Origin of the sequence: Sphingobium sp. V4 (assembly GCF_029590555.1) — a bacterium.
Lineage (GTDB): Bacteria > Pseudomonadota > Alphaproteobacteria > Sphingomonadales > Sphingomonadaceae > Sphingobium.
The window spans coordinates 1,087,865-1,202,082 of record NZ_CP081002.1 but is presented as its reverse complement, the minus strand read 5'-3'; the positions used below and the strand labels follow the sequence as shown (position 1 = coordinate 1,202,082).

The 114,218-nt window shown below is 61.9% G+C and carries 108 protein-coding genes and 9 pseudogenes (2 of these 117 running past the window's edge); 38 read left to right on the top strand and 79 right to left on the bottom strand.

Annotated features, from left to right (window positions below; translation table 11 throughout):
• From K3M67_RS21270 to K3M67_RS21245, 6 genes are all read right to left on the bottom strand, one after another.
• Positions 1-41, bottom strand: the 5' end (the start) of a protein-coding gene (locus K3M67_RS21270; RefSeq protein ID WP_285833355.1) for a TonB-dependent receptor. 3,154 nt of this gene lie to the left of the window's left edge; only the first 41 of its 3,195 coding nucleotides appear in the window; it begins with the start codon at positions 39-41; its stop codon lies off the left edge, out of view.
• 119 nt (positions 42-160) lie between these two features.
• Positions 161-1,132 carry a FecR family protein gene (locus K3M67_RS21265; RefSeq protein WP_285833354.1) on the bottom strand — a complete coding sequence of 324 codons (972 nt, stop codon included), beginning with the start codon at positions 1,130-1,132 and terminating at the stop codon, positions 161-163.
• Positions 1,132-1,668: an RNA polymerase sigma factor gene (locus K3M67_RS21260; RefSeq protein ID WP_285833353.1), complete on the bottom strand. Its 537-nt coding sequence runs from the start codon at positions 1,666-1,668 to the stop codon at positions 1,132-1,134. The genes K3M67_RS21265 and K3M67_RS21260 overlap by 1 nt, the downstream gene beginning before the upstream one ends.
• 214 nt (positions 1,669-1,882) lie before the next feature.
• Positions 1,883-4,366, bottom strand: a complete 2,484-nt coding sequence (locus K3M67_RS21255) for a TonB-dependent receptor (RefSeq protein WP_285833352.1) — start codon at positions 4,364-4,366, stop codon at positions 1,883-1,885.
• An 85-nt stretch (positions 4,367-4,451) separates the two neighbouring features.
• Positions 4,452-5,354, bottom strand: a complete 903-nt coding sequence (locus K3M67_RS21250; RefSeq protein WP_285833351.1) for a FecR family protein — start codon at positions 5,352-5,354, stop codon at positions 4,452-4,454.
• On the bottom strand, positions 5,351-5,926 hold the full coding sequence (locus tag K3M67_RS21245; protein ID WP_285833350.1) for an RNA polymerase sigma factor: 576 nt from the start codon (positions 5,924-5,926) through the stop codon (positions 5,351-5,353). The genes K3M67_RS21250 and K3M67_RS21245 overlap by 4 nt, the downstream gene beginning before the upstream one ends.
• Positions 5,927-6,052: 126 nt before the next feature.
• On the opposite strand from K3M67_RS21245, the gene K3M67_RS21240 reads away from it, so the two are divergent.
• A complete protein-coding gene (locus K3M67_RS21240) occupies positions 6,053-7,549 on the top strand; it encodes an alkaline phosphatase D family protein (RefSeq protein WP_285833349.1) in 1,497 nt (498 codons plus the stop codon).
• A 152-nt stretch (positions 7,550-7,701) separates the two neighbouring features.
• Here K3M67_RS21240 and K3M67_RS21235 read toward each other — a convergent pair whose 3' ends face one another.
• The 13 genes and pseudogenes from K3M67_RS21235 to K3M67_RS21175 form a co-directional block, all read right to left on the bottom strand.
• Positions 7,702-8,259, bottom strand: coding sequence for a nuclear transport factor 2 family protein (locus K3M67_RS21235; RefSeq protein WP_285833348.1), 558 nt, complete (start codon positions 8,257-8,259; stop codon positions 7,702-7,704).
• Positions 8,260-8,287: 28 nt separating this feature from the next.
• Positions 8,288-9,148: an SDR family NAD(P)-dependent oxidoreductase gene (locus K3M67_RS21230; protein WP_285833347.1), complete on the bottom strand. Its 861-nt coding sequence runs from the start codon at positions 9,146-9,148 to the stop codon at positions 8,288-8,290.
• A gap of 21 nt (positions 9,149-9,169) precedes the next feature.
• Entirely contained in the window at positions 9,170-9,991 is an 822-nt protein-coding gene (locus K3M67_RS21225) for a TauD/TfdA dioxygenase family protein (RefSeq protein WP_285833346.1), read from the bottom strand.
• Between the two features lie 99 nt (positions 9,992-10,090).
• Complete coding sequence (locus tag K3M67_RS21220; protein ID WP_285833345.1) at positions 10,091-10,834, bottom strand: TetR/AcrR family transcriptional regulator; 744 nt, start codon at positions 10,832-10,834, stop codon at positions 10,091-10,093.
• A 568-nt stretch (positions 10,835-11,402) separates the two neighbouring features.
• Positions 11,403-11,617, bottom strand: a pseudogene (locus tag K3M67_RS21215) (transposase); the annotation flags it as partial.
• Between the two features lie 42 nt (positions 11,618-11,659).
• Positions 11,660-11,962 (bottom strand): annotated as a pseudogene (locus K3M67_RS21210) (integrase core domain-containing protein); the annotation flags it as partial.
• Positions 11,963-12,254: 292 nt separating this feature from the next.
• The gene (locus K3M67_RS21205) at positions 12,255-12,512 is read right to left on the bottom strand and encodes a hypothetical protein (RefSeq protein WP_502958914.1); all 258 of its coding nucleotides are present in this window, start codon (positions 12,510-12,512) and stop codon (positions 12,255-12,257) included.
• Positions 12,509-12,853, bottom strand: a complete 345-nt coding sequence (locus K3M67_RS21200; protein WP_285833344.1) for a site-specific integrase — start codon at positions 12,851-12,853, stop codon at positions 12,509-12,511. The genes K3M67_RS21205 and K3M67_RS21200 overlap by 4 nt, the downstream gene beginning before the upstream one ends.
• Positions 12,854-12,868: 15 nt before the next feature.
• The gene (locus K3M67_RS21195; protein ID WP_285833343.1) at positions 12,869-13,795 is read right to left on the bottom strand and encodes a site-specific integrase; all 927 of its coding nucleotides are present in this window, start codon (positions 13,793-13,795) and stop codon (positions 12,869-12,871) included.
• A gap of 133 nt (positions 13,796-13,928) precedes the next feature.
• Positions 13,929-14,477 carry a lytic transglycosylase domain-containing protein gene (locus tag K3M67_RS21190; protein ID WP_285833342.1) on the bottom strand — a complete coding sequence of 183 codons (549 nt, stop codon included), beginning with the start codon at positions 14,475-14,477 and terminating at the stop codon, positions 13,929-13,931.
• A complete protein-coding gene (gene mobF, locus K3M67_RS21185) occupies positions 14,461-17,406 on the bottom strand; it encodes a MobF family relaxase (RefSeq protein WP_285833341.1) in 2,946 nt (981 codons plus the stop codon). Before mobF ends, K3M67_RS21190 begins: the two co-directional genes overlap by 17 nt.
• Positions 17,403-19,409: a type IV secretion system DNA-binding domain-containing protein gene (locus K3M67_RS21180; RefSeq protein ID WP_285833340.1), complete on the bottom strand. Its 2,007-nt coding sequence runs from the start codon at positions 19,407-19,409 to the stop codon at positions 17,403-17,405. Before K3M67_RS21180 ends, mobF begins: the two co-directional genes overlap by 4 nt.
• Entirely contained in the window at positions 19,406-19,708 is a 303-nt protein-coding gene (locus tag K3M67_RS21175; RefSeq protein ID WP_285833339.1) for a hypothetical protein, read from the bottom strand. Before K3M67_RS21175 ends, K3M67_RS21180 begins: the two co-directional genes overlap by 4 nt.
• 535 nt (positions 19,709-20,243) lie before the next feature.
• On the opposite strand from K3M67_RS21175, the gene K3M67_RS21170 reads away from it, so the two are divergent.
• The gene (locus K3M67_RS21170) at positions 20,244-21,242 is read left to right on the top strand and encodes a tyrosine-type recombinase/integrase (protein ID WP_285833338.1); all 999 of its coding nucleotides are present in this window, start codon (positions 20,244-20,246) and stop codon (positions 21,240-21,242) included.
• Here K3M67_RS21170 and K3M67_RS21165 read toward each other — a convergent pair.
• From K3M67_RS21165 to K3M67_RS21150, 4 genes are all read right to left on the bottom strand, one after another.
• Positions 21,176-22,417 (bottom strand): site-specific integrase, encoded by a 1,242-nt coding sequence (locus K3M67_RS21165; RefSeq protein ID WP_285833337.1) that lies wholly within the window; start codon positions 22,415-22,417, stop codon positions 21,176-21,178. The two genes, K3M67_RS21170 and K3M67_RS21165, sit on opposite strands and share 67 nt — an antisense overlap.
• A gap of 41 nt (positions 22,418-22,458) precedes the next feature.
• Positions 22,459-23,226, bottom strand: a complete 768-nt coding sequence (locus K3M67_RS21160; protein WP_285833336.1) for a nucleotidyltransferase domain-containing protein — start codon at positions 23,224-23,226, stop codon at positions 22,459-22,461.
• 75 nt (positions 23,227-23,301) lie between these two features.
• A complete protein-coding gene (locus K3M67_RS21155; RefSeq protein ID WP_285833335.1) occupies positions 23,302-23,505 on the bottom strand; it encodes a sigma factor-like helix-turn-helix DNA-binding protein in 204 nt (67 codons plus the stop codon).
• The gene (locus tag K3M67_RS21150) at positions 23,492-24,394 is read right to left on the bottom strand and encodes an ArdC family protein (RefSeq protein WP_285833334.1); all 903 of its coding nucleotides are present in this window, start codon (positions 24,392-24,394) and stop codon (positions 23,492-23,494) included. Before K3M67_RS21150 ends, K3M67_RS21155 begins: the two co-directional genes overlap by 14 nt.
• A 482-nt stretch (positions 24,395-24,876) precedes the next feature.
• Between K3M67_RS21150 and K3M67_RS21145 the strand changes: the two genes are divergently transcribed.
• From K3M67_RS21145 to K3M67_RS21130, 5 genes and pseudogenes are all read left to right on the top strand, one after another.
• Positions 24,877-25,968: a Fic family protein gene (locus K3M67_RS21145; RefSeq protein ID WP_285833333.1), complete on the top strand. Its 1,092-nt coding sequence runs from the start codon at positions 24,877-24,879 to the stop codon at positions 25,966-25,968.
• A 91-nt stretch (positions 25,969-26,059) separates the two neighbouring features.
• A complete protein-coding gene (locus K3M67_RS21140; protein ID WP_285833332.1) occupies positions 26,060-26,821 on the top strand; it encodes a hypothetical protein in 762 nt (253 codons plus the stop codon).
• A gap of 84 nt (positions 26,822-26,905) precedes the next feature.
• A pseudogene (locus tag K3M67_RS22020) lies at positions 26,906-27,010 on the top strand (transposase); the annotation flags it as partial.
• 1 nt (position 27,011) lies between these two features.
• Positions 27,012-29,561, top strand: coding sequence for an ATP-binding protein (locus K3M67_RS21135; RefSeq protein WP_285833774.1), 2,550 nt, complete (start codon positions 27,012-27,014; stop codon positions 29,559-29,561).
• 205 nt (positions 29,562-29,766) lie between these two features.
• Entirely contained in the window at positions 29,767-30,450 is a 684-nt protein-coding gene (locus K3M67_RS21130; RefSeq protein ID WP_285833331.1) for a hypothetical protein, read from the top strand.
• 159 nt (positions 30,451-30,609) lie between these two features.
• On the opposite strand, the gene ltrA is transcribed toward K3M67_RS21130, so the two are convergent.
• The 14 genes from ltrA to K3M67_RS21060 all read right to left on the bottom strand — a co-directional run bounded on the left by ltrA (position 30,610) and on the right by K3M67_RS21060 (position 48,361).
• Positions 30,610-31,884 carry a group II intron reverse transcriptase/maturase gene (ltrA, locus tag K3M67_RS21125; protein ID WP_285833330.1) on the bottom strand — a complete coding sequence of 425 codons (1,275 nt, stop codon included), beginning with the start codon at positions 31,882-31,884 and terminating at the stop codon, positions 30,610-30,612.
• An 833-nt stretch (positions 31,885-32,717) separates the two neighbouring features.
• Positions 32,718-33,836, bottom strand: a complete 1,119-nt coding sequence (locus K3M67_RS21120) for an IS110 family RNA-guided transposase (RefSeq protein WP_285833245.1) — start codon at positions 33,834-33,836, stop codon at positions 32,718-32,720.
• Positions 33,837-34,137: 301 nt separating this feature from the next.
• The gene (locus K3M67_RS21115) at positions 34,138-35,133 is read right to left on the bottom strand and encodes a bile acid:sodium symporter family protein (RefSeq protein WP_353051196.1); all 996 of its coding nucleotides are present in this window, start codon (positions 35,131-35,133) and stop codon (positions 34,138-34,140) included.
• Between the two features lie 34 nt (positions 35,134-35,167).
• Positions 35,168-35,548 (bottom strand): oxalurate catabolism protein HpxZ, encoded by a 381-nt coding sequence (gene hpxZ, locus K3M67_RS21110; RefSeq protein ID WP_285833328.1) that lies wholly within the window; start codon positions 35,546-35,548, stop codon positions 35,168-35,170.
• A complete protein-coding gene (puuE, locus tag K3M67_RS21105; RefSeq protein WP_285833327.1) occupies positions 35,545-36,420 on the bottom strand; it encodes an allantoinase PuuE in 876 nt (291 codons plus the stop codon). The genes hpxZ and puuE overlap by 4 nt, the downstream gene beginning before the upstream one ends.
• On the bottom strand, positions 36,417-37,598 hold the full coding sequence (locus tag K3M67_RS21100; protein ID WP_285833761.1) for a pyridoxal-phosphate-dependent aminotransferase family protein: 1,182 nt from the start codon (positions 37,596-37,598) through the stop codon (positions 36,417-36,419). Before K3M67_RS21100 ends, puuE begins: the two co-directional genes overlap by 4 nt.
• A 55-nt stretch (positions 37,599-37,653) precedes the next feature.
• Complete coding sequence (locus K3M67_RS21095; protein ID WP_285833326.1) at positions 37,654-38,889, bottom strand: allantoate amidohydrolase; 1,236 nt, start codon at positions 38,887-38,889, stop codon at positions 37,654-37,656.
• The gene (locus K3M67_RS21090; protein WP_285833325.1) at positions 38,883-40,460 is read right to left on the bottom strand and encodes a gamma-glutamyltransferase family protein; all 1,578 of its coding nucleotides are present in this window, start codon (positions 40,458-40,460) and stop codon (positions 38,883-38,885) included. The genes K3M67_RS21095 and K3M67_RS21090 overlap by 7 nt, the downstream gene beginning before the upstream one ends.
• Positions 40,451-41,797: an AtzE family amidohydrolase gene (locus K3M67_RS21085; RefSeq protein ID WP_285833324.1), complete on the bottom strand. Its 1,347-nt coding sequence runs from the start codon at positions 41,795-41,797 to the stop codon at positions 40,451-40,453. The genes K3M67_RS21090 and K3M67_RS21085 overlap by 10 nt, the downstream gene beginning before the upstream one ends.
• A complete protein-coding gene (locus K3M67_RS21080; protein WP_285833323.1) occupies positions 41,794-41,955 on the bottom strand; it encodes a hypothetical protein in 162 nt (53 codons plus the stop codon). Before K3M67_RS21080 ends, K3M67_RS21085 begins: the two co-directional genes overlap by 4 nt.
• Positions 41,956-41,962: 7 nt before the next feature.
• Positions 41,963-43,354, bottom strand: a complete 1,392-nt coding sequence (locus K3M67_RS21075; RefSeq protein ID WP_285833322.1) for an amidohydrolase — start codon at positions 43,352-43,354, stop codon at positions 41,963-41,965.
• Positions 43,355-43,377: 23 nt separating this feature from the next.
• Entirely contained in the window at positions 43,378-46,659 is a 3,282-nt protein-coding gene (locus K3M67_RS21070; RefSeq protein ID WP_285833321.1) for a TonB-dependent receptor, read from the bottom strand.
• 275 nt (positions 46,660-46,934) lie between these two features.
• Positions 46,935-47,588: a flavin reductase family protein gene (locus tag K3M67_RS21065; protein WP_285833320.1), complete on the bottom strand. Its 654-nt coding sequence runs from the start codon at positions 47,586-47,588 to the stop codon at positions 46,935-46,937.
• Positions 47,585-48,361, bottom strand: a complete 777-nt coding sequence (locus K3M67_RS21060) for a GntR family transcriptional regulator (RefSeq protein ID WP_285833319.1) — start codon at positions 48,359-48,361, stop codon at positions 47,585-47,587. Before K3M67_RS21060 ends, K3M67_RS21065 begins: the two co-directional genes overlap by 4 nt.
• A 226-nt stretch (positions 48,362-48,587) precedes the next feature.
• On the opposite strand from K3M67_RS21060, the gene K3M67_RS21055 reads away from it, so the two are divergent.
• From K3M67_RS21055 to K3M67_RS21035, 5 genes are all read left to right on the top strand, one after another.
• Entirely contained in the window at positions 48,588-49,772 is a 1,185-nt protein-coding gene (locus tag K3M67_RS21055; protein ID WP_285833318.1) for an ABC transporter substrate-binding protein, read from the top strand.
• A 3-nt stretch (positions 49,773-49,775) separates the two neighbouring features.
• Positions 49,776-50,651 carry a branched-chain amino acid ABC transporter permease gene (locus tag K3M67_RS21050; protein WP_285833317.1) on the top strand — a complete coding sequence of 292 codons (876 nt, stop codon included), beginning with the start codon at positions 49,776-49,778 and terminating at the stop codon, positions 50,649-50,651.
• Positions 50,648-53,131 carry an ATP-binding cassette domain-containing protein gene (locus K3M67_RS21045; protein ID WP_285833316.1) on the top strand — a complete coding sequence of 828 codons (2,484 nt, stop codon included), beginning with the start codon at positions 50,648-50,650 and terminating at the stop codon, positions 53,129-53,131. The genes K3M67_RS21050 and K3M67_RS21045 overlap by 4 nt, the downstream gene beginning before the upstream one ends.
• Positions 53,132-53,624: 493 nt before the next feature.
• Complete coding sequence (locus tag K3M67_RS21040) at positions 53,625-54,728, top strand: Fic family protein (RefSeq protein ID WP_285833315.1); 1,104 nt, start codon at positions 53,625-53,627, stop codon at positions 54,726-54,728.
• A 447-nt stretch (positions 54,729-55,175) separates the two neighbouring features.
• Positions 55,176-55,505: a hypothetical protein gene (locus K3M67_RS21035; protein WP_285833314.1), complete on the top strand. Its 330-nt coding sequence runs from the start codon at positions 55,176-55,178 to the stop codon at positions 55,503-55,505.
• A gap of 148 nt (positions 55,506-55,653) precedes the next feature.
• Here the strand turns inward: K3M67_RS21035 and K3M67_RS21030 are convergent.
• Positions 55,654-55,860, bottom strand: a pseudogene (locus K3M67_RS21030) (DUF2493 domain-containing protein); the annotation flags it as partial.
• A gap of 66 nt (positions 55,861-55,926) precedes the next feature.
• On the opposite strand from K3M67_RS21030, the gene K3M67_RS21025 reads away from it, so the two are divergent.
• The 3 genes from K3M67_RS21025 to K3M67_RS21015 are packed head-to-tail and all read left to right on the top strand — an operon-like array spanning position 55,927 to position 59,456.
• The gene (locus K3M67_RS21025) at positions 55,927-57,207 is read left to right on the top strand and encodes a tyrosine-type recombinase/integrase (protein ID WP_285833313.1); all 1,281 of its coding nucleotides are present in this window, start codon (positions 55,927-55,929) and stop codon (positions 57,205-57,207) included.
• On the top strand, positions 57,204-58,400 hold the full coding sequence (locus K3M67_RS21020; protein WP_285833312.1) for a site-specific integrase: 1,197 nt from the start codon (positions 57,204-57,206) through the stop codon (positions 58,398-58,400). The genes K3M67_RS21025 and K3M67_RS21020 overlap by 4 nt, the downstream gene beginning before the upstream one ends.
• On the top strand, positions 58,401-59,456 hold the full coding sequence (locus K3M67_RS21015; protein ID WP_285833311.1) for a hypothetical protein: 1,056 nt from the start codon (positions 58,401-58,403) through the stop codon (positions 59,454-59,456). It begins immediately after the preceding gene.
• Between the two features lie 5 nt (positions 59,457-59,461).
• Here K3M67_RS21015 and K3M67_RS21010 read toward each other — a convergent pair whose 3' ends face one another.
• On the bottom strand, positions 59,462-60,145 hold the full coding sequence (locus tag K3M67_RS21010) for an acyl carrier protein (protein WP_285833310.1): 684 nt from the start codon (positions 60,143-60,145) through the stop codon (positions 59,462-59,464).
• Positions 60,146-60,292: 147 nt separating this feature from the next.
• Between K3M67_RS21010 and K3M67_RS21005 the strand changes: the two genes are divergently transcribed.
• Together K3M67_RS21005 and K3M67_RS21000 are read left to right on the top strand one after the other, a co-directional pair.
• Entirely contained in the window at positions 60,293-61,498 is a 1,206-nt protein-coding gene (locus K3M67_RS21005) for an ImmA/IrrE family metallo-endopeptidase (protein WP_285833309.1), read from the top strand.
• Positions 61,499-61,504: 6 nt separating this feature from the next.
• A complete protein-coding gene (locus tag K3M67_RS21000; protein ID WP_285833760.1) occupies positions 61,505-62,011 on the top strand; it encodes a DUF4411 family protein in 507 nt (168 codons plus the stop codon).
• Between the two features lie 22 nt (positions 62,012-62,033).
• Here the strand turns inward: K3M67_RS21000 and K3M67_RS20995 are convergent, their stop codons facing one another.
• The gene (locus K3M67_RS20995; protein WP_285833308.1) at positions 62,034-62,369 is read right to left on the bottom strand and encodes a metalloregulator ArsR/SmtB family transcription factor; all 336 of its coding nucleotides are present in this window, start codon (positions 62,367-62,369) and stop codon (positions 62,034-62,036) included.
• Positions 62,370-62,581: 212 nt separating this feature from the next.
• On the opposite strand from K3M67_RS20995, the gene K3M67_RS20990 reads away from it, so the two are divergent.
• Both K3M67_RS20990 and K3M67_RS20985 read left to right on the top strand, forming a co-directional pair.
• Positions 62,582-63,421 carry an acyl-CoA desaturase gene (locus tag K3M67_RS20990; RefSeq protein WP_285833307.1) on the top strand — a complete coding sequence of 280 codons (840 nt, stop codon included), beginning with the start codon at positions 62,582-62,584 and terminating at the stop codon, positions 63,419-63,421.
• Positions 63,418-64,770 carry an SRPBCC family protein gene (locus tag K3M67_RS20985; RefSeq protein WP_285833306.1) on the top strand — a complete coding sequence of 451 codons (1,353 nt, stop codon included), beginning with the start codon at positions 63,418-63,420 and terminating at the stop codon, positions 64,768-64,770. The genes K3M67_RS20990 and K3M67_RS20985 overlap by 4 nt, the downstream gene beginning before the upstream one ends.
• On the opposite strand, the gene K3M67_RS20980 is transcribed toward K3M67_RS20985, so the two are convergent.
• From K3M67_RS20980 to K3M67_RS20955, 6 genes and pseudogenes are all read right to left on the bottom strand, one after another.
• The gene (locus tag K3M67_RS20980) at positions 64,760-65,689 is read right to left on the bottom strand and encodes an SLOG family protein (protein WP_502958913.1); all 930 of its coding nucleotides are present in this window, start codon (positions 65,687-65,689) and stop codon (positions 64,760-64,762) included. The genes K3M67_RS20985 and K3M67_RS20980 overlap by 11 nt on opposite strands.
• A gap of 419 nt (positions 65,690-66,108) precedes the next feature.
• A pseudogene (locus K3M67_RS20975) lies at positions 66,109-66,264 on the bottom strand (DUF6117 family protein); the annotation flags it as partial.
• A 31-nt stretch (positions 66,265-66,295) separates the two neighbouring features.
• Positions 66,296-67,347, bottom strand: a pseudogene (locus tag K3M67_RS20970) (DUF2493 domain-containing protein).
• Positions 67,348-67,443: 96 nt separating this feature from the next.
• Positions 67,444-67,902, bottom strand: a complete 459-nt coding sequence (locus K3M67_RS20965) for a DUF736 domain-containing protein (protein WP_285833758.1) — start codon at positions 67,900-67,902, stop codon at positions 67,444-67,446.
• A gap of 320 nt (positions 67,903-68,222) precedes the next feature.
• A complete protein-coding gene (locus K3M67_RS20960) occupies positions 68,223-68,435 on the bottom strand; it encodes a hypothetical protein (protein WP_285833304.1) in 213 nt (70 codons plus the stop codon).
• Positions 68,436-68,556: 121 nt separating this feature from the next.
• Entirely contained in the window at positions 68,557-69,720 is a 1,164-nt protein-coding gene (locus tag K3M67_RS20955) for a winged helix-turn-helix domain-containing protein (RefSeq protein WP_285833303.1), read from the bottom strand.
• A gap of 101 nt (positions 69,721-69,821) precedes the next feature.
• Here K3M67_RS20955 and K3M67_RS20950 point away from each other — a divergent pair, with 101 nt between their 5' ends.
• Complete coding sequence (locus K3M67_RS20950) at positions 69,822-69,983, top strand: hypothetical protein (protein ID WP_285833302.1); 162 nt, start codon at positions 69,822-69,824, stop codon at positions 69,981-69,983.
• Between the two features lie 163 nt (positions 69,984-70,146).
• Here K3M67_RS20950 and K3M67_RS20945 read toward each other — a convergent pair whose 3' ends face one another.
• Positions 70,147-70,431 (bottom strand): hypothetical protein, encoded by a 285-nt coding sequence (locus K3M67_RS20945; RefSeq protein ID WP_285833301.1) that lies wholly within the window; start codon positions 70,429-70,431, stop codon positions 70,147-70,149.
• A 105-nt stretch (positions 70,432-70,536) separates the two neighbouring features.
• Here K3M67_RS20945 and K3M67_RS20940 point away from each other — a divergent pair, with 105 nt between their 5' ends.
• From K3M67_RS20940 to K3M67_RS20930, 3 genes are all read left to right on the top strand, one after another.
• The gene (locus K3M67_RS20940) at positions 70,537-71,913 is read left to right on the top strand and encodes an IS701 family transposase (protein WP_285833300.1); all 1,377 of its coding nucleotides are present in this window, start codon (positions 70,537-70,539) and stop codon (positions 71,911-71,913) included.
• A gap of 215 nt (positions 71,914-72,128) precedes the next feature.
• Entirely contained in the window at positions 72,129-72,404 is a 276-nt protein-coding gene (locus tag K3M67_RS20935) for an HU family DNA-binding protein (protein WP_095687240.1), read from the top strand.
• Between the two features lie 156 nt (positions 72,405-72,560).
• Positions 72,561-72,914, top strand: coding sequence for a DUF4186 domain-containing protein (locus K3M67_RS20930; RefSeq protein WP_285833299.1), 354 nt, complete (start codon positions 72,561-72,563; stop codon positions 72,912-72,914).
• A gap of 176 nt (positions 72,915-73,090) precedes the next feature.
• On the opposite strand, the gene K3M67_RS20925 is transcribed toward K3M67_RS20930, so the two are convergent.
• The 7 genes from K3M67_RS20925 to K3M67_RS20895 form a co-directional block, all read right to left on the bottom strand.
• Positions 73,091-73,402 (bottom strand): type II toxin-antitoxin system RelE/ParE family toxin, encoded by a 312-nt coding sequence (locus K3M67_RS20925; protein ID WP_285833298.1) that lies wholly within the window; start codon positions 73,400-73,402, stop codon positions 73,091-73,093.
• Entirely contained in the window at positions 73,399-73,653 is a 255-nt protein-coding gene (locus K3M67_RS20920) for a type II TA system antitoxin, ParD family (RefSeq protein ID WP_285833297.1), read from the bottom strand. Before K3M67_RS20920 ends, K3M67_RS20925 begins: the two co-directional genes overlap by 4 nt.
• Before the next feature lie 60 nt (positions 73,654-73,713).
• Positions 73,714-74,556 carry a hypothetical protein gene (locus K3M67_RS20915; protein WP_285833296.1) on the bottom strand — a complete coding sequence of 281 codons (843 nt, stop codon included), beginning with the start codon at positions 74,554-74,556 and terminating at the stop codon, positions 73,714-73,716.
• Between the two features lie 20 nt (positions 74,557-74,576).
• Positions 74,577-74,879, bottom strand: coding sequence for a hypothetical protein (locus K3M67_RS20910; protein WP_285833295.1), 303 nt, complete (start codon positions 74,877-74,879; stop codon positions 74,577-74,579).
• A gap of 62 nt (positions 74,880-74,941) precedes the next feature.
• Positions 74,942-75,526: a hypothetical protein gene (locus tag K3M67_RS20905; protein WP_285833294.1), complete on the bottom strand. Its 585-nt coding sequence runs from the start codon at positions 75,524-75,526 to the stop codon at positions 74,942-74,944.
• Positions 75,527-75,583: 57 nt separating this feature from the next.
• Entirely contained in the window at positions 75,584-76,756 is a 1,173-nt protein-coding gene (locus tag K3M67_RS20900; RefSeq protein WP_285833293.1) for a DUF932 domain-containing protein, read from the bottom strand.
• Entirely contained in the window at positions 76,746-77,126 is a 381-nt protein-coding gene (locus tag K3M67_RS20895; RefSeq protein WP_285833292.1) for a sigma factor-like helix-turn-helix DNA-binding protein, read from the bottom strand. Before K3M67_RS20895 ends, K3M67_RS20900 begins: the two co-directional genes overlap by 11 nt.
• Before the next feature lie 318 nt (positions 77,127-77,444).
• On the opposite strand from K3M67_RS20895, the gene K3M67_RS20890 reads away from it, so the two are divergent.
• The 4 genes from K3M67_RS20890 (at position 77,445) to K3M67_RS20875 (ending at position 79,741) form a co-directional block, all read left to right on the top strand.
• The gene (locus K3M67_RS20890) at positions 77,445-78,062 is read left to right on the top strand and encodes a LuxR C-terminal-related transcriptional regulator (protein WP_285833757.1); all 618 of its coding nucleotides are present in this window, start codon (positions 77,445-77,447) and stop codon (positions 78,060-78,062) included.
• A 64-nt stretch (positions 78,063-78,126) separates the two neighbouring features.
• The gene (locus tag K3M67_RS20885; protein ID WP_285833291.1) at positions 78,127-78,471 is read left to right on the top strand and encodes a hypothetical protein; all 345 of its coding nucleotides are present in this window, start codon (positions 78,127-78,129) and stop codon (positions 78,469-78,471) included.
• Between the two features lie 65 nt (positions 78,472-78,536).
• Positions 78,537-78,968: a hypothetical protein gene (locus tag K3M67_RS20880; RefSeq protein WP_285833290.1), complete on the top strand. Its 432-nt coding sequence runs from the start codon at positions 78,537-78,539 to the stop codon at positions 78,966-78,968.
• A gap of 350 nt (positions 78,969-79,318) precedes the next feature.
• The gene (locus K3M67_RS20875; protein ID WP_285833289.1) at positions 79,319-79,741 is read left to right on the top strand and encodes a helix-turn-helix domain-containing protein; all 423 of its coding nucleotides are present in this window, start codon (positions 79,319-79,321) and stop codon (positions 79,739-79,741) included.
• On the opposite strand, the gene K3M67_RS20870 is transcribed toward K3M67_RS20875, so the two are convergent.
• Positions 79,663-80,139: a hypothetical protein gene (locus K3M67_RS20870; RefSeq protein ID WP_285833288.1), complete on the bottom strand. Its 477-nt coding sequence runs from the start codon at positions 80,137-80,139 to the stop codon at positions 79,663-79,665. The two genes, K3M67_RS20875 and K3M67_RS20870, sit on opposite strands and share 79 nt — an antisense overlap.
• A gap of 226 nt (positions 80,140-80,365) precedes the next feature.
• Between K3M67_RS20870 and K3M67_RS20865 the strand changes: the two genes are divergently transcribed.
• Positions 80,366-81,187, top strand: a complete 822-nt coding sequence (locus K3M67_RS20865) for a Ros/MucR family transcriptional regulator (RefSeq protein ID WP_285833287.1) — start codon at positions 80,366-80,368, stop codon at positions 81,185-81,187.
• A 140-nt stretch (positions 81,188-81,327) separates the two neighbouring features.
• A complete protein-coding gene (locus K3M67_RS20860) occupies positions 81,328-82,017 on the top strand; it encodes an alpha/beta hydrolase family protein (RefSeq protein WP_285833286.1) in 690 nt (229 codons plus the stop codon).
• A 145-nt stretch (positions 82,018-82,162) separates the two neighbouring features.
• On the opposite strand, the gene K3M67_RS20855 is transcribed toward K3M67_RS20860, so the two are convergent.
• The 9 genes from K3M67_RS20855 to K3M67_RS20815 all read right to left on the bottom strand — a co-directional run bounded on the left by K3M67_RS20855 (position 82,163) and on the right by K3M67_RS20815 (position 86,539).
• Positions 82,163-82,363, bottom strand: coding sequence for a hypothetical protein (locus K3M67_RS20855; protein WP_285833756.1), 201 nt, complete (start codon positions 82,361-82,363; stop codon positions 82,163-82,165).
• Between the two features lie 158 nt (positions 82,364-82,521).
• Positions 82,522-83,067, bottom strand: a complete 546-nt coding sequence (locus tag K3M67_RS20850) for a helix-turn-helix domain-containing protein (protein WP_285833285.1) — start codon at positions 83,065-83,067, stop codon at positions 82,522-82,524.
• Positions 83,042-83,494, bottom strand: coding sequence for a hypothetical protein (locus K3M67_RS20845; RefSeq protein ID WP_285833284.1), 453 nt, complete (start codon positions 83,492-83,494; stop codon positions 83,042-83,044). The genes K3M67_RS20850 and K3M67_RS20845 overlap by 26 nt, the downstream gene beginning before the upstream one ends.
• Before the next feature lie 42 nt (positions 83,495-83,536).
• Complete coding sequence (locus K3M67_RS20840; RefSeq protein WP_285833283.1) at positions 83,537-83,902, bottom strand: hypothetical protein; 366 nt, start codon at positions 83,900-83,902, stop codon at positions 83,537-83,539.
• A 67-nt stretch (positions 83,903-83,969) separates the two neighbouring features.
• Positions 83,970-84,479, bottom strand: coding sequence for a helix-turn-helix domain-containing protein (locus K3M67_RS20835; RefSeq protein ID WP_285833282.1), 510 nt, complete (start codon positions 84,477-84,479; stop codon positions 83,970-83,972).
• A gap of 82 nt (positions 84,480-84,561) precedes the next feature.
• On the bottom strand, positions 84,562-85,221 hold the full coding sequence (locus K3M67_RS20830) for a S24 family peptidase (protein ID WP_285833281.1): 660 nt from the start codon (positions 85,219-85,221) through the stop codon (positions 84,562-84,564).
• Between the two features lie 133 nt (positions 85,222-85,354).
• A complete protein-coding gene (locus K3M67_RS20825) occupies positions 85,355-85,543 on the bottom strand; it encodes a DUF6961 family protein (protein ID WP_285833280.1) in 189 nt (62 codons plus the stop codon).
• 2 nt (positions 85,544-85,545) lie between these two features.
• Positions 85,546-85,704 (bottom strand): DUF5818 domain-containing protein, encoded by a 159-nt coding sequence (locus K3M67_RS20820; RefSeq protein WP_285833755.1) that lies wholly within the window; start codon positions 85,702-85,704, stop codon positions 85,546-85,548.
• Positions 85,705-85,747: 43 nt separating this feature from the next.
• The gene (locus K3M67_RS20815; protein ID WP_285833279.1) at positions 85,748-86,539 is read right to left on the bottom strand and encodes a S1/P1 nuclease; all 792 of its coding nucleotides are present in this window, start codon (positions 86,537-86,539) and stop codon (positions 85,748-85,750) included.
• A 207-nt stretch (positions 86,540-86,746) separates the two neighbouring features.
• On the opposite strand from K3M67_RS20815, the pseudogene K3M67_RS20810 reads away from it, so the two are divergent.
• The 3 genes and pseudogenes from K3M67_RS20810 to htpG form a co-directional block, all read left to right on the top strand.
• Positions 86,747-86,998 (top strand): annotated as a pseudogene (locus K3M67_RS20810) (D-amino-acid oxidase); the annotation flags it as partial.
• Positions 86,999-87,216: 218 nt separating this feature from the next.
• Positions 87,217-87,327 (top strand): hypothetical protein, encoded by a 111-nt coding sequence (locus K3M67_RS22015; protein WP_502958912.1) that lies wholly within the window; start codon positions 87,217-87,219, stop codon positions 87,325-87,327.
• A gap of 245 nt (positions 87,328-87,572) precedes the next feature.
• Entirely contained in the window at positions 87,573-89,459 is a 1,887-nt protein-coding gene (gene htpG, locus K3M67_RS20805; RefSeq protein WP_285833278.1) for a molecular chaperone HtpG, read from the top strand.
• Between the two features lie 150 nt (positions 89,460-89,609).
• Here the strand turns inward: htpG and K3M67_RS20800 are convergent, their stop codons facing one another.
• The 5 genes from K3M67_RS20800 to K3M67_RS20780 all read right to left on the bottom strand — a co-directional run bounded on the left by K3M67_RS20800 (position 89,610) and on the right by K3M67_RS20780 (position 92,839).
• Positions 89,610-90,374: an HvfC/BufC N-terminal domain-containing protein gene (locus tag K3M67_RS20800; protein ID WP_285833277.1), complete on the bottom strand. Its 765-nt coding sequence runs from the start codon at positions 90,372-90,374 to the stop codon at positions 89,610-89,612.
• Positions 90,371-91,201 (bottom strand): MNIO family bufferin maturase, encoded by an 831-nt coding sequence (gene bufB / locus K3M67_RS20795; protein WP_285833276.1) that lies wholly within the window; start codon positions 91,199-91,201, stop codon positions 90,371-90,373. Before bufB ends, K3M67_RS20800 begins: the two co-directional genes overlap by 4 nt.
• Positions 91,202-91,262: 61 nt before the next feature.
• The gene (bufA2, locus tag K3M67_RS20790; protein ID WP_285833275.1) at positions 91,263-91,532 is read right to left on the bottom strand and encodes a BufA2 family periplasmic bufferin-type metallophore; all 270 of its coding nucleotides are present in this window, start codon (positions 91,530-91,532) and stop codon (positions 91,263-91,265) included.
• 129 nt (positions 91,533-91,661) lie between these two features.
• Complete coding sequence (locus tag K3M67_RS20785) at positions 91,662-92,303, bottom strand: DUF1109 domain-containing protein (RefSeq protein ID WP_285833274.1); 642 nt, start codon at positions 92,301-92,303, stop codon at positions 91,662-91,664.
• Complete coding sequence (locus K3M67_RS20780; protein WP_285833273.1) at positions 92,300-92,839, bottom strand: sigma-70 family RNA polymerase sigma factor; 540 nt, start codon at positions 92,837-92,839, stop codon at positions 92,300-92,302. Before K3M67_RS20780 ends, K3M67_RS20785 begins: the two co-directional genes overlap by 4 nt.
• 208 nt (positions 92,840-93,047) lie before the next feature.
• Between K3M67_RS20780 and K3M67_RS20775 the strand changes: the two genes are divergently transcribed.
• Positions 93,048-93,323, top strand: a complete 276-nt coding sequence (locus tag K3M67_RS20775; protein WP_285833272.1) for a BufA1 family periplasmic bufferin-type metallophore — start codon at positions 93,048-93,050, stop codon at positions 93,321-93,323.
• A 53-nt stretch (positions 93,324-93,376) separates the two neighbouring features.
• A complete protein-coding gene (locus K3M67_RS20770) occupies positions 93,377-93,826 on the top strand; it encodes a DoxX family protein (RefSeq protein ID WP_285833271.1) in 450 nt (149 codons plus the stop codon).
• Positions 93,827-94,426: 600 nt separating this feature from the next.
• Here K3M67_RS20770 and K3M67_RS20765 read toward each other — a convergent pair.
• The 8 genes and pseudogenes from K3M67_RS20765 to K3M67_RS20730 all read right to left on the bottom strand — a co-directional run bounded on the left by K3M67_RS20765 (position 94,427) and on the right by K3M67_RS20730 (position 107,906).
• Positions 94,427-95,452, bottom strand: coding sequence for a family 8 glycosyl hydrolase (locus tag K3M67_RS20765; protein WP_285833270.1), 1,026 nt, complete (start codon positions 95,450-95,452; stop codon positions 94,427-94,429).
• Entirely contained in the window at positions 95,442-95,906 is a 465-nt protein-coding gene (gene bcsD / locus K3M67_RS20760; protein ID WP_285833269.1) for a cellulose biosynthesis protein BcsD, read from the bottom strand. The genes K3M67_RS20765 and bcsD overlap by 11 nt, the downstream gene beginning before the upstream one ends.
• On the bottom strand, positions 95,903-99,361 hold the full coding sequence (locus tag K3M67_RS20755; RefSeq protein WP_285833268.1) for a cellulose biosynthesis protein BcsC: 3,459 nt from the start codon (positions 99,359-99,361) through the stop codon (positions 95,903-95,905). Before K3M67_RS20755 ends, bcsD begins: the two co-directional genes overlap by 4 nt.
• Positions 99,358-103,725, bottom strand: a complete 4,368-nt coding sequence (gene bcsA / locus K3M67_RS20750; protein WP_285833267.1) for a UDP-forming cellulose synthase catalytic subunit — start codon at positions 103,723-103,725, stop codon at positions 99,358-99,360. Before bcsA ends, K3M67_RS20755 begins: the two co-directional genes overlap by 4 nt.
• Positions 103,722-104,435, bottom strand: a complete 714-nt coding sequence (locus K3M67_RS20745; RefSeq protein ID WP_285833266.1) for a ParA family protein — start codon at positions 104,433-104,435, stop codon at positions 103,722-103,724. The genes bcsA and K3M67_RS20745 overlap by 4 nt, the downstream gene beginning before the upstream one ends.
• Positions 104,435-104,803 (bottom strand): hypothetical protein, encoded by a 369-nt coding sequence (locus K3M67_RS20740; protein ID WP_502958911.1) that lies wholly within the window; start codon positions 104,801-104,803, stop codon positions 104,435-104,437. The genes K3M67_RS20745 and K3M67_RS20740 overlap by 1 nt, the downstream gene beginning before the upstream one ends.
• A 251-nt stretch (positions 104,804-105,054) precedes the next feature.
• Positions 105,055-106,493 (bottom strand): annotated as a pseudogene (locus K3M67_RS20735) (IS1182 family transposase).
• Between the two features lie 372 nt (positions 106,494-106,865).
• The gene (locus K3M67_RS20730; protein ID WP_285833265.1) at positions 106,866-107,906 is read right to left on the bottom strand and encodes an IS110 family RNA-guided transposase; all 1,041 of its coding nucleotides are present in this window, start codon (positions 107,904-107,906) and stop codon (positions 106,866-106,868) included.
• A gap of 288 nt (positions 107,907-108,194) precedes the next feature.
• On the opposite strand from K3M67_RS20730, the gene K3M67_RS20725 reads away from it, so the two are divergent.
• Positions 108,195-109,757, top strand: coding sequence for a Y4lR C-terminal helical domain-containing protein (locus K3M67_RS20725; RefSeq protein ID WP_285833264.1), 1,563 nt, complete (start codon positions 108,195-108,197; stop codon positions 109,755-109,757).
• Between the two features lie 164 nt (positions 109,758-109,921).
• Complete coding sequence (locus K3M67_RS20720; RefSeq protein WP_285833263.1) at positions 109,922-111,025, top strand: IS630 family transposase; 1,104 nt, start codon at positions 109,922-109,924, stop codon at positions 111,023-111,025.
• 296 nt (positions 111,026-111,321) lie between these two features.
• On the opposite strand, the gene K3M67_RS20715 is transcribed toward K3M67_RS20720, so the two are convergent.
• Positions 111,322-112,431, bottom strand: a complete 1,110-nt coding sequence (locus K3M67_RS20715; protein WP_285833262.1) for an IS110 family RNA-guided transposase — start codon at positions 112,429-112,431, stop codon at positions 111,322-111,324.
• Positions 112,432-112,530: 99 nt separating this feature from the next.
• Between K3M67_RS20715 and K3M67_RS20710 the strand changes: the two are divergent.
• Positions 112,531-113,352, top strand: a pseudogene (locus K3M67_RS20710) (transposase); the annotation flags it as partial.
• A 20-nt stretch (positions 113,353-113,372) separates the two neighbouring features.
• Here the strand turns inward: K3M67_RS20710 and K3M67_RS20705 are convergent.
• Entirely contained in the window at positions 113,373-113,504 is a 132-nt protein-coding gene (locus K3M67_RS20705; RefSeq protein ID WP_285833261.1) for a hypothetical protein, read from the bottom strand.
• A 233-nt stretch (positions 113,505-113,737) separates the two neighbouring features.
• On the opposite strand from K3M67_RS20705, the gene K3M67_RS20700 reads away from it, so the two are divergent.
• On the top strand, positions 113,738-114,218 hold the 5' portion of the coding sequence (locus K3M67_RS20700; protein ID WP_285833260.1) for an IS1182 family transposase. The gene runs 956 nt beyond the window's last position; 481 of the gene's 1,437 nt are visible here — the first part of the coding sequence; it begins with the start codon at positions 113,738-113,740; the stop codon falls past the right edge of the window.

Genomic DNA, 114,218 nt, shown 5'->3' with positions numbered 1-114,218 from the left:
ATGGCCAGCACCGATACGGCGGGCCGGTTTAAAATTGACATGGAATAATACCCCCATTTGAACAGACAGTTCAGGCGGCAGACGCGCCATGAGAGCAAAACCCGACAAATATTTATTCTTACATTTTCATGATCTTATCATGAAAATTACATGACCATCCCTAACGATCCAGAACGTAGCGATTGCCCGCACTGCGCCAGTTGAGGTCATGAATGGCGGCGATCGCGTCCAGAACGCCTTCGAGGTCATTGGTGGGGAAGCGTCCTGTGACCAGCAACTCACCCAAGGCTGGATCGGCCAGTTCGATCGAACGATGTGACACTCGGTTGAGCTTTTGCACCAGTTGCGACACCGGCATCTCGTTCGCCTCCAGCCAGCCGTCCATCCAGTCGGGATGCTTGCCGACACCTACCGTCAGGCTGCGGACCCTGCTTCCGGCCAGTTCCAAGCCGCTGCCGGCGGGCAGACGCCATTGGCGCCCGACACCGGCATCAATGCTGACCAGGCCGCGATAAACCTGAATGACGCGCGTGTCGTCGCCGATCCGGTCGATGTCGAAGGCCGTGCCAAGGACCGAGACCCGCGCCGCGCCAGTATCGACGGCAAAGGGACGCAGCCGCTCATGCACGACATCGAAAAATGCCTCGCCTTGCTCGAGCGTGATGTCGCGCGACCATGGCGTGATCCGCACCCTTATCCGCGTCTCCGCATCCATGCGAATAGTCGAACCATCCTGTAATGCCACCGTTCGGCTCTGCCCAAGACCGGTGGCATAGGTCGTTCTGTGAACCAGCAGGCGTGGGGCCGCGAGGCCGATCGACAGGACCGCACATAGCGCCGCCGCGAGCGGGACCGCGCGCCGCCATGACGGGCGCAGCTGGCGCAATTGTGGGGCCGGCTCGATGTCATCGTCATTGGATGGATGCAGCGATGTCGCCTTGTCGTCCAGTGCGGCTTCAAGTTCGCCTGACTGCCACAGGGTGGACATGCGCGCATAGCTTTCGACATGCCGTGGATCCTTGAGGATCCAGCGATCGAAATCGGCGGCCGCATCGCTGTCCAGCACGGGGCGGCTCATCCGCTCGACCCACTGTGCCGCTTGCAAATCGAGAGAGTGAAGTTCCTGGCCCATCAGTCCTGTCCCACCAGATCAATGCCCGCCTGATCCAGCGCGCGCCGCAGATCGACCATGCCGCGCGTGATATGCTTTTCGACCGCCTTGGTGCTGAGATCAAGGTCGGCGCCAATGGCGCGACAGCTTTCCTGATTGAGCCGCCGGCGGACCAGCACTTCGCGGCGCAAGGCAGGCATTCGGCGCAGGCAGCGTTCGAAAACCTCCATGGCGCGCCGGGAATCGAGCACACGATTGAGCGACGGTTCTTCGCTGCGCAGCTCTTCGTCCACGCCCGTCACCAGCCGGCTATCGCGTCGATAGATATCCACTCGCAGATTGTCCGCGATGCGAAAGCCAAGCGCCAGCATACTGCCGATCTGCTGGGTCCGTGCCAGTTCGACGAGACGTGCCAGCGTTTCCTGGGCCAGATCGTCGATCAGGTCCGGCGGCGTGCCGCGCGCGCGCAGATAACGTTGGAGAGCCGCCCGGATCGCGTCCCAATCCTGGCCTTGCGGCTCCTTGTCCGGAGGTCCGCTCTTGATCGAAGACAGCACGCGACACTCCCGGCTCGGGTGAGAGCGGTGCGACTAGACATTTTGGATGACAGTTCAAAGGCAGTCCAAATTCGAACCTCGCTGAACCCGCCTGGCCCGCGTCGGGGCTCGAAAGACAAGAGAAGGCGCCATCGGCCAGGGGGCTGGCTGATGGCGCCTCACCGGGCGACCCGAAGGCTTGCCCCTATGGAAGGGACGGGCGTTCGGCCAGTTTTCAGAAGGTCAGGCGAACGCCCACGGCATAGGTCGCCGGCGCACCAACCATGCGCGATGCGCCGTTCATTTCGGGATAATAGACTTCGTCGGTGATGTTGCGGCCCATCGCATAGACCGACCAGCCATACGGCGATTCCAGTTCGATCCGGGCGTTGAGCAGCGTGTAGGCCGGCGACGTGTTGCCGACGACCGCGTTCAGACGGTTCGATTCCTTGCCATGATGGAATATATTGGCGCGGCTCTTGAGAACCCAGCCATCGTCGAAGCTGTAGCTGTGGACGAGGCCGACCCGGCCGGTCCATTTGGGCGCACCGGGCAATGGATCGCCCACGGTCGCGGTCACATCGGCGATGCGGTTGGAATTGAACTCGGTTATCTTCGAATAGAGATAGGTGCCCGAAGCGTCGAAATCGAGCTTGTGGCCGCCGCTGTTCAGCAAGTTGAGGTCGAGTGCGCCTTCGAAGCCGCGGGTCTTGGCCTTGCCGACATTGGTGCGGCCATTGGTGTCATTGTCGAGCCGCGTCGTCGCCTGAAGATTGTCGAAATCATTGGCGAAGGCGTCGAGCGAGAGGCGGACCGGCCCCTTGTAATAGCGCACGCCAGCTTCATAGGCCCACACTGTTTCGGACTGGAACGGCTCGGTCTCGGCCAGCGTCATGATCGACGTGCCGTCGAAGCCGCCCGACCGATAGCCACGCGCGACCGAGGCGAAGACGTTCAGGTCATCGGTGATGAACCATTGCGCCGCCGCGCGACCGGACACGTCATCATCCTTGAACTGCTTATCCCATTGAAAATTGGGCGTCGTCGCGAAAAAGGTGGAGTAGTTTGAGATGCCCCAGGGATTGTCGTCGACATTGCGACCTTGCGAGTCCACATCATCCCTTGTGTAGCGCAGGCCCAACGTCACCTTGACCTTAGGCAGCAGTTCATAATCGGCCTGGCCGAAGATGGCGGCGCTGCGGCGGCGCTGATTGTGGATATTATGATAGATGGTGCGCGCAGCCCAGCTGGTCCACTGGCTCTGATAGTCGATCTTGTCGCTCATGTAGAAGCCGCCGACCAGCCAGTTGAAGCGACCCTGCTGCTCGTTGCGCAGACGCATTTCCAGCGAACCCTGGCTCAGATCCTCATCGAACAGATATTCATATTGGGGATAGGGCGTGCCGTCGCCATTGCCACCAATATTGCGCTGGCTGGACTGCCAGCCGGCCACCATGTCGAAGCGGGTGGCATCGTTCAGCAGGTGCGAGAATTGAACCGAGGCTCCCTTGATGTCGATCCTCTGCTGAAAATAGGCGCGCGAATAGAAGCTGTAGGGATCATCATCCTCGCCGGCGTTGAGAACGCTGCTGTCGTCCGCCGCGCTGATGCGGTCATATTGGCGCGCATCGCCCCTGTCGCGGCTGGCAAAGGCCTTCAGCGTCAGGCTGGTATCCGGGCCGAAATCGATATCGACCGTCCCGCGCCCCGCGAACAGATCCTTGTCGCCAAAACCCTTGCGCGCGCCCGGATCGTTGATCGCCGGTACCTGGGTCTGAACCACGCCGCCGACGCTGATCTGTGCGCCGGCCAGGTCGCCCGCGCCCTTGCCGTTCATGTAACCGCCGCCCTGGTCGGTCATCACCGCCAGCCGAATACGCAGATTGTCGCTGACCGGGCCGCCAATCGCGGCTTCAGCGCGCATGTTGTCGTAGCTGCCATATCGGATATCAGCATAGCCTTCGAACTTGTCGCTGCCGCCGCGGGTGATCGCGTTGACGACGCCCGCCGTGGTATTGCGGCCATACAGGGTTCCCTGCGGACCACGCAGAACCTCGATCCGCTCCAGATCGAACAGCGGCATACCCAGATAGGCGTTGGAACTTTGATAGACTCCGTCGACATGCAGCGCGACCGACGGGCTGCCATTGGGCTTATAGTCGTCCGCGCCGCCTATGCCGCGAATGGTGAGCAGGCCGTAGCTTTCGCCGCCGGTGCTGTAATTGATCGACAGGCCCGGCACTTCGTCAACCAGACTGGCGAAATCGGTGATCTTGCGTTTGGCTGCTTCTTCGCCCGAAACGACCGTGATGGCCTGCGGCACCTTCGACAGATCCTCGGCGCGCTTCTGCGCGGTGACGACGATGTCACCGCCGTCCGCGATGCGCGCGCCGGCCTCGGCAGTCGACCGAGCGGTCGGCGCCTTCGCGGCGGCGAGCGAGATCATCGTGGCGCCTTCATAGGAGATGTTCATGCCGCGCCCGGCGATCAGTCGACGCAGCGCTTTTGCGCGGGAAAAGCGGCCCTTGAGCGCTATCGAACGGCGACCGGCGATGGCGTCATAGGGGAAGACCATATGGACGCCGGCCTGACGACCGAATTCGTTCAGCGACGTGGCCATATTCTGCGCCGGGATGTCGAATGCGATAGCGCGATCGCTCGTCGCGCTGGCGGGTGCCGCGGCGAGGATCAGGGGTAGTGCGACCGAATGAAAACTCATGATTGCCCTCCGATGGAAGCGTCTCTCGGAGGGTGGGATGGGTGGGACGGGTGCGACCGCCATCGCACCTGCAAAAATAATTCTATCAGCCCGCCGTAAGGGTAATAGCGCCATTTGCGCTGCGCTGCGATCGGATGCCAAAGGACGCATGTAGTGCAGCCAGCAAATCATTGGGGTCGGTGGTTGTAAAACGCCCCCCTAGCCGGATGCGCGACAAGGCCGGATCGGCGATGACAATCCTGGGGTCGAGATAGCGGTTGAATTCAGCGACGACGAAGTCGAGGCTCTCACCCTCGAATACCAGTTGTCCGTCCTTCCAGCTGCGCGCCCGGTCGAGCGTCACCGTGTCGGCCGGACGGACGGCGACATCCTGGCCGATCACCCGTGCCATCGCCCCAGCGCCCAGCCGACCACCACGCACGCTCTCGGCCGCGCCGTCCAGCACGAGCAAGTCGAAGGATTCAGGCTGCTGCCGTGCATTGAAGCTGCCAAAGCCCAGTCGGAAGCGTGCGCCGCCGGCCTCCAGTTCCAACTTGCCACGCGGCGCGGCCGGCACCGTAAGGCCGATCTCGCCCCGCTCGAGCCAGATGCGGCTACGCTCCTTGTCGGTCCGCCAGCTGATCCGCGTGCCGGTGTTGAGTTCGATCCGGATGCCGTCATCCAGCACCAGCCCTCGCCGCTCACCCACCGTGGTTTCGGCATGTTCGCGCGCAGTAGCCCGCACAGCCAGCAGCGCGCCGGCAACCGATGCGCCACCGGCCAGTACGCCCGCTTGCAGCATCCGGCGGCGGTTGATCGCGGGGGCAGGCGCCAGATCGGCGTGACGATCCCCGAACGTGCGCAATCGCTCCACCTGCTCGAAGGCATGGGCCACCTGGGCGAAGGCCACGGCATGTCGGGGATCGGCCGCACGCCATTGCTCGAAGGCCTGCGGCGTGACCGAGCCTGCATCGAGCGCCGCCAGCCAACCGGCGGCTTCCTCCATCATTTTCTCTGGTGTCGGTGGCGTTGCCATAAGCGCGCGATCTGGGCTCCTTCTTCCTGCGGTGGCGCTTCCTGCATTGCATAGGCAAGAATGGCCAGCCCTTTGGCAAGATGCTTCTCTATGGTAGAGACCGACAAGCCCATCCGCACCGCTATCTCGCCAGGCAATAATCCTTCGATCCGCCGCATCTTTACCACCGCACGCTGCTGGGGCGACAATTTTTCCATCAGCGCAATCAACCGCGCCAGCTCCAGATTGCCCGACAGGATCGCGAACTGGTTAGGTGCACTGTCGGCAATTTCCATCGCTTCCATGTCGGCCAGATGCTCGAACCGAACGACCGTCGCGCGGCGATGGCGCTCATGCGCAAGATTGCGGATAATGGTGAGAACGAAACTGCGGGGATTTACGATCTCGCGATGGTGCGACGCATTGATCGTGCGGGCATAAGCCTCCTGCACCAGATCCTCCGCCTCCGTCGCCGGGACCAACCGCGCCGCCTGGCGTAGGAAGGCGGCACGGTGCGGCAAGATCTCGTCTATGAACCAGCGGTCTACATCCCTCAACCAGGTCATGGCGGCGCTCCCCCTTTGGCCGAGCGGGGCGGTTAGCCCTTGGACATGACAGAATCGGGACATCGGGGGCGGTTCATGCAAGGGTGCTGTCGCAATAGTGTCAAACGCCGCCGATAAGGGCGCGAGATGCAGCAATTCCTCTGGTATCGCCGCGCCGTGCTTGGCGCCATGGCCGCGCTTGGTGCCCGCCCGCTCACCGCGCTGGCCGAGCCCTTCACGGCGCAGGCCGATCCCTTTGCTCTGGGTGTCGCCAGCGGGGCCCCCTCCCGCGACGGCTTCGTACTATGGACCCGCCTGGTAGGCCGCGGTGCCCGGCCGCTCCTCGCCGGCGCCATCCCGGTGCGCTACGAAGTTGCCGAAGACGAAGGTTTCCATGACATCGTGCGCACCGGCGAGGTGCGCGCCGATCCGCAGGCCGCGCACAGCGTCCATCTCGAACTGGCGGGACTGAGGTCTGGGCGCCCTCATCATTATCGTTTTCATGCGCTGGGCGCGACCAGTCCGGTCGGACGCACCGCTACCGTGCCGGATCAGGCCGACCGGCTTAGGCTCGCGCTGACGTCCTGCCAGCATTGGGAGCTGGGATGGTTCGGCGCCTATCGCGACATGCTGGCGGGCGATCCCGACCTGATAGTGCAGGTCGGCGACTATATCTACGAAACATCCTATCCCGACCAGCCAAAGGTCCGCGACTTCGGCGCGCCCGAACCGCGCGACCTAGACGGATACCGAGCTCGTTACGCCCTGTATCGCACCGACCCGCACCTGCAGGAGGCGCACCGCCGCGTACCTTGGCTCGTCACATGGGACGATCATGAGGTCCTGAACGATTATGCCGCCCTCGCCAATCGCGAAGGACTGCCGCCCGATATGTTCGCAGCACGGCGCGCGGCCGCCTATCAGGCCTATTTCGAACATATGCCGATCCGCCCCAGCCTGTGGCGCGCCATGGCCAGTCCCCGCCTTTATCGCGGCGTCGACTGGGGCGAACTAGTGTCGCTCTCGATGCTCGACACTCGTCAGTTCCGCTCCAGTCCGCCCTGCGCCGCACCGACCGTGGCGCACAATGTCCGGCTCAACCATTGTACCGAACGCTCGCGCCCTGACCGGACGATGCTGGGACAGGCGCAGGAGGCGTGGCTGGCGCGACGCTTGGCCGCGGAACGGCGGCCGTGGACCCTGCTCGCGCAGGGCGTGTTCTTCGCACCGCTGGCGCTGGATGGCACCGGTGACACCGTCTATAGCGATCAGTGGGACGGTTATGCCGCCGCCCGCTCACGACTGCTGGATCAACTCGGCCGGCCCAATGTCCGCAACACCCTGGTGCTGAGCGGCGACGTCCACAGTTTCTGGCTGAACGAACTGCATCAGGCTGAGGACAAGCCGCCGGTGGCGACCGAGATCGTCACCTCCGCACTTGCAGCTCAATCACCCCCGCCCGGCCGCTTTGGCGATGTCCATGCCAATAATCCCCATATCCGCTTTAGCGACCTGAACCATAGCGGCTATGTCCGCATCGAGATCGAGCCGAAGCGGCTGGGCGCACAGTTTCGTGCGCTGGATCTGAAATCGGCGCAGGCAGCGCCGAGTATCCTGAAACAGGTCGAACACGGCGCAGTTTAGGCGCTGAAGGCATTCCCCGCCACTTATACGACGGTCAGCTGCCAATTCTCGCTTCCCAGCTGCGGAACGGCGGCTATCAGCCTAGGTGGGATCAATTCTGGCTGACGGCAGGCGCGAATGCATCGCGGCAATCGCAGTCTGAAAGGACGGCATCACCATGTGGTAACAGGCGTATCGAGCGATAACGGCCTTTGATAGGAGACGTCGCCTTTGTCGCGCATACCTTTGGTATAACCTTGCTCGACAAATCTGGGATGCTGGAGGATCGAAGCGTCTCCGGTGATCAACGTGTCCACAGTTGAGCGGCGCAACGCGATTTTCCATTCGCCATTACGGCGCTCGACCCGATCGACATAGCGTCCGTTGACGATCCGCGCCGTCTTTCCGCCGGGATCAAGCAGCGACACCATCACATAGCTTTCGCAGTGCGCGACATCGCCATCAATCTCGCAAAGATGGGTGGAGATGTTATGGAGATGCTGATCCGAACCGGCGGCATGGACTGCGTTGGACCACTGGGCATAGAGGGGACCGGGGTTGATGGCATGGCCATGTTCATCAACGCCATCCTCATGATAGGAGCTGGTCAGCAGATCGACATCATGCCGGTCATGGCCGCGCGCATGGCGTGCGATCAGATCCTGGATCGCCAGCCTGTCCTTGAGATAGGCGACGTCACGGCACAGTTGGGCCAATTGCATGTCGTCCATGGCGATCCTCCTTCAATGCTATTCTTCGCTACCGCAAGATGAGCGGATATTGCTGGCGTGGCGCAACCTGATGCGTGTCGCGGCAAGAGCGCGGCTGTCGACCACCCTGATCGGAAAAACCATATTTCACCGCCATCTCGGCCCCGATCACTGCCTGGCCGCTCATGTCCATCAGGGCAGGATCGGAATATAATGCCCAGATGACGTGCCCCGTGAATTCAGGCGTTTCGGTCGCCGCTTCCAGATCCCTATATTTGATCGGGTCGGAGGCGATGACCATGCGCAAACGATCCGTCAGCAGCGCACCCATCCATATCGAAAGGGCCGCGACGTGGAAGGGGCGCAGATCGACCGCCATGTCCGCTGCGAACTTGTCCAGTCCCGCCTTGTGTCCACCATAGGCAGGGCCAAAGGAATAATGGGCGGCGCCCGATGCGGACGTGAACATGATGAGGCCGTGCCGCTGCGCCACCATCAGGGGGGCGGCATGGAAGCTGGCGACATAAGCGCTCCGCAGGCCCACATCAAGCATCTCGACAATGGCGAGCGGCTTTTCCCAGAAATTGCCTGGGGCGGTCAGATCATCATGCAAGGCGCAGGCATTGTTGACGAGAATGTCGAGACGGCCTTCATCTTCTGAAACCCGCGCAAAGAGCGCTTCCACCTGAGAGTCATCGGCATGATCAACCCGGACGGCGATGCCCCTGCCCCCGGCTTGCGTAACAGCGTTCGCTGTTTCCCAGATCGTGCCGGGCAGCGGATGATCGCCTGCTTTTTCGGACCGGCCAGTGACATAGACCGTGCAGCCATGACTGCCCAGGGCAATGGCAATGCCGCGCCCTGCGCCGCGACTGGCACCGGTCACCACGGCTACGGGACGGGCTGTCATCAGATGTTCCCCGATATCATGTCAGGCGAAGGATTCTTCGCCAGCCAGTGTCGTGCGATGCATCATTCGCCCGCTGTCCATGGCGTAAGGCAGCGCGCGATGCATGGTCCCTGTATTGTCCCAGATGACAAGATCGCCGAGCGTCCATTCATGCCGATAGACGAACTGGGGCTGCGTCGCATAATCGCGTAGCCGGGTGAGCAACGCCCAACCTTCGCGAAGGTCCATCCCCTCGACATGCGATGCCGTGGAACCCAGCACCAGCGATTTACGACCTGAGCGATGGGTCCATATGAGCGGCAAGACATTGGGCTGGAATGTCTGCCAGCTTTTCAGCAGTTCATGACTTGGTTCAGGCTGCACATAGCGCTGTGCCACTTCGAACATATGGACGACCTTGAGCTTTTCCAGCGCCACTTTCTCCGCTTCGGGCAAATCGTCATAGGCGGCATAGGTGTTGGAAAACTCGGTCTGGCCGCCCGTGTCCGACAATTTGCGGCTGCTCATCAGCGATGCGAAGATCGGGACGTCGCCCATCGTCCCATCAATATGCCAGTAAAAGGCACCCTTGATATATTCGGCGACCGGATTTTCCTTAGGGTCCATCGTGATCTTGAAGGCCTTTTCCTCGACGATCGTGCCGATCGTTTTGGTGAAGGCGATTTGCTGGTCGTCCGTCAGGTTGAGGCCGCGGATGGCCACCACGCCCCGTTCCTCCAGCAATGCGCGGATTTGCGCGGAGCAAGCGCCGCTGAGCAGCGTCTCCACGTCCGTCACGATCCCACTGCCGATACGCGGTGCCAGATTTCTGACCTCAAAGCAGGGCTGCTCCGCAATCGGCATCTTCACTCTCCCGTTTAGGCAGCCGTAAAGCCGCCACACGCACGCTGCGCTAAGCACGTGCTTAGCTTTGCATGGTGGTATCGGTCAAGAAATCACCGCTTACTCCGCGTCGCCACGAGATTCATCGTCGGGGCGGTGGCTCAGTCTGGTGAGGAGCCAATCCATCAGTTGGCGTGCATCCTCATGTCCCGACAGGATGCCGACCCCTTCCTCCATCACCAGCAATCGCGCCATCGCAGCCAGCCAGACGGTGGCTGCAGCGGCCGTGCAGGGTCCAAGGTTGATGGGGCTGTTCGCCAGAGAGCGTTCAACCGCCGCAATCTGAACAGCGCGGATATGTTCGGCATAGCGCGCGATTTCTTCGCCTATGACCTTCCGGTGATTTGCCAGCGCCATAAACTCCATGGCGAGGGCGGTGCGGCTGGGGTCGATACTGAGCGTCCATAACGCACGCAGTGGGTCATCCGACTGTGCCGCCGCTCGATGGCGTTCGAGGCTCTGTTCGGCACCGCGCCTGTAGGCGGCCACTAGCAGATCATCGGACGTAGGGAAATAATAGTGGATGAGCGAGGCATTCAATCCCGCACGCGCGGCCACTTTTCGACCACTGACGGCGGCATATCCTTCCTCCACCATCAGCGCCAGCGCCGCGTCGAGCAACTGGGTGCGGGTCGCCGATTTATCCGTGCCGAAGCGTCGCTTTTGCAGCGTCACCTTTGCAGTGGCTTCTTCTGAAACGCGCTTGGCCAAATCAAAATAATCCGATCCCAGATTTAACATTGTGGCGAAGGCCGTATGCGACTTTGCAGGAATCGCAAATACGGCTTTTTCGGTATTCTGCACAAAGGCAGAGCGCAATTACGCGCAGAACTGCGCGGCAGAAACTGGATGTGGACGCAGCGATAATCAAGATGGCCCTTTCAAAAGGGTTGCTGACGGTCGTGACTGACCCGATATTCATGGGTATTTCCACGTCGAGAGAGGCGCCATGAGTGTCAGGTCGAGTTCTGCGAGATAAGCGTTGATGCCGGTGGCGCGCAGATAGGTGAAACCAGCCCATCATTTGGGCCGCAGGAAAAGCGAGCTTTGCCGCTCCAGGACCAATTTCGACAGCCGGCCCGTTTCGCGTGCGATACTGCGGACTAGCGCTAATTCGAACAGGGTTTGGCGCGAGAAGCCGACACCCGTTTCAAGCCTCGCGAGTACGCAGACGCCGGTGAGTGCGGGGTGCCGGTCCTTGGCGAGAGAACTGCGTTGAGCACAGGGCGAGGGAATGGAAGATTCGTCCCACTATGTAGGGTTTGGCGCCAAGAAAACGACCCAGGCCGTGTGAAAACGCTGGAGCGGTGGTTTTGAGAAGGGAGTTCATTTCACAAAACCGCATTGCCGCGAGTTGAGCGCAGCCTTTCCTTTAGGTCGCGATGGCTTTGAGGATTGCCTTACTCCCCATGATGTGAGCACCCTGGTCAAGTTGTAAGCGAGAACATGGAGCGCCATCTCGGTTGAGACGCGCGGTTTTGTCTTTGTGAGGAAGTGCGTGTAGCCCATTCGGGCCTTCAGGGTGGCAAAGGGATGTTCGACGGTCTGGCGTCGTATGCGCATAGTGTCAGGATTTGCATCCAGTCGGTGTGAACCGCCCCGGGTTTGCCGGAGGCTGTTTGGTTTAAGTTACGCAGCCATGGAGACGTCGTCCAGCATGGCATAATATTGTGCTTCGGCTTCAGCGGGCGGGATGTTGCCGATAGGTTCGAGCAGGCGGCGGTTGTTAAACCAGTCCACCCATTCCAAGGTGGCATATTCCACGGCTTCAAAGGAACGCCACGGTCCTCGCCGATGTATCACCTCGGCCTTGTAAAGGCCGTTGATCGTCTCAGCCAACGCGTTGTCATAGCTATCGCCGACGCTGCCGACAGACGGTTCGATACCTGCCTCAGCGAGGCGCTCCGAGTATCGGATGGAGACATATTGGGCGGACTCAACCGGTCGTCGCAACACCAAACAAATTGGAGGTTGCGATGGGGAAGCAAAGGCAAGGTGCAGATCGATGTGGGCGACCGCCGTTACGGTCCCCTGGCCGCCCTAGTGCTGCGGCGCGTGATGAGCGGCAGTCGTTCTGGTTTCATATCGCGAGAGGCCGATATGACATGACGCACGACTTGTTCCGCACGCTTGATGCTTCCGGCGGGAAACGGTCGGCGCGGGCAGTTTAATCCATGGCGCCTCTTCTAAAGATCGAAGATTTCCGTTCGAAGCGAACGAAAGCTCAGGCGAGGTGGCTCGCAACCCATTTCATCTTGAAGAGCAGATGTCCCACCGCGCCATTGTCGCCGGCCAGGTTGCGATTATAGCGAAGCGCCATTCTCGGTGGCTTCCAGTGCAGTGCATCCATGACGCCGGCGATGTCCTCGCCGGCCGCGAACAGGTCGTTGGAGATCCCAACCCGGTGAACGGACAAAGAGACCACGCCCGGTGCCCTGTAGCCATTTTGATTGACGGACTGACTTTGCTGCAACTGCATCATTTTCTGACGCCTTTCAGCATGCGGGCCGCGGCGTTGGCGGAGGGCGCAAGCTTGCGACCATAGCGGAGCGCGGTCGCAGTGGAGGTCCAGCGCAGCGCCTGCGCAATCGGTCCCGCATCCTCACCGCTGGCGAACAGGTCCTGGGTCAGGCCGACCCGCAGCGAATGGGTGCTGAGCGCGTCGATCGCCTCGGCCAGAGCAGTGCCCATGAGATCGACCAATCCCTGATCAGCCGCAGCCAGCGCGGTGCGCTTGATGATCAGCCGCACGGCGGCCGGTGTCAGCGCCTGCTCCCCGATCTTGTAGAGTGCGCTCGCCGATCGCGCCGGCTGCGCCGCCATGCGGTCGCGGTCGACCTAGGCATGATAGGCCAGATCGCTGATGGCCAGTGTCCGCCGCGCCGCGCGCGCGTTGGTGCGGACGACCGCAACGCGGCGGAACAATACGCCCTTGCGGATCGCGGCAGCCTCGACCCACAAGGCGACACGCCGCATGGTATCGGGCGACAGCCACACCCAGGCCCCCTGCCCTTCCTGGTCGGTTTTCGAGCGCGTCAGCTCAAGCAGGGCAGACCCGTCCTCCTGGGGCTCGATCCTGTCGAGTTCCACGGCCGCCAGCTCCGAGACGCGCAGACCCGCATCATAGCCCAGCGACAGCAGCGCCGCATCGCGCAGCCCCACGACATCACCGCCGCAGGCTTCGAGCAGGACCGACAGCGTGAATCCCTTGACCGCCTCGCGGCCGATGCCCTTGCCGAAGCGCAACGGGCCGGCCTGGCGCTGCCGCACCCCGACCCGCCGCCGATGCCCGCGCAGCGCGTCGCGCACCACCGCCCCGCCCACGGGGCTGGCAACCCCGAGCAGCTGGTGCACCACCGCCAGCGAGGACAGGCGCCGCGACACGGTCGCGGGTTTGAGCCGCCGCGCCTCGCAATAGTCGACATAGGCCACGAGCCGCGCTTCGCTGGCGGGTAGACCGATCCCGCCCTGTTTCGCCGAGAAGCGCGCATAGCAGTCACAATCAACCGCCAGCGCCTTGATGCTGGCGGCGGCCCGCGCCTCGAGGCTCTTGCGGAAGGCTAGCGCGTCGAGAGCGGCACCCTCCCCTGTCAATAACTGGAGCAAGGCAACGAGCTGGGCCTCGCGATCCTGCGCAGACCCGGAGCGTCGGCGAGGCAGCTTAGCCTCGCCTGGCGCGAGGACGGTCACGATCTCCCCGGAGACCGCAGCTTTTGGCGCAGGAAAGCGCTGTGCCTGCGCCGACGTTCGCACGGCTGATTTCATGCTCATAGCCAGGAATATAGCGGCCAAAACGCCTTTATCACTATCGATAAGACCCCATTATCGATAGTGAATTTCCGATCATGATCGTTGCCGCGAATGGCGAGTCAGCGTCGCAAAAGGGCGCGACATTTCCTTAAGACGCACTTCCAGAGCGGTACTCGCGCCGGGACGAACCGCCGTTATCGAACACATCGGCACCAAACCGCTTTCGCAGATGAACCGCGACCAGGGCCACATAGCGGCGTTGGCGTTTACCGTTCGGGCTATGGTAAATGCCCACCGCTTTCCAGTAGCTGCCGCTCGTCTTCAACGCCTCGAGAAAAATCCAGCGCGCCGCCTCGGCATTGAAGCAGGGATCAAATTGCAGCCAGCGACGAACCTCATTCTCGCGCCGCGACAGCAGCGCGGCGATCCTCGGCACCCACCAGCTGTTGATCTGCAGCGGTCCCAGGTCATGGCTTCCGTTTTTGTTGAGGATCTCTGCACCGATCCAGCCGGCTTCCTGATCACGCAAGCCCCAGAGCGTCTTTTCCAGCCAGGCCTGACCGCGTGCCGCCTGCCGGATGCATCGCTCCACTTCAGGCTCCGGCGGCCTCGCCGCTATTGCGTTTTCGACAGGTAGCGCCGCCGTCAGCGCCAGCGGGACAATACAGATCCAACGTCGATCAGTGATCCAGGCCACGGCCGCCCTCCCTTTCATTGCCGCGAGTCTGCTGCTCGCGCGCAGGAGCAGGCATGTCCCGATTTCTGTGACGGTCGCTCAGTAAAGAATGAAGATGGTGATCGAGCGCCTCGAAAACCTTTTGAGCCCGACCAGCGAGTTTGGCCGCAACGCCTTTGGGATTTGCATTGCGGGTCCAAAGCTCGCGCTCCAGTCGGCGATCGCCGCGGAAGAGTCGCTCCCTGTCCTGATCTTCCTTCAGTTGCCGGAGATGCGATCCTTGCCTGGTGGCCATTTGGTCCCGATGATCACGCTCCAGGCGCCCAAGGCCTTCAAGTCCTGACGTCTTCTCGCCCGATCGTTCTTCGAGCCTCTCGACCAGTTTTTTCGGATCCTGGGTCCAGAGCTTTACCCCATATCGGGCGCGGGTGATCGCGGTGTAGAAATTCTGCGCGTTCACCAGCGGCGACCCGACAGGCGCCAGGACATAGACCCTGTCATAGGTCTTGGACTGCGCCGAATAAACGGTTTCGCTATAGCCATGATCCCATGTCTTGTGCCGCGACAGATCGACCGTCTGCACCCGCTCGCCGCGATCCCAGCGAATCGTCGCCAGGCTGCCCTCGATCTTCTCAACCGTCCCCCGCTCCGCATTTTTGAGCTTGAGCTCTCTTGAGGCGAGGCGCCACTGGATGCGGTCGCGTTCGCTGAGGTCTCTCTTCTCGTCCATGAATACATTGACCTGCGAGGCTTTGGTCGAGCGTGGATCCCACAGATGAACGCGTCCCTGCTCATCCACCAACCGGACCAGTTGCCGACCTCGACCGTCCCGAACCACCCCTGCGACGCGATATTCACTATCCCGCCCCAGCCCCGCTCCTGTCTGATCGCGGCCGAAGGTCACCACCTGTCCGCCTGAATAAAAGCGCGCCATGCGCTTTTCCTGATCGCTCAGCCCGCCGGGTGTCAGCACCGAAAGCCGGGTCTCCTCGGTTGCGACGACGCCCTCGCGCTGCAGGACCTCCCTGATCTTGCTGTTCACGATCAGGCGCGACGCATTGTCGAGAACGAGAATGTTGGTCGCAGTGCGGCTCCTGGGGCTGAGGCGCGTCCATTCCGCGACCACATCTGCAGCGAGCGTAGCGGCATCCCCACCGCCCACCACCTTGTCGAGCCGACCAATTGAGGCTGCGTAATCCCCTGCCCGCGCATGCGCGACAGCCTGTCGCATCGCCTCGGTTTCCTGCCGGCGCGACTCGGTCAGTTCGGCCGTTTCCATGCCCAGTTTCTGCATGAGCCAGAAGGCTTTGCCCTGCTCGATGGCGCCCGTCTGCTTGTTGTCGCCAAGGAGAATGAGGCGAGCGCCAGTGGACCGGCTGATTTCCAGCACCCGCAAAGCCTGGCGGCTTCCCAACTGCCCCGCCTCGTCGAGAACCAGCACATGGTTGCCGCTGATCCCATAGCCACCGCCCGCAAGCAGGCTCGCGACCGTGCGCGACTCGATCTGCGCCTTCTCCCCCAGTTCGGCGGCGGCGGAAGATGTCGGCGCCAGGGCGATCAAGGTCTTACCCGGCAGCGCCGCATCTTTCAGCGAGCGGACGAGCGTCGACTTTCCTGCGCCCGCGACGCCGTGAAGGCCGGTAACCCGGTCATGCGAGGTCGCCATGTCCACCAGCGCCCGTTCCTGCGCCGGAGAAAGCCCCGCCTGCTCCAATATGGGAAGCAGGCGATCGGCGCTTGCCACGGGCCGACCGTCTCCGACGGCAAACGCCAAATGCATGGCGAGAGACTGCTCCAGCCGCACAGTCTGCCGGGTGGTCCGGCCCCGTGTCAGTATCTCATCCCCAGTCTGGCCACGGGTAGCGAGGAGCTTGCGCCGTTCTTCATGCGCATCGATCAGGGGCCGCAGATCCTGAAACCGGACCTCTCCGACATGGGAGGCTAGCCCCGTGGTATAGAGACGGCCAAGCGGGTTGACGGCCTCCTTCCCCTCCGATTGCCTTATCCCGAACAGAGCTGCTCGGGCGGCGTCGGCGCGGTTGACCGGGACGGAATGCTCGCCCGATCGGGCGGCGCCCTCTCTAACCGCTTCAAGCGGCTTTTCATATGGCACCAGCCGCCCGCGCCACTGGATGAGAAGCGTATCGATCCCGGTCTTCACCTTGGCGCCGCGGGTGGCATAAAAGGATTGTCGGCGCGACGCTTGACCGATCAGACCATGCTGCTGGGCATGTTCATTGATCTGCTCGGCCCGCTGCGACACCTCCTCGATGAGGGCCTTGGGAACGCCCCTGATTTCGAAAAGACCCCGGCGCGGATCGAAGTCGATCTCATAGCCAAGCTCGCGCAGGCCATGGGCAAGGTCATTGCGATAGATCTGTCCGCTGGTCATCTGCTCGGCATACATGGCGCGGGTTTCGAGACTCGCCATCGGATCGCCCGATTGCCCGTTGGTCATATTGAGGACGACGACATGGGTGTGGAGGTGAGGATCGAGTTCGCGGCTCGCATGTTCGGTGAACCGCGCCCACAGCAACCGGCCCGTCGTCTCGTGGACAATGTTGCCCTCCTCCCGTTTTCGCAGCTGGGCATGCTCTTCAAGATAGGCGAGCGTCACATCGACCGATCGCTCATGGAGCTGGACGATCCGCTCATCCCCCAAGGCGAGCGCCATCACTGACACGGATTTAGGCGCACTGATCGCAAAGTCCCAGCCGGGGTGATGCTGGAGGCCGTCGGCGCGATGACGGCCCAACTGTTGGCCTGCAACCTTGCCAGCCAGCAGGGACCGAAAGGTTTCAGGATCGACGTCGCCCGAAAGGTCGAGCTCGCTCGCCAGGGCACCGCCCCAGGACGATCGCTTCGCCTCCCCTTTCGTATAATAATCGCCGATCGCGTAGTAGCGGGCGATATTGCCGGGCGAACCCTTCAGCCGGCGCGGATGCATCATGCCGGCCTCGCATCATTACGGTCGCCCGATGCACGGCCATGTTGCCGGAGGCGAAAGCCGCTTGCACGCCCAAGGAGCTGGGGCAGGCTTCCGTCCGGGACTTCATTTTCCCCCTTCCCTGAATTGGACGAGGGGGCCGGCGCGCGGATCTCGTCATCCGCGGGCGCACTGCCCCCGTCCGCTTCGAGGTGGAGTTCGGATGCATGCGGCTTCCTCGGTCGCCGTCGCTTGGGTGGCGATCCTGAAGGTTTCGCGGGAGACTTGTCTTCCTCATCCGGGTCGAGACGAATGGGAGGCACTATACGCTCGACGAACGCGGCCGCCGGGCTCGGCAGAGCATTGTAGCTATCGGTAAAGCGGACGACGGGAAGGTTACGGCCGAACCGGAGGAAGCCGACGAGATTGGGAAGATTGGTGACCTCGGTATGCATCACCAGCGGTCGGGTCACCTGCATCCGCGAGAGGTTGACGCCATCCCGCATATCGTTGACGCCATAGGACATGCCCTCATTGGCTTCGACCTGCTCGACCTGCCCCAGATTTTCCGAAACATGCTTGGCGGTGGGCGTGTCGTTGGCGCGTAGCGCCACCCAGGTCGAGCAATAGCCGGTAATCGCCGCGGCATCCTGAATCCCATAGGTCGCTTCAAGCTGCGGGTAAGATTGGAACCCCAAAATACCGCAGCCGCCATATTTGCGCGCGCGGGCGAGAAAGTCGCTGAGCGATGGCAGTTTCTGCAGCGTCGGGAGTTCGTCGATGACGCAATAAAGGCGGCGCTTACGATCCGGCGGGAGGCTCATGATGGCGCTGATCGCGATGTCGAGCCAGACGGTCACTAGAGGCCGGAGGGAGGGAAGCTGGTCCGCCTTCACGGTGATGAAGAGCCAGCTGTCATCCTCCTCGTTCGCGACCCAGTCCCGGATCGAGAAGCCGTCGGCCGTGTCATCGAGATAGGAGAAGCTGCGCATCACCGAGGCCAGTTCAGCCCGGATACCGGCCGACGTACGGTCGCCTTCCATCGAGATGAAGGCTGCGGCATCGGTGCCTTCGGCAAAGCTTGCCAGCGTCTTCAGGGGGCTGCGCAGCACCGTTTCCAGGAGCCCGGAAACCAGCGTCCGCTCATGTCGGGCAAGCTTGCGCAGGACCGCCACCAGCGTGCCGCGGGCGGCCTTCGCCCAGAAGGGATCGCCACCTTTGTCTGGGATAGTCGACTCCGCGATCTGGTCATAATGATAGTCGCGCGGCACATCGACCCAGGGCGACCAGCAGTCGGCACGGTCGTCAAGTGGATTGAGCAGAATGTCGTGCCCCGGCCGATAGAATTTCTCGACGAAGGTGCCGGCGGTATCATAGACGATCGCCCGCTTGCCTTGCTTTCGCATGCCACCCAGCATCTGGACGATGATGTTGGTCTTGCCCGTGCCGGGTGCACCACAGATGAGGATATGCTCAGGCTCGAAGGCGTCGGGAACAGACACGCCGCCGATCGCAAAGCTGCCCTTCCGGCTGCGCCACAATTGCCGGCGCAGTTGCCGCGCGGTGCCAAAGCGCGCGCCGCGCAGGAACTGATTGGAACCAAGGCCCTTCCCCGTCCGGGTGAAATAGAACCAGGCCCAGGCCAGCATCAGGAGAGCAAAGGCGCCCGCAAGTGCCGCGCCGTACACCAGATGATGCTCCATCGCCTGCATGGTCTTCCTGGCGATGCTCGAGCCCAGTAAGGCATCGGACGTCGTCCAATATTGGCGACCCGACGGGGTCCGAAAGAGCAGCGGCGCGCCGCCAGGCACATCGCTTTTGAGCGTCGCCTCGGCGATCTTGACGGCGACGAAGCGCTGATAGTCGGTGGACTTCTCCAGCACATACCAGATGGTGCCGCCGACCCAGATGGCGATCCCCGCCAGCAGGGTCTGGAAGAAGACCTGCGTGGTCATGCGGACATTATGGACGATGGCCTGACCGCCCCTCGTCCAGGAACCCAGCGTGTCGTTCCTGAAGATGCTCACTGGAGTACCTCCTCGGGATCGAGAAGGCCCCGCTCCAGAAGCAGGGCGCGCGCATCGTCCATCCCCTTCTCGAGAATATCGGGCCGGCGCGCGCTAACTGATGCGGCAAGGATGGCGAAGACCTGGATGAGAATCGCCTGCACTTCGTCGAAGCGGCCATGATAGCCCGCCGCGTCCATGCCTTCATAGCGGTTGAGAATGTCCCGGACATAGTCGGGTATGGTCGTGCCAGCTGCCTGAGCGCCGACGACGAGACGCCCGAAGAGGGCGTCCTTGAACCTGATGGTAATTCTGGGCAAGCGCCGAACTCCTGTTCGTCGCCTGGCCAATCGTGATGAAGCGCGGACCTTATAACCGGATTTCAGCCTGATCTCAATTGATTACATGTATTCAGAGTGGCAGCCAAACGGTGTCAAGGCAGATCAAGGACTTAACTACTTGGCGGTTCGAAACGACAGCCAAAGCGTGCCGGGTGGCGTCAATCATTGCCATCAGCGTAAGACGTGTATTCGGCCGGAAACCCGCGCAAATGCTGGCGATTCGCGCCCGCAGCACCCGTGCGTACGGTGCATTACAAATTACGCCTTTCAGGCGTGCGTCTGAACATTCGCATGAGCTTGCGAATGCGCCAGATAAAAGTTCGATGCGGCGGGCAACTTGCTGATCCAGAACGGCAATTCAAAGCCGGGCGTAGATCGGGGACGGCCCTTCGCTGAGAGTGATGCCCCGCACGAATCGATGCCGCCGATAAGTTCCCCGCGTGTCTTGGGGAACATACCCCGGACGCGCTTCCACCGGCCTTCAAGGAACCGGGATTTGTGGAGCCACATTGTCATGCCCAGCGGCACGAAGATCGATTTTGATGCGATGGATATTCTCTCCATCCCCCTCCCCGCGCAGGGAGAAAAGTTACTCTACGACGCCAAGGCGAAGGGTCTCGTCCTGCGCCTCCGCGCTTCAGGTGCCCGCACCTGGATTGGCGTTGAACGGGTGGCGGCGCGATCCATCCGCACAACCCTTGGCGACGCACGACACCTACCTCTGGAAGCCGCACGCCGTCTTCTTGCCGCCGGGCCGCAGGACCGATCCACCCCCACGGACGATACCCTCTTTGGTCCTGATGCAACGATAGCGGAGGTGTTCCCCCGCTTCCTCGCTTCGGGTGAAACCGGACGCTGGAAGCCCGGCACAATCCGCAACATGAAGGCGGCTGCAACGACGCACATCCTTCCCCATTTGGGGGGGCGGAAGGTCCGCGCGCTGACCCCGGAAGAGGTGAACCGCTGGCATCTGGACATCACCGCGAAGAGCAGCGCCGTTCGCATGGCGCTGTCCACTCTTTCGGGGCTGATGCTCTACGCTGAGGACCATGGATTGCGCGAGCCGGGTTCAAACCCGTGCCGTGGCCTGCGCAAAAAACAGAAGAGCAAGCGCGGCAAAATGATGTCTCCCGATGCGGTTCGGAAGCTTTGGAGAGCGCTCGATGGATTGCAGGATCGGATGCCCGATGCCTGCGATGCGGTCCGCCTCCTGTTCCTGACCGGCGCACGGCGCAGTGAAATCCTCTCGCTCGAATGGGACCGGATAGTCGGTACCCGCGCCGTCTTGGAGGACTCTAAGACCGGCCCCCGAACGATCTGGCTGAACGCCCCTGCCCGCGACTTGCTCGCCACCCGCAAGGAAATGGCGAAGGGGCGGTTCGTGTTCCCGGCACCGAAGAGCAATGGGCCGATGAAGGTAGCGGGCCAGCGCCTGACGCAGCGCGCTCATTGTTCACCTCCCAGCCACGGCTGGCCGAGGGGCCGGAGGCTGTCGAGATCGACCTTGGCGTAGATCCGGGTCGTATCCTGCTGTTCATGGCGCAGAAGCTGGCCGATCTGGGTCAGGGTGGCACCCGATCGTAACAGGTCCGTCGCGAGGCTGTGTCGGAAGATGTGCGAACCACGTCGGCCAGGGCCGATGATGCCGGCACGCCTGATCGCCGAGCGTGCGACGGTCTGTATCCCGGGTGCCCCTTTGAACCCGGAATATGGCGCAACGGCGAGCAGGAACACCCGCCGGCTGTCAGAACGGGGACGACCATGCTGCAGATAGGCGGCAATCGCGGCGCCGACGTCATGCGGCAGCGGCATGGTGGCGATCTTCCGTCCCTTGCCCCGAACGGTGAACTGACCCGCGCGCCAATCGATATCATCAAGGCTGAGCCTCGCCACTTCGCACGCCCGCAATCCCAGCCGGGCGAGCAGCATCAGGATCGCATAATCTCTTCGACCGGCCGCAGTGCTCCGGTCGCAGCCGTCAAGGACGCGCTGAACGCCCTCGATCGGCATGAAACTCGGCAATCGCGCTTCGCCAGACCGCCGGATGGACGGGATCGCAGCCGTCAGATCGGTGGTGATGAAACCTTCGGCGTGCAGATACCGTAGGAACACCCGCAGGCGCGAGCACATGATCCTGGTGGTCGTCGATCCGCCATCCCCGGCATGCCGCTCGACATAGAGCGACACCTCGCGCCCGGACAGGCGACCAAGGTCGGCATTGGTGGTGATACCCAGTTCTTGCAGGAAGGGCCGAAGGAACCACAGGTGGCTCGCGATCGACGACGGCGCGAGGCCACGCTGGCGCGCCATGTAGCGGCTATAGGCGTCACAAAGATCTTCACGCGGATCACGCGGCGGCACCGGGCGATGCGCGATGACGTTCGCTTCGCGTAGGATGGAGAGCAACCGGACGAGTGCAAGGGCGTCCCCCCGGAATCGCGGGCGATGCCGCGCTCGCTCGGTGAGATACTGCTTGACGGTCGCTTCATGGATATCGCCGAGCCCCCGGCCGGTGGCGCCCAGCCAAAACCCGAAATCCCGAACGACGCTCAGCAGCCGATGACCTATCTCGAGACTATAGCCGCCTCGCTGAAGCCGCTCGACGTAGAGATGGGCGTGTTCTCCGAGCGGGCCTTCCATTAAGCCCCGCACCACCCGACTTCTGTTCAAATACTTGTCGGTGATCATCCTCGTTCCTCCGCGCACATGATGTGCGTGGAGACAGAAAACTATGCCGCGCGGAATCCGTCTAAACGCCTCACCGACGGGAGGAAATCTATCGCCGTCGGCATAGTTCGCAGCTCGGCATAATCTCCCTTATGCCGCGCGCGGCATAAGGGGGAGTAAAGGGTCCGGACCAGGAAAACACAGTGATACAAGCGTTCGGTGGCTTGGTGTAGAAGGAATGCGGCTTCCTTGCTCCACCCCCGTTCTACATTATCTTCCGCATTCTGACGGAAGCGATCGGCACTCTCGAACCATTCTTCGAAATAATCCCGTGTTTCCCGCAGCGCTTCGCCTGATGATAGCTGTTTCGGCTCCGCAAAAGGGTGGTTCGGCTCCTCATGCAGGACAATACCGTCCTTGAGGATGTCCATGAAGAAATAGCGACCGAGCCGGAGCTTCTCGTTTACGTCGTCCAGACTGTGATAGATCAGGCTGACCTGGGTGCGCAGCGCTCTCCCCTCGGCCAGTTCCTCTAGGAGCCGTTCTTCGGTTTTCGCCCAAAATCCTGGAATGTCGGTCAGGTCTTCATGGTCGACAACCACCAGCAGGTCATAATCCGAGAAATAGCGGCCTACAGGGTCTTCGACCCAATCGCCTCGCGCATAGCTGCCGAAGAGAATGATTTTGAGAATCTGGCCATTGCGGAAACGCGGCTGCGTCCGGTGGCGAATGGCGCGCGCGAAACCCTCGCGTATGATGTCAACAACATGGGCAAGCTCCCGACGCTTGGCCTCGGGCAGTTGCACATCGGGATCGTCGAGCCTTCTCATGATGCCGCGTAGAATCGCGACAAATCATCGCCTTGCCAAGCCCCTTCGGGCCGACAAGGCGAATGGGGCTAATTTTTAGCGCATTTCACGGGCGATAATGTGTATCGCGCGGAGCATGTGGCGCCGTACCTGCCAAAGAAACAGACCTTCTCGCCTGGCGATCTCGACATAGCTCAGACCCTCCACCTGATTTGCGATGAAGATGTCGAGCGTCCGCTTCGGCATGCGCGCGAGAGCGGCTTTCGCCTTCTCGGTTCTCTCGGGATCATACACCTTCATCGTCGCCTCCCTCTTGATCGGTGAATGCGAGGATGAAGTCGGCCGCCTTGCTTGCGAGGCTCGCGGCACGGAAGATCGCCTTGCTGTCCTCCCGCAAAACGGCCAGCCATGAACCGATATAGTCGGCGTGGCGGACGGTCGGCACTATTCCCAGCTCTGCGCAAAGGAAGGCGCTGGCCATCTCGGCGCAAAGCTCTTCCCTTGCGTAATCCGCACTGCCAAAATCCGCGCCGGTCAGCCTGTCCAATCGGCTCTGATGCCCTGTCCAGTGCCCCAGCTCATGGAAAACGGTCCGATACCAGTTTATACGATCGTGATAGGCGCTTTGGGGCGGCACGCGGACATAATCAGGACCGGGCGCGTAAAAGGCCCGTTCTCCCCCGATACGCACATCTGCGCCGCTCGCCTTGATGAGACGATGCGCCAGCGGCACAATTTCCTCGACGTCCAGCGCGACGGGTGCGGCAGTCAATTCTTCCGACAGTCCCTCGCACTGCTCGACATTGAAAACCGTGAAGCGTTTGAGAAACCCAATCTGCCGCGCCTCGCGCACCTCATCCCGCGCCCGCTCCTCCTCGCCCTTCGGCACGAACCGATCAGCATAGCAAATCGTCGCCCCCTCCTCGCCCCGCCGTACATGCCCACCCAGCGCCTGCGCCTGCCGGTAGGTCAGCCAGCGCTGCGCGCCATATCCCTTCTCAAAAAGACGCGACCACAGGATCAGCACATTTATGCCCGAATAGCAGCGCCCGGTCCCCGCATTGCGCGGCAGGCCGATAGCCGCCTTGCCGCTGTCCCACGGCTGCACCCAGGGCAAGCGCCCCTGTTCCAGTTCCGCGATGATACGATCCGTCACCTCTACGTAGAGCGACCCATGATCCTTACGCATATTCACTTCTCCCTGCCGTCACAGCACCGGCCGCCGGAAAGGCGGGGTGGGCGGCAGGAGGCGCACGGAGGGGACGGGCTATGAGCCGGGCCGCATCCGAAGGACCGGAACGCAGATGAGGAGCCGGAACGGCTTGCGGCCCGGCGGCACGGCCCCAGAGAAAGCCGACGCCCACCCCGCCATTTTGGTGGCCCCAACCAACCAAACTTCAACGCGCCCGAAGGCGCGATGGCTATCGGTGCTGCAAAACAGCACCCTGCGTCAGCGATCGTCGCCCGAAAGGGGCGAGACAGCCTCGCTGGCTCGATGCAGCGCAGCGGAACAGAGCGCGCTCCTCCGTCAGGAGGAGACGCCAAGCGTGACATCGCTCCAACGTCAAAACTTTACATGTCCAGAATGACGTAGAAAGAAAATCGAGAAATCTTTACACGTGAAACAGACGTGCTAAGGATCAGGCAGTTTCTTTACTCAAGGCGATCGACTTGCTCCGACCCAGCTACGACCTGCCCGATCTGCCGCCCCCGGAAGCGATCGAAACAGCTGCGGTTCTCAAGGCGCTGACCCGTGCCCATCGCTATCTTGCGGAACTGAAAGGACGGGCCGGGACAATCCCCAATCAAGGAATTTTAATCGACACACTCTCGCTTCAGGAAGCGAAGGCCAGCTCCGAAATCGAGAATATCGTAACCACCCAGGACGAGATATTCCAGATTAACGCCTTCCCTGAAAATCCGGGGCCACCTGCGGCAAAGGAAGTGGCTCGCTATCGCGATGCGCTCCACCATGGTTTCAATGAACAGCGCCGACTAGGCGGACTGCTGACCAACAACATGATCATCGCCATGTTTCGTATCCTCAAGGGGACTGACGGTGGTTTCCGCGAAACCCCCGGAACGGCACTTAAGAATGAGGGGACTGGCGCTGTGGTCTATGTCCCCCCACAGGATGCCAACGCGCTGCGTGATCTGATGAGCGCGCTGGAGCGCTTCATCCATGTCGAAGACTCGGAAAGTGATCTCGATCCGCTCACCCGCATGGCCATCATCCACCACCAGTTCGAAAGTATCCACCCGTTCCCCGATGGCAACGGACGGCTGGGCCGGATCATCAATGTGCTATTTCTGACCCGCTGTGGTCTGCTGGATATTCCAATCCTCTATCTCAGCCGATTCATCACGCGAAACAAGGCAGACTATTACAGGCTGTTGCAAGCTGTGCGCGACACAGGTGAATGGGAGCCTTGGTTGCTCTACATAATGCGCGGCGTCGAAGAAACCGCGATCGAAACTCTGCGTCTGGTCGAAGGCATCCGCACGCTCATGGCGGATACCAAGAAGCGGCTGCGGGAGGAACATCCGAAGCTATATTCGCAAGACCTTCTGAATAACCTTTTCCGACATCCATATACCCGAATCGAATTCGTCCAGCGGGAGCTGAACGTGTCGCGCCCCACTGCGACCAAGTATCTCGATGAGTTGGCGGAAAGTGGAATGCTCCACAAACATCGCGCTGGCAGAAATAACTACTACATTAACCAGCCGCTCATCGAACTTTTCGTGGAACGAGAAGTCTAAAATTTCAGTGAATGATTGAGATTGACATATCGGTAGGCCTACTTGATGCCTGCCATCTGTCAAATCCCTATTTTTGTTAGGTGGGGGACGTGTGCGAATCGCCTTAGTTGTAATAGCCATATACACACTTGTCTGGATATTTACAGAAGGTGGCGGCTATCTGCTGCTGCTCGCGATGCTATTTGTCGTAGCAATCTATGCTGCGGTCCCATGGGGGATTTCACGAAACCCCAAGTTGAAAATTCATCTCGATGAAGCCGAAGCGTCTTTGAAAAAAGTGAAGCCGCGTCGGACAATGCCCAACACACGCAAGGCAACAAAGGGGATCGTAAAGGCTCCTGCCAAAGGGCCGGTTGAAATGAGGGCTTCAAAATCTCCCGCTGACCACCCGATTGATGACCGGCAACAAACTATCATCGAAGCGCTGATGGCTCTGCCGGATCATATCAAGCGGCAGTCTGGGGCACTTTTCTACACTGGTGCAGACGCATTCTCTCAGCCGTCATCGATTTATGTGCTTGGGCTGAACCCTGGCGGTGATCCCGGCACGCAGGAAGCTAACACCGTCGCGAAAGCAATCACCGCATTCGAGAAGGCGCCCGGCCAATGGTCAGCCTATCAGGATGATAGCTGGGAGGGAGCAACGCCGGGGACATGGGGGATGCAGCCCCGCGTTCTGCACTTCTTCAAGATGTTGGGGTTGGATGCCCGTTCGGTCCCGGCAAGCAACGTCATTTTCGTACGCAGCACAACCGAAGGTACCCTGACCCTGGATAAAGACGAACTGATTTCCGCTTGTTGGCCCGTCCATCGGACAGTCATTCAGCGATTAGGTGTCACGACCATCATCTGAGAGGTGGCCTGGCAAAACTAAACATTGAGATAAGTGGATTTTCTGCCTGACGGTGGCCAGTATGGCTGCGAGACAGGAGCAGAGATGAGCAAGCGACCCCGCCGGAACCACAGTCCGGCATTCAAGGCGAAGGTGGCACTGGCTGCCGTGAAGGGCGAGAAGACGCTGGCCGAGTCGGCGCAGCAGTTTGGTGGTCGAGGATGGCAGCCTGCGCTTCCACATGGCGGGACTGCGCAAGCTGCTGGGCGAAGGCACCGATGGCGCGCGCTATATCGCGACACAGGTTGGGGTCGGCTATGCCTTCGTCGCCCCGGTCGCGGTGCAGGAACCGGCTGATATGGCACCGCGCGAGCAGGCCCCGGCGGCCGCTCCTGTCGCCGCCGTGCCCACACATAATATTCCGCCGCGCCTGCCGCACCTGATCGGCCGGACGGAAGATCTGGCGCTGTTGCAGGATCGGGTCGTCGACACGCCGCTTTTCACAATCGTCGGCGCCGGCGGCGTCGGCAAGACATCGCTGGCGATCGAGATCGGCCACGCCCTGGCCCCGCAGTTCGACAATCATGTCGCCTTCGTCGATTTCAGCATGCTGGAAAATCCCGGCCTGGTGCGGCCGATGATTGCCGGCGCCATGGGCCTGACCGTGCAGAGCGACGATCCGCTGGCGGTGATCCTGGGCCATGTGCGCGACCGACCCTTCCTTCTGCTGCTCGATAATTGCGAGCATCTGATCGCACCGACGGCCGAACTGGTCGAGCATATCATCGACGCCGCGCCACAGGTGCGCATCCTGGCTACCTCCCGCGAACCGCTGCGTGTGCGCGGCGAACATGTCCATCGCCTGGACGCGCTCGGCTATCCCGATGAAGGAGGCGCACTGACGCTGGCACAATTGCGCGCCTTTCCCGCGATCGAGCTGTTTCTGGAACGGGCGCGCGCGGCCGACAGCCAGTTTCGTGTCGATGAAGGCGATGCGCGCCTGATCGGGGATCTATGCGCGCGGCTGGGCGGCATGGCCCTGCCGATCGAACTGGCGGCCGTGCGCGCCGCAACCCATGGCCTGGAGGCGACGGCCCGGCAACTGGGCGAGCGGTTCAGCCTGATGTGGCCGGGGCGGCGCACCGCCCTGCCGCGTCAGCAGACATTGCAGGCGACGCTCGACTGGAGCCATGACCTCCTGTCCGATGTCGAGCGGATCGTGCTGGAGCGGCTGGCCATCTTCGTCGGCCCCTTCTCAATCGACGCCGCGCTGGCGGTGGTCGCCGATGCGCTGGTCGGCGCGGACGATATCGCGACTGCCGTCGATCAACTGGTTGCCAAGTCGCTGATCGTGCCCAATCGGATGCGAGGCGCGGGTACCTATAGCCTGCTGGAAATGACCCGTGCTCATGGGCGCCAACATCTGCTTACCCGTGGACAGGCCGAGGTTAATGCCAATGCCCAGCGCCATGCCGCCTATTATCTGGCGGAACTGGAAGCCCTGCTGGCACAGGAAGATGACGTCCTTCAGGATCAGCGCCCCTTGCGGCAGCAACTGGGCAATATCCGCAGCGCGCTCGACTGGGCCTTTGGCGAAGACGGGGATCTGCGCATCGCCGTGCGCCTTGCCGCTGCCAGTGCGCCGGTCTTCCTCAATCTCTCGCACCTGATCGAATGCCGCAACTGGTGCAGCCGGGCGCTGGCCGAAATGGTGGACAGCGAACGCGGCACCGCGATCGAGCTGGAACTGCAGGGCGCGCTCGCCATCGCGCTGATGTTCACCCGCGGCAATCGGCCGGAAGTCGGCAAGGCGCTCGATCGCGCGCTGGAAATCGCCCGGCTGCTGGAGGATCGCTGGAGCGAGCTGCGCATTCTCGGCCGACTGCACATTTTTCATGAGCGGATCGGCGAATATCAGGTCGCGATGGATCACGCCGCGCGGGCAATTCAGGTGGCCGAGGCGGTCGGCGAGGATGAAGCCATCGGCGTCGCCTATTCGCTGTCCGGCATCTCACACCATCTGGCCGGCAACCAGGTACAGGCGCGCGCCGATCTGGAAATGTCCCTGGCCCATGCTCCCCAATCGCTGCGCAGCCAGACGGTGCGCTATGGCTTCGACCATCGCAATCGCTCCATCATCGCACTGGCCCGCACGCTCTGGCTGACCGGTGATGAACAGCGGGCCAAGGCGCTGGCGCGCCAGGCCGTCGAGGAAGCCGCGACGCTCAATCATCCCGTAACGCTCTGCATCGCGCTGATCTGGTCGCTGTCGATCCATAGCTGGATGAGGGACTTTGCTGCCGCGGAAGCAACGCTCACCACCTTTGCCGACTGCGCCGAGGCCAATGCGCTCGGTCCCTATATCGCCGCCGCCAGCGGATTTGCCGGCGAGTTCGCGATCCTGCGCGGGGAAGCAGGCGGCAACGCACTAGGCGCCATCGAGCAATGCCTCGGCCGGCTGCGCACTGCCCGTTATGATCTGCTGACGACGCCTTTTTCCATCGCACTGGCCCAAGGCATGATGCTCGACACGCGTTTCACGGAGGCTGGCAATGTGATCGACGCCACCATCCGGCGATGCGAGGCAAATGGCGAACAATGCCTGATGCCCGAATTGTTGCGGATCAAGGCCAGGATCGCAATGTCGCTCCTCGACAGCACAACTGCGGCGTCCTTGCTGGATAGCGCCATCACACTCGCCCGTCGGCAAGGTGCTGCCGCATGGGAGTTGCGGACCGTCGGTGATCTGGCTTCTTCCTAACGGCTGTTGGCGGATAGGTTCGCTTGGGCGCAGGAGAGCCGGAAGCGACCTTACAAGACACTCAGCCGCCGACTTATCATCTCCAGCTACGGTCAGTCCGGTTTTCTGCGTCACCCTCCGAGACATGGCACAGTGCAGTCGCGCCACGGGAGTTAATTATACGGTTCTTGTCTCGAGGTCCCCGGCGCGGCAGAACCGTGTCACGATGATCGAGTTTCACGCCCCAACCGCTGACGCCCCGCAATTGGCGCTATCACCCCTCCATCGAGCGGCCCTGCTCACATTGCGTCATCTCGCCGAAATCGGTCCGATCGGCCTCACGCCCAACAGGGCGATAAAGCGCTACTTCGTCACCTGGGCCGCCGCAGCCTTCAATTGGCCGGGCTACACCGCCGAAGAACTTTATGCGATCAATACGGTCCTAAACGAACATGACTTCCCGCCACTAGCCATTCTGCATGATTTGCTGCTGGCCGCCAAGCTCGCCCGCCACCGAAAAGGCTTCGTACACATAACCAAGATAGGCAAGGATCTATTGGAGCATCCGGGGAGCCTATGGATTACGCTGGCCCAGCATCTGCTCCTTTCCATCGGTCACGATGACATGCTGGAAATCGAATGGGTTTCGGTCCTCAACGCCGTGAACGTGGAAGCCCATTCAGGTGTGACTGACAAGCAATTCTGCGCCAGGCTGACGGGCAGCGATGATAAGGACTATCATATAAAATCACTTGTCTATGCGCATGTCCTTCGGCCCCTTAGCTGGCTCGGCCTATTGCATGAGACCCGGCCAAGCCGGACTGAGCGTTTTTTCACGAAGACAGCACTCTGGCCCCTAACGTTGACGTTCGATGACGGCTCGCAGTTGTCGTCAGTCACGAAACATTAATTGGGTGAACTGCGGCGCCGGGAGCGGTAGAGTCAGGAAGTGGCGCGGTGTCGTGCGGCGCGCCTGTGGGGCTTGCCAGACGGTCCGTTTCCACTCCCTGCTCATCGAACCGGACGTGCAGATCTCCCGCATCCGGCTCTCGGACAAGACATCACGCCTTCACCCACGACGGGCCGCAGCCACGTTAGCCAGACGCACGAGGCCGAAGCGCTCGTATAGCTCAGGGTCGTGATAGGCTCCCTCTCGCCGTCGTCTGGTCTTGTATTTGGCGCGCAGCCACCGACGCAACCGCACCACTGCGTAGCTGTCGACAGCCCGATATGCTCTGCTCGTAGTGCCAACCGAGAAGTAGTTGGCCCATCCGCGCAGCACCCGGTTCATCTTGGCCACCAGATATGTGGTATCCTGCCATGTACGCGCTCGGTCCGTAAGCTCGTGGATCGTTGCGACCACGCGCTGTATGCTTTTCTTTGATGGCCGGTAGCCCATGTAGGCTTTGCCGGTTTTCGCGGAGTACATCCGACCGAACGTGTATCCCAGAAAGTCGAACGTCTCTTCCGGCACCTTGCAAATGCGCGTCTTGTCCTCATTCACCGTCAGCTTCAGCTTCTCCATGAGTTGCCGCATATGATCGAGCGCGGCTTCCGCCTTGCCCTTCTCACACAGGATCACGAGGTCGTCAGCATAGGTGATGAGCCGCGAGCCGAGGCGTTTCCCAAGGCCAAGCTTCCGCCATCCCAGCACGAACCGGCGCATGTAGATATTCGCCAGCAGCGGTGAGATGGGTGAACCTTGCGGAATGCTGCGCCGCCGGTCCCGCGCCTGCGTCGTTCGCTTCTTCCGGCCCTTGTCGTCCGTTTCCTCGACAGCGCATTCCAGCCAGGACTTGATTAGATGCAGCACACGCGGATCGACGATCCGACGCGACACTGATTTCATCAGTTCAAGGTGGGGGATGCTGCCGAAATAGTCGGCAAGGTCGGCGTCCACGACATCCGGTCGGCCACGGAACAGCTGCTCTTCCACCTCAACCACGGCCTGCTGGGCGTTGCGCCCAGCACGATAGGCATAGATCTCCGGTGGAAGGTCGGCTTCAAAGATCGGCTCAAGCACCAGCATCGCTGCTGTCATGCAGACCCGGTCCCGCACGGTGGAAATGCCCAGCGGCCTGAGTTTGCCGTTGGCTTTTGGTATGTAGACACGTCTGATCGGTTCCGGCCGGTACGTCTCCTCCCTGAGCGCAAGCGCCAGTTCCGCCAGCCACCGCTCGGCGCCATATTCCTCGATGTCCGCAAAATCCTGTCCATCCACGCCCGGCGCGCCCTTGTTGGAGCGACACTGGGCATAGGCATGGGCCAGAATGTCATCGCGGCTGATCTTGTCGTACAGCGCGTAGAAACGATAGCCAGCTTCTGCCTTCGCTTTCGCGTGCAACGCCTTCTGCAGTTTCTGGACGCTTTTGCCGAGTTGATAGGTTTCCCAATCTCCTGCCCCTCACCACTTGTTGCGTTCATCTTGAACTGAGGCTCCTTCCCTCCACCGGCATTACCCGACTTCCTCGGTACTACGGGCCTCTCCGCCACCCCATCGCGCCCGTCCCATCCCTCGCGGGCGTCCGGTTGCCGATCCCTCGGCACGCCATGGGGCTTCCCGTGTTGCGTGCACTTTCCTTGCGTACATGCTGTCGCCACTACCCCGGTGCAGCAGACGGGCTCAAACGTCGCTCAAACTCGCCCGTCCATATCAACCTTCCCCGTAAGGGTTAACGGGTCGGCCTGCACATCGTCCTTTTCGAGGATTGCTCAGCGTTCACTCACGTTACGGCCTGTACGCTCGCACGGTCACCTACGTGACCGTCATCCGGGGGCTTCAGACATATCGTCACCTCCATGCCTGCCCCGGTTGCTTCCGGCTGGAGCGTCGCCGGGTGGGCCTTTCACCCACTCTTATGTTCGTTTTCAAGAGCCTTCGGCATGATGATGTCCTTTCCGCCCGAGATGACGAAATCCAATTTGTGAAGCTCATGTGCAGAGTAGGGAGCAGGGCTTTCGACGACGGTTGGCATACTCTTATGCGCGGGTTGGCTACCGCATATCCGTATGTTCGTCTGGGGCTGCCTCTGTCTAGAATCGGGCATAGACTTTTAGTCCGCCACATAGTGGGTACGAGGATTCCCCACCGGGGCCCTGCTCCCAACTTTGCACATCAAGCAGATGATGACGCTGGTTCTTGCTCCTTTCTCGTGACCGTTTACCGATGATGAGCCTTCATGCCTCAGCGGTGGGAGCCACCTCTTGCCCGATTGCCCAGAGGAAGGCGGCCATCTCCCGCGCGATTGCTGTGACCGCGACGGTCTTAAGCTTCCCGGCCTGGATCAGCTTTCGATAACGTGCGCAGAGCCTGATTTGCCCTTTCCATGCGATCTCGCGAACGGAGCGTGGTAGCCCTTCCAACCGTGCCTGGATCGTCTGGCTCACCCGGGCGGGAAAGCGGTAGGTCCATGCGCCTTCGATCAGCACGCGGCGAGCCCGCTTGTTGCCGGCCTTGGTGATGCCCCCGCGCTTCACCCGCTCGCCCGTTGAACTCTCGGATGGTACAAGCCCGAGATACGCCATCAACTGCGGCGCTGTTTCGAAGCGTCGTATATCGCCGATTTCCACGACAAAGGTGACGGCGTTGATGAACGCGATACCGCGCATCGCCTGGTAGGCTTCAACCACAGGTGCCATGGACCAGGACGCGGCTATCTCAGCGACCTGCTTGGTCAGCCTATCTTCTCGGACACCCGCATCCTCGATAGCCTGGATATATTCGACGAGCACGATGTGATGGGCGGGATGGGTGAAGCTCTGCGCTGCCAGCCAACGAAAATGCGCCCGTGTCCACGATGTGCGTCCCGGGAAAATCCGGCCATGGCGCAAGAGGAAGGACTGCAACTGCTGGCGAGCCTTCTTCAGCGCGTCATGGGCGCACTCACGAGCGCGGACAAGGTCGCGTACAGCCTCATGTGCTTCGTCCGGAACCCAGACGGCAGTCAACTCGCCGGCGCGATGAAGCCGTGCCAGGCTGACGGCATCGCGCCTATTGGTCTTCACCCGATCACCGGGGCGTTTGGGAATTAGAGAGGGCGCCACGACCTGGCACTCATGCCCCAGCGCGATGATCTGGAGATACAGATCGTACCCCGTCGGGCCAGCCTCATAGCAGAAGTGAAGCTTCGCCCCACGCTTCGCCAACTTGCCCACCATCGATGCGACCGACGTCGGCTCGGCGGAGATGTCGCCGAAAAAGCGGACTTCGCCGTTCCGTTCCTTTTCCGCGACTGCAACCGAGATCTTCGCTTTCGATGTATCGAGTCCGATGAAAAGTTCGCTATACTCGTCCATGGTTCGCCCTCGCTTAAGCTTGGGGATAGGCGCCGGTCCGTCCGGCGTAACCCCCGTTTCCTGCTTACTCCGAGGGCGGGCCAACTTCACCGCACGAACATACGGCCTAGAAAGTGCCGCCTTTGCACGGCGCACACCCTTATCGGTCATTCAGCACCCATTTTTACGCTCTCAGGTGCGGACCGGCAGCTTCCTCATTCTGGATGCCTTGGGCTGGCCGGTAGGCGACCGTCCGGTTCGTCGCTGGTATGTTGCGATAGCTGACGCTGGCACGCGTCGCCCACCCCCTGACGGTCTCAGTTCACCTTCCGCTTTGGGTCAGTGCCATGGAGACAGGCGTCGCGCTGCTCTCATCCCGATTCAGCCTTTGCGCGATGAAGGAGCATGCGATCAGCTGTATCTGGTGAAAGATCATCAGGGGCAGCAGGATCGGTCCCAGCATCGCCGGCGGAAAAAGAAGCCCAGCCATCGGCACGCCGGATGCGAGGCTCTTCTTGGACCCACAAAAAAGCAGCACCACCAGATCTTGCCGTTCCAGCCCCGCATAGCGCCCCAGATGCCAGGTCGCAGACAGGGCGATGGCCAGCATGATCGCGCACAGCGCCATCATGGCTGCAATTGTGGGCAACGTCACCTTCCCCCAAAGCCCTTCGACAACGGCCGCGCTAAAGGCGGCATACACGATCAGCAGAATCGATCCGCGATCGACATAGCCCAGTACCGCCTTGTGCCGCGTCACGAAACCGCCAATCACCGGCCGGGCCAGATGTCCCGCCACAAATGGCAGCAATAATTGCAGCGCGATTTTCTGAATTGCCGCATGCGAGGAATCCGCGCCGACCTGCCCGATCAGCAATCCCACCAGCAAAGGTGTCAGAAAAATGCCCAGCAGGTTGGAAATCGAAGCGCTGCACACTGCGGCGGCGACATTGCCGCGCGCCATGGCGGTAAAGGCGATGGACGATTGCACGGTAGAGGGCAGCAACGTCAGGAACAACAGCCCCATTGCGATCTCGCTCGCCACCCGTGGCACAGCGGCAACACCCAGCCCCATCAGCGGAAACAGGACATAGGTCGATCCCAGCACCAGCAGATGCAAGCGCCAATGGCCAATCCCCGCCCAGATGGCATCACGCGACAATTTCGAGCCGTGCAGAAAGAAAAGCAGGAATATGGCCGCCTCCCCCGCACCATCGATGGCGACGGCTGCTACGCCCTGCGCCGGCAGCAGCGCGGCCAGAGCGACCGTCGCCAGTAACGTGGTGATATAAGGATCAAGCGCCCTTAGCAGCTTCATCATCGGCACGAGCCGGTTTTAGAAAAAATCCCGCTCAATGCGTATTTCCTTCGAGGGAGACATGGGCGGAGACGACCTTCCATCCATCGGGGAATTTGACCCAGCTTTGCGTTTGGCGGCCGCGACGGTCGCTATTCTCGCGGAAGAATTCGGCGTCGGCGGTCGCGAAGCTGTCGCCATAGACGGTGATCGCGACCTTCCCCAATTTGCGCTGGGGGGAGCCGCCGCGCCCTTTGCGGAATTCGCGGATTTCCTCGATGCCGTATAGGACTTCACCAACGCCATAGCGGTTGGTGGTCGGCGCGTCATGGAACAGCAGGTCCATCGCCGGGATATCATCCTCCATCAGCGCGCGCTCATATTCCATGAAGGCGGCGGTCATTTCGGCAAGCAGGCCGGGATCGTCGATTGTCATTGCGGGTGAACCTCCATCCAGTGGCGGGCGATGTCGATGCGGCGGGCAACCCAGGCGTCGCCGCTGTCGATGACATGATCGAGGAAACGGGCGAGCGCGCGGGCGCGGCCGGGACGGCCGGCGATGCGGCCATGCAGGCCGACCGACATCATGCGCCCGCCCTCTTCACGCAACTGGTCGAACGTGTCGCGCAGATAGCGGAAGAACTGCTCGCCCTCGGTAAAGCCGTTATAGGCCACGATCTTCATGTCATTGGCGTCGAGCGTATAGGGGACGATCAGTTGGCCATGATGATAATAAGGCAGATCGTCGGCATAGCTGTCAGCGTCATAGATAAAGCCGCCTTCCTCGCGGATCAGGCGCGCCGTGTTGGGCGATGTGCGGCCCTGATACCAGCCCAGCGGCCGGCTGCCGGTCAGCTTTTCGTGCAGCGCGATCGCCTGCGCAATATGCACCCGCTCGACGTCTTCGGGCACGCTTTGATAGTCGATCCATTTCAGGCCGTGGCTGGCAATCTCCCAATCGGCGGCCAGCATCGCCTCGACCGCCTGCGGGTTCATCGCGATGGCGTTGGCGACGCCGAACACCGTGACCGGCAGGCCGCGATCGGTGAAGAGCCGGTGCAGCCGCCAGAAGCCGGCGCGGCTGCCATATTCATAGAGGCTCTCCATCGCCATCGCCCGATCGGGATGGCTAGCTGCGCCGACCATTTCGGACAGGAAGGCTTCGGACCCCTTGTCGCCATTGAGGACGCTATTCTCCGCTCCTTCCTCATAGTTGACGACAAACTGCACCGCGATCCTAGCGCTGCCGGGCCAGCGCGGATCGGGCGACGTGGCGCCATAGCCGATGAGGTCGCGGGGCTGGCTCATGCGTTCCATGCTTCCATCGCCGCCGTCACCGCTGCGCCGGCGGGCAGGCGATAGCCTTCCATCCGCAGACAGGCTTCCAGCGCGCCCAACGTGATCAATATCTTGTGCTGCATGGCGTTGTATCCCATCGCCCCGATCCGCCAGATGCGCCCGGCCAGTGGGCCAAAGGCAGTGCCGATCTCGATCTCGAACGTCTCGCGCATGGCGGTGCGCACCCGCTCGCCATCCACGCCATCGGGGATGTAGACGCCGGTCACATTGGTCATGCGATGGGCGTCCTCGCCAAAGAGGGTGAGGCCCATGGCGCGCAGCCCGGCGCTCATCGCCTGGCTGGCGGCGGCGTGGCGGGCATAGCGCGCCTCCAGCCCTTCGCCCAGCATGATCCGGGCGCATTCGCGCGCGGCATAGAGCATGGACGTCGCCTCGGTATGATGGTTGAGCCGCTTCTCGCTCCAATAATCCATGATCATGGCGAGGTCGAAATAGTTGGAGCCGATGCGCGGGCCGCTGCCATCGACCATGCCGGCGGCACGGATGCCCGCTTCGGTATGGCGGCGGGTGAAGATAAGGTCGGCCGCGCGATCGGAGATGGTGATGGGGGCAGAGCCGGAGGGACCGCCCAGGCATTTTTGCAGGCCGCCGGTGACGATGTCCGCGCCCCAGCGGTCGCTGGCCAGTTCCATGCCGCCGATCGTCGCGGTCGCATCGACATAGAGCAGAGCGCCCGCCGCATGGCACAGATCGCCCAGCCCATCGAGCGGCTGGGCCATGGTGGTGGAGGTATCGCCATGGAGGGTGGCGACGACCTTAGGGCTGGTGCGTTCGATGGCGGCGGCGATGGCGTCCAGCGGCACGACCTCGCCCCAGGGCGCGTCCACCGTCTCGATCAGTGCGCCGATGCGGCCCAATATCTCGCCCAGCAGCAGGCCGAACCGGCCAAAGTTCACCACCAGCACCGTGTCGCCGGGCGCAACCAGACTGACCAGCGCCGCTTCGATGCCGGCCCGCGCGGTCCCGTCCACCAGCATGGTCCAGCGATTGTCGGTACCGAAGATCGGCCGATAGAGCGCCATGACCTGGTTCATATAGCCGGTCATCTCGGGATCGAACTGGCCCAGCAGATCGGCGGACATGGCGCGCAGCACCCGGGGATGGGCGTTGACGGGACCCGGTCCCATCAGCAGCCGCTGGGGCGGATCGATCTCGCCAAAGAGCGTCGGATCGAAAGTGGCGTCAAGCGGCGGCAAAAGTCTCTCCCAGTTTCTCGATAAAGCCCGTTATGGCTTGGAGCGCGATATCCACATCGGCGGGATCGACATGCTCGGCCGGATTATGGCTGATCCCGTCCTTGCAGCGGATGAAGATCATGGCGGTGGGGCACAGCGCCGCCATCACCATCGCATCATGGCCCGCGCCCGACACAAGGCGGAAGGGCGACTGGCCGGCGTCGGCGATGGCTGCGTCCATCAGGGCCATCAGCGCAGGATCGCAGGGGCTGGCCGGCAGGTCGTGCACCTGCGCCAGCGACAGGCCAAGGCCGCGCGCGGCGGCAATATCGTCCAGCGCGGCGCGGATCGCCTGTGCCGCGCGGTTGCGCCGGGCCTCGTCGCCCGACCGCACGTCGATGGTGAAGCGCACTTCGCCCGGGATGACATTGGCCGCGCCCGGCAGCGCCTCGACCCGGCCCACGGTGGCGACCAGATCGTAGGCGTCGTCGCAAGCGATGCGCTCGATCTCCAGCATCATCTGCGCCGCGCCCGCCATCGCATCGCGGCGCAGGCCCATGGTGGTGGTGCCGGCATGGTTGGCCTGTCCAGTGACGATCGCAGCAAAGCGCAGTTGCGCCGCGATGCCGGTGACGGTGCCGATGGCAAGGTCCTGCGCCTCCAGCACCGGGCCTTGTTCGATATGCGCCTCCAGATAGGCGAGCGTCGTGCCCGGTGCGCGAACGGCGGAGAGATAGGCATCGATGTCGACGCCGGCATCGTGCAGCGCCACGCCATCGCCATCGCGCAGGTCCAGCGCGTCCAGGGAGAGCGTGCCGGCCACCGCCCGGCTGGTCAGCATCGCGGCGGGGAAGCGCGATCCTTCCTCGTCGCCAAAGGCGATGACCTCGATTCCGAAGGGCATGCGTCGCCCGGCTCGGTGCAGCGCGGCGACCGCCTCTACCCCCAGCATGATGCCCAGCGGCCCGTCATAGCGACCCGCATCGCGCACGCTGTCGAGATGGCTGCCGATCAGCAGCGCGGGGGCGCCAGCGTCGCTTCCTTCATAGCGGCCAATGAGGTTGGCGGCGGCGTCGCGCCGCACGGTCATGCCGGCCTCTTCCATCCATGTGGCGAGACTGTCCTGCGCAGCGGCATAGGCGGGCGTCAGATAGGCGCGATAGAGGCCGCCCTCCATGTCGCTATAGGGCGCAACGCCCAGCGCATCGCAGCGGGCGACGGCTCTGGCTCCGCCCGTCACCATGCCGCCACCCCGCCATCGCTGCGCGGATCGGTCGCGCCCTCCATCCGTCCGTCGGGGTGGCGTATGATCGCGCCGGCATGGCCCATCATCGCGGTCAGCGGGCCGACCCGCTCCACATCATGGCCCGCGGCCATGAGATCGGCGTAGAGCGCATCGTCAAACCCGTCCTCCAGCTTGAGCGTGGTCGACTGTTCGCCCCAGGTCCGCCCCAGCAGCCAGCGGGGCCGGCTGATGGCCTCCTGCACATCCACGCCATAGCGGGCGTAGCGGGTGAAGAGCGCGGCCTGCGTCTGGGGCTGCCCCTCGCCCCCCATCGTGCCATAGGCCATGACACGGCCATCGTCGAAGACGGCAAGCGCGGGGTTGAGCGTGTGGAAGGGCTTGCGTCCGGGCCTCAGCGCATTCCAGCCGCTTTCCGCCAGACGGAAGCTGCTGCCGCGATTTTGCCAGATGATGCCGGTATGGGGCAGCACCAGCCCCGATCCGAACTCATGATAGGTGGACTGGATGCAGGACACGACCCGGCCTTCGCCATCGGCCGCCGCGAACCAGCAAGTATCGCCATATTGCGAGGGCTGCGGCCAGGGCAGCGCGCGGGCGGGATCGATCTTCCCCGCCAGTTCATCCAGGGCGGCGGGATCGTCCAGCAGCCCCTGCCAGTCATAGTCGTGGAACGCCGGATCGCCGACATGGGCGTCGCGGATCAGGAAGGCCTGTTTGGTCGCCTCCACCAGCCCATGGACATGGTCGAAGCCGTCGGTGCAATCGGCGGCCAGCCGTTCGAACAGGGCCAGGATCAGCAGCGAGGCGAAGCCCTGCGTGGGCGGGGCGCTGTTATAGAGGGTCGCGCCGCCGATCGCGCCATGCAGCGGATCGGGCCGGGTCGCCCGATGCCCGGCCAGATCGGCGGCCGACACCGGGCTGCCCAGCGAAGCGAGATCGGCCGCGATGTCGGCGGCCAGTGCGCCGGTGTAGAAACTCTCCAGCCCCTCACTGGCCAGCCGCTCCAGCGTGTCGGCCAGTTGGGGCTGGCGCAGAACATCGCCCTCCGCCAATGGCCGGCCTTCCGGTTCGAAGATTGTGGCATAGGCGCCCGGCTGCACCCGCAGTTCGTCGCCTTTGGCCGCTGCAATGCCGGCGCCGCCAGCCGTGACTGCCACGCCGGCCCGCGCATGGGCGATCGCATCGCGCAGCAGGCGTGAGAGCGGCAGCGTTCCGCCCTCCAGCGCTGCCGCCCAACCTGAGATCGTCCCCGCCACCGTGTTCGCCGCCAGCGGACCGCGGGTTGGCACCGCCGCCAGTCCCGCATAGAGCGACAGATCCGCCGCCCCCGCAGCGCCCCCGCACCCATGGATCGCATGCACCTGCCCATCCGGCTCGCGCACCACCCAGAAACCGTCCCCCCCGATCCCGGTCATATGCGGATACACAACCGCCAGCGCCGCAGCCACAGCCACACACGCCTCAACCGCGCTCCCACCATCCCGCAGCACCGACAAACCCGCCGCACTCGCAAGACGATGTGGCGCCGTCACAAGGCCATTGTGACCGGATATCGTCGTCAGCGGCATGCCGGATTCTCACAGATGCGGGCGCGCAGCAGGCCGCGCTGTTCGAGGTCGGCGGCGAAGGCGAAGAGTTGCGCGTCGCTGCCCGGGGGACCGATCAACTGCACGCCGAGCGGCAAGCCATCGGCAAGAGCGAGGGGCGCAGCCACGACCGGGAGGCCGGCAAAGTTGAGGGGTTGGGTGAAGACGCCCAGATTGGCCCGGGCCGGAACGGGTCGTCCATCGATCCGAATGACGGGGTTATCGATAGGGGGCGCGATGCCGACCGTGACGGGTGAGACAGCGATGTGGACAGTTTCGAAGATGCGATCCAATTGCATCTTATAATAAATACGAAAATGCTGCGCATCGAGATAGGCGGCGGCTGGCATGGCCGCACCAGCGATCAGGCGGTCACGGGTGGCCGGGTCGAAGGCGGCGGGGTGACGGCGCAGCATGGGCAAGTGTCGCCTTCCGCCTTCGGCCGCAGTCATGAGGAAGGCGGCGGACCGGGCGCGCTCCACCTGCGGCAATTCGATGGTGGGCAGCGCCCCCAACCTGTCGCAGAAATCGTTGAAAGCACCGGCCATCGCCGGTTCCAGATTATTCGCGAACCAGCCGCCCAGACGGGCGACGCGCAGATCCTGCGATGCGTCCATTTGCAGCGGCTTTGCCGCCAATATGCCGGTGATGAGCGCCAGATCGCGCGCGCTTCGCGTGAAGGGACCGATATCGTCGAAGCTGTCGACGAAGGGGAAGACGCCCTCCATCGGCAACGCGCCATGGGTAGGCTTCAAACCCCAGACGCCGCACAGGCTGGCGGGGATACGGATCGACCCGTTCGTGTCCGACCCCAGGGTGAAGGGCAGCATGCCCGCCGCCACCGCCGCCGCCGAACCGCCCGACGATCCGCCGGCCAGCCGATCGGGATCATGCGGATTGCGGGTCGTGCCCCAGGTCGCGTTGACCGTGGCGAACCCATAAGCGAACTCGTCCATATTGAGCGTCGCCACCAGCACCGCGCCGGCCGCGTTCAGCCGGACGATCGCCTGCGCATCGACCGATGCAGGCGGCGCATCGCGGCGCATCCCTGCCCCTGCCGTCGTCGGCAGGCCGGCGATATCGAACAGATCCTTGACGCCATAGGGCACGCCCGCCAGCGGGCCGGGATCGATGCCGGCCGCAACCTTCTGATCCACCAGCGCTGCTTCGGCCAGTGCGCGCTTTTCCAGCAGGCGCGTGACGGCGTTGATCCGGCCGTCGGCGGCGCGGATGCGATCGATCGCCGCCTGCGCCGTCGCCACCGCGCTGACGCGGCCTTCACGTACTGCCTGCGCGATCGCCCACGCTTCGCCGGTCATGTTTGCGCCTCATCATCGCCGCGCACGATCGCCCAATGGTGGGAGAGCAGAGCGACATTGTCCGCCAGCATCGGCAGTTCGGCGGGGTCGACGTTGATGCCGAGCCGACGCAACAGCGCGGTCAGTTCGGCATCAACAGGAGTAGCATCTTCGATCATCGTGAGGTCAGGCGGCCGTCACGCCGTCCAGCGCGCCGGCAACCAGATTGCCGGCATGGAACACCGCCTTGCGCGGGCTTTGCCGTGCGACCGCTTCGGCCGAACAACTGGCCGGGACCAGCACCATGTCGGCCGCGTCGCCAACCTTTGGCCATATCTGATCGCCCGCCACGTTCAGCGGGGTGACACCGCCGGTCGCGATCCTGAGCGACTGGGCGATGCCCTGCTCGTCGCTCCAGCCATAAAGCTGGCAGGCGAGCTTGGCCTTTTCCAATATGTCGCAACTGCCGAACACGCCCCAGAAGCCCTGCACCGTATCCGTGCCGGTATAGACGCGCACGCCATGATCGAGCAGCGCGGGGACCGGCATGATCCTGCCGCCGAACGGCAGGGTCGAGATGACCGCCATGTCGAGCGAGGCCAGGCGCGTGGCGAGAGCGGCCATGTCCTTTTCATTGAGCGACATGAGTGAGAAGGCGTGGCTGATCGTCACCCGCCCTTTGAGCGCAGGCGTCTGTTCCACCTGATCGGCGATGCGGTGGATCGCGGCGATGCCGGTTTCGCCCGGTTCGTGCAGGTGAATGTCGACGCCCTTGTTCATATCCAGCGCGATTTGCATCAGCGCGTCGACGGAACGTTCCATGCCGCCATCGATCGCGGTGGGATCGATGCCGCCGACATGGGTGGCCCCCGCCGCCAGCGCCGCGCGCATCGTGGGGATCAGATCGGCACTGATGAAGCCCTGCTGCGGGAAGGCGACCAATTCGCTGCCAAAGCCGTCGGCGCGCCGATCCAGCAACGCCCGCATGATCTCCACATATTGCGTGCCGATGGAAGGATCGACATTGCACTGGACCCGCGCGAAGGTGGTGCCGTTGCGCTGCATCAGGTCGATGATCTTGCCCGCGCGATCGTCCAGCGTCGGCAGCAATTGCGGGTTGAGGATCTTTTCCTGCTCGATCAGGCCGCGAATGCCATTCTTGCGCTTGCGCGGCGCGACCCAGGGGCCGCCATAATAATTTTTGTCGAGATGGATGTGCATGTCGCGGAAGGAGGGCAGCAGCAACATGCCGCCGCCATCGCGCGCCACGACGCCAGCGGGCGCCGGCGCATTGGCGGGCAGCACGGCCGCCATCTTGCCATCGCGGATCAGGATCGACGCCTTCGTCGTCAGCGTGGCGGAAATGCCTTCCGCGTCGCGGGCATAGCCGCTTTCCAGCAGGACGTTGCGCAGCAGAAAACTGTCGCCTTTGACGGCCGGAGCCTTGCCCTTTACGGCGAAGGCAGGGGCTGCGGCGCTGGCGGCGCCGGCCGCCAGCGCCGCAGCTAGCACCCCGCGTCGGGACAGGGCCGGCCTGTCCATCGGCTTGCGACCCGCGGGGCTATTGCTGTCGATCATATCCTTCCCTTCCCTCTAGTCCGTCAGAATTTGAACCGCGCGCCGATCTTCATCTGCCAGACCGATTGCGTGTTGAAGCTGGTCGCGGCGCGACCCACGAAGCTGTCATATTGATAATAGTCGCCAACCGTGGGGCAAACCCCGGAGAACTGGCAATTGCGCGCAACGACATTGGCCGAGACATAGGGCGACGGGATCTGCTGGATCACGCCCCATTTGCGGTTCAGCAAATTACCGAAATTTTCGATGTCCAGATAGATTTCCGCCTTTGCCCCATCGGGGAAGAAGCCGGGAATTTCCTGGCTGATGCGCAGGTCGATGGTCGTCACCGGCGGCGCGGTGAAGGCGTTGCGCGGCGCAATGCCACCGGCATAGTTGATGAGACCCGTCTTCTTGAGGAAGGCGTTGAACGCGGCGAGATCAAAGCCAGCGCCATAGCGGACGATGGAGTCGCTGGTCGCGGTGACGACCCCGCCATCGGCCTTTGGCACATAGAGCAGTTGGCGGTTGCGGGTGGCGAGCGAGCCATTTTCGCCCACCAGCATGTCCGCCGCCTGATTGGCGTTGGCCCCGACATCGAAGGTGTAGCTGAACGGTTGACCCGAACGGCGCTGGCCAAAGACGGTCAGGCGCGTGCGGTAATCGCCGAAGAAGGCATGTTCGTAGCTGAGCGACAATTTGGTGAGATTGCGAAATTCATAGTTGGACGTCGCCAGCGACGGATCATTGGGATCGGAGGTCGCGACGCCGCTATAGTTGGAGGCGGCGACCGTGGTGATTCCCGGATTAATGTCCTTCGACCGGATATAGGTGTGGGACAGCGACGTCTCCAGCCCGGTCAGCGGCCCTTCCACCCAGCGCTTAGCGACGGCCAGACCGATCTGGTTGGCATAGCCCTGCTTTGTGTTGGTGACGAGGATGTCGTTGCGGTTGTCGCGCGTGCGCAGATAGGTGGGGCGGCCATCGGGCGCGGCCGGTCCCTGATTGGCGCCGGCATAGAGTTCATACCAGGCGACCGCATTCTGCACTTCGCTGTGGATGAATTCGCCCGCCACCCGCCAGTTGTTGCCCAGCGCGCCAAGATCGAACTCCTTCTGCGCGCCAACCGACATCTTCCAGGTCGACTGCGGTTTGAAATCCTTGTCGAGTACGTTGATCAGGCCCTGCCCGCGCCCGGCGCTTTGGGTGTTCTGTTCCTGAAGCGCAGGATTGACGTTGAGGCCATCGACATTGCTGAGGCCGGCAAGGCAGGCGGCGCTAGCCGACGCATTGCGCGTGCAGGTGACATTGCCCAGCATCATGCCGGTATTGTAGAAGGTGTTGGCCGTCCAGACGGTGGGTGATCCACCGCCGAACAGGCCAACGCCCCCATAGACGGTCAGGGTCGGGTCCGGCTTCCAGTTGAAGCCGAAGCGCGGCTGGAGCAAATGCTTGCCATCTAGATTTTCCGTATTCGACAGACCGTAGCGGGCCATGACCACCGGATTTTCAGCCGGATGATCCGACTGTTCGAAGAAATCATAGCGCAGGCCGGCCTTCAGCGTCAGTTCCGGCAGCAGCGCCCATTCGTCCTGTAAGTAGAGCGTGTTGGTGGTGGTATGGGCGGTGAAGCCGCCTTCCGATTTGTCGTTGCTGGCGGCGTTGGCATAGCTGACCGAGGAGGCGTTGCGGTTGCGCAGGTCATCGAGCGAATTGAAGACGTAAGAGCCATTGGCGTTCTGCACGAACAGATCCCAGAGCTTGAGCGTTTCGCGCTCATAGCCTGCGGTGATGCGGTGCGATCCGGCGGTATAGGTCGCCTTGGCGCGATATTGCTGGAGATAGGTGGTCAGTTCGTTCGCCTGATAGGAGGCGTTGGTGCCGGCAAAGATGCTCGGCCCGGTGGTGGTGCCGTTCAGATAGACGCGGAACTGCGCGAAATCATTGCCGGCCAGCGGATAGCCGGGATTGTCCATCTTCTTGTAGGAGGCGCTGATTTCCGTGCTGAAATTATCGGTCCAGTCGGAAAAGACCTGCGCCTTGTACACATCCAGATTATTCTGGCGCTCCACCCATTGCGACAGCAGGCCCAATGAGGTGCTGGAGCCGGTAAGCGTATTGCCGTTCGCCGAGATGGAGGAGCCTTTGGTCCGCTGATAGGAGACGGTCGCGCGGTGGCCGGGCGCGATGTTCCAATCGAGCTTGGCGAAGATTTTCTCGTCGCGTGAGGGCAGTCGGGTCGCTTCATAACCCAGCGGGTCATAACCATAGACGTCCTGCAATATCTGGCGGACGGCATTGGCCTGTTCGACGCTGACGCCGGGCACCTGATTGGCGAAGCTGGAGCCGGTGGGACCGACCAGCGAGGGTTCGGTGCGACTGAACTTTTCATAGTTCAGGGTGAAGAACAGGCGATCGCGAATGATCGGGCCGGTCAGGGTGGCGCCGAAGGTCTTTTCGGAGAATTTGCCGGTCAGGCGGCGGCTCTGGCGCGATCCGTCCTGGAAATCGGTATAGGCGAAATCATTCCCCTGAAGGCGGTCGCCGGTATATTCGTAGAAAGCCTGACCGTGGAACTGGTTGCCGCCCGACTTGGTCGTGGCGTTGAGCGTGCAGCCGCCAAAGGCGCCATAGTTGACGTCATAGGGGGCCAGTTCGACGCCCAGCGTTTCCACGACGTCGATCGAGATGGGGGAACGCTGGGTCGGGTAGCCATTTGCCTGCAAGCCGAAATCATCATTCTGGCGCACGCCGTCGATGGTGAGCGAATTGGTGCGGTTGTTCGCCCCGCCGCACACCAGCGCGTCATTATTGGTCGGGTCGACCGCGACGAACGGGTTCATGCGCGCCAGATCTTTCAGATCGCGGCTGATGGACGGCGCGGCTTCAATCTTTTGCGCGGAGAAGTTGGAGCTGGGACCGGTCTTGAGTTCGCCGCCGCCGACCGAGGAGGCGGTGACGACGATCGCTTCGGCTTCGCCCAGCGCAAAATTCACCTGAAACGGATCACCGGTGTTGATCGCGGGAATATCCACCGACTTACTGCCCAGGGTGGGCGAATTGGCGGTGACGCGATAGGGACCGCCGGGGCGCAGGTTGCGGGCGGCATAGACGCCTTCGCTGCTGGTCGTGGCCGTCGTGGTGGTGCCCGACGGGATGTGGACGATCGTGACCGGCACATTGGCGACCGGCGCGCCGTCAGGATCGGTCAGGCGGCCGTTGATGGCCCCGGTGATGATCTGCGCATGGAGCGCCGAGGGCACGCTGGCCAGTGCGACGCTGACCGCGCCCAGAGAAAGACCGACGGCAAATTTCGTGATCCGCATATCCGTAAACCCCCACGTTTCGAATTATCGATCGGTCATGCGGCGGGCCTTTGCCCTGCCGGTGCAAGCGACCCGATCGCCCGTTGCGAATCATGTCATAAGGGGAATTTCGTCTATGATCCAAGATTAAATCGTCAACGATCTAAGATATTTTCGAAAACGATGATTTTCTGCGGATTTTCACCTTCCGGCACTGCGCAGTCCGAATATGCAAAAAGGCCCTGCCCTGTTCGGGCAAAGCCTTTTACCAATATCGTTGACGATTTATCGCGATTTCAGATGCGGTCTATGGCGGTTTCCCGCGTCTCCCCCTGTAACGCGAAACGATCGCGCGTGCGGGTGTAGAAGCTGGCGCCGAAGCGGCCGACCGGGAAATAATCCTGGAGATTGACGCGCCAGAGCTGGGTGTCGATCAAGCCTTCGCGAGCGTGGAGATGCAGGATTTTGCCCAGAAAGATGTAACGGCTTTCGGTTTCGATCTTTTCCCAGAGTTGGCATTCAAAGGCGATCGGCGCCTGCACGATGCGCGGTGGCCGCACGCTGACGGAGGGAAGGGCATCGAAGCCGACCAGATCCAGTTCGCTCTGTTCGGGCGGCAGCGACTGGCCGCAATCATGCATCTGCCCGGCAATCGCCTCATCCGCCATATGAACGACAAACTCGCCCGATTGCAGGATGTTGGCGGCCGTATCCTTGAGCGCGCCGTCCTCCAGCCGATTGATGCTGATCATCACCAGCGGCGGATCTTCTCCCAGCATGGCGAACATGCTGAACGGCGCGGCGTTAACGACGCCATCGGCATTGACCGTCGTAACCAGCGCGATCGGACGCGGCACGATCAGGCTCGCCATCAGCTTGTAGCGCTGATAGGCGCCGATCGCGTCGAAATCGACATGGGTCTGCGGCAAGGCGCCGTCCGGCCGGGTCATCCGATGTTCAGCATCTGGGCGAGGGTCTGGGCCGACGCCTTACGATCCAGGCAGATATTATCCTCCAGGCTGCGCAGATGCTTGCCCATTTCCGCGCGCGCCGATGCGACGTCGCCCTTGGCCATATAGTCCACGATACGCCGATGTTCGGCATGTTCGCACGCAGCATTGCCGATCGGCTGATAGAGCGCGACGATCAGCGAACAGCGCGTCATGAGTTCGGTCAGATAGTTGATGAGGATCGGGTTGCCCGCGACCGTCGCGATTTTCAGGTGAAATTCGCGGGCGCAGGCGGCCCAGGCCGGCTGATAGGGATTGTGCGTGACGCCATGTTCATGATCGAGAAGGCGGCGCAATTCCTCCAGATCTTCCGGCTTGTGACGGCGCGTCGCCAGTTCCACGATTGAGACTTCGAGCGCGCGGCGCGCCTCGAAAATCTGACGGGTTTCCTCTGGCGTCGGGGCCGCGATCACCGCGCCCTTGTTGGGGCGCAGTTCCACGATCCGTTCATGCTCCAGCCGCTGCAACACCTTGCGGATCACGGCGCGCGATACGTTGAACAGTTCGCATAATGCTGGCTCAGGCAACTTCGTGCCGGGCGTCAGCCGCTGATTCAAAACGCTGTCGAAGACCGTCTGATAGATATGCTGTTCGATATCGACGCCATGCGCCGCCACGCCGGACCCCAGATCCGGCGCGGATTCAGCCTTGCGGACGCGACGCTTCGGGGCAGCAGAAGTAGTTTCGCTGGACATATCGATGCTCTGACTCATGATCCATCATTGCCTTTCAAAGACTGGCGGCATGGCGCCACCCTTACCCCTCTGCACTCCACTCTCAAGGCCGTGGTGGATATGCGACACCCCATTGCACCATATACACGTCAATTTGCAAGAGAAATGATGGACGATCTTTAATATAAATCGTCAACGATTTTTGTATTGAATTGTTTCGTTTTAATGATAGCCCATTGCCATCACCGTAGGACGAAAGTGGACCATGGCGATTCTCTCTTCGCGTCGCACCATCCTGACAGGTATCACCGGCAGCATCCTTGCCGGCCTGACAGGCTGCACCAGACAGGATGGCATGATCCGCATCGGGCTGATCACCGCTTTGTCCGCGCAGTCGGCCAAATCGGGCGAGGCGATCTCGCGCGGCCTCTCCATCGCGATCGACGACATCAATGCCGGCGGCGGCCTGCTGGGTCGCAAGCTGGAGATGATCCGGCGCGATGATGAGAGCAACCCTGGCAAGGGCGTGATCGCCGCACGCGAACTGCTGTACAAGGAAGGCGTGGCGATCCTGTTCGGCGGCCTTGATACGCCGGTTGCCCGCGCCATCGTGCCGATCGCGACCGCCGCCAGAACACCCTTCGTCGTGCCATGGGCGGCGGGCACCGTCATCACCCATAATGGCACCGATCCCAATTTCGTGTTTCGCGTGTCCGCCGTCGATGAACAGGTGGACAAGGCGATGGTCGCCTTTGCCCAGACCCAATATCATACGCGCCGGCCGGGCCTGATCATGCTGAACAATCCCTGGGGCCAGTCCAATGAAAAGGGGCTGAAGGCCGCGCTTGCCGCCGCACATCTGCCGGCCGCCGGATCAGAGCGGTTCGAACATGCCGACGTCGATGTGACACCGCAACTGGGCCGTCTGCGCGCAGACGGCGCCGATTGCCTGCTGATGGTGGCGACGGTCGGCCCGTCGGCGCAGGTGGTAAAATCGCTCGACCAGATGGGATGGGACGTGCCGATCGTGTCCCATTGGGGACCGGCAGGCGGACGCTTCGGCGAACTGGCCGGGCCGCATGCGAAAAGGGTGAAATTCGTGCAGACATACAGCTTTCTGGGACCGAACAATCCGGTCAAGACGCATGTGCTGGCCGCGCTGAAGGCCAAATATCCCGATATCAAGGGGCCGCAGGACGTCACTCCGGCGGTCGGCGTGGCCAACGCCTATGACGCGATGCATCTGGCCGCGATCGCCATCCGCACCGCAGGGTCGACCGATGGCGACGCCGTGCGGCGCGGCTTTGCCCGGATCGACCGCTATGACGGGCTGATCAAAAGCTATCGCGCGCCCTTCGCCGCTGGGCAGGATGCGCTGGGCGAAGAGGATTATATCTGGGCGGAGTTCGACAAGGGCCGGATCGTTCCTTTGCCGGCGGGCGCGGCCTGAGCCATGGACATGGTTCCCGCCCTCCTCACCGGCCTTGCGCTCGGCTCCCTCTATGGGCTGATCGCGCTGGGCTTTCACATCACCTCGTCAGTCTGCGGCACGGTCAATTTCGCGCAAGGGTCCAGCGCAATGCTGGGCGCAGTCCTATTATGGATGCTGGCGCAAGCCGGATGGCCTGTGTCGGTCGCCGCAATCGCCGCCATCGCCCTGTGCGGTCTTTATGGCTTGCTGGTCGAGCGGATCGCCATCCGTCCCTTTCTGGCGCGGCGATCCGACGCCTGGCTGATGGCGACGGTGGCGCTGGGGCTGGTGTGCGACAATGGCATGATGCTGGTCTTTGGCGCGGAGCCGCGATCGCTCCCCTCCTCGCTCGCACAATCGTCGGTGCGGCTGGGCCAGATCGATCTGGGCGTCTATCCGCTGCACCTGCTGATCCCGATCGCGATGCTGCTGCTGGCCGGCGGGATCGACCTGTTCCGTCGCCGCACCCTGCACGGCATCGCCATGCTGGCGGTGGCGCAGAACCGGGACGCCGCGCGCATCATGGGCATAGCGGTGCCGCGCGTCATCGCCGCCGCCTTCGCCTTGTCCTCCGCCCTTGCCGGCGTGGCGGGCATGCTCATCGCGCCGCTGGCCCATGTCGAAACCAGCATGGGCGTGGTGCTGGGCCTTAAAGCCTTTGCCGTCGCCATATTGGGCGGCCTGGGCAATGCCTGGGGCATTGTCGCCGCCGCCATATTGTTCGGCCTGGTGGAAGCGCTCGTCACGCTCGGCCTCGGGTCGGGATATACCCAGATCGTGACCTTCCTGCTGGTCATCATCACCCTCGCCCTGCGCCCGGATGGGCTGCTCGGCCGCGCTCAGGTACGCAAGGTATGATCGCTTTTCCCGCCTCCCGCCCGGCCCAAGCGCTGTTCTGGGCGCTGTGCCTGACCGGCGGCATTGCCGGGGCCTTGCTGCTCAACGGCTATTATGCGTTCGTCATCGGGCAGATCGCCCTGCTGGTCATCGCCGGCATCGGCCTCAATATCCTGATCGGCCTGTCGGGCGAATTCAGCTTTGGCCATGCCGCCTTCTACGCGATCGGCGCATATACGGTCGCGATCTGTACTTCGCGCGGATGGCTGCCCTTCTGGATCGCCTGGCCGATCAGCGTCGTCGTGGCGACGGGGATCGGCGCGTTGCTCGCTTTGCCCGCCCTGCGCGTGAAGGGCCCCTATCTGGCCATGGTGACGATCGCCTTCGGCCTGATCGTCGAACAGACATTGGTCGAGGCCGAAAGCCTGACCGGCGGGCAGAGCGGCATTTTGCAAATCGCGCCGATCTCGATCGGCGGGATCGCGCTGAGCGACCGGGCGATGGCGATCGTCGCGATATTGACGGCCGGGCTGGTCATGGCCGCCTATCACCGGCTGTCGCGCAACGGCTGGGGCGCAGCCATGCGCGCGGTGCGCGACAGCGACCATGCCGCCGCGTCGATCGGCATCGATCCACTATATATCCGCATCGTCGCCTTCATGGCGTCGGCCGCCTGCTGCGCGCTGGCAGGCGGGCTGTCCGCGCCGCTCAACAGTTTCGTGACGCCGCAGTCCTTTGGCCTCAGCTTCTCCATCGTGCTGGTGCTGGTCGTTGTGATCGGCGGCGCGGGCGCGCGATCCGGCCCGGTGCTGGGCGCGATCGTCATCGGCCTGTTGCCTGAACTCCTGTCTTCGCTGGAAGCCTATCGCGTACTCGCTTATGCGGCGCTCGTCCTGGTGGTGCTGTGGATCGCGCCGGGCGGCATGGCCGGCCTGCTGCGCATCGGGCAGACAGAGGCCGCGCCCGACATGGACCCCACGCCTCTGGCCGACCGATTGAGCCGAAGGGCGCGCGTCGGCCTGCATGGCCGGTCGCTGGCCATCCATTTTGGCGGCGTGCGGGCGATCGACGCGCTGGACATCGATATTCCGGCCGGCATCGTGACGGCGCTGATCGGTCCCAACGGGGCCGGTAAATCGACCGTCATCAACATGCTGAGCGGCTTTTACCGGCCCGATGAAGGCACGCGCATGATTGGCGACACGCCCCTGCCGCCCGGCCGATCCTTCATCGCGGCGCGGGCCGGCATCGCCCGCACCTATCAAAGCTCCGCTTTGTTCGACAGCATGAGCGTGGAGGAGAATATCCTGCTGGCCCTGCACAAGGGGCGGCCCGGCCGCCTGCTAGGCGTGGCCGCCAGAGACAGCGCAACCATGAAGCGCCAGGCCCATGGCCTGCTGCGCGCCTGCGGCTATGCCGGCGCGCCCTCCACGCCCGCCAGCGCACTGGCCCATGTCGACCGCCGGCTGGTGGAAATCGCCCGCGCGCTGGCCATCGATCCCGACGTCATGCTGCTGGACGAACCGGCCGCCGGATTGTCGCAGGGCGAAAAGCGGGTGCTGGGCGATTTGCTGCGGTCGATTGCCGCGGCGGGCATCGGCGTTGCGCTGGTCGAGCATGACATGGGGCTGGTGATGGGCGTGGCGGACCGGGTCGTGGTGCTGCGCACCGGCGCGCTGATCGCCACGGGCACACCCGCGCAGGTGCAGGCCGATCCGCTGGTGCGCGAAGCCTATCTGGGCGAACGGTCCGTGCGGCAAAGCCCGCCCGCGATCGAAAAAGGCGGCGAGCCGGCGCTGGGCGCCTATGCCATCCATGCCGGCTATGGCGCGGGCGATGTGTTGCACGGCATCGATGTGGAGTTGCGCAAGGGCGAATCCGTGGCGCTGCTGGGCGCGAACGGCGCGGGCAAATCGACTTTGATGCGCATCCTGTCCGGCCTGATGCCGGCGGGCGACGGGCATTTGCGGCTGGAGGGGAAACAGATCAACGGCCGGTCCGTCGTTGCGCGGGTGCGCGCCGGGCTGGTGCTAGTGCCCGAAGGGCGGCAGGTCTTCCCCGAATTGTCGGTGCGCGACAATCTGCGGCTGGGCGCCTATACGTGCCGGGCCGGGATGGCGGAGCGGCTGGACGCGATATTGGCGCAATTTCCGCGCCTGACCGCGATGCTGGACCGGCGTGCCGGCCTGCTGTCGGGCGGCGAGCAGCAGATGCTGGCGGTTGGCCGCGCGCTGATGGCACAACCGCGCATCCTGTTGCTGGACGAACCGTCGCTGGGCCTGTCGCCGCAAGCGACGTCGGACCTGTTCGACCAGCTCGCCGCCATTCGCGATGAGGGCATGGCGATGCTGATCGTGGACCAGATGGCGGATCTGGCCCTCTCGCTTTCCAGCCGCGCCTATCTGCTCCATCAGGGGCATATCACGAAAAAGGGCTTTACCGTGGACATGGCAGCGGGCGGAGCATTGGAGACGGACTATCTGTCCGGAAGCACACAATAAATTTGAAACGCGCGCGCAAGACGGCGGCTGTCGTCAACACCGGGCTCTCCAGCCGTACACGGATGCCATCGTCGGTCGACTGACGAAGGATGGATGCCATAGACCGTGCTCAGAAAATATCCCAGACCCAGTCGTAGTCTGAATGTCCGCTTCCAGGCGCAGTAAAGTCCGTGTCTAACGGCATATATGGGCGCCTTGGCGCCTCCGGCATGAGGCTCGCACAGGTCGGTGAATGGCTGCTTTGTTGAGTCGGTTTCTCCGAAGCCGAAATTCGGGAAAGTCCCCGGGCGAGACGTTGAGCCGACGTAGCGCAGCCCCGGTTCGAAGGTCGGCTTACCCAGGGCGGACGTTCCGCAGCCGGGCCGGAAGGTCCCAATCCAAGGCAGAGTAGCTGCCAAACATTGGGCGTACGTTAGCCAGCATGATGCATAACTACTGGATTTATGCATCATTATTCTCTATATGGTGAGTGATAAATTGGAATTTATACCTCATGAAATGGAACTGGCAGCAACCAGACTGGCCGAAATTTCGCTGGGAAAGCGCACGCCTGGCGACGCTTGAAGGCCAATTTCTGCAACAATCCGGCATCCTTATCGGTTCGGTCAAGCACCTGACTGAGGATGACCGTGCGGCTGTCACCATTGACATAATGACCGGTGAGGCGCTCAAGACCTCGGAGATCGAAGGCGAACTGCTCAATCGTGACAGCGTGCAAAGTTCGTTACGCCGCCAATTCGGTCTCGAAACCAGCGATCGCAGAATTCCTCCTGCTGAACGTGGTATCGCCGAAATGATGATCGCCCTTTACCGCAACTTTGCCGATCCGCTAACGAACGAAACTCTCTTCGCTTGGCACGAAATGGTCGTCAGTGGACGCCGCGATATCGATGCCGTCGGCCGCTATCGTGATCACGAGGATGCGATGCAGGTCGTCTCCGGGTTTGTTCACAAGCCGACGGTTCACTTCGAGGCGCCCCCCTCAAAAGATGTGCCGGAAGAAATGCAAGGCTTCCTTGATTGGTTCACCAGTTCAAGCACAGGGGGATCGAACCCCTTGCCCGCCCTGACCCGCGCAGGGATCGCCCATCTCTACTTCGTTTCGGTCCATCCCTTCGAGGACGGCAATGGACGCATCGCTCGCGCACTTGCAGAAATGGCTCTCTCCCAAGCTATCGGCCAGCCGAGCCTGATTGCCCTGTCGCAGGTGATACAGCGCAGCCGCTCCGCGTACTACAACGCACTGGAGGCAGCCAACAAGCGAAACGAGATCACCGGGTGGCTAACCTACTTTGCACAGACGGTACTGGACGCTCAGGAACACAGTCTCGCGCTGATCGACTTCCTCCTCGCGAAGGTCAAATTCTACGACCTTTTCCGCAATCAGATGAATGAGCGGCAAGCCCGGGTCATTGCCCGCATGTTCAGGGAAGGGATCGATGGCTTCACAGGCGGACTCAGCGCCGCCAACTACATCACGATCACCGGCACCTCGCGTGCGACCGCCACTCGTGACTTGCAAGAACTCGTCGCAATGGGGGCGCTGACACAATCGGGCATGCTCAAATCGACACGCTACCAGTTGGCGATCGCGTAGTGCCTAACATCCGTATTTTAAACACGCCTAGCCAAATTAGCCGTTCAAAGTTGCTCGGCCGCCCCGGAACAGGAAGAGCAAATTCCGCTTGCCAAATTGTTCCCCAGGACGCAACATGTGTCCCAACGGCTTTCTAAGAAATGCCATAAGCCGTTGAAACTAAGCCGCTTTATGGGCAGCACCCGTGCCTACAGTGCATTACAAAACGCCTCCGGCGTGCGTCCCTTCTTCGCAGCGCTTTCCCGCGCTGCGCTGCCTCGTGCCGGAAGGCGCGGGGCACCCCGAAGGGGTCTTCAAATCTTTAGACAATGAACAGTCTCTCTGATCGGGAAAAGGGGCGTTGCCTCCCCAAATGAGGTCCATCGCCACGCCAGCGATTGCATCCGGGATGCACCGTGGCAATATCGACCTTGGCGGGCAGACCTTCGCAATTGTGAAGGATAACATATGCCCAAAATGAATGATCGCGAACGCCTTGCCGATCTTGAGGCAAGGGAACGAAAGCTCGCGCAAGAGGTGTTGGGCGCCCGCCGCGCTCTGCGCGGCAGATATGCCTCGATGGTCGGAGACCTGGCCGTCGAGCAACTGAGCGAACGCGCCTTTCGCGAAATCGTGGGGCACGCAATTCGCATCGGCGGCGACCGGGCCATGGAAGCCTTGCGCGCGATCGATCGGCTTGAACCCGGCAAAATCTCGACCGGCAAAACAACCCGAAGGGTTGTCCCTGCAGCGAGCACGGCGGAGCCGCGCGCAGCTGGCCAGGATCAGTCAGGCTGATCCTGCATCGTTGCGCGACGGGCGCGGACGGAGGACGCTTGCGGCCTCCATCCGGGTCCCCGAGCGCGACGACCATTCCCCCACTCGACAAAAAAGAGGCGGCGGAGCCGCGCGCTCCACCGCCTCTTTTTGCCCTCCTTGGCCGCTTCTATCGGCTCGCGCGACCTTGACGCTGATCACCGAGGGCGAAGAAATGCGCCGGAACCCCGAGCCTGCGCACCTCGCGCGCCAAATGGCTCTGCAACCCGGACCCCTGGCACACGACCGCCTCTACCGGGCGGAGCCTGAGCAGTTGCTCGTTGCGCGCGAACCCTGCCCTGTTTCCGAGTTTCCGGTCGAGGCTGAATGGGATGAGATGACACGCGTTACGCAGTTACACTGCTGAAGTATGGGGAAAAACGCCGTAAAATCAGTGCGTGAGATGCTGGGGCTGCTCGGCAGCGGGTATGCCGTTGAAGGCCATATGGTCCCCGCAAACGACCGGAATTCCGCGACTTTCGACCCCGGTTTTGATATGGGCGATGGCCATATGGTCCCCACGCGGCGAAAGCCCGGGCGCCGGGCACTTCTCGATGGCAACTTTGCGCGGCGCAAGCTGCCGCTGCGCGAGACGGAATACTGCATCTGGGATACGGAACTTGCGGGCTTTGGCCTGCGCGTCAGGCCGACCGGCAACTATTATTGGTTCGTTCGCCTGCGCCATCGCTGCAAGCATCGCCGGATCACATTGGGCCGATCTGACGAACTCGCGGCAGAGCTCGCACGGGCACAGGCCCGGCGATTGCTGGCCGAGGTGGCACTCGATGGTCTGCCCAAGCGCGCAGTGGTCAAGGCGACGCCGATCCTGTCAGACTTCGTCGATACCTACTGGGATGACCTGTCACGGGTGTGGAAAGCCTCGACGACCAAGCGAAACTGGAACGCATGGAAGACTGTCATTGCACCGGCCTTCGGCGCGATGCGCGTGGCGGACATTCTTCCCGCCGACATTCACCGCTGGCGAGATGATTGCGCGGGCACACGGGAGGGGCTGTTCAATCGCGCCCTGCCGGTTCTGGCAGCGCTGCTCAAATATGCCGAGGCGCTGCGCTTGCGGCGAAAGGGCTCCAACCCCTGTCGGGGGATGCCTCGCTACAAACGTGAACCGAAGGAGCGATACCTGACGCCAACGGAGTATCGCCGGATCGGCGCGGCATTGCGAGAACAGGAGGCCGCCTATCCCGCACAGGTTGCGCTCACGCGGCTGCTCCTGTTCACGGGCGCGCGCGTAGGCGAGATATTGAATCTCCGCTGGGAGTGGGTGCAGCCGCCGCGCCTCCTTTTGCCGGACAGCAAGACCGGAGCCAAGACGATCTGGCTCAACAGCCAGGCGCTTGAGGTGCTGGAAGGGATCGAGCGGCACGAGGATACTTCGCTTGTCTTCCCGAACCGCGCCAGGACAAGGCCGCTCAACTTCGACAACTGGTGGCTCCCTTTCCGTGCGCGCTGCGCCTTGCCCGATGTCCGGGTCCACGACCTGCGGCATAGCTTCGCTTCGACCGCGATCATGGACAATGTGCCACTCGCGACCATCGGCAGGCTGCTCGGGCATGTCCTGCCGGAAACGACTGCCAAATACGCCCATCTGTCCGATGACGTAATTGGCGATGCCGCCGACCGCATCGCCGGATCGCTGGCGCAGGCGATCGGGCTACGTCCATGACCGCCGCCAGCCTCAAACGGATCGTGGAGGAAGCGCTCGCGGAGGTTGGCGCGAACGTCAACTTCCTGCTCGTCCCGAAGGGCAAGGCGCGGTCCACGACCTGGCTGGGGATCGAGCACGGCTTTGGCATCCGGCACTACCCTAGCGGCCGCAATGTCTACATCGTGCAGACGCGGATGGCGGGGAGACTGCGGACGGTCACGATCGGCCCGGCCTCGGTGCTGACCCGCCACCAGGCGCAGATGGTGGCGCGGCGCGTCATCGCCTACGCGCAGGTCGGGCGCGATCCGGCGACTGACCGCAAGCGCATCCGCTCCGCACCGCGGTTCGACGATTTCCTGCAGGAGTATTGGTCTCGCTGGTCGCCGCAGTGGAAGGCATCGACGCTCGCGACTCATAACGGCTATCGCCGCCAATATCTCGACGGCGCCTTCAAGGCCGTGTTCATCGACGAGCTGAACGAAGGGCATGTGACCAAGTGGTTCGCGGAACTCAACAACCGCACCGGCCCAGGCGCGGCGAACCGAACGCTCGAAATACTCAAGAACATGCTCAACAAGGCCGAGGTTTGGGGATACCGGCTCGAAAACACCAATCCTTGCCGGTCGGTAAGGCCGAACAAGCGGAGGCAGTGCGAACGGTTTCTATCCACCGAGGAACTGGACCGGTTCGGGGAAGTGCTCGCCGAACTGCGCGCCAGCGACAATCTCACGATCCGGTCAGGGTGCGCGGTCATCACGCTGCTCTTGCTGACCGGCTGCCGCTACCGCGAGATTCTCACCCTCCAATGGCAGGACGTGAAGGGCAATCGTCTGCTCCTGCGCGACAGCAAGACCGGCCCGCGCACGGTCTGGCTTGGTTCAGCGGCGCGTGAGGTCATCGACAGTCTGCCGCGCCACCCAAAGATCCCTTGGCTGTTCTGGAACTACCAGTATCGAAGGCCGATCAGCTGCATCAAGCATCTCTGGCTTACGATCCTTCAACGGGCCGACCTTGGCAAACTGCGCATCCACGACCTGCGCCACACGTTCGCCAGCCATGCCGCGATGAGCAAGGAAACCTTGCCCATGATCGGACGACTGCTCGGCCATGCAAACCATCAATCGACGGCCCGATATGCCCATCTCGATGACGAGCACTTGCTCGATGCCGCGCAGCAAATCGGGGATGCGGTGGAAAGTTTGATGGTTTAGGTGATCAAAATTCTGACCTGCTTTGGCCACAGGCTGACTGGCCGCTCCCTTAACCCGAACACGCTCATAATCAGCGAGCTGGGTCATGCGTCTGCGGCGTCGATGCGGGAATTAAAGACCAAATACGAGAAACGGCACTGTCCGATAGCCATGGCAATGAAGCGTATTTTCAGCGTAATGTATCGCCAAATGATGGGGGACATCGTGCCGTTTCAACCCTTTGGTTACAGGTTTGACCTTGAGTCCCAGCTTGATGCATCGACGGTCAAAACCGCGATTCGCAAACGGAAAAAGCGTTGGCTCGAACCCACGAATGGTCCGAGAGGTTGGATTCTGGGTCCCTTTATCTGCCTGTGGTACAGTGCTTTTGATCGATATGGCCCAATGCTTTTCGGCGTGATTTCTTCGAGGAGGCAGGGAGCAAGCATTCGAGGGCTTGCCGGTTCCGACCTAAATGGAGTGATAATGTTCTCGCTCCTTATCCCACTGATGGCCTTCATCGTTTTTCAGCTCATCTCCAGCGGCCAGGCATCGACCCGTCAACTGGTTGTTATCGCCTTGGTTTTCATGGTTGGCGGCCCACTGATTTACTGGTCGGCACACAAAGATCGGCGGGAGGCCGAGCCGCTCGTCCGCTTTTTGCACGATACAGTGACCATTTCTGGCAAAGCGCTACGCACGAGGCCGCCCAAAGGTGTCATTCGCAGCGACTTGGTTCTTATTATCGCGGGCGAGCAGTTCGAGGGGCCACCCACAACCGAGGCTCTTCACGATTCTTTGCTCAATGTAGGGCCTCGCGCATTCGTGATCTTGGAGGCAGGCCCAGAAACCTATCTCCAAACAGCGTTCCAAGACGGCAATTATGTCATTGAAATGCGTGAAGGAGACAGCCAGCATCACTTCAGCGCGGTTTCCGGTAAGTTCACATCATCGTCCGAGACTGCCCCAAACGAGACGTTCAATTTTGACGAAGTGCGTGAGATATTCTTAGCTTACGCGACTGGGTCGTCGATGCCTCGCTGGCTCAGATGGGAACGCATACCGATGCCCACATGACGGCATTACGCTGTCGCTTTCTTCGGAGCCAGCAACAGCGTTTCCGGCCAAATTTCGGTCTTCAAAAGCTGAGTGTGATCGGAGAGCACATCCGTGAAGGCTTTCCATGCTTCTTTCGGCCCAATCCGGGCTCCTTGGTCCGCCAGCGCACCGATGCTGCGCGATGCGACTATCCTGACCAGATCGCCGAACGTCTCGGCCTCGTCGGGCAATCGGATCGGCGCAAACCAATAAAACCCGACTCCAAAAGCTGCGGACGGGAGAGCAACCCACCACGGCATACCGATGGCGAAGAGTCCGAATGGAAAAACCGCAACGAACAGCAGCGCCAGGCATCCCCACAAGGTGATGTATTGCGGAGGAGGGCGCAGACCGCATTCGGCTTCGATGATTCGGTGCAGTTTCCGGACAGGCACGGCTCTTAGGGCCATGATAGATGTCTTCGGCTTCAGGGCGATCGCGGAGTGCGGCTGCAGTGCCCGCCGCAACCGATAGAAGCACATCGCGGTCGCGCATGATTGCCCGCTAGGCATTTCCGGGAGGCGGGCTTCGATCAGTTCGAAGAGCTGCCCCACGGTCGAGCACCGACTAATCTCTTCATCCACCAGACGGATGCCGAAAGCAGCCTCGACATCTTCGATCAGTTCGACGTCGTCCAGGTCACCGGCAAGCCCAAGGGAAGAAGTCATATCGTTCTCCAGAGTTCGCACGTTATGCGTTGCGCACCGTTCGAACAACATGTTCTGAGTCCCGAGGTATGAGTGCGGCTGTCGAACAGCCTTCCCACCGAGCAAATTCCGCTCACGCTTTGCCTCATCTTGTGCGAATGAGGGCCAATGCCGGTGGTGAAGCCTTCGATCCTACAGTGGGCGCGCGAAAGCGCGGGGCTTTCGCTTGAGGAAGCGGCAGCCAAGGTAGGCATAAATCCCGCCCGTGGGGTTTCAGGTGCTGACCGTCTGCTTGCTCTGGAAACCGAGGAAGGCGAGGTTTCGCGGCCGGTCTTGCTGAAAATGGCGAAAATCTATCGCCGCCCGCTTGTGTCATTCTACCTGGATGAGCCTCCCGCTCGGGGGGACCGGGGCGAGGACTTCCGCACCCTGCCTGATCGTCACACTGGCGGCGAGCCGCTTGTGGACGCACTGGTTCGCGACATCCGTTCCCGGCAGGCCGTCGTGCGCGCCGTGCAGGTGGAAGAGGAAGAGGCCGAGCCCCTCCCGTTCATCGGCTCGATGTCGCGCAACGACGGCGTTGGCCCGGTGCTGGCGTCGATCCGCCAAGTGCTTGGCCTCGACCTTGCAGCATTCCGCGCCCAGGGATCGGCAGATGCCGGCTTCGCCCTGCTGCGTAGCCGCGTCGAAGCCGCTGGAATCTACGTACTGCTGATCGGAAATCTCGGAAGCCACCACTCGGCAATCGATGTCGATGCTTTCAGGGGCTTCGCTCTCGCCGATCCGATTGCACCGTTTGTCGTGATCAACGATCAGGACGCCAAGACGGCTTGGTCCTTTACTCTGCTGCATGAAGTCGCTCATCTCTGGATCGGCGCAACCGGCGTGAGCGGAGGGCATTTCGAAGGCGCGGTCGAGCAGTTCTGCAACGATGTCGCGAGTTCGTTCTTGCTCCCGCAGCGGGAGCTTGATCAACTCCTGATCACCCGCGCGACTGACCTCGGTGAAGCGGCACGATTGGTGACCGAGTTTGCCGAAGTGCGGTTGGTGAGCCGTTCCTTGGTGGCTTACCGGTTGTTCCGCGCGGACAAGATCACCGAGCGCACCTGGCGGGCGCTGACCGATACTTTTAGGGTCCAATGGCTGCAAAGCCGCGCGGCCCAGCGAGAACGTGCGCGGGGCATGGACGGCGGCCCCAACTACTACATTGTCCGGCGACACCGCCTCGGCGCGGCATTGCTCAATTTCGTGGCCCGAAACATGAGCGAAGGGGTGCTCACACCCACCCGCGCGAGCAAGCTGCTGGGGGTTAAACCCCGGAGCGTTCACACGCTGCTGAGCGGTGCCGCGCTTGCTATCGAGCAGGGTGCCTGACGCATGTTGTACCTGCTTGATGCCAACGTGCTCATCACGGCGCAAAATCTCTATTATCCTGTCGATGCCGTGCCGGAGTTCTGGGAATGGCTTGTCCACATGGGCAACGCGGGCGAGATCAAAATGCCGATCGAGACGCTCGAAGAAGTGAAGGACGGTAGCAACGATGCCGAGCGTGATTTGCTCTATGCCTGGATTCAGGACGACGCACACAAGGCCGCGATCCTTTTTGACGAAGACGTTCAACCCGCCTTGGTGCAGCGCGTCACTAATCAGTACGCGCCAGATCTGACGGACGACGAACTGGAGGCAATCGGTCGCGATCCATTCCTGATTGCCCATGCATTGGCTGATCCTGCAAACCGCTGCGTGGTGACGACGGAAGCGTCAAAGCGCCGACAGCAGCGGCAGAACCGCCGTATCCCCGATGTCTGCGCGGATGTCGGCGTTCAATGCTGCGACACATTCACGATGTTGCGTGCGCTGCGATTCAGCACGCGTTGGCGGGGATGAGGTGAAAGTCCTTCGGAACATCCTACGATTCATCTGATCCTTCGTCTCGCGCAGATTTGCGCGCAGATAGCTCTGCACTTTCGCGCTTCAGGGGGCGCGAAACCGGGCACACTTCCTGCACATAGGAATTCAGCGTGTTGACCAAATTGTCTGGAATCAGACGGTAGAACACGAACTGGCCACGTTTTTCACTGGCTATCAAACCTGCATTCTCGAGAATGGAAAGGTGCTGGGAGACGGCGGGCTTTGACATCGAAAATCGCGCGGCAATCTCACTCGCGTTCAGCTCTGTCTCCGACAGATAAGCGAGAATTTTGCGTCGCGGGGCCGACCCCAAGGCTTCAAAGATCTTTTGCATGCCTTCAATTAAGGAATAAGCTAATCACTTGACAACCCTAAATCGACGATTAAGCCATAAGTTAATTACCTAGTAGACGTGGAGGCGTGGCTGTGACGAATGGGGCAGATCAAGATAGGTGCCAGGTTAACAGCCTCGTCGAGATGCGGGGGTCTAGCCCCTCGCATGGCAGCGTGCGGTGGGACCCGGCCCACTCCCTTTGGAACGGAGGAATGCTCGCCGCGACACTGGTTTTAAGTCCTATCTACTGGGCTTGGGATGCGTTCTTGGTCTTCGTCCTGCTAACCGGAGCATCGCTCTTGCTCGGCCACAGTGTCGGCTTCCACCGGCGGCTGATACATCGCAGTTTTGAATGCCCACTGTGGCTCGAACGGTTCCTCGTCTGGGTCGGAACGTGCGTGGGGATGAGTGGGCCGTTTTGGATGATCCGCACTCATGATTTGCGAGACTGGGCTCAGCGCAATCCACACTGTCACGACTATCTCGCTCACCGTGGCGGGATGCTGCGAGATTACTATTGGCAAGTACACTGTCGCTTGATTCTGGACCAGCCACCGACGTTCGATCTCGGCCCGGCAGGAGATGATCCGTTCTACCGGTTCTTGGAGCGGACCTGGATGCTACAGCAGTTGCCGATCGCGGCCCTGCTTTTCGTAGGTGGTGGATGGAGCTGGGTCATCTGGGGGGTCTGCGTCCGGGTGACTGCGTCGGTTACCGGCCACTGGTTTGTCGGCCACCTCGCCCATACGCGCGGTCCGCAAAACTGGACCGTGATTGATGCAGGGGTGCAGGCGCACGACGTGCCGTGGGCCGCTATCCTGACCATGGGCGAGGCATGGCACAACAACCATCACGCCTATCCCGGCTCGGCGCAAATCGGCATCCATCCCGGTCAATCCGATTGGGGCTTTGCATTCATCCGCCTGTTGGAGCGCGCCGGTTTGGCTTGGGATGTGGTACGTCCCGAACAGCTCGACAGGGCGAAGGCGATCCGACGGATTGGCGCGCCATCACCCCACTCTGTGCAGACTTTGAAGGAGGCGCGACCATGAGCGCCAGCCGGTCTGAAATCCTGCGCCGGGTTGCCTATCTTGCGGCGACGATTTCCCTTATCGCCAGCCAGAATCTTGTCGCTTGGTTTGCAAGACAAACCTATGCGGACGAGCGTCCGCTCGATCTTGAATTTTGGCTTACCCCGCTGAGCAGCACTCTGGAACTTTGGAGTCTCCCCGCGATCTGGGGCGCGGTCATTTTTGCTTACTGCCTGCTGGTAGCGTGGCTGCTTGCCCTGCTTTCCTTCAGGCTCGCACAGCGGACAAACCGGGGCTTTGCTCTGGCTGTGCTGAGCGTTGTTCCAGTGGTCCAATTGGCAGCCATCGCGCTCAATGCACTTCTCCCGTCGAAGGGCGCTCTCGACGAGGAGGGACACGCAACGCGCCATGCTTCCAAGAGTGTCGCGCTGGGCCTGCTTGCAGGCGTCGCGCTCATCGTTTTTGCGGTGCTGATTTCGGCGGTGACGTTTGGAGCGTATGGCTGGGGACTGTTCGTGATGACGCCCCTCCTGGTCGGGATCACGACGGGATATCTGGTCAACTCCGAAAGCGATCTTGGCTCGTCGCGGACGATGAAACTCGCCATTGCTGCGGCGGGGCTCGGGAGCCTCGCACTTGTCGTCCTCGCGCTTGAAGGGATCGTCTGCATACTCTTGGCCGCGCCGCTCGCGGTTCCCATCGTCATGCTGGGCGCGGCTCTCGGCAGGGGCTTGGCAATTGCTCGGCACAACCGCCGAAACCCGCTCGCAAGCGTCGCGGTACTCCCGATGATTTTCATGGTCGAAGCCGCTGTTCCGCCGGAAGCGCCGATTGCCACACAGTATGAAATCAAGATCGGCGCAACTCCCGAAATGGTGTGGCAGGCGCTTACCAGTTCGGAGCCGATCGAAGTTGCACCTGGTCTCCCGGCGCTCGCAGGGCTGGCCTATCCGATGAACGGAAAACTTGAGGGCGAAGGTGTTGGCGCAAAGCGCATCGGCGCCTTTTCGACCGGCACGGCTACCGAAGTGGTGACAGAGTGGAAGCAGGATCGCGTTCTCGCTTTTCGTGTCGAGAACCAGCCCCCGGCGATGGAAGAAATGAGCCCATACCGGCGAGTTCACGCACCCCACGTGCAAGGCTATTTCTTGACCGGCGAAACTCGTTTCGAGCTCATGCCGATCGGCTCGAACCGAACGCTGCTGCGAGTATCGTCGGAGCACAAACTGCGGATTGATCCGGTGCCTTATTGGGAGCCGATCGCCCGCCTAGCCATCCGTCAAAACGTGGGGAGAGTGCTGGAGGACATCAAGGAAAAGTCCGAACGTAACAGCGTCGGGGCAACGCTCTCCATATCGACTAACCGGTGATGGCTATTTGGTCCCCAATTGAGAACATACAGGGCTCGGCAGCATCGCAAGAGCGTACTTTTTCCCACCGGTTCAGTCGCTCGAATGCCGCATTCAGGCGCGAAATCCCAAGGAATTCAGGCCCATGTTTCCATGCGTAAGGTGATGCGAAGACCGGATCGGAGCATGCAGTTTGAAACCGGCTTGACCGGCACACCGTACGCGCCGCCCAAGCCGCCGCGATCGCGTCGCACCCCTTATCCTGCCCTGTTGTCGCGAGAACCATCGTTGGCACCCGCACCTTGATGCTATCGAGCGCTGCATAGAGAAGGCGGTGATCCTCCCAGACCTGCCCGCCGGAGAAGATCACGACCGGTCCCTTGGGCGCGCGTGCATCGATATGCCGCTTGCGCCGGGCCGCCAGGTAATCGGTCGCCGCCACCACCGGTGCGGTCCGCTTGGATGAGACCAGCGAGGCGCGCGGGGCTGACCAGGGCCGTCCGGTCTCGGCATGGTAGGTCGCGGCGGCATAGTCGCGCATGCACGCCAGCGCGTCCTGGGTTTCGTCGAGCGACTGGCAGAGCATCTGTGCCTCTTCCAGTTCGACGCTGCCAATCTCGCTCCCGTCATTCTGTTCAATAAGCCGACGGACGGCCATCGCCGCCTTGTCCGCTTCCCCCTCAATCTGGCCTGCAACCTTGTGGAAGCTGTGGACGATGCCCCATGCGATCCGGTCCGCCATGGCCTCCAGCCGGGTATCGCGCAGGACATCGAACAGGGTCGTGACCAGCAACTCGGTGGCCCGGGCGACCACCTCGCCATCGGGCATCGGCGCTTGGATGACGTCGTCTCCGCGCGCGATGCGGTAGCTGTCGGTCGTTTCGATAAAGGCGTCGGCGAAGCGATCCAGGGTTGCGTCGCGGTCAGTCATATTCAGCATCGGAACCTCCTTCATTTGCTCTTCAAGAGGTTTCCTCTTCCACACGGGCTCGCCTCGGCGGGGTCAAGGATCGTGGCGCAGCCACGACCGCGAAGCGGCGATGGGGGTCACGATTTTTTCTCGCGCGCACCGCCGTAGCGATGGCGCGCAGGTGCCCGCCCGCGAGAAAAAATGGTGGGGCCCCGTCGTCCTTGAGGCCGCCGGGGTTTCCCGTGTAAACTTATCCCGCTTGTTGAGAGAAGAAGAGAGGCAGCCTCCATGGGGGCTCGATGCCCCCATGGAGGCTTGGGTCCAGACGCAGCGCTCGCCCAACAGACCCGTAACCGACGGTGCGCCCTCTCCCATTGGATAAAAAAAAGGGACCGACAGCCGGGGTGCTGCCGATCCCTTGGAGAACTATCCGGTCGATCTTATCTTATTCAAATCGGCGGGACATAGGCGTCATAGGGATTGCCTTCGACCAGATGGCCAAAGGGGGTCATCACATAGTCCGAACCATCTCGACCGATGGCACAGATCACAAAGCGCGGATCACCCGTCTGCGTATCCTGGCACTCCATGAGGGCGAGATTGCCGTCCCCCGCCGCGCGCAGCAGGGTCTGGAAATTAGTGCGCAGATAGTTGGGAATAGCCATGCGCCGCCTCCCCTCGATTGCTCGCCTGACGACGTTGCCGCGCCAGCACGGGTGTGTCGGGCGCCTGATCCGCCCGGTGGAAGGCGTGGATCGGAACATCTGCGTCCCGCAGCAACTGATAGAGGTTCGCCTGGATACCCACCCCTCGCAGAGCAAAGCCTCGACGGGGTTCAGTTCGAGAATCTTCCGGTTCCGCTTGAAAGCGGTCTTCCTCCCCGAACCGTAAAGGCCGTAAACCACGACCGGGACGCCTATTTCGGTCCTCGCCGCCCAGGCCGCAGCGATCTGGTCGACGCCCCGCCGTTGCCCGGTGGTGATGAGGGTCATGTGCGGGATACGCGTTTTGATGAGATCGAGACGGTCCCAGATGAGTTTCCAGTCATGCCAGTCGGCAGGCCCGGTCACGACCACGATCGGCCCCTGCGGCATATGCTTTTCGCGTATGGCAAGGGTGCGCGCGCGCAGAAAATCGAGCGCCGCGATCTGGCTCGCGCTTGATGCAGTCGACGCCCGGGTGCCCCGCGCGGGCGTCCATGGCCACCCCGACAGAGCACGATACATTTCGGCGGCATAGTCGCGCATGCACTCGATCGCATGGCGCTGTTCCGCGATCGACTGGCAGAGAAGTTGCTTCTCCTCCAGGGAGGTCGTGTACACTTCGCTGACGTCCGGCTCGCGGGCAAGTTCGCCGACCTCCTGTGCAAGCCGGTCCTCCTGTCGTTCGAGCTTTCTGGCGACGAAGCGGAAGCTGTTAACGATGCCCCAGGCGATTTCGGGGGCAAGCGTCTCAAGCCGGGTATCGCAGAACAGATCGAATATGGCGGCGACAATCCCGCCGCATTCCGCCTGCGCGGCGATGGCTTCGGGCATCTCATACTCAGCCGGTTCTTCACCCGGCGAGACGATCGAGAGGCCAAGCGGGTCGCCGAAAGCGGCCTGGAATTCAGGGGTTGCGGTCATCTGGGCGTAGAGGGTGGGCAGATCGGCAAAGCGATCGATGCTGCTGCGCGGGGCGCTGGCCATGGCGCGGTCCTTTCATATTTGAAGGGAAGACATGCGGACGCAAAAAAGGCCGGGAAAGCGGATGCTCTCCCGGCCCATATTCGCTTCGCCGGGTTCTTAGTAGGGAACCTCGTCGTTGAGATCGTTCCTGCCCATGAGCGATCCATCGGCGCCGGCAGTGCTTTCACCGAAGCCGGATTGCCCGCGCTCGTCATAGGAGCGCTGCGACGCCCCGAAGCCACCGTTGAATTCCGCACGCAGCGTCTCACGGCGCCAGGCGATGGTGTAGCCGCCGTCTTCGGTCGGGAAGAGAGCGACAGGCAGCGGTTCGGGAAGGCCCGGATCGTCGACCGATCCGGCAAGGAACGCTTCCCCGGTCTTCTTCGAAGCCGCTTCCCAGAGCGCACCGATCTGAACCCAGCGGCGGGCGACATTCAGCGTGAGGATTTCGTACAGCGGCGCGCGATCGCTCATGCTTTCGACCTTGCGCAGACCGATGCGCGGCAGGTCGATGGTGCGCGTGGCGATCGAGCCCGTCAGACGACCATTCACATTCTGGATTTCACCGATATTCATGACTTCAACTCCTTGGATGATGCCGCTCTCGACCATTCGAAAGCGACACCCTCCAAAATCCTCCTCCCCTCTGGTCCCTGCCCGCGCGCCACGCACTGCCCTCTCAAGAGGGCACGACCTCACCGCCCCCGCGCCCTCCGACCCCTCGACAGCGCGCGCGATAGGTGGCCACGGGCGTGATCACCGACGAAAGATATGAAGCCAAAGGTGCCGCGCGGTGCGGCGCACAGGGAGACGATCAGGGGTCGACGCTTGCAAGGCGCGATCCCGTAGGGGACGGAGCAACGTCCCCTCAGCCCGCCAGAGGGATAAGATGACTGTCAGTCCGGTCTGCCGGTAAGAGCGATATGCGCCGAGCGCATATAGTGATGAAGCTCGACGCCGCCGAGCATCAGGCCGTCCGCCAGCGCCTTTATGTCGGTCAGATTCGACTCCGCTTTGAACGGTCCATCCTCCTGGCTCTCGATCGTGAGAATGCCGATGCACAGGGCCTTTTTGACCAGGTGCAGATCACGTCCTTCAAATTCAGTCATGACGGGCTCCTCTGCCCCAAATGCGCGGCACTTCATAAACCTTTCGAGGCCGCCTTTCGACGGTTTTCACGCGGGAAAGAACGATCCGACCCGGCTCGAAAATCGCTAAGAACCTGCGGGGTCAGATTATGGGCGCGACCAGCTCCAGTTTGAGCCACTGGGCGAGAAGCCCCAATTCCGCAGCGAGTTGTCCATGCGTGTCTGCCGGGGCGCCAGATTCCATATGGACAGATTGCACAAGCAGCCGTCCCGATTTCCTGTCTGCCTTGAGATCGGTCCGCGCCACGATCCGGTCACCCAGCAGGAAGGGGAGATCATAATAGCCGTGGGACCGCTTGGGCGCCGGAGTGTAGATGCCGATACGATAGTGGAAGTCGAACAGCTTTTCGGTTCTGGAGCGCTCCCAGATCAGGGGATCGATGGGCGAGAGGAGCGCCCGCGCGGTCATCCGGCGCGGCGCCTGGGCGTAGCGATGCAGGAACATCACCTGCGACATACCCTCCACCGTGAAGGGAACGAGCGCCCTCTCCTCCTGCAGATCCTGGATGGCATCGCTAGCCTCATCGGGCTTCAACCGGAAATAGTCCCGCAGATCAGCAGCGGTCGCGATGCCGAGCGCCCGGGCGGATTGCTCGATGAGCGCACGCTGGGCGTCGCGCGGCTCCGGTGTCGGGATGGCGAGGATGTCGGGCGGAATGACGCGCTCGGTCAGATCATAGACGCGCTCGAAGCTGCCACGGCGGGTGGCCGTGGTGACGTGCCCCGCCCAGAAAAGCCATTCGAGCATCTGCTTTGCCTCGCCCCATTCCCACCAGCCCGATCGATTGCGCGCGCCCTCAAAGTCGGAGGCCGCAAGCGGGCCGTCGGCCCTGAACCGCTCGAGCAGCGTCTCCGCTTCGCCGCGCCGCTCTCCGGCAAAGGCGCGCAGTCCCTTCCACCCCGCCTCGCCCCGATCGGCGCGCGCCATCCGCCAGCGCAGCAAGGGGTGGCAGTCCATCGGCAGAAGCGAGGCTTCATGCGCCCAATATTCGAACAATTTTCGGTCACGGGCCTTCCCCCAGGCGGCCTGGTCGAGCCAGTTCCGGTCATAATCGCCCAGGCGCGAATAGGCCGGCATATAGTGGGCTCGCGCCAGAACATTGACGCTGTCGATCTGGTGGAGCCCAAGGCGTTCGGTCGTCCGCCGCAAATGCGCCTTACCGACGCTCGCGGGCCGGGATCGGCCGAAACCCTGGGCGGCGAGGGCAATGCGCCGGGCCTCGCGAAGCGATATGCTGTTCGTCATGTCGCCCGTTGCTAGACGAACGAAGGAGACAATGACATCAGCGATCGGCAAGCTATCACGGGTGCTTGGCGGGAAGAGGTCATCGATCTACCGATGCTACCATGAGTCGTCCCGACATCAGCCTCGCCGTCGTCGGCGCCATCCATGAGAATAAGGAACGCAACAACCGGCTGTTCGAGATCAGGCTCTGTGTGCCGGGCGAAGCAGTCGATCTCGTACCCGAGCCCAAGAACCCGTTCGATCCGTCGGCCATCGCGGTCTGAAGCGTGCGCGGCGTTCAGATCGGCTATCTGTCGGCGGAGCGCTGCGGCTGGATTGGGTCGCGCATGGCCCAGGGCGAGGAGATCCGCCCTATTTTCCAGGAATCGACCAAAGGCGGCGCCATCATTCGAATCAGCTTCTCAGCTCGACTTTGTACGTTTTTGATCAGGTCCAGGTCCAGAAGATGCTGTTGGTTGCGACGTGGTCGAGGGCCTGATCGAGGGGTAGGACGCATCCGCCCATGTCGTCGATATCGTCCCATTTTCGTCGATGCGACCAATAGGCGATCCTGACTTCGTCACCTGTGCCAGTTGGCTTGAGGCGCGCGATCGGCGCCTCATTTGTGAGCAGGTAGAGGTGGTAAGCGCCTTTCTCCTCATACCAGCCTACGCCGCCGCCATTGGCTGCGTCAAATTCTTCAATGCGCGCTGCGATTTCGTCTTCATCCATGGCGCGACCGTAGCTTCCTTCAGGTCAGAGCGCATCTGATTCACCTCGCCGCATCGCTCCAGCCATTGCCTTGCAACCCGTGCTGGTCGCGATTCGAAGCATGGGATGCTTCATCATTCCAAGGCCGCTGTCGGCGATCCCGTTCCCCAGATACTGCGCCACTGGCTGCGGGCATGGCGTTCTTGCTTTACCGCGCCCAGTTGGGAACATGTGCTGGTTCTGGTGATGGGCGCCTTGCTTGCGCCCGGCAAGCGGACCATCAGTTCCTGTTTACGCATGACCGGTCGGGCCCAGGCGGCCAATTTTGCCAGCTATCACCAGATCCTCAGTCGCGCCCGCTGGAGTTCTCGCGCTGTCGCCAGGCAGTTACTGGCTATGGTGGTCGAACGGCTCGTGCCCGACGGCCCGGTTGTCATCGGTATGGATGACACCATCGAGCGCCGATGGGGGCGCCGGATCAATGCGCGGGGTATATACCGTGACCCAGTACGCTCCAGTCACGGCCATTTCGTCAAGGCCAGCGGGCTGCGCTGGTTGAGCTTCATGGTGCTCACCCCGGTGCCGTGGACTAGCCTGATCAAGGCCTTGCCGGTCTTGACGTTGCTCGCCCCTTCGGAGCGATCCAATCATCAACGCGGACGACGTCATAAACTACTGACTGACTGGGCCCGGCAGGGCGCACTACAACTGTGTCGCTGGCTGCCGGGTCGCCGGATTATCTTCGTCGGTGACAGCAGCTTCGCCGTCCATGAACTGGCCCATGCCATTACACCGCGAGCAATGCTCATCAGCCGGTTGCGATTGGATGCCAACCTGTTCGCACCGCCGCCGAAACGGACCTGCCGCACGATGGGGCGGCCTGCGCAAAAAGGTCCAGCGCTGCCAAAGCTCAAGACCCTGCTGTCCAACCCTGCAACAAGCTGGACAAAGATTGTCGTCTCCGCCTGGTATGGCCATGCCGAAGACAAGGAACTCGAAATCACGTCCGACACCGCCATATGGTACAGGCCCGGCACACCGGTATTACCCGTTCGCTGGGTGCTAGTGCGCGATCCTGATGGAAAACGCGCCCCGCAAGCGTTCTTCAGTACCGATGTCACTCTCGAGCCCGCCAACATCATCGCCCTGTACGTCCGCCGATGGCAGATTGAGGTCACTTTCGCCGAAACTCGAGCCCACTTGGGCGTCGAGACACAGCGCCAATGGACCGACAATGCCATTGCCCGGACCACCCCGGCTCTTCTCGGTCTATACAGCCTGGTGTCGTTGTGGGCCTCCGATCTGCTCACCAGCGCAAGTACCGCTTACGCCGCCGCGTGGTATCGAAAGACCAGTCTGACGTTCAGCGACGCCATCGGTGCCGTCCGTCTCCAACTATGGGTCGGCGACATTAATCAACAATCCCCGCCAAACCGCGAACCGCAAAAAATCCCAGCATCCCGCGTCATACGTATGGCACAGGCACTATGCTTCGCCGCCTAAACGTACAAAGCCAAGCTCAGGGATTGATCCGGTCCTGTCCCCTGCGCGCCCGCGCGAACCAGAGCCGTGTCCCCATGATGGTGAGAGCGGCTTCTATCCTGACTATATCCCGCCCGACGATTAGCGCGCTGGCCGCAGGAGTAACCATGAAAATGGCTGTTCCACCGCTTTTTCCGCCGCTATTGCGGGCGCCTCACTTCTGAGAGGGATATCCAATGAACAATAGCGATCTGGCTGAAGCACTGGCCGCCGAGCATGGCGTCACCAAAGCCGATGCCCGCAAGCTGGTCGATTCGGTCTTCGCGAACATCGCCGGCGCCGCGGCGAAGGGCGAGGAAATTTCGCTGAACGGGTTCGGCAAGTTCAAGGTCAAGGACCAGCCCGCCCGGGAAGGCCGCAATCCCTCGACCGGCGCGACGATCCAGATCGCCGCGTCGAAGAAGCTCGCCTTCACGCCCGCCAAGGCGGTCAAGGATCAGTTGAACGGCTGATCGATCCGGCGCTCCGCGCGTGAAGCGCGGGGCGCCTCCTCGACGAGCGCGCCTTCGCCACCGCCAACGGCACCATGTCCAGCGCCAGCAAGAAATAGCAGCCCACGGCATCGAGAATGGATGCAACGTCGTGGAGGCTGCATATATGCCATCGGCATGGACGACTTCACCCCGCTCTTCGCTCGCCTTGGCCGATCGGCATTCCGATCGCGTTTCCGGTTGAACGCGAAGGAACAGGCCTATCTGGCTGAACGCGGTATCGAGACGATCCTCACCCATGCGGAAGAGTTCATTGCCCAGCGGCTGGCGCCCGCGCTGCCGCTCAATGACGGCAAACAGGCACCGATGCGCGGGCATCCGGTCTTTGTCGCGCAGCATGCGACGGCGACCTGCTGCCGAACCTGCCTCTCCAAATGGCATGGTATCGCTGCCGATCAGAGGCTCAGTGCCCAGGACCAGCGCTATATCGTGGCGGTCATCAGGGACTGGCTGAGCAATCGCCATCCGTGACAAAAATGCCCGATCATCGCGGGGATGATCGGGTCAGGAAGAAGTCTCGTCAGCCAGAGCCAGGAGCCTTCAGGTCGCAGACTCGCTGTATGTCCCCGCCCTGGCCCTGTCATACCCTGTTGGGGTGATTACCGCAGATTGCCGACCGTCGTGTAATGTCCGCCTCGCAAGCTGCCCTAAGCCAGCCTGTTTTCCAGCTGCACCATCAAATCCATGCGCTCATGGAAAATGGCGACGATGAGCGCGGGCTCATCTCGTCGATGCAAGCAGAAGATATAATGATGTTCGCAATGGGACATGCGAAGACCCGGATGGAGATCGCTCATATCCCTGGACGCGGCCTGGCCCATCGCAAGACGCACGATGCCGCGTTCCAGCCTGGTCATATAGGAGCGCACCTGCGTGTCGCCCCACTGCTTTTTTGTGTACCGGACGATGCCGCGCAAATCGTCCGCCGCAGCCGCGGTGAGGACATAGGGGGCGGTCAAGCGTGGCTGGCCTTGCCGAGTTCCTCGTCAACAATCGAACCGAAGTCCTTGTCGGAAATCCCGCCCGCCAGCCCTTGGGCAATCCGCTCGCCCAGGAGTGCCTTGAGCGCTTGCCAGGGTTCTTCATCACCTGCATCGACAGGGAAGAGGCGCTCGATCGCATATTGCTTGATCGTTTTGCCCTGCAACGCCGCCAGAGCTTTCAGGCTCTGATGCTGCTGCTCGGAAATATCTATCGTCAGCCGACTCATGGCAACCTCGCAATTTTCACCACAAACCCCCATTAGCACAAATGTGGATTTGTGGTTACATCATCCATCGAGATTGGTCAGACGCACCATATAATGCGGCGAAGATCCCTGGCCGGGGCCGAGGTGGGTTCGACAGGCGTCGAGGATCCGCTCCCAGATGGGTGCCGGGGTGTCCGCGTTGCTTCCTTCGCCGCTCAGGCTGGAATCGACCATGACGATCACATCCGACCATTCAACCGGCTCGCCCCAGCAATGCCAAGTAATTTGGGCTGCACGGTATCGAGCCAGTCCCTGAACGCAGGGTGGCGGAAATATGCCGGCGCATTGATGAGCAGGCTCCGGCCGACCAGCGGCCGATCCGCTGGATCGGGCGCTGGCAGAGCTGCCGGCGAACCTGTACTGCCGATCCGGACGGTCCAGTGCCACCCTCAGGGCCTCGCCGGTTGACTGGATATCGATCCGGACAGCAAAGATGACGCAGCGGCCCCCGCCAAATTCACCTGGCCGCGCCCGCGAACAGGTGACCGCCCATTCGAAGCAAACGGGCGCCTTTGCAAGCGAGGCCTTACAGCATCGCCGAACAAGCTCGGCGATGGGCCAGGGCTGGAAATCGACCGTGCCGGAAATCATCGGGGTCGAGACGGTGGGCTCCTCGAAACTGTTCCCTCCCGTAAGGTCAGCCCCCAGGATCGGAAACTTCGCGTCGTCGAATATTGCAAGCAAGCCGCTCCATGGGTCGCCGCCGTCCGGCGGCGGAAAGGCAGCCAGCAGTTCCTGACTGGGTGCGGGCGGTTCCAGTTCGCAGTTCAGATCGTTGGCCGCGTTGAACGCCTCCTCCAGCAACGCCATTTCGGCGTTGGTGCAGCAGAAGGTAAAGCAGGCAGAATAATAGGTGTCGGCCATGGAATTAGCCTTTCCAACATTTAACAGTGGGTGGGGGCAGCCGCCGCGCCGATCAGGTAGCGCAGCTTCGCCCATGCGGCATCCTCGCCCGCCCGAACGCCCCGGTTGAGGCCTCGGGCGTAGAGCGGGAAGGCGATGGCGGCCATTTCGGGCGACGCCTCAGCGGGGATGAATTCGAGGAAATTCTCCGCGTCATCGCGCAGCTCCAGCATGCCGGTGTGCCCGGCAATGCGCGTGAGGGCCACACGGGCAGAGGAATTGAGCTCCGCGAGCCGTGCATTGAAGCGTGCGACGAGCGGATCGTCGGGAATGGTGATGGTCATGGGATCGCTCTTCAGGGGAGTGGGAACCAGCATTTTCGAAAGGGACCAATCGTCCGGCCATATCATCCGGGACCCGAATGGTCGGAGGCGAGCCATGCGGCGGCCGCATCGTCGACCGAATGGGTCAGGAACAGCCCGAAGCAAAATTGCTGGAAGGTGCTGTCGCTACGCAATTCGGGCGTATCGAGTTTAGCGGCGAGGTCGATTTCGAACTGCTCGGGCGGCGTGACCTGTTCGGCTGGAACCCAGGTCGCGAGATCATCGCTCTCGGCGCCACAGAGATCGCAGGTCGTGCAATCAAAGATGCTCGTCACCTCCCATTGCTGGCTGCCGACGTCCCATCGGATCGCGGCGTCCCGAACGATCGACTCCGACCCGCAACGGGCGCAGACCGGCTTCAGCTGGCCCGCGAGCGGCGCCGGGTCGGGATCGTGCGGGTCGGGCGCGATATATTCGACGGTGAAGCTCAGCTCGGGTATCCGCACATCATGATAGGTGCTGGCCTGCGCGGCGGCATGGACCGCGGCCGAGACATCGGCGCCGTCGGGCACTTCGACCTCCATGGTCTCGCTGGCATAGCATTCACCGGCGCTGAAATATTGGATGCACACCGCAAAAAGGCGCGGGGAAACGGGCGTGGTCGCCATGATCATTCTCCTGAAAAAATGTGGAAGGGTCCGGCACGAGCGACCGGCCGGACAAGATCAGCGGGCGCGTTCCATCAGCTTGCGCGCCTTGGATTCGAGGTCGAGGCGGCCATCCTGATGCGGACGGCTGCGGGCGACCGCCGTGATGCCCTGCACGAAATCATAGACCGAGGCGGGAGGATGCCCCTCTTCGGCAAGGACGGTCGCGATGATCTTCCCGGTTTCGGCCTTCGAGAAGCCCTCCTTGCGCAGGAAGGTCTCACGGTCCTCATCCTTGCGTGCGACGATCTTCGTGCGAGCGGCCGCAATGCCGTCGATGAAGGATCGGGGCGAACTCTGGGCAAAATGTTCGAGCGCCGGGGCTGCCTCATGCGCAAAGCGGTTGGCCGCGAATTTGGAGTGACGGATGTTGATTTCCTGGAAATTTTCTACGCCCCAGAGATTGCGATTCTGACACACCGCACGCAGGTAAAAGGTCGCTATTCCCAGGGACTTGGAGCCGACTTCCGAGTTCCAGGTGTAAAATCCGCGAAAGTAGAGATCCGGCTCGCCGTTGGGCAATCGGCCCGCTTCGATGGGGTGGAGATCGTCGACGAGAAAGAGGAAGACGTCCGATGCGTAGAGGGTCGTCGTGTCATGGGTGATGTCGACATGGGGATTATAGGTCATCGCGCCCCAATCGAGGACGCCGGGCACCTTCCAGCGCGTGTCGCCGGTGCCGTTGCCCGCGATTTTCATCACCGCCGCGACCAGTTCATGATCCCAGATCCGGCCATAGTCGGGGCCGGTGACCGCGCGCAGTTCGCTGCGGCCATCGCTCGTATGGAGCAGCTTCACATGTTCGCCAGAATGCGAGATCAGGCCATGCTGCAAATTGATACCGGCAAGCGCGGCGGGGAGTTGGCGCAGATAGGCTGCCGGCGCGCCGACGAGGCTGCAAAGTTGGCCAAAGGACCAGTTGGTTGGCGCGATGGGCGCGTCATCGCCCGGCATCATCAGCGACAGGCGCTCGGGTTCATCGCTGCGCGCTTCGACTCGGACATTGCGGCTTCCCACGATACGGGTGGTGGCGCGGTCGGCTCGGGTCCGAACGCTGTCGTACAGATCTCCGAGCGAGAGATAGCGCTCGTCCTGCGGGCGGCTGAACCATTCGGACGAGACACGGGACACATTCGTTCCGCGCGAGATATCCACGCGATACGGGCGGACAGGTCCGTGCTCACGGCACACGTCTTTCCTGACGCGTCGCGATCCGCCTGATCGCCTTCCGCAAATGACGCCTAACCTTCCAACGACTGATCCCGAATCGCCGCGAAATCTCCTTTGAAGGCATTTGATACTGGACCAGCAGGACCAATATGTGCCGCGTCAATAGCGCGATGCCGGCCAGCGCTGCAAAATCGATCGTCTCATGATCCGATGGCTCAAAATACACGCGCGGGACGCAGTCGGTCGCAAACCCGCTATCCGGACCGATTGGCATGCCATGGGCGGATTGCAGGCCTGCCGCCGAATCGATGCACGCGGGCTCGACCGGCACACCCTTGGACGCGCGAATATGGTCCCGCATATTTTCCAGAACATCATTGTCGCTTTCCACGCGGCAAGTTCGGAACATGCTGATCGCGGAGCGGAAGACGTGTGAAACCCATCTGATCATGGCGGCTTGTTCCCATTTCGAGAAGCGACGATGCCTTGCTCAAGGCAGATCGCCGCCCCCCCCCTCCCCTCCCGCCGACACATTTGCCCCCTGCCAAGTGGATCTGGACGCCTCGGACTTTGCGACCAACGTCTGGCTGGCGGCTGTTGCCTAAATGCAACCCTTTTGGACAGAGCTTCCCCGGGTGATTGATTTTGCGTGTCAATTTTATGACACTCGTTGCCTATCGCAACGGACTGGTCGCCTTGCTTGTCAAAGATGCTCCGGCGGCCGGCATGGCAGAAGGTCGCAGCTCTCGTGCCCGAACAGCAACTCCCGCCCGAACTGGAACCCTATCGGACAAAGCTTCCGCTGATTTCGGAGCGGCAGCGCGAATGCATGAGGCTGGTGGCCGAAAATTTCACATCCAAGAAGATCGGCAAGCTGCTCGGGATATCCGCCTGGAGCGTGGACAAGCACATCATCAAGGCACGCAGGCACCTGGGAGACATGGACAGGTACGATGCGGCACGGATCATCCGCGCCTATGAAGCCGTGCTTGCCGGGGCGCCCCCTCCCCCCCAGGATTTGGGTACCCAGTCGTTGGGTCTGTTGCCCTCGCCGAAAATTGTGCCCTCTGATCCGGTTGACAACGATGCGGAACAGCAAGCCACGCCGGATCGGGAGATGGCGCTATCGCAGGGTGAGACAACCCTGATGAACTTGATCCACACCCTGCTTGGACTTGTGCCCCTCCGCTCCAGCCGGAGACAGAGCAATGACCTGACCATCTACTATATCCTTATCGCCGTTGCGGTGGTGAGTTCCCTGGCCTTGTTCTCGGCCGGCTCAGCCGCATCGTTCCTGTCGGCGCTCGACAGTCTCGCCCGCCGCTAGACGACCTTCCTTAACCCCACCTTCAACAGACGCGCATTCCGCTGGACTGCGCGAAGGAGACCTTATGCCCAAACAACGCCATGTCATTGCGCATTCGGTTGCGCAGCGCCTCTTCGCCGCCGAAGAGGCCCTGGACATCGCCGCCGCCCGGATCGCGGAACTCAACGCCGCACTTCCTCTTGCCCGGCTCGAAGGCAAGCTTGCCGCGTCAATTGGTCAGGATGCCTTTCGATCCTCGGCTGCGGCGGTGGTTCTTGTGGCCCAGACCCGCGAAGAGATCGTTGCCACCCACGCACGGCTCAAGGAGGCAAGCGATGACATCGGACTGGGCGAACAGGCCTATGGCGACGTGTTCAAGGTAGCGGGGCAAGCTCAGCCGGCGGCGGACCGACATTTGCGGGCGGCGTAATCGGCCAGCGCCAAGTCATTGACTATCCGCAACACTTTTCGTCTCATTGGATGATGACCAGGCAAATGATCTTTGTATGCCTTCTGATCGTCAGTTCGCTTTATGCCTTTGCACGGGGTGGTCGCCCCGAACAGATCGCGGCGGCCACCCTTGCGCTCGGGGTTCTTTCGAGCATCGCCTTCGTCCGGCCGGGAAGCGTTCGGTTCCATTATCTTGAGGCCGGAATATTGGGCGTGGACTTAGCGATGCTGGGCATATTTCTCGCCCTATCGCTCCGAAGCACGCGGTTCTGGCCGCTCTGGATCTCGGGAATGTTGCTTGCAGAAGTGATCATTCATCTGACGCGCGCGATCGTTCCTGACATTGTCCCGGCAGCTTACGCCGAAGCTGCCGGCTTCTGGAGTTGGGTGGCGCAATCGATGTTGATCACCGCCACCTGGCGCCACCAGGAAAGGTTGCACCAACGCGGCTATGACGCTTCCTGGCGATCAAATTGACCGCGGCGGAATTCAACGTTCTGCCGTAAACACGCCAGCGCGTCAGAGGTAACGTTCGTAACCAAAGGTCGGCCCGAAGTTCCGATCAGGACGATATGACGGCACGCGCCCAACGGTCGTGGGCAAGGCCTCCAGGTCTTGCCGGGTGGCGGCCGCAAACACCGCGCCGCGTCAGGATCGCAGTGCGTGTCGTCACCAACAGGCCAAACGCGGAATTTGATCCCGGGAGGCTCCGGAGAAACCCGAGGATTCGCAAGCGAGCCTTATCCACCGGCGCAGGACTGACCTGACAACAAAATCGCCGGGTCAACCGCCGCCCATTTCGGTTCATCAAAAACGGAGTGAGCCCGATGCAGGGAATGCCGCTACTACGCGTCGACATATGTAGAAAGCTGATAGCGTCACGGAAGGTCGTGGGTGACTGCCTGGGCTACGCTCTGTGTCCGAACCCGATCTGGGACATGATGCTTGAGCTTTTTCTCGCCGCGCAGGAAGGGCGCCCCTCTTATCTCTTGTCGCTCTGCATGTTCGCCAATGTCCCCCTCTCGACAGCGCTGCGGAAAGTGGAAACAATGGAAATGAGCGGGATCATCGTGAGGGAAGCGGCGATGCGCAATCGGCGCCGGGTCGAGGTTCGGTTTACGACCCACGGGCTGGAAACTATCGAACGGGCACTCGACCGGCTTGCGCCCATCTACACGACCGCCCCCGATACGGTGCTGTTCGCCGAGAGGGTGCTTCCGTTTTGCGCCAGCATGGTGCGGCACAACTGAGTTTCACCGATCCGCCGAAGCTTACCGAAAGCCGCCATGATCTTCCGGGCGACATCCCCCTCGACCGGGCATAGGATCGCGGGCAAGGTTCGCGGGCCGCTATAGATCAGCCTGACCAGCGCATCGCGTTCGCCCGGTGTCAGTTGCTCGACGCCGGAAATGACGACCAGCCTCGCTTTGTCCTGCGTAAGAATACCATGTTGGCCGGGCGTCACGACTTGCTGCAAATGCAGGCGAATATATTGGATACCGAGGTCATCGGCGACCTCCTGGAGTTCAAGACCATGGTCTGTGCCGGGCGATGCCAGAATTATGACTGGCCGCGGCCTGTCAGTCTGCATTTCCCAGTTCCTTGCCAGACGCGATTTGAGGTCAGGTCGCGTATCGATCTCGGGCATGGGGTTCCTTGAAATGGATTGGGCCGCGTCCATGGAGGCCGCGGCGAGATGCGTCAAGCGCGGGCACTGCCGCCAAATGGCCCGATCCAGATCAGAGATTGAAGAAGCCTGACTGACTGCCGCACAATCCTATGTCGACTATCACGCACGACCATCAGGCAATATTTACATTTGATGCTTTAGCACGCAGGACAGGATCAATATTGACTTGCTATGGGATCGCGCAATGGCCGAAGAGAAACAGACTGACATCACCGCCCTCACCGTTCAGCTCTTGAGCGCCTATGTTTCGCGCAATATGGTCCCAAGCGAAGGCTTGGCAGATCTGATCAAGACGACCCGCGCCGCGCTTGTCGAAACGCCTACTGCGGTGATCGATGAAACCGCAAGTGCGACATTCATGCCGGCGGTGTCCGTTCGCAAGAGCCTGTCATCGCCCGACCATATATTGAGCCTCATTGACGGCAAGCCTTACAAGACGCTGAAGCGCCATCTTGCGTCTCACGATCTGACGCCCGAACAATATCGTGAACGCTACAAATTGCCCAAGGATTATCCGCTGGTGGCGGCAAGCTATTCCGATGCGCGGCGAGCCGTTGCCCAAAAGCTGGGTCTGGGCAAGAAAGCCGGTATGACGGCCGTTCCCGAGAAAAAGGCTGCGGTGGCAAGCCCCGATGTCGCGAAGGCCAGCAGCACCCCACCGACTGCTGTTCCGACCAAGGCTGACGGAGCCCCGACGAAAAGGACGGCCGGCAAGATAAAGGGAGACCCGGCAGTATCCGTTGAAGCAGCGCCCCAGCCGGCAGCCAAGCCTTCCGCACCTAAGAAGGATAAGCGGGCTCGCCTGTCGATTACCGGCCCCAAGGAATCGCAGGTCGTATCAGAAGCAAAATCCGCGGCCGCAGCCGCCAAATCCAAACCGGCCAGGAAGAAGCCTGCGGCTTCGCCCAAGGCCAAGCCGACATCGAAGCCAAAATTCTTGAAGGCAGCCCTGGCCGTGGCCGGCACTCACCTCGGCGGTGAGACTAAATCCGATCCTTCTGGCTGAGGCCCATCCGTAGGGGGCGGCAATCCGTCCCCTACCCTCCATAGCCTGGGGCTGCTCTGCCAGCAGAGACGCGACCGTTGCTCTCGGGACAGCCGTTCGGCTGCCTTGGGCCTACCGTCATCGCAGAAAATGAAAATCACATGATCGAAGGGCAGGACCGGATGGAGCCGCAGAACGTCACGATCGCAGTTGGGTCGGATACGGTGTCTGGCTTGATGCTGCGCCCTCCGGCAGCCAAGGCGCTCTATCTCTTTGCCCATGGGGCCGGCACGGGCATGATGCACAAGGCGATGGAGTCGAATGCGCAAGGCCTTGCAGCACGAGGCATTGCAACGCTCCGCTACCAATTTCTGTACATGGAAAAGGGTTCGAAACGTCCAGATGGACCCAGGCTCGCGCACGCTGTCGTGCGGGCGGCAGCAAAACGGGCACGTCAGTTGGCGCCCGATCTCCCCCTGTCCGCGGGCGGGCGATCCTTCGGGGGACGCATGACATCGCAGGCCCAGGCGGAACAGCCGCTGCCCCATGTCCGGGGTCTCGCTTTCCTGGGTTTTCCTCTTCACCCGGCCGGAAAGCCGGGCATGGATCGGGCCGAGCATCTCTCCCGGATCGAAATACCCATGCTTTTCATTTCAGGATCGCGCGATGCGCTCGCGGAGGCGGATTTGCTTCGCCCGGTCGTGTCTGGCTTGGGGAGCAGGGCCCGCCTCCATATCGTCGAACATGCCGATCACAGCTTCAACGTGGCAGTGAAGAGCGGCAGGACGGCGATGGGCGCCGAAGCCGAGGCGCTGGATGCGCTCGCCAGTGGGATTTCGTGCATCCTGTAACGGTAGGCAGTGAATGTCCCGGATATGCGACGCTGGCAATCGCCCTGTTTCCCGCAGCAAGGGGGCGGGTCGGTTCAATGCCTGGCGATACTCGGAAAATCGCCAGGCTGCAATGATGGATGAATGCCCAGTGTTATGCCAGGCCTTAGCCTTTTGGGGTTACCCAGACCTCCACTGGAGCGACGAATTTACCGGGCGCGGGCTTTCCGACATTCACCCGATCGGCGGTCACACGTTCACCGGTTTCGAGATGGAATGTGGCCCAGGGCTTTGGCATTCTGCCAAAAGTCATCTTCTGAATGGGTGGGCCAGTGGTCGAATTCATAATGGTAGCAGCGATACTCATGGCGGCCGCGTAGCTGGCCATGGGGCAGATCGTCTACGGGCAGGTCAGTTTTCCACAGTTTTCAAGGTCGATCCTTCCAAGGCACTCAGGTGTTGGTTTTGCGCACCCAACTCCGGCCGGTCCGCTGTGTCATTAGTTGGGTGCTGGTTATATTCCGCTCAGGCAAAGCCAGTACTCTCGTACCAGTTCGTCATCTTCTGCCGGGCGTCATCGCTCAGCCGCACGAAAAATCGTCTTCCATCACGCGCGTCAGCGGCGCGTATGATGATGCCCGCATCTGTGAGGGTTGCCAGATAGCGAAGTGCAGTTGTGGGCGGCGCACCGGATGCCATGCAGGCGCTGGAGATGGAAATCTGCTTGTGTTCGGCAGCTGCTATGTAGAGATCAATCATGATGTCCCATGCCGGATCGACAAACAGGTCTCCTCCAAAGAAATGCGTGCGCCGATTTCGCGCTTTCTGGAGTCTCCGGAAGAAATCGACCGGACCGTTAATGGCGGGGGGGGCAAGGGCTGTAGAACCGTTTCCGGCTGGCGCGCCGGGCGTGGCGGCTGCCAACCCGATCCAGTCCGGACCTATGTATTGCGCGAGTGGCGGAAGGTTGTCGCTGATCCATTTTTCGAACTGCGCGGTCAGGTTCTTTACCTGAGCCTTTCGCATTAGGGATGGCTGCGTTACATCATGTCGCAGATTCCAGTTTTCCACGTCGCATTCCTTCAACGGTCATGGCGCGATCATGCCGGCGATCAAGGAATATGCCGGTCACGATCACAGCAAGTGTCGGGATGGCCCATACGGTCGAGGCCAGGATGTGAAAGTTCAGCTTGAAGGCTGGCGAGAGCAGAATTGCAATCTGCGCACCCACCGAATTGACCTGGAAAGCAGCGATGATGATGGGCCAGCGTCGCCGGCTGGACAGGGCCAGCCCGATCTTCATCGCCAGGGAAACCAGATCCACGCCCAGGCTAGCCACCATCGTGAATGCGGGGTCGTTCGACGCATGTTGGAGAAAAAAGGAAACAGCGAAGAGAAACCCGATGATGGCGACAATTGCTCTCCCTTCGCGACCGCCATGAGACAGCGCGTAAAAGGCGGTTGCGAATAGCGCGATGGAGTAGCTGAGGGCGATCATTCCATTGGTGGGAAGCGATAATTCGCTCCCGCGTCAAGCCGGTCAGACTACAGCCTTAAGCTGGACCGGTGCCGCAGACGTGGCCGGTTCGCCATCGATTGTGTAGGGACAGCCTTCCCAGGCAACGGTCGTGCGCTGGCGGATCGAATGCGCCCGGCGATGAACCTTCAGAAACTGCTGACGCGAAAGGAGCAACGTTCCGATACAGTTTTTCAGGTCGTCGAACAGGGACTGACTGACATTGGGCTCGAGGCCAATTTCACCTGCGGTCTCGACCATATCCCCAGCCAGCCGGAGCGTATGCGCCATCGCAGCATCGATATGCGTGTAGGTTCCAAATACGCTTTCGGTCAGCGTCAGGAAGCGGTCGCGATCGAGAGGCAGCACTGATTCTTTCGTTTTGGGCATAAGAAATCTCCTTCGTGCAGGCACGATGCCGTGCACGTTTTCGGTGGGTGGCGATGTCGAGAAAGGTTCAGCTGGCCCTGTAATTCAGCCAGGCCGATACGGTTATGATGCAGGCGAGGACACCGGTCGTCGCCAGCGCCGTCCAGAGGATGGACCGGAACGTTTCAGCCTTGCTCAGGTCATGCGGCGGCCCTCCAATATGGTGCAGCAACCACGACCACACCTTGCTCCAGAGACCTGTCAGTTTGCCTGTGTTGTTTCTGTGCGGGTCAGGCACCGCCACCAGCTCTGGCTCCGGCGGCGATAGGTCCAAAGTGGCAGATTTTGGTGGGTCGGCAAGAGGCTCCGGTTGCAGGTGCAATTGCTGCACCATGGTTTCTTCCTTGGCGGCCAGGAGGCGCGCGGCTTCCCTGCGGTTCAGCGCGCCGAGCTTCTGCACAGCTGCCTGAATATAGTTGTCGATGACGCCCGACGTCGTCGCGAGCTGGAGTGCGATTTCCTTGGAAGTCAGGCCCTGATGGACGAAACGGAGGCAGCGCTTTTGTTGCTCAGTCAATTCCGACAGGCGCTGCGGCATGCGAAAGGCTCCCTCCAATTGCGAGGGAATTTTCCTATTTTCCTGCGCTCAATGCAATGGCGTGGCTGAAGCTGTGTGAACCTCAGAGGCGTCGCGCCGCCCAGACCACGCGACCGACGATGTGAATCAGGTCGGAATCAAGCTCGCTCCAGTCGGGATAAAGGGGGTTGTCGCTCCGGACCGAAAATCTGCCGCGCCGCGGACCAAGCGCGATGCGCTTGACCATCAGTGCTCCGTCCAGTCGCAGCACGTAGATGCCATCGCGTAGCCGGCCCGCCCCATCGGCATGGTCGACCATGATGTCGTCTCCATGATTGAGCGTCGGCATCATCGATTCGCCGTCTACCCGAATGATGGTCGCGTTCCTCGCGTCGATACCCAGCTGGTCAAGCCATCGGGCGTCAAACGTGACACGATCGGCAGGACGTCGGTCCTCGTCCAGTGTTCCATGGCCCGCCGAAGCGCCCAGAGACAGGCGGGCCACCGAGGCCGTTGCGACCTTGATGTCGGCCCCGGTCGCACGCGGCGATATTTCCCGACGTCCACCGAGTGTTTCTTCTGGAACGCCAAAATAATGGGCGAGGATCCTCCGGTCTTCCTCAGCCAGCCGGCGCGGCGTACCGCGCTTGATGAATTGCTGCACATAGGCAGAATTGCGGCCCAGTAGCCCGGAAACCCGCGCATAGGTATCGCCGCGCTCAGCGATCAGTCGATCCAGTATGTTTGCGACGTCTGTAGCCATAGGCTACCGTCACAAGAATGACGCGCGCGGTCAAGTTGGCCTTTTCGATCAGGAATATGCGAAAGATCCGGCACATATCCAACGGCTGCAACGGTCGGTGCAATGGAGGTATGCCGCGTCCCGCCGCGGCGCTTTACTGCATCGGGCCTGCGCGCAGGATATCATCCATATAGGCCGCAATCGCCTTCCAGACAGCGACGCCCATCTCGTCCCCCTCTGCTGCAAGCTCGCCGATCCGCTCTGCCACCTTCACAGGGGCCTGATCGCCGTGCCGCTTGATGAGCATGATTGCCGCTCCGAGCATCACCTGGTCGTCGGTCATCTTCATACTGGCCTGATGATTTCGACGTCCAGCATATCGAACTCCGATCGGCGCCCTTCCACGCGCACCCGATTGCCAAGGAGGTGGCGATACCGGCTGGACATATCCAGCCGCCACTCCCCTCCATCGTCCACGCGCAGGACGGGGCTGGCGCCCCGCATGAGAAGCACACCGGTCAGATCATGGCGTGTTCCCCTGGGCATCCTATTTCTGCTTTCCCGATTGCCCAGCTATCGAAGGGCGGTCAAACACCCAGTTGAGATAGGCCGCGATCCTGACGCCACTGCGCTTCAGGCGATCGTCCAGTTCTTCGCGATGCTGATAGGCATAGTCCCACGAGATGTCTGGATCGGCGGGATAGATAGCCTTACGCAGCGCGATGCTCTCGCTTACCCAGATTGACGGGTTCGGATTGCTCCAGCCGATGATCTGCGCGGGCAAAATGGATCGGGATAGCCAGCCAGCATATTCGGAATAGGACAGGGACCGTTGCTCGATCATGGCTGAGTCCCACACCGAATGGAGGTTTGTGGGACGACCGAACCATTTCACCGTGACATCGTTGCCGCCCCGGTCTGTGCCCCCACCAGCGTGGAGGGGTTGGTGGAGATCACCGATGATGTGGACGATGAACCTGAGCGCAAGACGCTTCTCTTCCACTGTCGTTTTGGGATCGCGCAGCTTTGAGGTGAATTGCGATAGCGCTGTCATTGCATCACCGCCGGCTGGAGCATCGGATGGCTGGTAATCATCCCCTTCCTTGACGGTCACGTAATGCCACTGGCCTGCTATTTTCTGCCAGAAGTCCGCTTTATCGGACTTCATGTCGTCCGGCCAGGTAGCAGCCTCTGCCAGATCCTGCGTACCGAGGAGAATGCGGACATTGGCACGGGCGGCACCGCTCAGATTTTCATCCGCGATGGCCCCGGTGATGCGGTGACCAACGGGTCCCCAGGCATATGCCGGCGATGAAAGGGCGATCACTGCGGCGAACATGACTGGTCTATGCATCCTGTTCCATTGCCCAATTTTCTCAAGAAAAGGAAGCGGCGAGCGCTACGGGGACGATTGCTCGGGCAGCAGATGCCCTTCAATCTGTACGGAACCTAAAACGATCCAGTTGGACCGCGCACCGCTGATCTGCAGACATTACGCCATTGTGTGGTACTGCGATGCTGACCCCAGTTTTGGGGGTGATAGGCGATCGAAATTGATCACGTCCGGGGCGCCCATGTCGATTGCACGTCTGATGCCGTCCCCGTCATCTCACCGATCGGCCCCGTCGACGGCCCGTTTCTTGCGGCGGGCTGTTCCGGCCACGGCTTCGGGCTCGGGCCGGGTACCGGTCATCTTGCCAGTCAGTTGATCGCTCAGGAAGCGCCCGCCGTCGATACAGCCCACTTCCGGTTCAGCCGGCTTGTCGACGGTTCCAAAATTAAAGTCGGCTCACTTTAGGCGCGCTTGAGTGTGGGGAATTGATGAATCTACGAAACCGATCCTTATCGCCCGTTCAACCTGAAATTTTTGCCAATCAGCTGCGGTCTGTCCGGTTTTTTCTGCGTTGCCCTCCAAGAGATGGCGCAACGCGGCCGATGGCGATTTGGGAAGCCCCGGGCGCGCGCCATGGTCTGAACAAGGAGACGGGATATCTGATTTGAACGGACAGCGCAGGCGTGGCCGACATCGTGACTTCGACTTTATGGACCACTATGGCGGATCGCTTTTCCGTCATCGCCAACACCTTTGACGAGGGAGCGCCGCACATCGCGTCCATTGCAAAATAATCCTGCCCTGGCGCAACTGAACAGCGCGTCCATCACGGAATATCGCGATGCCTATCGTGGCGGTGAGATCGATAAATCCCTGCGCATGGTTGCCGTGGAACAAAGGCAGCGAGGAAATGCTGGCAGGTACCGCTTTAACAGACAGGACCAAGAAGAGCGGTGCTTTTAAGCCCACCTCTTGAATGGAAATCGCATTCGATCCATCTGACCGTCGCACAGTCTGCCATATGAGAGAGCGAAAATCCATGACGACCGACACCGTGAGCGCCCCTGAAACTCATGCCTTCGAGGCGGATGTTTCAAAGTTGCTGCACATGATGGTCCACTCGGTCTATTCCGACAAGGACGTATTCCTGCGCGAGTTGATCTCCAACGCGGCCGACGCCTGCGAGAAGCTGCGCTATGAGGCAATTTCCGATCCGGCCCTGTTCGGCGACGATCCGCAGCCGCGCATCACGCTGACGCTTGACAGAGAAGCCGCGACAATCGTCGTCGAGGACAATGGTATCGGCATGAGCGCTGCCGACATGGGGGAGACGCTGGGCACGATCGCGCGTTCGGGGACCAAGGCCTTCATGGACAGGCTGACCGCTGACAAGAATGGCGAGGGCCAGCAGTTGATCGGCCAGTTCGGCGTCGGCTTCTATTCCGCGTTCATGGTGGCGGGGAATGTCGATGTCGTGTCGCGGCGTGCGGGAACGGATCAGGCCGCCAGCTGGTCGTCGGATGGCCTGGGAACATATACGATCGCGCCAGTCGACACCGCAGAGGCGCCAGCGCGCGGCACGCGGGTGACCCTGCATCTGCTGGATGATGCAAAGACCTATGCCGAGCGTTACACGGTCGAGCGGATCGTGAAGGCGCAGTCAGGCCATGTCCCCGTGCCTATCTTCATCAAGGAGATGGGCAGCGAGGAGCAAGAGCGCCAGGTCGCTGATGGGGCGGCACTTTGGACCAAGGCGAAGTCGGATATCAGCGAAGGGGATTATGCCGACTTCTACCGCAGCGTCGCGGGCCAATTCGACAAGCCCGCATTGACGCTCCACTATCGCGCGGAGGGGCGGCACGAATATTCTGTTCTGACCTTCATTCCGGAAACCAAGCCGTTCGACCTGTTCGATCCCGACCGCAAGGGTCGGATCAAGCTCTATGTCCGCCGCGTCTTCATCACCGACGAGGCGGAAATTCTGCCTCGCTACCTGCGCTTCGTGCGGGGTCTTGTGGACTCCGCCGACCTGCCGCTCAACATGTCGCGCGAAATGATCCAGGACAGCCCAGTCTTGTCCGCGATTCAGAAGGGCGTGAGCAACCGCATCCTGTCGGAACTGGACAAGATCGCAACCAGCGATCCTGACCGCTATGGCGCGATCTGGGAGAATTTCGGGGCGGTGCTCAAGGAAGGCCTCTATGAGGATTTCGAGCGGCGCGCACAGTTGTTGGACCTTGCCCGGTTCAAGACCAGCACGTCGAACGGCGAGTGGCGCTCGCTCAAGGACTATGCGGCCTCCCTCAAGGACAACCAGACTGCGATCTATTATGTGACCGGGACCGATCTCGATCGGATCTTCCAATCGCCGCAGCTCGAGGGTTTCAAGGCGCGTGGGATTGAGGTTCTGTTGCTCCCCGACCAGGTTGACAGCTTCTGGACGACCGTTGGTGTGGATTATGACGGCAAGCCCTTCAAGTCGGTAACCCAGGGTGCGACCGACCTTAGCCTGATCCCGCTGGCTGAGGGCAGCGCAGCGACGGATGCCCCGAACGAGGATGTGAGCAGCTTCATCAGCTTTGCCAAGGAAGCTTTGGCCGACCAGGTGTCCGACGTCCGGGTGTCCGACCGGTTGACGACCAGCGCCGTCTGCATCGTCGCGTCGGAAAGCGCGATGGACCTTCAGCTTGAGCGGATGCTGGCAGCGGCGGGGCAGGCACCCAATCGGGCAAAGCCTGTGCTGGAAATCAATGCCGGCCATGCGCTAATCGCCAAGCTCGGCCAGACCGTGGCCAGCGACAAAGAGCGGAGCGACCTCGCCTTCCTGCTGCTCGATGAAGCGCGCATCGCCGAAGGTCAGCCACCCGCCGATCCTCGCGCCTTTGCAGAACGGCTGGAGCGGCTGATGGCGAAATCGCTGAACTGACGCATCATGTCCGACAGCGAGGTTGGCACTTGTCCAAGCCCAGGTCGTGAAAAGCTCGGTCGCTGGCCGGAACAAGGGTGCCGATTGTTTTGGCCAGTCAATGGAAACGGTCGGCACCGGACCTCACTTCACAGCTGACTATAAGCAAGGCTACGCTGCTTCCTCGCGGCCGTCTATGGCGACAACCATTTGATCGGAAAGCCATACGCCCAGCCATCGTCCGACAAGCCTCATGCCTGCTTCTTCTCCGAGCAACGTTGCAACGTCGCGGCACAACGCGCCAAATACCATGCCGCAGCGCATGTTGAGCAGCGCCAGCAATTCGGTATCGTCGATAATCCTGATGCGGCATTGTTCGCCCTGGCGCCACAGGAGCGCGACGTCGGGCGTGCCCAGATATTGCGGCGCGGGCGGTTCCTTTTGATCAGCCAGCGCTGACCAAATGGCAAAGCCGTTGGTGTTGAGGTGCAGAAAGTCGATCGACGGGGCGAACGTCAGCACCGCGCGATCCCAATCGACATCGCCCAAACCCTCCACCCCAACAGCAGGGCTGTCGGCTGCAACGAACAGGTCTTCAAGCGCAAGCTCGATGCCAGCGATTTCCGCGATCTCGGGATCGGTAGCGTGAAGCTGTGCAAGCGTCGCCGGAAAATCGCGCGCATAGGCGTCAAGCGTCCAGCTGCTCGGCGGGACACTGTCGATATGGTGAACGGTTGCGTGAAGAAACATGCCCTCGCCGATCCACGCACGGGTTCGCGGAAAGCTGCTTTCCAGACAGGCGACAAGCTGGGTGCGGTAATTATTCTGATAGACGGCAAGGCCCGGCCCCGCCTCTGCTCCGATGCGATCGGCAGCAGCCATGTCTTCTCGCACCAGCCAGTCCCGCATGTCGCGCTGAAACGCCAGCAGGCTCATGCCGCTTCCTCCATGGTTCCCGCGGCGATCCGCCGTGCGGTGGACAATTCGGCCAGCAGGTCGACCAGCGGCGGGATGGCGTCGTCGCGCTCGATCATCGTCGCGACCGGCCCGAGCTTCGGCAGGACATGCGCAAAGAGCTGCCACACGGACGAAGGCACCGGCTGGTCGTGCGTGTCGATCAGCAGATGGTCGCCCTGGCTGTGCCCGGCGAGATGAATCTGGCGCACGTGGCGATGGGGCACGGCGTCGAGATAGGCAACAGGGTCGAAGCAATGGTTGCAGGCGCTGACGAACACATTGTTAACGTCGAGCAGCAGGCCGCAGCCCGTCCGCGCGCACAGCGCGTCGATAAACTGCCATTCGGTCATGTCCGCCGGAGCGAAATCGATATAGGTCGACGGGTTTTCGATCAGCATCGCACGGCCCAGCGCATTCTGCGCGCGGTCGATGTTCGCGCTGACGATGTCCAGTGCTTCCTGCGTGTAAGGCAATGGCAGCAGATCGTGGGAACTGAACCCTTCGATCCGCGACCAGCTGAGATGATCCGACACGAACAGCGGCTCGATGTCGTCCACCAGCGCGCGAAGCCGGGCAAGATAGGCCCGATCGAGGCCGTCGGCCGAGCCGATGGACATGGACACGCCATGCAGGGCGACGGGGTAGCGGGCGCGGATATCGCGCAGGATGCGCCGCGGCCGACCGCCCTCGACCATGAAATTCTCCGAGATCACCTCAAGAAAATCGACCGCGACGTGATGGTCCAAAAAGCCGGCATAATGTTCTTTGCGCAGGCCAAGTCCGAAACCGGGAAAGGACGGGATCATGGGCATACTCCCTGCTCATGAGGACTGCCCGGCGCGAATGGTCGCGCCGGGCATGGGAACGTCATTTCGGCTCGGTGAGGCTGCCTCCGGCCGCCTTGCACGCCTTGACGGTCATGGCCTTGAAACCATGCCCCTTGCAGACATTCTGCCCCTTGCACTCGTTGCTGGCGGTCTTGCAGTCGGACGTGCCCTTGCAGCTGTTGACGCCGTAGCAACGGACGACCTTCGTATCCGCGCCGTCCTGCGCCACGGCCGGGGCCGCTGCTGCCGATACGATGGCGATGGCGGCGGCGGAAGCGGCCATGCCGATGCCGCTGTTATAGGTGAGCATGATGATCTCTCCGAAATATGTTGAGCCATATGGCCCCTGTCATTCGGTTCGGAGCGGCGCGCGGTTACAGGGGCGGCAGAAATTTACGCGGCCGGCGGAAACATCCCGCGAGACGCCGCGGATCGCGCCTCACCAGCGCAGCAGCCTCGGCCCGATCAGCATCCCGATCAGGGTCGCGAGCGATATCCCCAGCGAATACCAGGTCAGGACGAAGATCGCCGACACTTCGGGACAATGGATGCAGTAGACCGTCGCCGCGAAGGCTCCCGCCGACAGGCCGGCGGCCGCTCCGGCCGCGCGGAGCCGGGTCGGGGCGAGCCTGCGAAACGACCATAGCAGGCCGGCAAAGATTGGCGCCGACAGCGACAGCACCAGCCACGGGCAGCTCTTCCAGCTATGGCCGAGCCACATCGCCAGCCATTGCGACGAGGGCGTGCGCGCCAATTCCAGTAGGCCGACCGCCGCGAGAAGCAGGACGGGTATCGCAAGCGCCCACAGGCCCCGCAATCGACCGCTGTCTGGCCGCGCGAGCTGGGCCGTCATCATCAGCGCGGCGATCGAAAGGGAGAAGGTATAGCCCCATTTCACCCAGAAGGACGTGCCCTGCATGGCCGTGCCCAAATCCGGGCGGACGCCGATCGACGCCAGGATAAGAAGCGCAGATGCGATACCGCCAGCGACGATCCCGATGGCCAACCGCCACGCGACGCTGTTTCTGCCCACCGGGCGCGTATCACTGGCAAGCTGCCGGATCAGATCGTCGGTATTCATCGCATCGCCCCCTGCACCCGCGCCATCAGCGCCTTCAGCCCGCGATGCACCGACACCTTCACGTCGGATTCGCCTATGCCTTCCGCGCTTGCCGCTTCGGCGACGCTCAGCCCGTCCAGCCGGGTCGCGCGGATCATCCGCGCCTGTTTGGGCGGCAGATGCTCCAGCAGATCGTCGATGTCGAGCTTCGCGATGCTGCTTTCCTCAAATGCGTCGGCGACCAGAGGGTCTTCCAGATCGTCGATCGGCCGCAACCGGCCGACGCGGCGAAAATGGTCGATCATCTTGTACCGGGCGACCGCATAGAGCCAGGCGGTGAAGGCGCGCCCGCGGTCATAGGTCGCGCGGCGGGTATGAACGGCAATAAGGGTGTCCTGCACCATATCCTCGACATCGTCGTCGGCGCCGCGAACACGGCGCCGATAGAAACCCCGCAGCAGCGGAACAAGCAGGCGCAGCAATGCCGCATGGGCCGCGGCATCACCGTCCAGCCCATCGATCATCAACGCGCGCAGATGCTCCTCTGTGGTCTGCATTCAATCTCCTCGCCCGCATGTTCGGACCGGACCGGCCATCGGTTACATCATCGACGGAAATTTTTTGCGCTGTTCGATTGTAACCACAACTTGACGTTCCCCGAACCCACCGATGTGACACGGGCTTCACGCCTCATCCCCGGTCACCGCGCGGTCCCGCCCCTGTCCGGGCCGCGCGCAGAGGCAACGGATCGAAGAGGACATCAACATGCGTACCACTCATGCGGCGCTTGCCGCCAGCATCGCCATCGCTTCGGCGACCGCACTCGCCACTTCCGCCCATGCCGAGACGAAGCCGAAGATGGAAAAATGCTACGGCGTCTCGCTCGCCGGCAAGAATGACTGCGCGGCCGGTCCCGGCACGAGCTGCGCGGGTACCTCGAAGGTCGATTATCAGGGCAATGCCTGGAAACTGGTGAAGGCCGGCACATGTACGTCGATCAAGACGCCCAAGGGCAACGGCGCGCTTTCCCCCAAGGCCTGACCATGACGGCCGGGGCGCGATTCCGTCCCGGCCATCCTTTCTGGAGACGAACGATGACCCTGTCCTTGCCAATGCGCGACGCCGTCATCCGGCGGATCGAAACGCTGCTGCCCGACGCCCTGCTGCTGCTGATCGCGCGGCTCGGCATTGCGGCCATATTCTTCCTGTCGGGACGCACGAAGGTGGAGGGCGTCATCACCATCACCGACAGCGCATATGAACTGTTCCGCATCGAATATGCCCTGCCGCTCGTGCCGTCCGACCTTGCGGCGACGATGGCGACCTGGTCGGAACATCTGTTTCCGATATTGCTGGTGCTGGGCCTGTTCACGCGGCTTTCGGGGTTCGCCCTGCTCGGCATGACCATGGTCATCCAGACCTTCGTCTATCCCGATGCCTGGCCGACGCATCTCAGCTGGGCCGCGATCCTGCTTCCCCTTGTCGCCCGCGGCGGCGGTGAATGGTCGATGGATGCACTCATTTTTTCCCGATCGAAGGCGTAGCGACCGTCAACAGAGTCCTGCCTGACCGCGCCCGATATTGTCCCGACCCGTGTTTTGGGAAGGCCGGTTTCGAAGGGCCGGCCGCGGACGCCAAAATTGCATCAAGACCTGTCGTTGGCCCAAGCCATTTGGGACAGCGGCAGGTTCTCATGGGAAGGCAGTCGTGTGCATCACAACCGACCCTTTGTTACCGTGGGGGCCAATTTCGATTCCAAGTCCGGAAGGGCAGCTATTCCTACGGCCGTCGACCAGCTTACGCCCTTCCCATCCGGCTACGTGAATCTGGGTACAAGTCGGAATCGGTCATTCTCAAGTTCGAAGGTTGGCGGGGAAGCGCGCGATAATGCCAGCTATTTTGTCAGCAGTTCGTGTATCTCGCGAGCTGCCATTCGCGACAACGACATGCCGGTGAGAACGCTCTACGCTTTCTTGTCGCGACCAAATGCCGCTGCAGGGGAGAGGAAGGGCGAGATCAGTCGATGGGTAAGGCCTGATCTGCCTTACTTCCGATGTGTCCAGGCGTAGTTTCAACGCTGTTGGAAAACGGACAGATCGAATGACGCAACCTGTACATCTGCGCTTTTGCCGAACCAAACATAGTCAGAGGGCCGTCGAGAGACTCTGGAGCGCGGCGGAATAATAGTCTGTCGGCATCGCAAGCGTCGTTGCGCGATCCAGGCTTCGATCGACGACAGCCATCCCCCCGGCTGAAAGGGGATAGTCGGCGAGTTGCCCGGACTGCACGTCGATCCAGGCGGGGATCGTCTTTCCCAGTCGCGCATATTGGCGCCAGAAAGAAATGACGGGATCGACCAACGTCCTGCGGCCGCCGGCCATGGCATAGAGCGGCACGCGGACGGCGTCGAAGCCGAAGCGTGGCGGCTTGCCGGTGGCAGGCGCCAACGCAGCGTCGGCGGTCACGTCCACCCAGTCGGTTGGCAGGCGATTTGGTCCGAACCGGGCGCCCAGAAGCAGCTTTTCGCTGTCGGTCACCAATGGTCCCCAGACGCCGCGCCCATCCAGAGAGAGGAATTTGTCGAAGGCCGGCCAGACCAGATAGGATGGGTTTACCGTCACCTTATTCGGTGTCGAAAAGCCGTCCAGCCCAGGCAAAAGCAGCCGCCTGCCAAAACGCTCTGTCACCAGATGCGTCAATATGGCAGCCCTTATCTCCTCCGATCGCGAGGTAAACAAAGGTTCCTTCCACTGTTCTCCCGCCCGGGCCAACGCCCAGGCGATGAATATGTCGCCATCGGTGGCATTGTTTCTGTCGGCCACCTTGTCAGTCTGGCGCGGGTCGTATCGCCACGCGTAGAGGGCCAAATCTGGCAGGGCCAGCGTCTTTTCCGTCCATTCGAACATGCTGGTGAAGGCCGTCTTGTCGTCAGCCATCTGAGCAAGCCACAAACCATAGCCCTGTCCTTCGCTATGGCTGACATTGTTGTTGCCGGTGTCGACGATCCGACCGGACGGGTCCAGAAATCTTGCCTTGAACTGAGCCCACAGCGCCTTGGCGGCCGGACTGCTGCTCCGGCCGCTCCGGCTCCTCGGACTGCCAGCGCGGGCGCATGATCCCGTCATCACCGCTAACGCGCCCAATGCAAAACTGCGGCGGTCAATGACCATGCCAGAGGTCCAGCGTTCCGCCATTGAAATCGACCGTTCGCGTCATCAGCGTCGCACCGCTTCCCAGCGCACGGAACCATGCGTCATAGACGCCCTCGAGCACGCTGCTGACGATCTCGCGCCAGTGGCCGTCGACGTCCCCGTCCAGTGCCTGGGGCAGCCCCTCATGCCGGATGGCAATGCCCTGATCTTCCATATGCAGGTCGACATGGCCCCAATCGAGCGCCGCCCACAGCATGTTGGCGCGGGTGGCGAGCAGCGCCAGATCGGTGGCCTCGTCCATCGGCTGAGCCGCGGCGAGCCTGCGCCCGACCGCCATATAAAAGCCGCGCGCCTGTGCAGGAGAGGCGCTCGCCCAGATTTCAGCGGCGGTAATCGCACTGAGAAGGGCAAGCCCCTTGGGATCCGCAGCAACGGGTCCGGCCGCCATGAAGCGGTGAGTGGTTTCGTTCATCGCCCGGCTCCCAGCGACTGGCGAATGCCGATCAGCGAGTGGAATTCGTCGTACGTGCCGAATGTGTTCATGCCCATCTGTCCTCCAACCCGTGTCGAGGGGCTAACGCGGTAATAGATGGCTCCATCAGCGGAAAGGGCGAAGCCGGTCTTGCTAAGGCCATCATATCTAGAACGCACATCGCTATCCTGTAGCTTCAAATCGTTAAGAAGCCCCTGCGCGGCGTCACTGGTCGGATAGAGATTGGCGGCGTCCTGATCGAAGCTCTGGTAGCCGGGCGCAAAATTACCCCGCACTTCCCAGCGACTGCTGTCATAGGTGTAGCGCAACGGGAAGGCCACGCTGAGGAAGCTTTGCGGGCTGAAATAGCCGCCATGTCCGAATGTGAAGAAGTTCTGGTTGTTGGCAAAATCCTGATAATTGACGTTGATGCCACCAGTCACGGTCGAGCCATTGCCTTGATAGACCCGCATATAGCCGCCCGCGTTCAGCTGGATGCCATAGTTGTTCCGGACATTCTCGCCGCGATACTGGTGGTAGGTGGCATCACCGTAGAAGCCGGTGCCGTTCCGATCATAGCTGAACGATATGCCGCCGCCGGTCTTCATCACTTGGCCCCAGCGTTCGTCCAGCCCATAGGCGCCACCAGTGGCATAGTCGACCGGGGACAGGCCCGTCACGGGGTCTCGCGCCGCATTGGCGATCTGCGCCATGGCCGCGCCGACAGCGGCATCGCTGGCCGGATTGCGGGCACCGGCATAGGATATGATGCTGTCCTTGACAGGCTGGCGCTCGAACCAGATCTCGCCTGACGCCACAGAGGAGAATTGCGGCGTCACCGCCGCATGCCAGGTCGCCCGTGTGTTGCCGAATCCGAGCGGCGTGGTGCCCGCCTCCAGCTGCAACAGCGGGCTCTTGTAGGATGCCGACAACGCCACGCCGGACGCATGCTGCGTCCCGACCGGGATGTTTGCCTCGTCCACCTGTCCGACGATGGCGGCAGCCTCCGGCAGGCCATTGCCACCGAAGCGCGCTTGCCCGGACTGGCTGGGCGCACCGGCATCGAGCACCACCGCTTCCGCCTTGGCCGATAGACGGCCATTGCCGATGCTGGTGGAAATGGCGGCTGAGCCGGTCAGTTCCTTGAGCTCGCTCAAGCCCGGTTCCCCGGACCGCTCGCGATAGCCGGTTTCCACCTCGGCGCGCGGGCCGCTGTCCCTGGACAGGGAGCGGATGTCGGATTCGAGGCGTGCCAGCACGGGATCGCCGATGCCGCTGCCGCCCTGGGGCGTTTCGAAGGATGAGGAGGAAGTGAAAGCGGCGGAGGCGAGCGCGTTGCTCGCGAACCCCGGCGTCCCAGCGGCGAAGCTGCTCTGCTGCGGGACCGCAGTCTGAGCAGGCCCGCCATAGCCCGATCCATAGCTGGCGGGCGAAGGAAGCCGCGCGCCCCCGCTGAGCGCGAAGGGGTTGATAGGGGCTGGGGCAGGCGCGACAGCCTGCGAACGAAACGGATTTTCGCCTATCGCCGCCGTGCCAAAGGGATTGGCCGCGGTTAGCGTCGGCGCGATGCCTGCCTGCCTTGCATAGATTTCGCGCGCTCGCTTCAGGTAGCGGATGGCCGCCCCTTCGTTGCCGCGCGCCTGCTCCATCCGGGCAGCGGCCAGATAGACCTCATGATCGTTCGGCCACTGCTGGGCTGCCTGGTCGATGGCCTGACGGGAGAGCGCAGTGTCCCCCGCCGCGCCTGCTGTTTCGATCAGGCCCAGCGTGGCGTCGCGATCCTTGGGCGATTGCGCCAGGATCATTTGATAGCTCTGCGCCGCACGCGCAGGCATGCCGCCGGACTGATAGAGCCGGGCGAGCGCGGACAGGACCTCTCGGTTGCCGGGCGCGGCATTCCAGGCCGATTGGAGTAAGTCGAACGCTGGCGCATATTGCTGCGCCAGGCGCAGCCGGTCCGCCTGGGCGGCCGCCATGCCGCCGCTGATCCGTGCCAGAGCCCGCTGGCCATCGGCCGATCCGCCTGCCATCTGGTTGGCTCGCTGAAGCGCGGCTGCGGCGAGGTCATCGCGGCCGGTCTTGGCCAACACACGGACGACGGGCTCATAGCCTTCCACATCGCTGATGTCGCCCGCCAGTGCCTGCTGCGCCAGCCCTGCCGCCCCGTCGAGGTCACCCAGATCATAAAGCGCGTCGGCAATCGCCGCCTGCTTGGCAGCGGTCATGCCGGGCGTGCCGCTCAGCTGCTGCAATGCCGCGCGAGCCTCCGCCTGACGCCCCATTGCGCCGATCTCGCGGGCGCGGCGGATTGCCTGATCGGTCTTGAGGCCCAGAGCGAAGTTCCGCATCTGCGTCGTGCGCTGCACATCGGGAATCCGGCTGATCAGCTCATCGGCGGCAGCGGGGCGGGCAAGCTCAGCGTTGATGAGCGCGGCGGCATAGAGCGCGTCGGTACTGGAGGAGGCAGAAAGCGACCGGACAAGAGAGTCGGCGTCGGATGTCCGGCCGCGATCGATCATGAACCGCGCATATTCGTAGCGGATCCAAGGATCGCTCTGGTCGAGCAACAGGCCCGACTGGAATTCCCGCTCAGCGGTCACCGGATCGCCCTGCGCCACGGCGGCCAACGCGCGGCCGCGCGCGGCCCGACTCTTCAGGCGAGCTTCCGACTGGCTGTCGCTGGCCCCTTGGGTCGACGCCTGGCGGAACATGTCTGCGGCATCGGCGTAGCGGCCCTGCCGTTCATAAATGTTCGCCAGCAGTTCCAGCGCGGGTTGGCGATCGATGTAGCCTGATCGGACCAGACCCTCTGCTTTTGCCTGCGCCTGGGCAAGACGGCCTGCCGACAATGCCGCCTGTGCGTCGGCAAGGTCGCCGTAAAAGCGGGCGCTGGCCAGTGCCTCCGCCCATTGCGCCGCCGACCCCGTTCGCGATGCCCGCTCCAACAGGTCGCGCGCCTCACTGAAGCGGCTCTGGCGCAGTCTTACGATTCCAAGGCCGCCCAGTGCGCTGGCATCGGCACCATTGCGCGACAGTGCGCGCTCGAACAGAGTGGAAGCCTCGGCCAGATCGCTACGTTCCAGCGCGCGAAAACCGGCAGCCCGCGCGTCCCCGCCGGTGTCGCTGCGCGTCCGGGGCGTCGGCTGGCCGGCGGAGCGAGCCTGGCGCGCTGGCGTAGGCGCAGCAGCCGGTTTTGCAGCGGCAGGGGGACGCGCTGGAGTCCGCGAGCCGCCGCCGTTCAGGCCGCGCCGCGCCTCTCCATTGGACGGGTCGAGCACCAGCGCACGGCGAAAGGCCTGGTTGGCCAGATCCTGCCGCCCCTTGCCCTGCCAGTAGCGACCCTGCTGGACCAGGGCGGCGACGCCCGGCACCTCTGCCTGGACGATGCACGGGACGGCGGTCGATCCGACCAGGACCGCGATCAGCAATTTACGCATCATAATGGTCCTGCTCATGCTTCGTCCGCCGCTGCGAGGCGGCGCTTGGCCTGCCGGTTAAGGTAAAGATAGGCGGGGCCCGCCAGGAACAGCGCCAGAAGCAGGCCGCTCGCCGCCATCAGGATGGGGCGCTGGCTGAACCAGTAGGCGATCCTCATCCAGACCGGCAGCGATCCCACCCAGTAGGTCGGGCCGACCGCGAAGCTGGTCATGCCTTCGCCGTCCGTCACCGCCAGGTCGCCCTGTATCTGCGCATTGATCTTGGTATCGGCCATGCCGTTCACCAGTTGGGGCAGGGCATTCGGGTCGTTTGCCAGCAGGGCCACCACGCTGCGGCCACTGTCGAAGGGTGAACGGAAGCCTACGATGCCGGAAAAGCCGGTGGCATTGTAGATGGTCTGTTCCGCCTCCTCCAGCGAGGATCGTTCACCAAGCGCGAATATGGTCTGGATACTCTGCAACGCCGACCGTTCGGCCACATGCAATGCCCCGTCATAGAAGCGTACGGGCGCGGAGCCGAACAGCTGCTCTGAACTGGCGACGCTGCTGGAGCCCAGAACCAATATGTCCTTACCCTCCATGGCCGATGGCTCGATCGTGCTGGCGACGGTTACATGTGTGGCTGGAAGTCCGGTAGAGTCTGCAAAGCGCCCCATCAGCGCCAGAAACGCTTCGATCGCTCCCAACGAGGGATCGCGGCCCATGACGATGACCGTCTCGGCCAGATCAGGGCGGATGGTGAAGGGATAGCCTGCGCCTGCGAAGGTGGCGAGATCGGGCATCTGCAGTGCGTGATAGGCATGGCTGAAGTCGATCGTGCTGGTCGGGCTGATGCTGACCCGCACATTGTCCGGCAGCGTGCCCTTGCACTTCTTCTTGTTGGCCAGCATCAGATTATAGTCGAAGACTAGCTCGTTCTGACCGAACAGATTATAACGCGGCAGGACCACCGATGCGTGGCTGTCCTGGGATACGGCGCCCTTGCCCGCGATGATCTGATCCCACCAGTCGCCGCCCGCGACCGGCAGGGTGCGCAGATATTGGTTGTTTATCGACACGTCGAGCCGGGAACCGCGCTTGTCCAGCCAGTCCGCCGTGGGATAGCGATAGCGCAGGTCCAGCCTGCCCCCCTGGCGCGGCCAGAAGAAAAGGTCGGGCGTGATGCGGAACCGGGTGCTGAGCGGACCGGGCGGAAGGCCCAGGCCTTGAAGCGCATAGGCGTTGGTCAACTCGCCCAGGCGTACCGGACGGTCTGTGCTGATCCAGCGCGGCGCCGAATAGCGCGGGTAGGTCGGAATGCGCACATTGTCGAAGGACATCTGCGCTCCACCAAAGACGCCCCGGCCGCTGGCGATGCCCGCGGCGGCGAGTTTCAGCTCCTGCACATTGCGGCCCATGACGACCAGCAATTCGCCAAAATTGTCGCGCGGATTGCGGACTACCGCTACAGAAGGCCCGCGCGCCTGCATTGTAAGGCCCGCGACCGATCGATTGCCCAGCAGGAAAACGACGCCATTGCCTTGCGGCAGCTGATTCAGGAGCGGCTTGAAGGAAAAGCCCCGATAGCTGGCCATTCCGCCGAACCAGGATGCGACGCTGGCCGCCGCCTCCAGTTCGCCATTGCCGGGACGCCCGGCAAAGACGAAGGGCAAGCGCAACGGCAGATTGTCATGACGGTCGAAGAAGGGACCGGGAAGGCGAGCGAGGTCGGGAGCCAACGGCAGCGACTGAATTGTCAGGTCGAACCAGGACCGCACATTGCTGATATTGGCCCAGAGCGAGCTGTGGAACGGATCCTCGCAATCGCGGGTATAATGGCCCAACAGGCGCAGGTTCAGGCGGTTGTCGCCCGGCAGGAACAGCGCGGGGTTTACCGGTATCTTGACGATCTGGCCCGCTGCGTCGCCGGGATGCAAAGGCAGGGTGCCCACGACCTCGCCGTTCAGCAGCACGACCAGTTGACTGAGGTCCCCCAGCATGGCAGGCGACCAAGCTAGGTTCAGCGTCAGGCTGGCGTTGGTGACCACGTCGTTGCGGCGCATGCCAAAGGGGATGCCGATTTCGCCCCGTGTCCCCTGAAGGCGGATGGGCGAGCGGATCTGGAGATCGCGGAAGTTCAGCCGCTGTTGGCGCGCGCCAGCGGCCGACGCGGGCGTTGCGGCGATCCTTGCTACCCCAGGGGTCTGCGCCCGGGATGACTGTTGCATGGCAAACAGCGCGCCAGCAGCCAGCAGCAGGCCAGCGGCCGCCTTGGTGGCGGGGGCGCCGGGCAGCTTTGCCTGTTCGCGCTTCAGGGTGCGCCGTTCCGTGCGGTTCAGGCGGAACAGGCGCTTGAGCGTAGTGAAATCAACCACAATGATATCCCACAAGGATCGCAGACCCGATACCGGGCGCGGAGAGGCAACGGGCTGCCAGGCATCGGCGCGGCCCAATATGGCGCGGACGAGATGGCGCGAGAGAGTCACGTCGAGCGGCTGGAAGCTCAGGAACGCCCGAGTTCGCTCGCTGCGGATATTGTCGACCGGCAGCGTCAGCTTCTCGTCGCCCATGGGCAGTGAGATGTGCGTCACCATCCGGTCGCGCAGAGACACGTCGGGCGGCAGGAGGATCGCGGCGCCGCCCATGGAAAGGTCGGTGGTCATCGCATCAAACACATGGCCGTCCCGAAGATAGATGGTGACGGGCACCTGCGTTTCGATGCGGATATGTTCGCGCGCCTGCCGTGTTTCGCGCGCGACGGATACGGCCGCGAGCAGGATTATGAGGCTGAAGCCCGCCCACAGGGTGTTCAATATCAACGTGTCGGACTGAATGTTGAACAGATGTGGGAAGAATAGCCACTTCACGAAGCCCAGCGTCACCCCCAACAGCATCAGCGCGATGCAAATCAGGTGCGGCTTCACCGTGCCAAGGTCGAAATAGGTGCGGTCCAGCAGGCTGCCCTTGTCGGTGACGTTGAACTTGCCCTTGCGGGGGTTGAACAGCGTCAGGACAGTTGCGGGGATCAGGTGAAAGGCCAGGATGGTCTCGTATATCTCGCCCCAAAATGGTCGGCGTTCGCCGCCCTGCGATCGAGCGCCCCACACCATCGAGCAATAGAGGTGGGGTGCGGCATAGGCAAAGATCAGCGATGCGGAGGCATGGATGATGTTCTGGCCGAAGATGAGATATGCAAGCGGGCTGGTCAGGAACACAATCCTGGGCAGAGGAAACTGAAAGTGCAGCATCGCGTTCAGGTAACAAAGGCGTTGCTGCCATTTCAGGCCCGGCCCCAGCAGCGGATTGTCGATCCGCATGATCTGCGTCATGCCGCGCGCCCAGCGGATGCGCTGGCCGATGTGCAGCACCAGCCGCTCGGTGGCCAGTCCGGCGGACAGGCGCGCGCTGATATAGGCGGTGTTCCACCCCATGCGCTGGAGCTTCAGTGCGGTGTGCGCGTCCTCCGTCACCGTCTCGCCGGCAAAACCGTTGGTCTGGGTCAGCGCCTCGCGCCGGATGATGGCGCAGGAGCCGCAGAAAAAGGCGGCGTTCCACAGGTCATTGCCACCCTGCACATTGCCGTAGAAAAGGTCGCCTTCGCCCGGCAGATCGTCCACCGTGCGCAGGTTGCGCTGGGCAGGATCGGGCGAATAGAAATGGTGCGGCGTCTGCATCAGCGCCAGCTTGGGATCCTTTTGGAACCAGCCGACGGTCATTTGGAGGAAGGCACGCGTGGGCACATGGTCGCAATCGAAGATCGCGATCAGTTCGCCGCGGGTTTTGTTCATCGCCGCGTTCAGATTGCCCGCCTTGGCATGAAGATTGTCCGCGCGGGTCAGATATCCGCAGCCCACCTGCCGGGCGAAGGCGCGAAATTCGGGGCGGCGGCCGTCGTCGAGGATGAAAACGCGAAAGCGGTCGGCGGGGTAATCCATGTCCAGCGCCGCGAACACCGTGTTGCGCACGATCGACAGGCTTTCATTGTAGGTGGGAATGAAAACGTCGACGACGGGCCAATGCTCAGGCTCACCCGCAATCTCAACCACCGGCCGGTTAAGCGGCCAGCTGGTTTGCAGAAAGCCCAGCAACAAAATGACCCAGGCATAGATTTCCGCAAGATAAAGGCCACTCCCCAGCAGGAATTCCGGCAAGGTGCCGAATTCCAGCGTCTGGGTGGTGCGCCAGAACATATAGCGGGTCGAAACCAGCAGCGACAGGATGCCCAGCGTCAACGTCGCCTTTCGCGTGGGCGAGCGGCCCAGCCCGATCGCGCCCACGATGGTGATGCCCGTGAACAGCCATTGAGCGTCCAGATCGAGCGGAACGCCGATCACAAGCAGGGTCAGGGGCGCCACGCACAGCAAAGCCAGCCATTTTGCGGGCTGTGAAGACAAGAACTTCATGAGAGTTGATCGGCCTCCGCCACCAGCCCCGCACGTTGCTCTACCGCACGCGCGACCTCACGAATGTCAGCCAGAGCTGCGCTGGCCGCTGAATATTTGTTGATCGGCTCGAACATGGCGGCGGCCTCGTTGACCGCCTCGTCACGCCGAATGGTGCCGATCAGCCGTTCGCCCAGCAGTTCCCGCAAGAATATGTGGGCGTGGCGGGAAAAGCGGTGCGTGTCGTCAAGCTGGTTGAGGATGAAGGCCGTCTTGGTCAACTCGATCGCTGGGGTTCCTGCCTGCACCTTCGTCAGAGCGGCCAGCGACACCGGATGCGGCAACAGCGCGCAGAGATGCAGTTGCGCGAAGGGCAGCAACAGGTCTTTTGTTTCACGATCACCGGCGGCTACGTCAGCGATATAGATCTTCCGATCGGCGAAGGGTGATCGACCGGCCCGCATCGCCTCGATGGAATCGCTCTCGCGGCTAAGGGCGTAGCCGGAAAACAGCTCGACGCCCGCAACCGCGAGTGGTGAGGAGCCGGACCCGCGCAACTCGACCAGAGACTGTGTCGGAAGCAGGCCGAAATAGAGCTTGAGCGCATCCTGATAGGTGAAGTCCAGAGCGACGACTTCATGCCCCTGCTGGGCGAGATGCATGGCAAGGTGCGCGGCGATGAAGCTGGTGCCGGTGCCGCCCTTGGCTGAGTGACATAGGATCAGCGGCATCAGTCGCGCCCCTCCTGCGAGCCTTTTGAGAGGCGTTGCAGATAAGACCGCAATTCTCCGGCCTCCTGACTGGCAGAAGAGGTGCGGGCGCCTTCGCCATAACGGTCGAACAATTCGCCCGTGGACGCAGGCACCGACGGCCGTGCCGGGCTGGCCTTGCTGGAAGGCAGAATGTCCTCAACATGCCGCGAGGCAAGCGCGGACAGCGGCTTGCCGACCACGCGCTCGTCCGTCAGCAACGCCTCGAAGATTGGCCAGAGCTCCATATCGGCGAAATTGTCGGTGAACTCCCGATAACGGAAATCCTTCCTTCCCAGGCGGGCCAGAAGGTTGGCAGCATCTGCTCGCATCACATTCCCCTTTTGCATTGCAGCATGCTATATGTATCGATGGTTAAAAAGCCGTTTGCGATCAGCTGAAGGCTATAACGTTAAGATATTCCATGGCCTTTATTTCGATGGCGGTCCTATTCAGCGATGACAAGGATCAATCGACAGCGGAGCCGCACCCCATGAATTATGTTTCTGCTTCGGTCGGCCATCGACCCAGTCTGTGTGGAAACGTCTTCGTTGACATGATTGATAAATATTGGCCGTGCTGAGTTTTGCACGGCGTTGTCTTAGCCGGTGATGGCATTCAGCAGGTTACGGCTTCCCATGATGTTGAGGACGCGAGTGAGGTTATAGGCGAGGACGTGGAGGGCCATTTCAGTAGAAACGCGTGGCTTGGTTCTGGTGAGGAAATGTGTGTATCCCATTCGCGACTTGAGGGTGCCAAAGGGATGCTCGACGGTCTGGCGCCGGATGCGCATGGCGTCCGGATTGGCATCGAGCCGGTGCTGCATCGCCTCGATCATATCTTCATGCTCCCATCGGGAGACACGCCGCTCCTTGCCAGGTGTGCAGCGCGATTTGATCGTGCAGGTTTGACAGGTGCTGGCCCAGTATCGATTTATCTTTAGACCTCTTTCCTCACTCTGGAGGCGGTTTTTCAGCAGTTCGCCTGCGGGACAGCGATATACATCCTGCTCGGGCACGTAGACAAAATCCGGCTTGCCAAAGCGACCTTCATATCTGGCTCTTGAGGTCAGTGGTTTTGGCAGGGTGACCGTGACGCCAGCCTGTTCGCTGGCGAGGATCTGCTCGCTCGAGAAATAGCCACGATCTGCCACTACATCGAGCCGATCCACACCCAGGACCATCTTGGTCGTTGTCGCCATGCCGCTCAGTTGAGCCCGGTCGCTACCCACATTCGTCACTTCATGGGCAACGATGATGTGGTGCTCTGTATCGACCGCGACCTGGACGTTATACCCCACCATTCCGGTCCCACGACCGCTTGTCGCCATGGACCGAGCGTCAGGATCAGTCAGTGAAATCTGCTGATCCGGCGCAGCCAGCATCTGCGCCTCCAGCCCGTCGAGACGTTTCATCTCCTCCTCAAGCCTGGCAATCTTCTCCTTCAGGCGATCCGTTTTTGAGGCCAGGACGTCTGTCGGCTCCTGCCGGTCCGCCGTGTCCAGTTGCGAGAGATAGCGTGCAACGCTTTCTTCGATCTGCTCCCGACGCCGCGCCAGCTTGGCTGTGGTGAAGTTGCGGTCGCGATTATTGACCGCTTTGAACTTGCTGCCGTCAATGGCAACGCTGCCACTCGTGAGCAGGGCCATCTCCCGGCAGAGAAGGACAAAACGGCCACAAACCTGGCGGATCGCAACACCATTATCCCGCCGGAGTCGGCAATCGTCTTGTGATCGGGTACAAGCCGGCCCACCAGCCACATCAGCTCGACATTGCGGTCAGCCTCCCGCTCCAGGCGTCGGCTCGACTGAACCCGATTGAGATATCCGTAGATGTAAAGCTTGAGGAGGACCGACGGGTGATACGAAGGCCGCCCTGTCGCGGCAGGCTGCGCACCGTCAAATCCAAGCCCCAAAAGATCGAGCGCATCTACAAACGCGTCGATCACTCGAACCGGATTATCATCCCCGATCCAATCATCTACGCAGGGCGGAAATAACGTCGTCTGCTTGCGATCAGCACCAGAAATGAAGCGACCCATATGATCCCCCAAACCGTTAGAGCATCATACCATATCTGCAGCGTTTTCACACAGTCTGGACCCTTTATTGCCGCTCAGGCACCGATTTCCTCTGGCCAAGTGCGGACCGACCTCGATGGATGACTCCCGCGTTGCAAGCATAAAGTGATGATCTGATGTTCCGTCGGGTGCAGTCGTCTGTCCGGCCTGTTGATGCAGCCGGTGTAGACTGCTGGCCCTGATGGGGTCCACGAACAAGGTCCGATCGGGTTTGCAGGCTATTACGCCTATGACAGTCCTTGGGTTGTCCTTGTTCCCGGTCCGACCGGTATTGCCATCAAATCCTTTGCGCTCACAACCTCGTGAAGCTGATCTCCTCAGCTAACTCTTGATCTATGCTGCCGTCAGCATAGGCGCATGCCCTCGTTCGAAGACGCCGCCGCGCGCCATGACTGCCCATGCGATCCGCGCCATCTTGTTGGCGATGGCGACCGAGGCGACGCGTGCAGGCTTTCTGGCAAGCAGGGCAACAAAGCGCGGATCGACCGTGCTGGGTTTCTGCTTGGCGTATCGGACCAGCGCGGTTGCACCGACGATCAGAAGCTGCCGCAGATATCTGTCGCCCATCTTGGTGATGCGCCCCAAGCGTTCCTTGCCGCCGCTCGAACTCTGCCGCGGGGTCAGCCCCAGCCAAGCGGCGAACTGGCGTCCCGAAGCGAACTGCGTGGGATCGGTGACCGATGCCGCGAGCGCCGTCGCGCCGATCGGCCCGATACCAGGGATCGTCGCCAGGCGCCGGGCCCTGTCGTCGCTCCGCTGCAGAGCGGCGAGACGCAGGTCGAGCTTGCGCAACTGGGCGTGAAGCTGGAGCAGTTGCCCTGCCAGCACTGCGACGACGTTCGACGCTTCGGCCGGTAAATCGAGTTCAGACTCCTCGCCGACGATCTCTCGCGCCATCTGCAGCGCCTTCACAATCCCGACGGGGATGGCGATCCCCAGCTCGGCAAGCACGCTGCGCATCATGTTGACCAACTGCGTGCGCTGCTTGATCAACAGGCTGCGCACGCGATGCAGCGACAACGCCGCTTGCTGCTCGCGCGACTTGATGGGCACGAACCGCATCGTCTGACGTGTGACCGCTTCGCAGATCGCCTCGGCGTCGGCGGCATCATTCTTGCCGCGCTTCACATAGGGCTTCACATAAGCCACCGGCATCAGCCGAACCTCATGACCCAGCTTGGTCAGTTCGCGCGCCCAGTGATGCGACGTCCCGCAAGCTTCGGCGCCTACCAGGCACGGCGGCAACTTCTCGAAGAACGGCAGCATCTGCGATCGCCGCAGCGCCTTGCGTATTACGACCTCTCCGGTCGTGCTAATACCGTGAACCTGAAAAACGTTCTTGGCCAAATCCAGGCCGATCGTGCTAATCTCCATGGCGGGTGGCTCCTGGCTCGGGTTTGCATGACAGCAACCCATCTTGGCACTTAGATGCCGTGAGCGGGAGCCATCCACCCTATCCGGTTTCCCAGCCGACTGTCGCAGGACTGAACGCTAACCGGCCGGCAGCTACAAAGCATTCCACAAAAGGATGCGTCAATCGGCTTTTGGCATGACGGCTTGGGGCTCGGGCATTATGTATCCTACGGGCACCATGGGGTTGCTGCCGCGCCACCTCTAGTTGTACCGAACACGCAATTGCCGTGCGAGAAAGGAACATCAATCGTGACGCCACGTGCCGCCATCCAGCAGATTGCACGCATGGTTCGGGAGGATATCCGGACGGGCGAATTGTCGCCCGGTGCCCACAGCGTCGGAGATATGCTGGCAGCGCAACCCGAAGCGCTATTGCTGATCGTTGATCTCACCGGCGCAGAAGGGCGTAAAAAGCGGCCCGACGTAATGATGCATCACGCATATTCGTTCATGCTTGGCCAGACTCTCGAGCAGCTACGCCAGAGAAGTGAAGCCGGCGACGGCCATGCGACTATGGCTATGGAGAATGTCCGAGTCACCATCGCTCAGCAAATGCTTGCCGGCAAGCTCGTGCCCACCGCAGCCATGGCTCTTGTATCGGCATTTTCACGGGCTGGGATTGAGGTGGGAGAAGATATACGCAACGCGATGGTCCAGACCGGCGCTGGCCAGCAGAATCTCCCGACGCCTGATGTTGACGAGATGCTGAAGGAATTGGTGAAATCCTGCGAGGGCGACCCGTTCCTGATCCAGCGCCAATTCGCCGAACTGACGGCGGCCATGCCTGCCGAACTGCAACTCAGCTTGTTGGAAGGGCTCGTCTTCGCGGACGATTCCAGTCTGCGCGAGGCCGCAATCGGTTGGCTTCTTGCCCCCCCCGCGATCGCTACACCGTTGGCTTTGATGATAGCAGAGGCTGCCAGTCGAGGGCTTGTGTCAGCAACGTCGATTACGAACCTTATGCTGATGCGCAACTGGGTGTCGGAAGATCGACGCCGTGCGATCGACGCGATCATCAAAGCAGCGCGGACTGTCGAAACAGTGCCGGAGAAGCGCCCCGCAATTCAGGTCAGGGAACTTCTAATATCCGAGCGCGATGGGGCGGGAGCCCAGAGCATGTTTGCTTCGATCAAGCAGGGAAGAAAGAATGCACTCGTATCGATTCTGGTCAAGCAGGGTCATGGTGTTCGGGATGCTTGGGTGGCAAGCTCGCTAACCAGGCCCGAGATCGATGACATGCTTGACCATATTGCGTTCGAGATGTCGGTCCATGAAACGACGGCCGAGGACACGTCCTTACTCTTGAGCAGCGCCTTAGCGGATGGGCCGCTTGGCTCTGCCCCCCCGTTTGGCCTCGTTCAGGCAATCAACCTGATTGGGCTCTCGGATGTCGCGCCCAAGCCTGTCTCTGTGGACGATCTCGTTGCCTCAATGCTCGCGGGCGCCGACACTGCAGCGATCGATGCCAAGGCGGTGGAGAAGGCAGTGCGCGCGTCTGGCCGCTGGCTGGCGACTAACCCTCAGCTAGATTCCTGGTTTGAGACTGGCGACGACGTCGCCGCAGCGATCAAGGGCACGCGCAAGATCGAAGACCGGATCGCAGCGATAATCAAGAACGTGCTGGAGCCGAAGCGGGCCTTTTGGGCCAACGTCGTCGCTTGGAGCGCCTTCGCACAGCGAGCTGAAGAACACGGTTCGGAATGGATAGAAATGGCGCTCGTCGCTCGTGAGATGGCTTCGGAACGACCTCTTACCGAGATTCCACTAGCGCGCTTCATCGCCGTGCAAACGGCGGAGGCGGCCCGGACCTGATCCGTAAACCAACTGGGCGCAGGATTCGCAATGCGGAGTACGGCCTGTTCCCAGCGCGCTGGGCAACCTGCAGGTCGGCTATCGGCAGGCCCTAGTGGATTGATCGGAACGAATGAGTCCATTTGAGGGATTCCCATGCTGTTGGTGTCGTGCGACGATGCGGCATGAGAACGGGTATCGAGATCGAGGTCACTGCAGCGGACACGAAGCGGCTTGAAGCGATTGTTGCTGCGCGCGGTTCGCCGCAGAAGCATGTCTGGCGGGCACGGATTATTCTCCTGACAGCTCAGGGCCTGGGCACCCAGGCGATCATGGCGGCGACAGGAAAATCGAAGACATGCGTTTGGCGCTGGCAGGAACGGTACATGGCCGAAGGCGTGGATGGGCTGCTGCGCGATAAGACCCGGCCTCCCGGGATCGCTCCTCTCGATGCGGCTCTGGTCGACAAGGTCGTCGCGCTGACGCTGGAACCGCCCAGCCATGAAGCTACGCATTGGACGGTGCGCGCGATGGCCAAAGCCATTGGTATCGCGGCATCATCAGTTGTGAAGATCTGGCACGACCACGGTCTGGCGCCCCATCGGTGGCGCAGTTTCAAGCTGTCCAACGACAAGGCTTTTGCCGAGAAGCTGCACGATGTCGTCGGGCTTTATGTCTCGCCGCCTGCCCACGCCATCGTGTTGTCAGTCGACGAAAAGAGCCAGATCCAGGCGCTCGACCGCACTCAACCGGGCTTGCCGCTCAAGCGCGGTCGCGGGGCAACCATGACGCACGATTACAAGCGCAACGGGACCACCACCCTGTTCGCTGCTCTCAATATCCTGGATGGCTCCGTGATCGGCCGCAACATGCAGCGGCACCGGCATCAGGAGTTCATCCGCTTCCTGAACGCCATCGAAGCCGAAATGCCCGCCGATAAGGCCATCCACGTCATCCTGGACAATTATGCGACCCACAAGCAGCCCAAAGTCCGTGCCTGGCTGGCCAGGCATCCGCGTTGGACCTTCCACTTTGTCCCGACGTCCTGCTCGTGGCTCAATGCCGTCGAAGGCTTTTTTGCCAAGCTCACGAGGCGGCGGTTGAAAAACGGCATCTTTCATTCCGTCGTCGATCTACAGGCCGCTATCAACCGATTTATCAAGGAGCATAACCAGGACCCGCGCCCCTTCGTCTGGAGGGCCGATCCGGACGAAATTATCGGCGCTGTGCGGCGCGGGCACCAAGTGTTGGAATCAATCCACTCTCATGTTCGCCTTTTCAAGAATTGAGCACGGCAAATTGCTTCCTGGCGCTAAGCGGCAAGAAGCAATCGAACGGGTCCGTAGATGGACAAAGTAGGAGGCACGGCCTCGAAACGACGGTTGATCATGCTCTGATACGCGGGTTGGATACCGCCGGACCTGATGCGTCGCGGAGCTTCCTCTGTCTAGGAACCAGCGTCGGACCGAGGTCCGGCTGTTAGTGGTAACGAGGGTTCTCCTACCGTGTCGTGCCCCCAACTTTGTCCAAATACAGAAAGGGGGTTATGCAGGGGTGGTCTCCTTTTCTCTCGCGATGGCGACCATTACGCCTTCGGCATGCTGACCTCATGAGCGATTGCCCAGACAAAGCCGGCGAGCTGACGGGCGATCGCCGTGGTGACCGTTGTGACCGGTTTGCCGGCCCGGCTGAGCTTGCGATATTGAAGGCAGAGCCGCTCCTGTGCCTTCCAGGCGATCGCACGGATCGATGCGGTGAGCTGCTCCTGACGCAGGAGCTGTTCTCTGCTGATCCGTGCCGGGAAACGGTAGCTCCATGCCGCCTCGACCAGCATGCGCCGGGCCGCACCGTTCCCCGCCTTGGTGATGCCCCCTTGTCGGCGCCGCTTCCCACTGGAATCCTCTGACGGTACCAGCCCCAGGTAGGACATCAGCTGCTCAGCTTTCGAAAACCGGCTGATGTCGCCCAGTTCAGCTACAATGGTGGCTGCTGCCACCATCGCCATGCCCCGGAGCGCCTGCAGAGCTTCCACGACCGGCGCCAGCGTCCAGTCCGCCAGGCGCTTCTCGATCTGAACCGTCAGGCGGTCGCGCCGCTCCTTGGCTGCATCGACCGTCGCTATGTAGTCTTCCAGTACGATATGATGCGCATCTTCGGCAAAGCGCAGGCCAGACAGCCAGCGCCGGTGCATCTGGGTCCACGCCGGGCGGTGATAGTGATGACCGTGCCGGAGCAGAAAGCCAGACAGTTGCTGGCGGGCATGACGCAGGCTACGCACGGCGGCCAGTCGGGCTCGGACAAGGTCTCGCATTGCTTCGTGAGCACGGTCAGGGATCCATACCGACGTGAGCTCGCCAGCACGATGTAAGCGGGCAAGCTTCACCGCGTCCCGGCGATCTGTTTTTATCCGATCGCCAGGTCGACTGGGGATCAGCGATGGCGCGACCACAACGCACCTGTGGCCAGCAGCGGCTGCCTGACGCTGAATGCCGTAACCGCATGGTCCGGCCTCGTAGCAAACGTGCAGCTCGACTTCTGAGCCGCCGAGCTTGCCGAGCAACTTCGTAAGCGCCGCCGGCGTGTTGGCGATCTCCCCATGCTCGCGCACCTCCCCGCGCTTGCCGTCCTCCGCAACCGCAACCGCTATCGTGTTCTTGTGCACGTCCAAGCCGACATACTTCACTGCCTTGGTCATCGTTCGCCTCCATGCAGGAGATCGCGCGGACCAGCTCGGCGCGACCTCACCACTGCATATTACGAGACGGGCTTGCCCCGCCTCAGGCGAACATGTGGTCTAGATGCCGTTCGTTGCTCAATGCGCGAAATCCGCACCGCGATCGGCACGACCATAGTCAATCCGGATCTGCTCACGGCCGCCGAGCGGTTACAATATGAGGGCTATCTTCGCCGGCAAGAGGCCAATGAGGTCATTCTTAAGCAGGCTGGATCTGGGCTCGCTATCAAGGAGATCGTTCGCCGGACGGGGCACAGTCGCGGCTATGTACGGGCTGTGCTGCGGGGCCAGCGGACCGACATCTTTCGGACACGGGAAAATTCGCTTGAAGCCTGGCTACCCTGGCTGGATGGTGAATGGGCCGAGGGCCGGCGCAACGGCGCCGAGCTCTGGCGACAGATGCGGCAGCAAGGATTTGGCGGCTCACTTCGGGTCGTGACCGAATGGGCAACGCGGAAGCGGCGGGCGGAAAGGGCGGAGGGTCTGCACCGGGTTCCTTCGGCTCGAACCATCGCGCGACTGATGACAGCGGAGCGCGAAGCTCTGTCCAGAGCTGAAACCATCACCGTCGCGGCGATCGAGCAATCCGTGCCGCAGCTTGTCGAAGCGCACGACATCACTGACGCCTTCCACGTCATGCTACGAAAGAAGGCGGTATCCTCTCTCGATGCCTGGCTTGAGAAAGCCCATCAGAGTTTGGTGAACTCCTTCGCCCGCGGCATGGCCAGGGACATCAATGCCGTTCGCGCCGCGATCGCATCGAGCTGGTCAAACGGGCAGACTGAAGGCCAAATCACCAAGCTGAAGCTCGTCAAACGGCAAATGTACGGCCGCGCCAAACTCGATCTCCTTGAGGCAAGGCTCATCGCCGCCGCAACATGAACTCGGTCACCAAATTCGCGTCAGAGCCAATTTTGCACGCCGCTCCACATATAGTCATTCTGCGTGTGCGCCCCGAAGCCACGCATCTTCATGTCCTGCAGCATCCGCTCACGCAGCGAATGGGTCGGGGCAGCGGTCGTGATAGCATCCATGGTAAGTTCCTCTCCGTTGAAGGAACTCCACCGTCGGCGGGCGACGCCGCCCCGCCGAAAGCCTCACAAATACTACGCTACGTCACCCCAAGCGACCCTCCCGCGGAGCGGGTTCGTGCGTTGTCCCCAATGCCGCCACACAGTTGGGTCCCAAGGAATGACCGCTTTGTCCCGAGGCTGTGTAAAAACGCCCGAATATGCTATGGTTCTCTCGCGTTTCGGGAGGCTTTGGAATGGCTCGTTTCGTCCAAGGGGAAGACCGTCGGCAGGACTATTTGCTGCCAGCTTCGCTGGATGATTACGTGTCAGAAGACAACCCGGTTCGGGCAATCGAGGCCTTCATTGATGCGCTCGATTTGAAGGCGCTGCAGTTCGCTGGAATGACGCCGGCTGAGACGGGCCGTCCTGCCTATCATCCAGCAACGATGCTCAAGATCTATCTCTACGGCTATCTGAACCGGGTCCAGTCGAGCCGGCGGCTCGAGCGTGAAGTCCAGCGGAACGTCGAGTTGATGTGGCTGACGGGGCGATTGACGCCCGACTTCAAGACGATCGCCAACTTCCGCCAGGCAAACAGCGCTGCAATCCAGTCTGTGTGCAGCCAGTTCATTGTTCTGTGCCGGCGATTGAGCCTGTTTACGCGGGCAGTCGTCGCGATCGACGGGAGCAAGATGAAGGCGGTCAACAACCGCGACAAGAATTACACCGCCGCGA

Bases quoted from the DNA above. Each gene is read 5' to 3' on its own strand.
- K3M67_RS21265 (WP_285833354.1), bottom strand. From the start codon at position 1,132: ATGGGCCAGGAACTTCACTCTCTCGATTTGCAAGCGGCACAGTGGGTC.
- K3M67_RS21255 (WP_285833352.1), bottom strand. From the start codon at position 4,366: ATGAGTTTTCATTCGGTCGCACTACCCCTGATCCTCGCCGCGGCACCC.
- K3M67_RS21250 (WP_285833351.1), bottom strand. From the start codon at position 5,354: ATGATGGAGGAAGCCGCCGGTTGGCTGGCGGCGCTCGATGCAGGCTCG.
- K3M67_RS21245 (WP_285833350.1), bottom strand. From the start codon at position 5,926: ATGACCTGGTTGAGGGATGTAGACCGCTGGTTCATAGACGAGATCTTG.
- K3M67_RS21240 (WP_285833349.1), top strand. From the start codon at position 6,053: ATGCAGCAATTCCTCTGGTATCGCCGCGCCGTGCTTGGCGCCATGGCC.
- K3M67_RS21235 (WP_285833348.1), bottom strand. From the start codon at position 8,259: ATGGACGACATGCAATTGGCCCAACTGTGCCGTGACGTCGCCTATCTC.
- K3M67_RS21230 (WP_285833347.1), bottom strand. From the start codon at position 9,148: ATGACAGCCCGTCCCGTAGCCGTGGTGACCGGTGCCAGTCGCGGCGCA.
- K3M67_RS21225 (WP_285833346.1), bottom strand. From the start codon at position 9,991: ATGCCGATTGCGGAGCAGCCCTGCTTTGAGGTCAGAAATCTGGCACCG.
- K3M67_RS21205 (WP_502958914.1), bottom strand. From the start codon at position 12,512: ATGATGCAGTTGCAGCAAAGTCAGTCCGTCAATCAAAATGGCTACAGG.
- K3M67_RS21200 (WP_285833344.1), bottom strand. From the start codon at position 12,853: ATGGCGGCGCAGCCGGCGCGATCGGCGAGCGCACTCTACAAGATCGGG.
- K3M67_RS21195 (WP_285833343.1), bottom strand. From the start codon at position 13,795: ATGAAATCAGCCGTGCGAACGTCGGCGCAGGCACAGCGCTTTCCTGCG.
- mobF (WP_285833341.1), bottom strand. From the start codon at position 17,406: ATGATGCATCCGCGCCGGCTGAAGGGTTCGCCCGGCAATATCGCCCGC.
- K3M67_RS21170 (WP_285833338.1), top strand. From the start codon at position 20,244: ATGCCCAGCGGCACGAAGATCGATTTTGATGCGATGGATATTCTCTCC.
- K3M67_RS21165 (WP_285833337.1), bottom strand. From the start codon at position 22,417: ATGATCACCGACAAGTATTTGAACAGAAGTCGGGTGGTGCGGGGCTTA.
- K3M67_RS21160 (WP_285833336.1), bottom strand. From the start codon at position 23,226: ATGAGAAGGCTCGACGATCCCGATGTGCAACTGCCCGAGGCCAAGCGT.
- K3M67_RS21155 (WP_285833335.1), bottom strand. From the start codon at position 23,505: ATGAAGGTGTATGATCCCGAGAGAACCGAGAAGGCGAAAGCCGCTCTC.
- K3M67_RS21150 (WP_285833334.1), bottom strand. From the start codon at position 24,394: ATGCGTAAGGATCATGGGTCGCTCTACGTAGAGGTGACGGATCGTATC.
- K3M67_RS21130 (WP_285833331.1), top strand. From the start codon at position 29,767: ATGATCGAGTTTCACGCCCCAACCGCTGACGCCCCGCAATTGGCGCTA.
- K3M67_RS21120 (WP_285833245.1), bottom strand. From the start codon at position 33,836: ATGGACGAGTATAGCGAACTTTTCATCGGACTCGATACATCGAAAGCG.
- K3M67_RS21115 (WP_353051196.1), bottom strand. From the start codon at position 35,133: ATGAAGCTGCTAAGGGCGCTTGATCCTTATATCACCACGTTACTGGCG.
- hpxZ (WP_285833328.1), bottom strand. From the start codon at position 35,548: ATGACAATCGACGATCCCGGCCTGCTTGCCGAAATGACCGCCGCCTTC.
- puuE (WP_285833327.1), bottom strand. From the start codon at position 36,420: ATGAGCCAGCCCCGCGACCTCATCGGCTATGGCGCCACGTCGCCCGAT.
- K3M67_RS21100 (WP_285833761.1), bottom strand. From the start codon at position 37,598: ATGGGACCGGGTCCCGTCAACGCCCATCCCCGGGTGCTGCGCGCCATG.
- K3M67_RS21095 (WP_285833326.1), bottom strand. From the start codon at position 38,889: ATGGTGACGGGCGGAGCCAGAGCCGTCGCCCGCTGCGATGCGCTGGGC.
- K3M67_RS21090 (WP_285833325.1), bottom strand. From the start codon at position 40,460: ATGCCGCTGACGACGATATCCGGTCACAATGGCCTTGTGACGGCGCCA.
- K3M67_RS21085 (WP_285833324.1), bottom strand. From the start codon at position 41,797: ATGACCGGCGAAGCGTGGGCGATCGCGCAGGCAGTACGTGAAGGCCGC.
- K3M67_RS21080 (WP_285833323.1), bottom strand. From the start codon at position 41,955: ATGATCGAAGATGCTACTCCTGTTGATGCCGAACTGACCGCGCTGTTG.
- K3M67_RS21075 (WP_285833322.1), bottom strand. From the start codon at position 43,354: ATGATCGACAGCAATAGCCCCGCGGGTCGCAAGCCGATGGACAGGCCG.
- K3M67_RS21070 (WP_285833321.1), bottom strand. From the start codon at position 46,659: ATGCGGATCACGAAATTTGCCGTCGGTCTTTCTCTGGGCGCGGTCAGC.
- K3M67_RS21065 (WP_285833320.1), bottom strand. From the start codon at position 47,588: ATGACCCGGCCGGACGGCGCCTTGCCGCAGACCCATGTCGATTTCGAC.
- K3M67_RS21060 (WP_285833319.1), bottom strand. From the start codon at position 48,361: ATGAGTCAGAGCATCGATATGTCCAGCGAAACTACTTCTGCTGCCCCG.
- K3M67_RS21055 (WP_285833318.1), top strand. From the start codon at position 48,588: ATGGCGATTCTCTCTTCGCGTCGCACCATCCTGACAGGTATCACCGGC.
- K3M67_RS21050 (WP_285833317.1), top strand. From the start codon at position 49,776: ATGGACATGGTTCCCGCCCTCCTCACCGGCCTTGCGCTCGGCTCCCTC.
- K3M67_RS21045 (WP_285833316.1), top strand. From the start codon at position 50,648: ATGATCGCTTTTCCCGCCTCCCGCCCGGCCCAAGCGCTGTTCTGGGCG.
- K3M67_RS21040 (WP_285833315.1), top strand. From the start codon at position 53,625: ATGAAATGGAACTGGCAGCAACCAGACTGGCCGAAATTTCGCTGGGAA.
- K3M67_RS21035 (WP_285833314.1), top strand. From the start codon at position 55,176: ATGCCCAAAATGAATGATCGCGAACGCCTTGCCGATCTTGAGGCAAGG.
- K3M67_RS21025 (WP_285833313.1), top strand. From the start codon at position 55,927: ATGCTGGGGCTGCTCGGCAGCGGGTATGCCGTTGAAGGCCATATGGTC.
- K3M67_RS21020 (WP_285833312.1), top strand. From the start codon at position 57,204: ATGACCGCCGCCAGCCTCAAACGGATCGTGGAGGAAGCGCTCGCGGAG.
- K3M67_RS21010 (WP_285833310.1), bottom strand. From the start codon at position 60,145: ATGACTTCTTCCCTTGGGCTTGCCGGTGACCTGGACGACGTCGAACTG.
- K3M67_RS21005 (WP_285833309.1), top strand. From the start codon at position 60,293: ATGCCGGTGGTGAAGCCTTCGATCCTACAGTGGGCGCGCGAAAGCGCG.
- K3M67_RS20995 (WP_285833308.1), bottom strand. From the start codon at position 62,369: ATGCAAAAGATCTTTGAAGCCTTGGGGTCGGCCCCGCGACGCAAAATT.
- K3M67_RS20990 (WP_285833307.1), top strand. From the start codon at position 62,582: ATGCTCGCCGCGACACTGGTTTTAAGTCCTATCTACTGGGCTTGGGAT.
- K3M67_RS20985 (WP_285833306.1), top strand. From the start codon at position 63,418: ATGAGCGCCAGCCGGTCTGAAATCCTGCGCCGGGTTGCCTATCTTGCG.
- K3M67_RS20980 (WP_502958913.1), bottom strand. From the start codon at position 65,689: ATGCTGAATATGACTGACCGCGACGCAACCCTGGATCGCTTCGCCGAC.
- K3M67_RS20965 (WP_285833758.1), bottom strand. From the start codon at position 67,902: ATGAATATCGGTGAAATCCAGAATGTGAATGGTCGTCTGACGGGCTCG.
- K3M67_RS20960 (WP_285833304.1), bottom strand. From the start codon at position 68,435: ATGACTGAATTTGAAGGACGTGATCTGCACCTGGTCAAAAAGGCCCTG.
- K3M67_RS20955 (WP_285833303.1), bottom strand. From the start codon at position 69,720: ATGACGAACAGCATATCGCTTCGCGAGGCCCGGCGCATTGCCCTCGCC.
- K3M67_RS20950 (WP_285833302.1), top strand. From the start codon at position 69,822: ATGAGTCGTCCCGACATCAGCCTCGCCGTCGTCGGCGCCATCCATGAG.
- K3M67_RS20945 (WP_285833301.1), bottom strand. From the start codon at position 70,431: ATGGATGAAGACGAAATCGCAGCGCGCATTGAAGAATTTGACGCAGCC.
- K3M67_RS20940 (WP_285833300.1), top strand. From the start codon at position 70,537: ATGCTTCATCATTCCAAGGCCGCTGTCGGCGATCCCGTTCCCCAGATA.
- K3M67_RS20935 (WP_095687240.1), top strand. From the start codon at position 72,129: ATGAACAATAGCGATCTGGCTGAAGCACTGGCCGCCGAGCATGGCGTC.
- K3M67_RS20930 (WP_285833299.1), top strand. From the start codon at position 72,561: ATGGACGACTTCACCCCGCTCTTCGCTCGCCTTGGCCGATCGGCATTC.
- K3M67_RS20920 (WP_285833297.1), bottom strand. From the start codon at position 73,653: ATGAGTCGGCTGACGATAGATATTTCCGAGCAGCAGCATCAGAGCCTG.
- K3M67_RS20915 (WP_285833296.1), bottom strand. From the start codon at position 74,556: ATGGCCGACACCTATTATTCTGCCTGCTTTACCTTCTGCTGCACCAAC.
- K3M67_RS20910 (WP_285833295.1), bottom strand. From the start codon at position 74,879: ATGACCATCACCATTCCCGACGATCCGCTCGTCGCACGCTTCAATGCA.
- K3M67_RS20905 (WP_285833294.1), bottom strand. From the start codon at position 75,526: ATGGCGACCACGCCCGTTTCCCCGCGCCTTTTTGCGGTGTGCATCCAA.
- K3M67_RS20890 (WP_285833757.1), top strand. From the start codon at position 77,445: ATGCTCCGGCGGCCGGCATGGCAGAAGGTCGCAGCTCTCGTGCCCGAA.
- K3M67_RS20885 (WP_285833291.1), top strand. From the start codon at position 78,127: ATGCCCAAACAACGCCATGTCATTGCGCATTCGGTTGCGCAGCGCCTC.
- K3M67_RS20880 (WP_285833290.1), top strand. From the start codon at position 78,537: ATGATCTTTGTATGCCTTCTGATCGTCAGTTCGCTTTATGCCTTTGCA.
- K3M67_RS20875 (WP_285833289.1), top strand. From the start codon at position 79,319: ATGCAGGGAATGCCGCTACTACGCGTCGACATATGTAGAAAGCTGATA.
- K3M67_RS20870 (WP_285833288.1), bottom strand. From the start codon at position 80,139: ATGCCCGAGATCGATACGCGACCTGACCTCAAATCGCGTCTGGCAAGG.
- K3M67_RS20865 (WP_285833287.1), top strand. From the start codon at position 80,366: ATGGCCGAAGAGAAACAGACTGACATCACCGCCCTCACCGTTCAGCTC.
- K3M67_RS20860 (WP_285833286.1), top strand. From the start codon at position 81,328: ATGATCGAAGGGCAGGACCGGATGGAGCCGCAGAACGTCACGATCGCA.
- K3M67_RS20855 (WP_285833756.1), bottom strand. From the start codon at position 82,363: ATGAGTATCGCTGCTACCATTATGAATTCGACCACTGGCCCACCCATT.
- K3M67_RS20845 (WP_285833284.1), bottom strand. From the start codon at position 83,494: ATGATCGCCCTCAGCTACTCCATCGCGCTATTCGCAACCGCCTTTTAC.
- K3M67_RS20840 (WP_285833283.1), bottom strand. From the start codon at position 83,902: ATGCCCAAAACGAAAGAATCAGTGCTGCCTCTCGATCGCGACCGCTTC.
- K3M67_RS20835 (WP_285833282.1), bottom strand. From the start codon at position 84,479: ATGCCGCAGCGCCTGTCGGAATTGACTGAGCAACAAAAGCGCTGCCTC.
- K3M67_RS20830 (WP_285833281.1), bottom strand. From the start codon at position 85,221: ATGGCTACAGACGTCGCAAACATACTGGATCGACTGATCGCTGAGCGC.
- K3M67_RS20825 (WP_285833280.1), bottom strand. From the start codon at position 85,543: ATGACCGACGACCAGGTGATGCTCGGAGCGGCAATCATGCTCATCAAG.
- K3M67_RS20820 (WP_285833755.1), bottom strand. From the start codon at position 85,704: ATGCGGGGCGCCAGCCCCGTCCTGCGCGTGGACGATGGAGGGGAGTGG.
- K3M67_RS20815 (WP_285833279.1), bottom strand. From the start codon at position 86,539: ATGTTCGCCGCAGTGATCGCCCTTTCATCGCCGGCATATGCCTGGGGA.
- htpG (WP_285833278.1), top strand. From the start codon at position 87,573: ATGACGACCGACACCGTGAGCGCCCCTGAAACTCATGCCTTCGAGGCG.
- K3M67_RS20800 (WP_285833277.1), bottom strand. From the start codon at position 90,374: ATGAGCCTGCTGGCGTTTCAGCGCGACATGCGGGACTGGCTGGTGCGA.
- bufB (WP_285833276.1), bottom strand. From the start codon at position 91,201: ATGATCCCGTCCTTTCCCGGTTTCGGACTTGGCCTGCGCAAAGAACAT.
- bufA2 (WP_285833275.1), bottom strand. From the start codon at position 91,532: ATGCTCACCTATAACAGCGGCATCGGCATGGCCGCTTCCGCCGCCGCC.
- K3M67_RS20785 (WP_285833274.1), bottom strand. From the start codon at position 92,303: ATGAATACCGACGATCTGATCCGGCAGCTTGCCAGTGATACGCGCCCG.
- K3M67_RS20780 (WP_285833273.1), bottom strand. From the start codon at position 92,839: ATGCAGACCACAGAGGAGCATCTGCGCGCGTTGATGATCGATGGGCTG.
- K3M67_RS20775 (WP_285833272.1), top strand. From the start codon at position 93,048: ATGCGTACCACTCATGCGGCGCTTGCCGCCAGCATCGCCATCGCTTCG.
- K3M67_RS20770 (WP_285833271.1), top strand. From the start codon at position 93,377: ATGACCCTGTCCTTGCCAATGCGCGACGCCGTCATCCGGCGGATCGAA.
- K3M67_RS20765 (WP_285833270.1), bottom strand. From the start codon at position 95,452: ATGGTCATTGACCGCCGCAGTTTTGCATTGGGCGCGTTAGCGGTGATG.
- bcsD (WP_285833269.1), bottom strand. From the start codon at position 95,906: ATGAACGAAACCACTCACCGCTTCATGGCGGCCGGACCCGTTGCTGCG.
- K3M67_RS20755 (WP_285833268.1), bottom strand. From the start codon at position 99,361: ATGAGCAGGACCATTATGATGCGTAAATTGCTGATCGCGGTCCTGGTC.
- bcsA (WP_285833267.1), bottom strand. From the start codon at position 103,725: ATGAAGTTCTTGTCTTCACAGCCCGCAAAATGGCTGGCTTTGCTGTGC.
- K3M67_RS20745 (WP_285833266.1), bottom strand. From the start codon at position 104,435: ATGCCGCTGATCCTATGTCACTCAGCCAAGGGCGGCACCGGCACCAGC.
- K3M67_RS20740 (WP_502958911.1), bottom strand. From the start codon at position 104,803: ATGCAAAAGGGGAATGTGATGCGAGCAGATGCTGCCAACCTTCTGGCC.
- K3M67_RS20730 (WP_285833265.1), bottom strand. From the start codon at position 107,906: ATGGAGATTAGCACGATCGGCCTGGATTTGGCCAAGAACGTTTTTCAG.
- K3M67_RS20720 (WP_285833263.1), top strand. From the start codon at position 109,922: ATGAGAACGGGTATCGAGATCGAGGTCACTGCAGCGGACACGAAGCGG.
- K3M67_RS20715 (WP_285833262.1), bottom strand. From the start codon at position 112,431: ATGACCAAGGCAGTGAAGTATGTCGGCTTGGACGTGCACAAGAACACG.
- K3M67_RS20705 (WP_285833261.1), bottom strand. From the start codon at position 113,504: ATGGATGCTATCACGACCGCTGCCCCGACCCATTCGCTGCGTGAGCGG.